The organism is Nitrospira sp. MA-1, assembly GCA_032139905.1.
GTDB lineage: Bacteria > Nitrospirota > Nitrospiria > Nitrospirales > UBA8639 > Nitrospira_E.
Genome location: JAQJDB010000002.1, coordinates 1 through 115,343, shown reverse-complemented (window position 1 = coordinate 115,343; position 115,343 = coordinate 1). Strand labels below are relative to the sequence as shown.

The window sequence follows — 115,343 nt, the reverse complement described above, 5'->3', positions numbered from 1 at the left end:
CGATGAAGGCTTTTTGTTTTATATCGGCCAGCCAATTCCGATACGCTTCCTCGGATCGCTGTTTAGTCAGCAATCCACGGATATCTCGTTCCACGGCTTCAAGGGGGAGCGGTTGGGGTTGCTGAATTTCTTCCACCAGGACGAGGTGAAATCCTAAGAGGGTTTCAATGGGGGCCGAGATGTGTCCCGGTTTCAGTTCCTTGACTACCTGCTTCAGAGGGGCCAATAACTCGTTTTCCCGCACCCATCCCAATTCACCCACTTGCTCGAAATGACTGGTAGCGAGGTCCTCTAACGAGATATTCGGAGTCCATGCGGCATACATGGTTTGAGCTTTCTTTCTTGCTCGCTCGCGTTCAAATCCTTCTTTTCCGGCTATCAGGCATTGCTTGAGTCGGTAGTGTGGGGATGTGAGAAATAGAGTTGGGTTGGCGTCATAGAACCGTTTAATTTCCTCCTCCTCGACAACGACGTTTCGGCGAACCTCGAAGTCATAGAGTTTTTTCAGGAGCATTTGATGGGCGAATTCTTCTTCGGTTTGGGTAGGTGGCAGAGGGGTTCGCTGTAAAGCGGCATCAATCTCGTCCTGGGTGACGGTGACCCCCCTGGCTTGGGCTTCTTGAATTTGGAGCCGATCATCGATGAGTCTATTTAGGACTTCTCGTTGTTTTTGGTGGTATCGGCGGTCCAGTTCCTCTCCGTGATATTTGGCGGTCAAGCGCTTGTACTCGTCCCGTATTTCCTTATCCAGATCGGACCAGGTAATTACCTCTTTATTCACCACCGCAATAATCCTGTCGGTCAGACTCAGGCCTACGCCGGGAAAGAAGAGAAGGCATGCCACTACCCAGATGAGAAATGTGTGTGAAGAGCAGCCTTTCAGGCATTCGCGCACGCCCTTCATGTCAGCGTTTCACTTCCTCTTTGGCCATTGACTGATAGAGTTCTTGTAATATCGTATTAGCCCTGGGGTACATGGAGGCCCAATCCTGTTCGGGAAGAGTCAAGCGATAGGCACGAGGAGAAAGACAGTCCAGACGATCTTTCCAGCTGTCCATCAAAGCACGAATTCCCTGTTCCGGAAGTTTGGCCCGTTCATGAAAGCGCACGTTCATGAGTCCGCCACGGACTTCGACGTACTCGAGTTGAAGGGCCTTGGCTAATACTTTGATTTGCATGACCTCAAATAGGCGCTCCATGGCGGTAGGTGGCGATCCAAACCGGTCGAGCGTCTCCCCATATAATAAGGCCAAATCCCCTAACCGTTCACTCCCGGATAAGCGTTTATAGAGTCCAAGCCGCTGAGAGGCATCTTCCACATAGTCTTCGGGAATGAAGGCAGAGACATCAAGTTGAAGGGTGGGTTCCCATTCTTCCTCCACTTCCTGGCCCTTAAGCTGCTGAACAGCCTGCTCCACCATTTGTAAGTACAGGTCCAACCCGACGGCGGCGATATTGCCGGACTGTTGTTTCCCGAGTAAATTTCCCGCTCCACGGATTTCAAGGTCAGCGGCCGCGATCCGGAACCCGGACCCAAGTTCGGCAAATTCTTGAATGGCGTTCATGCGTTTTTGTGCGTCGGTACTCAGGGTTTCCTCGTTTGGAATGAAGAGATAGGCAAAAGCTTGTTGCCCGCTTCGCCCCACACGTCCGCGAAGTTGATACAGTTGGGAAAGCCCGAATAAATCCGCCCGATCAACCAGGATGGTGTTCGCGCTTGGAATATCCAATCCTGATTGAATGATGGCAGAGGCCAGCAGGACATCGGCTTCCTGGTGAAAAAATCGTAACATCACACGTTCCAACAATTGTTCATTCATTTGGCCATGCGCCATCAATACCCGTGCTTCCGGAACCAGATCTTGTAACCAGGCTCCGGTTTGCTCCATGGTTTCAACCCGATTGTGCACGTAGTACACCTGCCCTCCCCGGGCGAGTTCCCGTGTGATGGCCTCTCGTACCACAGTCGGATCAAACCGGAGAACCTGTGTTTCCACCGCCAAACGACCTGGAGGTGCGGTCTCAATGACGGATAAGTCTCTCACTCCTGAAAAAGCCATTTGCAGAGTTCGAGGGATTGGGGTCGCGGAAAGCGTGAGCACATCGACCTGGGTCCGGAGTTGTTTCAGACGTTCTTTATGGCGGACGCCAAACCATTGTTCTTCATCGATAATCACCAAGCCCAATTGTTTAAAGACGACATCTTTTTGCACGACCCGATGCGTCCCGATCACAATGTCGATCACGCCGGCAGCCACGTCTTTCAATGTCGCTTTGATCTCATTGGCTGATTGAAACCGCGATAAAATACCGATTTTGACCGGGAACGGGGCAAACCGTAACGAGAAGTTTTCAAAGTGTTGTTGAGCCAGTAAGGTCGTGGGAACCAGGACGGCCACCTGCCGGTTGGCCTGGATCGCCTTAAAGGCTGCACGCATGGCGACCTCTGTTTTGCCGTATCCCACGTCTCCACAGACCAGGCGGTCCATGGGTTTCGGGGATTCCATGTCTCGTCCTATTTCTTCAATGGCTCGAAGTTGGTCAGGCGTTTCTTCATATTCAAACCCAGCTTCAAATTCATGCACCAGGAGAGTGTCCTCCTGATACGCCGTTCGTCTGGCGACTTCCCGGTTGGCATAGAGTTCAACGAGTTCCTCGGTCATGTCCTCGATGCCCTTTTTGATTTTCGCCTTGGTTTTGCCCCAAGCCGTACCTCCCAGGCGATCCAATCTGGGAGACCGTTGTTCCGCTCCCCGATACCGGTGGATGTGGTTCAGGCGGTCCAGGGGAACATACAGGGTGTCGGTTCCACCGAATTGCAACAGCAAATAATCACTGGTATAGCCCTGCACCTCCAAACGGCGCAAACCCAGATACCGGCCAATCCCATGTTGGAGATGGACGACGAGATCGCCTTCTTTTAGATCCTCCAACGACGAGAAAAATTTGGCAGTAGGTGATTTGGTGTGGGGACGGTGCCGGATGCCTTTCCCAAATAATTCTTCCTCGGTGACGAACGCGATATGTCCATCAGGTGAAAGGAACCCTGCTGAGAGGTCTCCTTCAAGACAGTAAAATGGGGCACGAACATCTGGGACTGGTTGAGGGAAGGGGTATTCCCACTTGTTGGCTGGGAAGCCGTGGTCATGCAATAAGGACAGCAGGCGTTCCACCTGTCCTGGACTGCGAGCGACAAAAAAAATCTCGGAGTCCGCTCGCAATTGGTCCAGTTTGGAAAGGGTTTCCTTAAAGGGAAGTCCGCGAATGCCTACCCCGACACTACTGGGAGACTGAGCCTGTAAGGAAACAGGCACACACGGCATGGTGCTGGTATCAGGAGCCACGCTATCCCACCAAACCGTCGGACACATGCTGGTATAGGTTTTAATGGTCTCCCACATCTCATAGAGTTGATCGGGGTCAGCATGGGCAGCGACGCACCCCGGGCCGGGCTGGAGCTGTTCCCATGTTTCGAGTAACGCATTCCAAAATTGCACTGCCGCAGCATCCAGATCAACCGGGCGGTAGAAAGAGACGGTGACGGGCGTGTGAATGTAATCAAACAATGTGACAAGTTTGGGATAATACCGGGGAAGATCCCATTCAATGCTTGCCTGAATGTGTTCGATAGCGCTATCCGGTTGGCTGGAATCTGGAGGAATGAACTCCCGAGTGGGTAGGACCCAGGTTTCTTTGAGATGGGTGATGGATTCTTGAGTTGAGGGATCAAACGTCCTGATGGATTCGACCGTATCCCCAAGAAATTCAACACGGACGGGATGGTCCTGAGCTGTGGAGAAAATATCCACGATACCGCCACGTACGCTGAATTCACCGGGGACTTCAGCCAACGATCCACGTTCATACCCTAACCGGATTAATGAACGAAGAAGCACCTCACGCTCGCACGTCTCGCCGATCTTGAGGGAAAAACATGCTTCAGCGAAGACCTCCGGGGGAAGCAGTTTATGCAATATGGCGGGTAGTGAGGTCACCATGACGGTGCTCTCACCCCGGGACAACCGGTGGAGAGATCGAACGCGCTGGCAGATGACGCTGTGGGACGGCAGTGCAGGATTATAGGGAATGGTGGCCCATGGTGGGAATAATGCCAGTGTCTCGTGATCTCGCCTGATGAACGAGAAGAAAAATTCCAGGTCTTCATATAATTCTTCGGCTTGTTCTTGCGTTGGCGTGATGATGAGGTGTGTGTGGCCCTCAATGCCGGCCGTCTTTTTCTCCGGAAGGGTGAACAGGGTCATGGCCAGGGCGAGGCAGGCCTGTTGTGTGCTCAGTAAACAGGGCGGGGGTGTACGTTCCGGGATCGCTGGAACGACCGTTCGCAGCTGGTTTGCAAAATGATGGAAGACGAAAGGGATGTTCATGATCTGAAATACACCACGAAAATGTTTATCTGCGTGCTGACTAGGAGGATGGGTTTATTCCCTGCGTGGTGAGAATCCGTTCAATAATCGCGGTGGTAGAAACATCTGAGACAAGTGGAATTGTTCTCACAAATCCTCCCCGTTCCTCAATAAAATCTTTTCCGACTATTCGTTCCGGATTCCAATCTCCACCTTTCACAAGGACATTGGGTTGGATCGCTTTAATGAGATTCAAGGGATCCGGCTCATCAAACAGTATCACGTAATCTACGCACCCTAATGCGGCAATGACCTCTGCTCGCTGAGCATCGCTTTGGATTGGTCGATTTGTCCCCTTACCCAGTTGACGAACTGAACTGTCGCTATTCACTCCGACCACTAATCGATCTCCCAACTCCTTGGCTTCTGCCAGATATCGCGTATGTCCTATATGAAGCAAGTCAAAACACCCATTCGAAAAGACAATGAATTCTCCCGCCTGCTGATGAACGGTAATTCGTTGTAATAGACTATCGAGGGTATGAATTTTTGAGTGCATAATGATAAATCGTTGAATCCTTTCATGAGGTCTCTATCTCACATATCCTGACTTCTGTATGATACCTGCTGCATACTTCCAAATCCTAGAGAGGTTACCCGACAAGGCCATTTAGGCATACACGGAAAAGAGGATATACGGTCGAGGTCTCTAGGCCTACCGGACTTCCTAAGTTTGATCGCGTCCATCCCAAGAGCTGCATGAGCCAATCTGGTCCAGGTTCACAAACCGCCATTCCTACGCATCAATTTGGTCTTTTTGCCGGCCCCCTCCTTGCCGGGTTGATGTTTATGCTGCTTCCCGAATCATTGCCAGATCCTGCGAGAATTCTGGCAACAATTTTGACCTGGGTGGTGGTGATGTGGATTACCGAGCCTATTCCTCTGCCCATTACCGCTTTGCTGGGCTGTGGACTGTGTGTGGTTGCCGGATTGGGGACGATGCAAACTGTGTTTTCCGCCTTTGCTCACCCCATCATCTTCCTGTTTATCGGCAGTTTTTTTATTTCTGAGGCCCTATCCGTTCATGGGTTGGACCGCCGGTTTGGCAACTGGCTTTTGTCACGTAAGTGCGTGGGCTCTAACCCTATTCGTATCATGATGGCCATGGGTTTGGCAGTAGCCGGCTTGTCCATGTGGATTAGCAATACTGCGGCAACGGCGGTCATGTTACCCATTGCGCTCGGAGTGTTACGTGCACTTCGACAAGGTTATCCTAATATGGGGACCTTTGACACCGGGTTTTTGCTTTGCCTGGCTTATGGCGCTGGTATTGGGGGAGTGGCCACTCTTATTGGCACCGCGCCGAATTTAATCGGGGTGGGCTTATTAGCCCAGCAGGCCCATATTACCATTTCGTTTGACCGATGGATGCTGATTGGGTTGCCGTTGGCCTGTGTGATGCTGCTTGTGATGTTCACTCTTTTATATTGGTTGCATCCGCCCCCTTCTTCCTCGTCTTTTCACGAAGAATCTCCTATTCTCAAGATTTCGGCACCACTGCCTTGGTCACGTGGGGAGCAATATACATTTGCGGTCTTTGTGTTGGCGGTCATGTTGTGGATCCTCCCGGCCTTACTCTCAATATGGTTTGAAGGTGATCATGTGGTCGTGCAATGGGTTCGTGCTCATTTGCCGAAAGAGTTGGTGCCTATTTTTGCCTCCGGGCTTTTGTTTCTTCTGCCCTTGAATTTTCGACAGGGGAAATTCACCTTAACCTGGAAAGAAGCCGCCAATATTCATTGGGGAACCATCCTGTTATTCGGGGGAGGTATCGCCTTTGGCGAGTTGATGGTCGAAACTGAATTGGCGAAAGCGATCGGGCAGGGTATGGTGAATATGTTTGGCATTCAGTCGATCTGGGGTTTAACGGGTGTGGCTATTCTTACAGCCCTGGTTCTCACGGAACTTGCATCAAATACCGCAGCGACCAGCATGATTGTGCCGGTGCTCATCGCCATTGCCCACACGGCCAATTTTTCTCCTGTCCCTCCAGTGCTGGGTGCCTGTATGGCTGCAAGCCTGGCATTTGTGCTGCCTGTTTCTACCCCCCCGAATGCCATTGTCTATGGAACGGGCAGGATTCCGGTTCTCCGAATGGTGCAAGCGGGATTGTTGTTGGATGTGATTGGAGGCATGTTGATTTGGGGTACATTACGTATGTTGGGTCCACTTTTTGGAATTGATTGATCTTCCCAACCCAGAAGATAGACCTCAATTGATTTTTAAATAATGTTCCGACATAATCCTCGTTTGCATTTCACCTGACCAAAATACCGTGCCCTTTAACTCTTCTCACATACGGTTTGCTCTGCTAACCCAAGATCCCGATCTCAAGTCCCGGGTTCAAGGTCCAGATCTTCAGAACACCATTACGGTGTTGGATGACTGTTCCTCCTTGGAAGCGGCGATGCGTTCTCAACAATTTACCGGAGTGATTCTGGATGAGTCCGGGAAGAAATTTTTTCCTGCCTTGTCGGCATTGAATGGCCAATTGAATTTGTCGAAAACATTTATTTATGCCGGACCCCTGCCCGCCTGGAGTACCATGAATCAGATCCGGCAGGTCATGGGAGATCAACCCTCGGAAGAGGCGGCTATTGATCCGAAAGATGTGAGCCTGGCCAGTTATGTGGAAAAAAAGTTGGGGGATTTTGTTCGAGCGATGAATGTCGGTTCAGGGAAAAATCTCTATCCCACTTTAATGAGAGCTGTTGAACGGCCCTTGATTGAGCTCGCTTTAAGGGAAACGCATGGCAATCAGATTAAAGCAGCCAGGCTTCTGGGCCTCAATCGGAATACACTCAGAAAAAAAATTACAGAGTTTCAAATTTCCGTTAGTCAGGTAAAGGAATCTTTTGCCGGAAAACGCAAGAAGCCGGAATCGGACTCTGCTGGATAACCTTTCCTTTTCCCCTTGAAAAATAACCATTTCTTGACAAGACCACCAATGCAGTCTAGCATATGGCCGGTAAGAATATAGGCGCGTAGCTCAGGGGGAGAGCGCTACCTTGACACGGTAGAGGTCGGCGGTTCAATACCGCCCGCGCCTACCATTGATCTTTCTCCAACAAAGCCTGACAGGTATCCAGCTTCTTTCATAGGAGTGGTGCCTTTTCTTGCGTTCCATCACGGAATGTAGAATTTTGTATTATTTGGTGTTTGTACTCTAATGGAATCTATTCAGGTATCACTGAAAGGCGAAAGTAGTCAGGCCCTTCCCAAAGGGATCTCGGCGAAGGCCGCAATAGAACAACTGAAGGGAGCAGTTCCTAAGGATGTGTTTGCCGTTAAGGCTAATGGTGTGGAAATAGACCTTCTGGCCTCCCTTGAAACCGATTCAACCTTGCAGCCGTTGATGTTCGATTCACCGGAAGGCAAGGAAATTTATCGTCACAGTAGCACGCATATCATGGCCCAGGCGGTGAAGGAGTGTTTTCCTACGGCACAATTGACCATTGGTCCGGCCATCGAAGAGGGCTTCTTTTATGACTTTGCCTATGAACGCCCGTTCACGCCTGAAGATCTGAAAAAAATCGAAGCTCGAGCTTTGGAAATCATCAAACGTAACCTTTCGGTTTCAAGACGTGAGTTCTCCAAGGAAGAGGCGATAGAATTTTTCAAAAGTCGTGGTGAACCCTATAAAGTAGAACTCATTCAGGGGTTTCCTGATGGAGAGCCGGTGTCCGCTTATACTCAAGGGGATTTCGTCGATCTCTGCCGTGGCCCCCATCTGCCAGCCACTGGCTATGTCAAAGCATTCAAACTCCTGAATAGTGCAGGAGCCTATTGGCGGGGGGACGAACGAAATCCCATGCTGCAACGGCTCTATGGCACATCCTTTCCTTCAAAAGAAGCCTTACAGGCTCATTTGGACAATTTAGAGGAGATCAAGCGTCGGGACCATAGAAAGCTTGGGAAAGACCTCGATTTATTTAGCATCCAGGACGAAACCGGTCCAGGTCTTATTTTATGGCATCCCAAAGGGGCACAGATCCGTCTGCTGATTGAAAATTTTTGGCGGGAACAACATTTGGCCAACGAGTATGAGTTGGTCTATTCGCCACATGTTGCTCGGTTGGATTTATGGAAAACCAGCGGGCATGTGGATTTCTACAAAGAAAATATGTTCGCCACCATGTCTGTGGAGTCCAGTGAATATCAGTTGAAGCCTATGAATTGCCCGTTTCATATCATGGTGTATAAATCACATTTGCGCAGTTATCGCGATCTGCCTATCCGTTACGGGGAATTGGGAACGGTCTACCGGTACGAACGATCCGGAGTCCTCCATGGCCTGATGAGAGTTCGGGGCTTTACCCAGGATGATGCTCATTTATTCTGCCGCCCTGACCAGCTGGGTGAAGAGGTGGAAAAAGTCCTGAAATTTATTACGAGTATGCTGGGAACTTTTGGATTTACGGAATTCAAGATGTTTCTCTCCACTCGGCCCGAAAAAGCTGTGGGGACGATTGACCAATGGGACCAAGCGACGTTAGCGTTGGAAACTGCGCTGAAAAACGGCGGCTATACCTACCAGGAAGATCCTGGGGAAGGGGTCTTTTACGGGCCTAAAATAGATGTCAAAATTCAGGATGCTTTAGGCCGATCCTGGCAATGTTCGACCGTTCAGGTCGATTTCAATAATCCCGATAGGTTTGGTCTGACCTACGTGGGTGATGATGGAAAAACTCATCAACCCATTATGATTCACCGGGCCTTACTCGGATCGATTGAGCGATTTTTTGGGATTCTATTGGAACATTTTGGGGGTGCCTTTCCGGCCTGGTTGGCCCCGGTTCAAGTTATAGTCCTCCCAATTTCAGAAAAACATCAAGGGTATGCCCAAGAGGTTGAAAAAAATCTTCGTCGGGAGGGCTGTCGCGTCTCCATAGACTTGCGAAATGAAAAGATTGGCCTTAAAATCCGTGAGGCAGAAAAGGCAAAGATCCCTTTCATGATTGTCGTGGGGGATCGTGAAGCTGAAGCAAAAATGATTGCGGTACGACAAAGGAACGGGAAAAATTTGGGGACGATGCCTATTATTGATATGGTGACGCTTATTCGGGAAGACATGCCCGAGTCTGTTAAGAAGGGTTCTTTACTTTTCGAATGACTCGTCCGGTGACCCCCAAACAACGTATTAATCATTTCATCAAAAATCCTGAAGTCCGGGTTATTGGTGCTGAAGGTGAACAGCTTGGAATCCTGAAGACATCAGAGGCGATTCGGCAGGCGAGGGAAATTGGATATGACTTGGTGGAAGTGGCTCCTACCGCGGACCCTCCGGTCTGCCGTATTATGGATTATGGGAAATTTAAGTATGAACAGAGCAAAAAAGAACATCGCATGCGACTTAACCAGAAATCCACCCAGGTTAAGGAAGTTAAATTTCGGCCTCGGACAGACAAGCACGACATGGAGACGAAAGTCAGGCAAATACGGGACTTCCTGGAAGAAGGGAATAAGACCAAAGTTACGGTTATGTTTCGGGGGCGAGAAATGGCCAATCAAGAGCTTGGGTTCAAAGCGATTCAGAAGGTTATTGAGGAGTTAAAAGGCGCAGGAAACATTGAGAGTCCTCCCAGGATGGAGGGACGGAATCTTTACATGGTGGTCGCCCCGAAGTAATTGGCTAATTGTGGGAGTCCGGCAATTTGTCGGTCGTTGAATAAGGAAATAAAGTATGGCAAAAATGAAATTAAAAAATCACTCAGGAGCCAGTAAACGATTTAAACGAAGCGGCTCGGGTAAGTGGATGCGGAGGAAGGCAGGAATGCGTCATATCCTCACTTCCAAGTCGCCTGGAGTAAAATCCAGACTAAGCGGCGCAGCAGAGGTCAGAAAAGAAGACCGGACTTCGCTGTCTCGGTTACTCCCCTATAAGTAATTTTTCAATAATAAAGGAGAACGTGTCATGCCAAGGGTAAAAGGTGGGCCACAAACTCGGCAGCGCCGGAAAAAGCGGCTCAAGCTGGCGAGTGGCCAATATGGAGGAAAAAGTAAGCTTTTCCGGACGGCTACCGAATCAGTCGATAAGGGGCAAGCCTATGCTTATACCGGACGAAAACAGAGAAAACGTAATTTCAGACAGCTCTGGGTGACTCGAATCAGTGCGGCAGTTCGAGCGCAAGGCGTCACCTATAGTCAGTTCATGAATGCGCTGAAGAAAGCCAATGTGTTGTTAAATAGAAAAATGCTTTCAGAGATGGCGATTCACGATCCTCAAGGCTTTTCTCACCTTGTGTCAAGCACCAAGGGAGATGGACAACCCGTCCCCGCTTAAGCTTCAGGCTTTCGTATCTCGAACTCAAACCCGGAAGTGGGCATATCGATTTGCCAGGCTTCGAGTACTTCCGGGTGAAACTCTCCAATATATCCCACTGAATGCCCATTACAACGGATTCGGCCGACTCGTCCTTCTAAGAATGAGGGATGAGTGACCGGCTCCAGTTCGTAGGGCCACACCATGTAATACATCAGCAAATCCAGATAGCTATGGATCTCTGAAAAGTTTGCTCCGGAATTGGCGCTGATGGCAGCTATGGACAATGTCGTGCGAGAACCCGCATTGGCTTCCAAATCCAGTTGAGCCGTTTCTCCAACCTCAAATAGCAGATGGGGATAAAAGACGCGAGGCGATAGGGCTTCCACCCGAAGCAGGCACGGCAAAATGGAAGGTCTGAGACAGGCATAGGTTTGGGACATTAGGTTATCCACTTCCACCAGTTGCGCATACTCCGTATCAGCAATACGCATTCTGTCTACCAATTCCTGATGAGAAGCCATGATATTGGAAAAAATTTCCTGAAAGCCAAATCCGACCAGAAGATCACGAACACGATCGCTGGTCTGTTCTTCCACGGAGAGACTTCCAACGGTGAAAGACTGGGGCATAATAGGGGAAAAGGAATCATAGCCTCGGGTAATGGCCACATCTTCCGCCACATCCATCACATGCATGAAATCGTTTCGAAAGGCGGGTAAGGTGACGGATACTGTTTGCCTGGTGGCTTTCACCAGGTATCCATAAGAGGCTAGGGCTTCCTGAATAGCCTCCGAGCCAAGCGCCATTCCTAAAGCCTGTTCGATCGCCTCTAGGGAAATACGTTGTGATTGATTCATGCTCAGGGGGGTTTTAACGGTTGTGCCGAACTCGGTTTCATAGGGATACGTAATATTCACCGATTCGATGGTCGCCCCACGATCGGCTAAATTACAGGCAAAAATATTCAAGGCCAACACCACCATACTCAGATCGGTTCCTGTGACTTCCACAAATAAATCGGTGTCTCCCTGCTGCACTTCACCGAGTTCCCGGCTGTTGATAATGGGAGGAAAGGACAGCACCTGTCCATCCGAATCCCATAGGAGCGGCAACCTGTCGCATTCAGCGAGGATCGATCCATATTCAAGGCCTTTGGGGTGGACGGTGAGAATTTCGTGAGGAGTCATTTTTTCCTCAAATCCCAATGGCGTAAATCGAATTTCATCGGGTTTCACGAGCCCGTACGTGACAGGAAACGAAATGGAAGAGTACCGATAAAGGCCAATGGAAACGGTTTCACGTTTTCGTCCATAGGCGTCGGCCAATTTTTCTTGGGTTTGAATGCATTGGTCGAGGCCCTCAGCTGTCATGGCATATCCCAACGAGACGCAAGCCGCCACATAAGGTCGAACGGTTTCCATGCCTTGGGCCACTTGAATCCGTCTTTTCGCCCCCTTCTTATCCGAAAAGAAGGAGTAAGGGGGCATCCCTTTATTTAAAACGGATCGAATTTGTCGGGCAATCCCTTCCACGCACCATAAATCAGGCCGATTGGTATCTTGAAGCTCCACGCGCACTTCACCCGTGTCCTGTGAGACGTCTTTCACCTCCCCTTTCACATAGGGCATCCATTGTTCAATGTCGGACATGGAGGCATTTCGACCGACAAGTCGACAGAAATCTTTTTGGAAAATGGAAATGGTTGGCATCGTGGGTATTTAAAATTGACGGCGCATATTGCGGACCGCTTCTAAATCGGAGGTGAATAAATCGCGAATGTCCTGTATGCCAAGGGCGACCATGGCCATCCGATCCAACCCGAGTCCCCAGGCAATAACCGGAACGGTCACTCCCAAAGGTATGGTGACTTCAGAGCGGAAAAGCCCCGCGCCCCCCAGTTCCATCCATCCAAGTTTTGGATGACGGACATGCAATTCGACGGAGGGTTCGGTAAATGGAAAATACGCTGGGAAAAATCGAATCTCTTTGGCTTGTGCCATTTCCGTGGCGAACAATTGCAGGAGACCCAAGAGTGTCCGAAAGTTGATATCGGAACCGAGCACGATCCCTTCCACCTGAAAAAAATCAGTGGCGTGCGTGGCATCGACATTGTCATAACGAAAACACCGGGCAATAGAAAAAAATTTGCCGGGAATCGGCGGATTTTGTGCCAACGTTCGAGCGGAGACTGCGGTGCCTTGGCTGCGGAGAACTAAGCGCTTCGCCCGCTCGCTGTCATATTCGTATTTCCATCCTTTCGATCCACTCGTTCCGCCATCCCGGTGGACTTGGGCGACCTGGCTGAGAAATGGCTCAGGAATATTCTTAGCCATCTTGGGATTTTTAACAAAATACACATCATGGATGGCACGAGCAGGATGGAATTGAGGCATAAAGAGTGCGTCCATATCCCAAAATTCCGTTTCAATGAGTTCGCCACGCATTTCCTGAAATCCCATGCTCGTGAGTTTGTACTTCACGGTATCCAGAAACTCCCGATAGGAATGGCGTCGGCCAACTGCCAATCGGGGAGGTCGGAGATTGATGGAGTATTTGCGAAAGGACACGTTCCGCCAGGATCCGTCTTTTAAGAGTTCTGGGGTTAATTGTGAAATTTCCTGGGCGGCGCCTTCCCGTAAATGAGGCAGTAGAGTCCGGCCCTCCGCTGTGAGGACATAAGTCCGTTCGGTATGATCATCGATGCGAAAGGGTTCTTGCGTATTGCCGCGTTTGACGGCATATTGGCGAAGTAATGCCTGGTGATCGGAAGTAAACGAATCCAGGGGGCGTGTGCCTTCATGAACCTGATTGATGAGGCTTCGCAAATCCCTCACAGTGTCACTATCCTTGCTGGTAATTTCCAACATTCCACCCGCACCCATCTGAAGGACGCCTTCCTTCTTAAGAATCCCGATTGCTCGGCTTAGCTCGGAGGGTTGGAATTTCCCCGTGGCTTGAAGGTCCTTTACGGTGGGTGGGGAGCCTTCGGGATCAGCATTCTTCACCGTCTGGATGATCCACTCAAGAGGAGAAGAGTCCGGCTGGTGGTATTGGGTCCCAACCGTAGTGAGGGACACATAGGTCGTCGTGGATTCGGTCGACAGGCTCACTAATTGTTTCGTGAGTAGCCACCCGACAGCCATGCTGACTTGTGAGGGAGCAAGCTCGGTGTGGGTGGCAAGTTGAAGGTCTGAGAGTGGCTTTGGGTCTTTCCCCAGTGCACGTAGGACCTGAATTTCGAGAGGGTGAAGGCTGTCGGTGTTATTGGGGGAATTCATGGGCCCGATTAGACAATCACGGTCTGAGCGGCTGTTCGCATCTGGCGAATGGTTTCGGGGATATTCTTGCTGCCAAAAATGGCGGAACCGGCAACCAGGACATTCGCGCCCGCGTGAATCACCGAAGCCACGTTAGTCAGGTTGACTCCCCCATCCACTTCTAAATGGGCCGAACTGTGGGAATTGGTCATCATCGTCCGGATACGCCGGATCTTCTCCAGGGTGGAGGAGATAAATTGTTGGCCACCAAACCCGGGATTCACGGACATCACCAGGATTAAATCCACGTCGCCAAGTATTTCCTCAATGGCGGTGACCGAGGTCGCAGGGTTTAAGGACACTCCGGCTTTGACCTGTCGTTCCATAATAGATTGAACGGTTCGGTGTAAATGTGGACAGGCTTCGACATGCACGGTCAACAGATCAGCGCCGGCATCGACGAACTCAGAAATGAAGGCATCCGGATTGGTCATCATCAGATGAACATCCAAGGGCAAGGAGGTCGCCTTGCGGAGCGCTTCAACCATGGGCGGACCAACGGTCAAATTGGGAACGAAATGGCCATCCATCACATCCACATGAATCCAATCCGCACCGGCGGCTTCTACCATCTGTACGGCTTCCGCGAGCCGGGCAAAGTCAGCAGAAAGAATAGAAGGGGATATTAAAGGGGTGATTGGCATTGTCATTCAGATTTTTTCAATCGGCACGCAAAAAATCCGTCCATGTTCAACGTCTGAAAGGCCGTACACAAATGCCCAGGGTCAGTAATGAGTGATTGCCCCGCAACGGGCACCCAAGGTGTGACGGATTCCTGAGAAAATTCAGGATGTTTCTGACAAAATTCGGAGATGATCTCCGTGGTCTCCTCCGGTTCGACTGAGCAGGCACTATAGACCAAGATTCCCCCTGGTCTCAAGAGGTCACTGACCCGATCAAGAATCTCGCGTTGAGAAGCTTGGGCATGTTGGACGGTCGATAACGATTTTAGTAATTTTCCTTCCGGATGTCGGCGAAGAATCCCGAGAGCAGAACAAGGCGCATCGACCAGAATACGGTCAAATGGTTGCGCCAGCATGGATGGGACCCTGAGGGGAGTAGTTGAGGAATCTTCAGCCGGGCCGTGGCCGGAAGAGGGGCTTAGATCAACGTGAGCTGGCTGAACAATGGAGATCCCAAGTCTGGCGCAATTAGATACAAGCCGGTCCAGCCGTCCCTGATGACGATCGAGTGCCACGATGGTCCCTTGGTTCTTCATCAATTGAGCCATGTGCGTGGTTTTGCCTCCAGGAGCCGCACAAGCATCAAGAACCCGGTCACCGGGCTGAGGGCCAAGGAGCAAGGGAATCAGTTGGGCGGCTTCGTCTTCCACGTAGCACCAACCGTCCTTCAAGGCAGATAATTGTCCGGGATTACCACATTTGTCCAAGGTCAGGCCGACAGGGCTCACCGTGGTTTCCTGTGCAAGGATGCCTTCCGATTGGAGGCGGGCAAGTAAATCGGAACGGGAGCCCCGAAGGGAATTGGTTCGAATGGTTAATGGTGGAAGGCCAAGAGACTGTTGGCAAAGGTGTTCCGCTTGCGTGAGGCCGAAGGATCGTCGCCAGCGCTCAACTAACCATGGCGGGCAGGAATATCGAATGGAGAGGGCCTGGGTGGCATCGACCCCCGGATCGGGCATGGGGGGGGCAGATTGCCGAAGCAGATTACGCAATACGGCATTCACGAAGCCGGACCAATTGTGACCGGGTTGTTTCCGGATGAGCTGAACAGCTTCATTCACTGCGGCGGAAGCCGGAATGCGATCGAGATAGAGCAATTGGTAGGCAGCGACCCGTAGCGTCGTGGCGACCGTCAGCGGCAGGCGGACCATAGGCTTGCGGGAGACCTGATCTAATCGCCAATCCAGGGCGATGTAATGTCGTAACACTCCATAGACCAACTCAAACGCCAGATGCCGATCGCGTTCGGAGACCACGAGGTCTTTGGTGATGTGATCGAACACGTCATCGCTAAACCCTCGGGATCGTTCAATTCCTTGCAACGTGGCGGCAGCGATTTTTCTCGCACTCCAGGCACGACCGGTCGAAGATGCCGGTGGTTTGGCGGAGGATGTCGATTGTCGCGCTCCCATCTTTACGCCTTGGATATCATGTGGAGCGTGTGGCCAAATTGGCTGCCATTTCAATGGCCTCAACCAAGCTGGTGGGGTCGGCTTTGCCATGCCCGGCAATGTCATAGGCCGTTCCATGGTCAACAGATGTGCGAATGATTGGCAGGCCCACCGTGATGTTCACGCAATGGCCGAAGGCCACGGTTTTGAGGGGAATCAATCCCTGGTCATGATACAGGGCGACAATCCCGTCAAATGATCCTCGTACCGCCTTGCCGAACAAGGTGTCGGCAGGATGAGGACCCGTGCAGGCAATGCCCTGCTTTTTGGCTTGCCGAATGGCCGGTTGAATAACGCGGTCTTCCTCGTCTCCAAACAGACCATTTTCGCCGGCATGGGGGTTGAGGCCCGCCACGCCGATGCGCGGTTTCTGAATATGGAACAAGCGGGTGAGTCCCTGATGGGCCAATCGAATGGCTCGAAGGATGGTGGCTGGTGTCAACACGTTCGGAACTTCACGGAGAGCCAGATGGGTGGTTGCAAATAGAATTTTCAAGGGACCGCCCACAATCATCATCCCCGACTCCTTGGCGTTCGTCAGGTCCGCCAGCATTTCGGTATGGCCCGGATACGTGTGCCCCGCTAAATGAATGGCATGTTTATTAATGGGAGCCGTAACAATGCCCTGCACGCAACCGGCCTGGGCTAATCGGACGGCTGTTTGGATGCACGTGACCGCCAAATCCCCTGACCGTGCCGTCACACGTCCAAGCCTAACCGGACGACTCGATCCGGAAAAGGGATCCAAGAAATGAAGAGAGCCACGGCGGAACAGGCGAGGATGAGGGGATGATTCGTGACCGCTCACCGGCACAAGAACAAGGGAGGCCCCTAATGATTGTGTGGTGAGTTCCAGGATGGCCCGGCTACCAATGACCAGGGGGCGACAGACTCGCCAGACTTTCGATAACTGGAGCGCCTTCACGATAATTTCCGGTCCGATCCCGGCAGGATCGCCCATGGTAATCGCCAGAAGGGGTTTGGTCGGTTGAGAGGAGGACATGCGTGGATTACTTGCGCCGTGCCAATTTGGAAGGAGCGGTTTTGCGGGGGGATGGGATTTTCGCACTAATATAGGTCTGACGTGCGAGGTCGATGATTGTTTGCACAGGCTGCTTGGTGCGCTCAGCCAATGCGACACAATCACGATACTCGGGAGTGGCCTTTGAACGGCCCTGTCCAAGATTAGCAATCTTCATGAGGACAGAACCCCCCAACAGTTTAATCGTTTGGAAGGAGCGAGCCAGAATGGCTCGGTCCATTTCCTGGATCCGTATTCCCAGCGTCGAGGTTTCGGAAAAGAGAATCGACTTTAAGGCCTGAAGGTTCTGTGAGAACGCGATGACGGTTACAATCGTGCCGGGCCGACTCCGTTTCATGATGGTTGGCGTGAATGTGACATCGAGAGCTCCGGCTTCGAAGAGGCGCTCCATGATCACCTCATACAATTGCGGATTCATATCATCGATGTTTGTCTCAAGCTGAATGATGCGTTCCGTAAGATTTTTAGAATCAGAATCTTGAGCACCAACAAACAGTCGAAGCACATTGGGCCAGCCATGAGGGTCGGCCGTGCCCGCGCCATACCCCACCGTTTGTGGTGTTAAGGGTGGGAGCGGTTTACAATCCTGAGAGAGAGTTTTGACCAACGCGATACCGGTCGGAGTTGTGAATTCAATGGCCGGTCCATTGGAGAGAATGGGAATTCCTTGGGCCATATGCGCCACTGCCGGTCCCGGCACCGGAAGCAGCCCGTGCGCCGTGGAAATCGTGCCGGCTCCCAGATTGATGGGAGAAAATGACACCGTCGTCACGTTCAGATGGGCAAATCCCAGGAGGGTCCCGACAATATCCACCAGCGAATCGATCACGCCCACCTCATGAAAATGTACTTTATTCAGCTCTTGGCCATGCACCCTGCCTTCAGCCTCAGCCAGCAGTTGGAAGGTTTGAAGGGCCTGAGTCCGAATGGCGTCGGGCAGGGGACTATTTTTTAACGTTTTTTTGATGGTGGCAAGTGATAAGGGTTTGGTAAATCCCTTTTGGATGTCCACATCCACCTTGGTGGCCCGGATGCTGTTGCGGATCACCTGCTGTTCACGAAGCCGATAACCTTTAATGCCTAGGGCTTTGAGGCCTTTTTTAAGAACAGACAATGGTACACCGGTATCTACGAGGGCACCCAAAAACATGTCTCCGCTGACTCCTGAAAATGCGTCGATGTGAAGATGTCTGGTCATAGAATTACATCTGCAAAAGTACAAAGGCGAAACCGTAGCATATCAAAAATCTCAACGCGACGCTGGGCGAATCATTGAGAATTGCACGATAATGTTTTTGAAATTATCCGGGTTTCGCTCCGGCGTACGAGGTTCTTTTGTGACGGCAAAAGGACCCAAAACCATATTGGCCCTTTCGTGGCCCTTCGGGTTCATCGTGCGGTTCACCAATTCCGGCTGCGGCGCAAACTTGCGGAGCCTGTTCTGAACCTTGTCGAAGGACTTAAGCAGTGCGCCGAGGTGCTTCCGAAATCGGCTTGACGGCTCGGGCACACCAAAGGCCAAAGAAAAAAAATGGCAGAATTAATCTCAAATTAGATTGGTCTCAAGGGAAAAAGTTTGGCACAATGATAAGGATGTCTTCGACACTTAGGAAATTTCAATGGCGGTGGCAATCTGGGTTGTTGGTGCTGGCCCTCGGGTCATTTCTGGCTCTTTCCCCCTTCAGCTCAAGCGAAGCGAAGTCCAAACGGGTTTCGGTTTCTCCCGTGAAAATTTCTGATGTAGTGGTTTCTCCTGATCCCTTTATCATTGGGAAAAGTGGGTTGAAATTGACCCTGCTCGTGGAGTTGCCGTCCTCGTTACGCGGAGCCAATGTGCTTGAAGTGTCTGCCATGATTACCTCACCGACGCGGCGCTCCATGAGTTTTGTCGCACATCGTCTATTGGTGGACGAACCGGAGGCGAAAAGGGGGAATCTCACCGTTCCGGTGGAGTTGGTCTGGGATGGGAAGGATCAATACCATCAACTCGTGGCTGATGGCTCCTACTTTTATGAACTCCAGGCCAAGTTAATGGAGGATCAAGGGGATGGCCCCCGGACGAAGATCGTCTCACGTCGGGTTCACGGGACACTCGAAGCGTTGGCCTATGTGGGTGAAGTGTTACCTCCCCTTCCTCCGGAGCCGGATATTCCCGAAGAACTTGAGATTCTCCGTGAGGGAGAGAATTCTGAAGAGAATGGCACGACCACGGAGGAGAGCTTGAAGTCTTCAGACGATCCGGTGGTTCCAGAGGAAGAGGCCCTCATGGACGCTACGGATGTTCTTCAGTCTGAAGAGGCCGGTGGTTCCGGGTCCGAGGTTGAAAGCGTTGAACCGGAGGAGAAAGACGAGAGTACAATCCCTGAAATGGGAGAAGCACCAATGTCGGAACCTTTGAATGGGCCGATGCCTGAGTTACCTACGTCTGAGGAGGAGATTCCCCCTGCCCGTTAATATTAATGCGGTGTGCGAGACAGCCTGCTCCAAATCCGTTATCGATATTCACGACGCCGATTCCCGATGAGCAGGCATTCAGCATCGTGAGGAGAGGGGCCAGCCCGCCAAAATTTGCACCGTAGCCTTGACTGGTGGGCACGGCGACAATCGGGCGATCGACCAACCCTCCCACCACGCTGGGCAACACCCCGTCCATTCCTGCGACGACAACGACGACTCGTGCCTGGTGAAGGCTTTCCTGGCGATCCAAAAGCCTATGTAAACCAGCGACCCCAACATCATAGAGTGTTTGTACCCGGCTTCCCATAACTTCGGCGGTGACTTTGGCCTCTTCAGCCACCGGGATGTCGGAGGTGCCGGCTGTGACAATAAGGATCAACCCCTGCCTGGTACGCTTGCTCTCGGCAAGAGAGACCATCCTGGCCATCTCATGATATACCGCTTTGCGGGCCAATCGCTTGAGACTGCGAGCATTAGCAGGCGTGACGCGTGTTGCGAGAAACGGACCGCCGGCCTTTAATAATTTTCGAGCGATCGCGGTAATTTGTGCGGGTGTTTTCCCCTCGCACAGGATCACTTCTGGAAATCCCTGTCGTAGCGACCGGTGATGATCCACCGAGGCAAATCCGAGATCTTCAAACGGGAGGGTGCGGAGCTGTTGAATAGCCTGGGGGACAGAAACATGTCCGCCTTGAACCCGTTGAAGCAAGGCCGCTAACCTGTCGTGGTTCATGAATGAGCCCTGGGGCCAAAGGTTGCGGTGCTGACAGAGAAAAGGCCATCCGTTTCGCCTTTGGCTAATCGGGACATCAGATCGGTTACGATATGCCGGGGATTGCGCCCTTCAAACAGCATTTGGAACACGCCGCGCACAATGGGCATATCTACATGATACCGTTCAGCCAGGGCCATGGCGGCCCGGCTGGTGGGAACCCCTTCAGCCACGGTTCTGGTGGTTGAGCGCACCGTGGTCATATTCGCGCCTTTGGCCAATTGCATGCCGACCTGGTAATTCCGGCTCAACGTCCCGGTACAGGTGAGCACCAGATCTCCTAACCCCGATAGCCCGTAAAAGGTGGAAACATCGGCGCCCATGGCCCGGCCTAACCGGATCATTTCCGCCAGTCCTCTGGTGATTAAGGCAGCCCTCGCATTAGATCCGAGGTCCAGGCCATCGACCACACCAGCTCCAATGGCCATGACATTTTTTAAGGCTCCCCCCAGTTGCGCACCGATCATATCCCGTCCGGCATACACGCGAAACTGTGGAGTGATAAAGGCTTGTTGCAGACCATTCACCAGATTGAAATCCCGTCCGGCCAGTAAAATGGTCGTGGGTTTCCATCGGCTCACTTCCGATGCGAAGCTGGGCCCGGAAAGAATGGTGATGAACGGATGCCATGATGCGGGGAGATGACTTTCGACTACCTGACTCATTAATTGCAACGTGCCTTCCTCAATGCCTTTGGTGGCGATGATGATGGGAAGGGGTTCCTTTAATAACAGGTTGAGTTGTTTCACCATGTTGGCCATGGCATGGGATGGTGCTGCGAGTAGGATGACATCCGTGCCCTGCACGCAATCCGGAAGACTGATCGTGGCCTGAATAGAATTGGGTAGCACTACTTCCGGGAGATACCAGGAATTTTCTCTGGTGCGCTGGATGGTCTCCGCCACCTCAGGTTCATGCGCCCATAAGCGTATGCTGAATCCTTTAGTGGCCAAGAGGTGAGCCAATGCGGTTCCCCAGGCTCCAGCGCCAATCACGGAGAGGACACGAAAGGAAGTGGGTGTCACGGTGTCTCCTGACAAAGGTGGTTCATGGATGATTGTGGAGTTGGTGCATGGGCCAAGGGGGCGAACGGATGAATAGGGAGAGAAGCGTGCACCAATCTGAGGGAACAAATGAGGGTCGATGTTGGGAATGAATCGTGATCTGTTGGGAAATTATAAAAATGACGTGGGAATTGAGTCAAATCATTTTGCCTGTGTCGCCTGGACGAATCGATGGAAATTGGGCAAGATAGAGAAAGCCAGCAATCATGAGACATGTGTCATCTTAACAGAAATCAGGTGCTGTGTGAGTGAAACCAAGCCGTGTCCTTCTTGTGGCTATGATCTTCCTCTCAAAGGACGATTCTGTCCAAAATGCGGGAGTCGGGCGGATCGGAAACAGGTGGAGGAATCCAAGCAGGAGCCGCTTAACCTGCGTATTCTCTATATTATGGTGGGGCTACTCATTCTGGCTGTCTTATTCCCTCCTTGGCAAACGCCACCGGAGCAGACGCCGGAATTTTTAGGATTTCATTTTATTACTTCTCCGCCCATGGAGGGGGCTCAACGCAGTCCCATTCTCCAAAACATTCAACTCTTCACGATTGCCGTGGCCGGGCTGTACTTTTCCTGGGCGTTTAGAGGCAAAGGCTAACCGAGGCATTTCCTCCGAATCCGGCGAGGACGTTCTTCTTAAGGGGGGACTCCTGAGGACACGGGATGTCGGGAATACCTGGGCTCCAGGTTTCCCCAACATCCCGTGTTATCTTCCTGTAAGAATCACGATTGAACGTGAACCATAGCCGGTTATTTGGCGACTTGCAGGATTTGTTGAATAGCCTCAGACTTTTGCATCCGGAGGATCTGGTAGATTTTTGGACCATCTTCCAGGACGTATTGCCGGTCTTCGGCCTGCACCTTCGCGCACGGTCCTGGTTTGCCTTGCAGAGAAAGAAAACGGGTGACAAGTTGGGGATTCCGGGAAATCCGTAATATACTCACGGCACAGGCTTCGCCATCATAGGGTGCCGACACAATGTTGGCATCATCCCATTCCTGAATGTCATAGACATGAGTGTGCACTTTGAGTTGGGGCACATTCGAATTGACCAGGGATGCGGTCGAGTCAATACACCGTTTAAATGCTTTCATGCAGGTGATGCGCGAGGTCTGCAGGACATCGTCGGTATTACCTTCCTTGAGCATCCAGGAACCCTGGACTTCCACCCATTGTCCCCATTCCTGATCGTGAAAGGTCTGTGGGGGAAGGAATGGGACCACACGATTCAAGACGCGATCATCTTCGGTGAGATGTTTTAGTGTGGGAAAGTCGAGGTCCCCGGTCTGAGAGAGGCCAGATTTTTCCTGATAGGCTTTCAATGCCTGTTTGGTGGATTGGTCGAGCGTTCCTGTATAGGGCCCGACTCCATATCCAAAACGTCCGAGAAAAATCTGCACGCCGGTCATCAACGTACGAAATTCTTCTGGATTTTTCCTCAATTCATCCAATTCTTCCTGCCCCTTTTTGTCTAACGCCATTTTTGAAGCCTCAGTTTGTGGTGGCTGACCGGGCGAGGGTGTTGAAGATTCAGATGGTGTCTGTGAGGAGGGTGGTGCTTTTTGTTCTTTACCAGAGGCGAAGCAGGAGACATAAGAAAAGAGCACTCCTCCAACACCAATGAATACATAAAGAGCCATCAATCTGAATAATTTACCGGAGTGTTGCGACATATCACATTCCCTTCTAAAGAAACTAAAAACCAGAACATCTGTGTGTATTGAATCAATGCCCGTGAAGATCAGGATCATTCCAGGTGGAGTTCGTGGAGTCAAGCGCTGAAGCCTGCTCGTTCTTTTCGAGGTGAGCGGTGGTCGGAAAAAGTTCAACCGGAGAAAATGTGGAAAGAAATAGAGAGGAGAGGGACCGACAAAAAACTCGAAGGGATAGCATCTGCACTGAAGGACGGGAGGACAGATTGATCACAGCAAAACGCCGGATGGAGGCATGCCCCATCCGGCGTCTTGTCCGCACACTTGAAAAATTACCGTTTCTTCGTGGCAGCTTTTTTCTTGGCTGGAGCCTTTTTCTTAGCCGGAGCCTTTTTCTTGGCTGGAGCTTTTTTCTTGGCTGGAGCCTTTTTCTTAGCCGGAGCCTTTTTCTTGGCTGGAGCTTTTTTCTTTGTGGCCAAAACACTCACCTCCTTTCAAATGTAGATGCGACGTGAGAGCCGCAGTGATAGCTCACCCTTACGATAGCAGTGAGTCTGTGAATAGGAACCATTGAGCACGGTATTAGTGTATGACGTCACGCGAAAATTTTATTGGCACTATCGTTCGGCAATGCTAAGCGATGTTCTGGAGCGAAATTGGAGAGGGAATTGATGTAAACAAGATGTGTTCGATAGTTGTACATGATGTTATGGAATCTATACTACAACGTCTCAGCAATTAATTCCAGGAATTTTAAATTTTTTTTCGTCGTGATGAAAGCAGTACAGAGTGTCTTTCAGAAATTAGTGCGATGTGGGGAAACAAAACGTGATGAACATGATTGAGGAAAGAAGAATTGCTTTTCACTGTGTGATGGTCGTCAGTTCATGGGAGGGGGAATAATTTGAATCGGCAGAAAACGCAATCCGCCCGATAATTCGGCCGTCTTCTGCTTCCACATTCACTCGCCATTCACCAGGCTGGAGGCGGTGTTTCATCGTATACATGCGATATCCATGTTCTCTTCCTCCGGTGATGGAAATGGGAATGCGATCCGTGGTGATGAACTCAGCTGACTCTGTGAGGGGTCGCCATTCCCAATGGTGATAGATGGTGGTGTGCAAGGTGATCGGAGCAAACACGGATGAAAAGGTATAGACGGGTGTGTCTGTTCCGACACGGTCATCGGATCGTTTCCAAACGGCGTACCAGGGACCATCTTCATAGGTGAGCAGGTACTGATCCTGCTGCTTTTCGATGTGATGGTAGATGCCTCCCGATTTGAGTGAGAGGGGAATGGGAGGAATCCAATTTAAAAAATATAACGCGGTGCATACTCCCACCAGGGCAAAAGCCGGGAAGCAAATGATCAAGGAAGCTCTGATAGGGAGATTGGGAATGCCGCGAAGGGTGAGACGGACGGTTTTCCACACGACGGCAATGGTGATGACGGCACCGGCTAAAAAAACCCAGGCATTCATCCATCCCGTCAGTACAGGGAGGAAAAAGGTCATAAAGCTTAAGGTGACGATCGAAAAGAGGCCCACCAGCATTTTGAGACTGGAATATCGTCTGGAAAGAAACTCATTAGCGATTAACAACCCGACAATGATTCCCAAAAAGATGGCGGAGGTGGACCATGACGCGCTCTGGGAATAAAGGATGGCATAAGCACTGAACAGTCCCCCTAATAAGAATTGCAGGGCTTTATCAAAGTGCGGGCGGGCTTGATGCATCAGACTAAGGACATTCCATCCGGATCTGTCCGGTATTGAGGGAACCAGTCCCAGTTGAAACCGTCCGGTGAGGATGATGAGAGTGCCGAGAAGCGTAATGTAGAGGAGGATAATTAGATTATCCAACAATCGATCGATGCGTGTTAGCGTGAGGGTATCATAGGTCACCCCGGCGAAAAAAAAGACGGCCGGGAGAATGGGTTTGAGGAATGTCGAGTGCCAGTGCATCATCGTCTGAGCCACTGTCGCCGTGAGAGATGTCGTATACGTCGAAGGCAATTTGTCAGTCGTGAGATTCATTGTACCCCTTCCTTGAAAATCCTCGGAAGATTGATGGTCTTTCTTAAAGGGGTGGGTCTAAACGCTTCGGAAGCTCGTCCAAGCTGTTTAGGGAAGTGTTGAAAAAGGTCGCCAGCGGCGTTCTCGCCCCTTGGCCGTGCTCACGTACTCCTCCGTACGCTCCGCCCGTCCAAGTAGCTGTGGTCTTGCTGGACGAGCCTTTTTGAACACCCCCTATGTTTTGTTTATTGCTTTCTATTTCCAAGCATAGGGAACAACAACCGAAATGTGGCAATTATTCACCGGTCCCTCTATGAATCAAGACAAAGGAAATGCATCGCCTTCCGCTCTTTCTCTGACGCTTGTCGGGATACAATTTGTCCTTATCGGGTTGATCGCCTTCACCGGGCCACTGTGGCCTCCAGGCTGGAGCCTTCGAGTCATACTTGCTGTTGGCGGGGTGGTAGGCCTCTGGGCGCTGCAGGTTATGGGACTGCGACAGGTGAAGATATTCCCGGAGGTCGCCAGTCAGGCAAAACTCATTGTCCTCGGCCCTTACCGCTGGATCAGGCATCCCATGTATACCAGCGTCTTGTTGGTGTCTCTGGCTTGGACTCTGGGAAGTCCCCTTCCCTACCGTTTGCTTTTATGGGTGGGATTAGTGATGACCTTATCGGTCAAACTCCAGTACGAAGAGCGCCCTTTGATGGAACCTTTCCCTGAATATGAGGCCTACAGAGGTCAGACAAAACGCCTCATTCCTTTTGTGTGGTAAAGCCGATCATATGGGGGAGTATGGATGAGTCCGCTATACCAGTAATACCTTCTAGATCTACCTTGACATCTTTGGTTTATAGGGCAAGAATTCCTCGTGCCGATTCCAGATTTTCGTTTGCTCTCCGTTTCCAGCAGAACCATATGAGTCGGCCACGATGCCAGAAATATTGCCGAGAAAAAGAGGGCTGAGGATGCATCAGATCCAATTCGTGTGAGACCGAGGGCAAGGGAAGGCTTGTTGGACAAGTTCCAAGCCAGATAGATGCTCTGACGCAAGAGTTAAACTCTTCGCAACTATTAATGAAATTATGGTTTTCTACAAATTCTTGCTATTGCTTTGCTAGAGATGCGAGCGATAAGTCTATGGCAATAGGTGTGTGTATGAGACAATCATGCCAATGACCGAGACCGATAGGAGCGTTTACGCCGCAGTCGGCCTTGCGTTGCGATGGGCTCAGTTATTCGAGGCAGAAATGGTAACCGTTTTGCTGGCTCACGGAGTGGCTCATGGGGAGTTTCGGGTGCGGAAGGAGGCAGAGGAGTTCCTGCGTGGAGCTGAGCGGAAGAGCCTGAATCGCGTTATAAAAATTTGCTTGGACCAAGTCCGATTTGAGCCTGACGTATCAGGAACCTTCGAGGAGGCTAGGGAGGCAAGGAATTTTCTCGTCCATCAATTTTTTGGGGACCGTGCTGAAGAATTCGCTGATGACGTGAGACATGCGGAGCTTTTGGAAGAGCTGCGTGAACTCACGAAGCTTTTCATTTCTGCCCATAAGTTTGCTGAGATGCTCCGAGAGCTTTATTTAAGGCAGATGCCGCTCCTAGAGGGTTAGTGTGGTGGTGACAGTTTAACCACACAATGCAGCCGACCGAGCATGTAACGTATGGAGAGTAAATGACTGAGGGAAAATCTGGCGTTACATGTCGCTTGCAAAATATGTCGATTTGCTTCGCTCAAAATCGATTTTTTGTCCTAAGGCATCTCTCTTCCAAGACGAAACAGAAGGTAAATGGGTCGCCCATGCGGTGGTGTGGGGTGAAAAGCAGCGCTGGACCAAAGCTAAACATAACGCAGAGCGGCTTCAGAAACTCCTAACAGAGTGTGCTGGCGATCAGGATCGTATTTTGATCGAGGCTGACAATATCTATAGGACTCTTGATGGGATCGAACAGAAGTCAGCTTTTGGTGATGTTCTTAAAGGTTTGGTTACTTACCATCCGTCCAAGCGCGAGGAATATCTTCAAATGGTTGTTTCGAGCTGGCTTAAACATCACGACAACTACAATGAAAGTGTACAAGAGTGGGTACAGCAAGTCAGTGTGGCCCGGGAATCTACATACATAAGCTGTTGGACCCGTGCAAAAACAATGTCCCTTGCTATGTGGAACCAATACGGTGGAGGAACGGAGTCCGTAGCCGTCTGTTCAAGTGTCGAAAAGCTGAAAGCATTGGTTGCCAACAACCTCGACTGGCTGCAAAGGGGTGGGCTTAGTGGCGAGGTAATTGATGTTGAATATGTGGAGGGGCTTAAAGAGCCTGGCAATGCCCTTCAGGGAGACTTGGTTGAACGTCTCAATTTAGGGAAAGACGTTAGGGTAGGAGCCTTTAGCATTAAGCCTTGTATGTACGCGTATGAGAACGAAATTAGAGCAATTATTTATCCAGTGCGTGATCTGTTCGGGCCCGTTGTGGATCCACATCCAGAATCAAGCGGTGTTTCCCTTTCCATTGACAAAGGGAACCACAGCAAGCCAGAGGCTTTGAGTGCATTTATTGAATCGGTATATGTGCACCCGATGCTTGATGCAGAGTCGATGATGGTGCGAGTGGTGAAGGCCATAAATGAGCGCTTCGGGATAGCAGATCTGCCAACTGTTACGGATAAAGTTGAGGCGCTAGGGCCTGACATGGTGCTTCGGCCGACCGGCTACGCGGGTAGCGGAGACTAATCCCCATTCCGGTTCCCTACTCTTTAATTTCGTAGAAGAATTCGGATAATACAGAATATATGGCTCCACCCTCTTTCATGTGAGTCCCTGAAAGGTTCGTCTCCCATGGTCCGACGCCTGCCGTCTGGCCCAAGGGAGGGGCGCTCTCATCAGCTGGCGGGCCTTGTTTGAGCGGAGCGAGTTGGTCCGCCCTCCTAAGACTGGCGTCCGTCCGCTCTAATAAGGCCAGACGGGGCGTCAATGGTTTTGGGCCCTTTTGCCAAACCAAAAGGGCCTCGCCTGCCGGGGCGAAACCCGGCAACGCAGAAAATCACGGTGACACGAGTGATGTGGACACAACACGATGCGTTTAACTGCCAGCGCTATTTTACTAGAAAACCCAAAGATGAATTCCTGATACACATCGTAAAGATGTAAGGCCAAAAGCACAAAATCTGAATGATCTAAGAATTCTTTTGGTTATCATTTCTCGGCAAGGGTATTGCTCAGCTTGTATTATAAATACCAAAATGAATCGCTATCGTGAATGTCCTTGCACTCATTCTTCCTGGATTCCGCAACTCTGACCATGCCTATTGGCAAACGCTGTGGGAGTCCGCGAAGACGGAATTTGTTCGTGTGCAACAACGAGATTGGAAAACCCTGTCTGCCATGAGTGGGTGAATGTTCTTAAGCAAGCCATGGCAGAAATTGAGGATAATCCCGGGCTTGTTTCCCACAGTCCGGGATGTTGAGGAGTGCCGGCGGCATTTACCGGGGTAATCTAGTGAGAATTGTCATTGATGTATCTAACTCAGCTAAAATCGTCAGTGGATGCGGTAATCCAACGCAGAACGGAAAACTTGTCTGGAACAATTCGAGCTAGGGGTGGTCAACTTCCCCATTGAGATTGAGTGCCGATTACTAAGTAACTATTTATATAGGATTCGTTATGTTTGAACCCCATTGAAGGAGGTTTTCAGGTGAACCCAACCAATCCCACGATTTTTGATCTGAGTCCGTCCGAAAAACTACAGCTTGTCGAAGATTTGTGGGATGACCTTGCGGCCAGTCCCGAAGCTGTCCCCGTTCATGACTGGCAAAAGGAAGAGCTAGCCCGGAGAAAGGCCCGCCTGATGACAAACCCGGCCTCCGGACTCACGTGGGAAGAAGTCAAACGAAGAGTCCGAAGTCGTTATGGCCGTTGAATTGATCTTTGCCCCGGAGGCCGGGCAAGATGTCGCAGAAGCGCACGCCTGGTACGAAAGTCAGCGAACCGGTTTGGGGGAGGAGTTTTTGAATTGTGTCGATGCGTGTATTGAAGCTCTCTGCCGAACACCCGAGATGTATATGACGGTCTTCGAGAACTATCGTCGCGGGTTGGTGCGACGCTTCCCGTATGCAATCTTCTATGAGTATGTTGAAGATCAAGTGACGGTCTACGGCATATTTCACACCGCTCGCGATCCTGAAAAATGGCGCCAACGTCTTCCTTGAGCTGACGCGGTCTAACGCCGACCACTTAGGGGGCCTTTTCCTGTCAAAAAAAAGGACTCCCAAATGAATGGTGATTACGATAAATTTCCATGGTCTTCTGTGTCTATGGCCCCTCCCCATTGACTGACGCCTGCCGTCCGGTCCTTGGGTCGGACGCTCTCATGGACCGGCGGGCTTTGTTTGAGCCCTTCGGCCTGGCTCAGGACAAGCTCCGCGAGTTAGGCCGCCCTCCTCAGGCTCGCGTCCGTCCCATCTTAATGAGACCGGACGGGGCGTCAATGGTTTTGTTTACTTTTGCCAAAACAAAAGTGAATCGGCTGCCGGGCCGAAACCCGGCAACTACCATGAATTCTAAAAATTCCAGTTAGTGGACTGTGCTTGAAATGATGGTACATTTCCCTCCGACCCAGTCGGAAGTTAAAGAAAATGCCTATTCCGGTTATAAGGGTAAATGTCTGATATGTTCGCTGAGGATCAGGGCGCGGGTGTATCCCTCATTGGCGGGGCGTTCTTCGTGGTCAGGATGGTGTGAACGGCCTGGGAGGCTTCTTTGACCAGAATCCCCATTTTTGGGTGGGAGGGTTCGAGGTCGACGGGGAATCCATAGTGGCGTAAACGTTCAGTCGCCAGATGGCCGATGGAGGCGACCATCATGCGATGAAGGGCCTTTCGGAACTCATTGATCTTTTCATCCTTTTCTAGCACTTTGATGAGATGTTCAACTTGGATGGCGTTGGTGATCAACAAAACCGGTATGACCCCATCCATGACTTCTTGAAGCAGATGTTTCAGGGGTGCCAGATCCTCAGGTAAGGTCCACCGATAGACTGGAACCGGTCGGACTTTTGCTCCCCGTTCCCTCAGGCCTTCTAAAAATTTCGGGTTACTGACCCCATATTCCTGCACTGCAATCCGTAAGCCCTTGAGCCCGTCTGGGTAGGATGCATCAATGGCAACCAGAGTATCTTTCCATGTATTGGGTTCGGGGACCAGGATATTCGGCTGAAGTCCAAGGTCTTTTAATACCAGGGCTGGTTTGGGACCCCGCACGACGAGCACCGTGTTGCGCAAGGCGCCGGTGATTGCCTCCAGTGCATATCGGGTTTGAACGACATCCAACAGAGTGCGAAATCCTACTCCGGTGAGCAGGACAAGTATGTCGACATGACCAGCCAGCAAGGCATCGCCACATTCCAGCGCCTGAGGATTGTCCGATAGAGGGAGTTCCCTCATTGACGGGGCGACGAGGGGCACTCCTCCGTGCCGGACAATCAACCGTTCCATTTCCTTAGCCATCCGGCTTTCAAGAGCCCCGACCCGGAGTCCTTGAAAGCCGGCATTGGATTGTTCACCGTTCATGGGTGGTACTTTCAACGGGTTGTAAGGTTTAGTGGGTTGATGGATCAGGCCCATCCTTGGCGCATCGGAACCCCGTGGAATTATTACGGTCCGTTGGAAGACTTTTGATCCTCGTGAAGATTCGCACCTGGGGTGTCTCCCCTTGCCAGCCTGAACTCCGCAACACTTTGTATGTGCCGGTTTCGGGTCCTGGCGGATTCCGTGCAGGGCTCTTGCTGTAATAGTCTGCTTCGTACCAGTCAGCCACCCATTCCCAGACATTGCCAGCTACATCGTAAATACCATAGGGGCTTTTGCCTTTTTCATAAATACCCACCTGGGTTAATGTGGCCTCTCCGCGCCACGATTGATTGAAATTCAAATGGTCCAGCGTGGGTTCGACGTCACCCCAAGGAAAGCGCCAGTCGTTGGGGCCTTTTGCCGCTTTTTCCCATTCGGCTTCGGTGGGAAGACGTTTTCCTGCCCAGTGGCAATAGGCTTCGGCATCTTTCCAGTCCACGTTGATAACCGGAAGGTCGGTAACCGACTCGGGCATCATATTCTGTTTCCACAGACCCCTTTTCGGATCCGTGGGATGTTGGGGAGTGCGGTGCCCGGTTTCGGTCACGAATTGAAGATACCGTCCATTGGTGAGTTCATACTTATCCATATAAAAGGTACTCACGAACACGTCATGATTCGGCCGTTCGTCGAGTCCCCCATCCCTGGCCGCTTTAGGGACTCCCATCGGGAAGATTCCTTCGGGAATCAAGACCATGGGAGCGCCGTCTTTTCCGACAATTTCCTGAGGGGTCTCGGAAGCGCTCACCATGCTGGAAGCTCCAGCGATGAAGAGTAGGCACGCTCCTACCCCGATATACCCTATACGTCGATTCCGCATCATTCCTGCCATCTTTTCCTCCAATTCTTTCTGACCATGCCACAATTTTGTATATATTCCATTCATAAAATACCATAAATCCCCCTGATCATGAATGATAGTCCAAAGGTTTTAGGAGGGAAAGTTGAACAGGGTAAGATTTTTAACAGACCTTAGGAACCTTCGGCATTTGTTTGGCAACTTGCTCCCTTCCAGTGTCCTGGTTATGATGCCTTTCTCCGAAAATACTCTTGAGTGATGCGGTTTCCCTCTTTATCCATTCACGGAATTGAGATGCAGGAAAAAAGAAAAACCCGTGGCCTTCGACATTTGGCCTTGCGGGTGCGGGATGTTCAGGTTTCCCAACGGTTTTATGAACGACTGTTTGAGATGAAAGTTGTGTGGCATCCTGATCCCGAAAATGTTTATCTCAGTACGGGCTATGACAATCTGGCGCTGCATCAAGTGACGGCTGAAGAGTTAAGTCAATTTAACCTTTCCCGGGTTCACCCGTTGGATCATTTGGGGTTTATCATGGATTCTCCGTCAAGTGTGGATGCGCTGTTTTCCGAAGCCACGGAACAGGGCGCCACGATTGTGAAACCCCTGAAGCAACATCGTGATGGCAGTTATTCGTTTTATCTCTCAGATCCGGATTTCAATACAATCCAGGTGTTGTTTGAACCCTCAATCCAATTGTGATAGAGAAGGGTCGAACCCCCGGGGTTCCTTCTTTTCACCATATACGACAGAGTTTTTTCTCCATCTCACGTTGTCATGAATCCCTGGACGAACATTAATCCCACGCAGTATGTCGGACTGCACCCCTGGGTGTGGGTTCAGTTGGAAAGTGCGGAAGAGCCCGGACCATTTCCGTTTTTGGGCGGGGTGGATCCGGAAGTTGTCAGCAGTCTTCATCAGGTGCATGGGCTCATGATGAGCGGTATCGAGACCGCCATCAGCGACATCATGGCCAAACGTGCTTCCGTGGATGACCCTCAGATATCCCGTCGTTTGGAGGATGCCTATGCGGAAGTGGTGCAAAGCCGTCCTCCCCTGCAACGACATATCCAATGCGGACGGAAATCCGATGGAACCTTTCAATGGACCTATCCAAGAAATCCTACTGCCTCGGCCAAAATGACATATGGGGGAATGCGGATTTTTAATTCCGTCACGCGACAAGCCATCCCCTTTGGGTTTGAGCGGCCAATCGGGCCGAATGTAGGGCATTTCCTGGGTTTTCTCACTGGCAGGAATACGATGGGCGAAATTCAAACGGCGGCCCAGGCTGGCGGGCGAGACCTTGAGCGTCAATTGGCGCAGCTCTTTACCCTCTTGAAAGACCATGATTGTCTCGCCACTGCGCCAAACACCTCCATTGAGGCGCATTGGAGGCAAATCACAAAGGACCAGGATGTGGTGCATCTGGGGCATGCCGCGCTGATGTATCGACATCAGGATAGTTTTTTATTGTTTGATCCCTGGCTCATGCCATGGTTCGCGGAGTCGCCTGTCCCATCTCTGTGGGCCAATCTCCTGCCCCGCCCGGCTGGAATTTTTCTCACTCATGATCATGACGACCATGTCGATCCCCGAACCCTGTACCATTTACCCAAAGATGTGCCGATTTTTGTTCCGAGTCGACGCAACCGGAAAACGCTGCATTATGATTATCTGGCCCTTCTCAGAGAATTAGGTTTTTCACAGGTCAGGGAGCTGGCCCATGGCGAAAGTTGGCGTATAGGAGATGCCGAGGTCGTGTCCGTGCCGTTTTTCGGTGAAGACCCATGTGATGTGGAACTTCCTCGAAATTGTTATTTGGTGGCGGACCGTGGGCGGAATACGTTGGTGCATGCCGATAGCGGGCCGACCAATGATGGCCACTCGGCATTGCAAGACAAGGTCATGGCCAAGCTCGTGTCAAAGTATGGTCCGATTCTCTTGGTTTTTGCCTCGCAACAACAACTCAAAGAAGTCCGGAGCTATGCGGCCTATGCCTGTCTCTCTCCTCCGGGAACTTGGTTGCAGGTGGGAGAAAACGGCTTTTTGACCAATGCCTATTTAGCCGAGTTGTGCCGAACGGCTCAAGCCAGGCTGTTTGTGTCCTATGCGACGGGAGGTGCGGATTGGTATCCCGATCATTTATCGTTTATGTTCAGTGGGCGTAATCCGGCCCGGACGGCCCTGCTCACCGCGAATTGGGATCCTCCTGAAAGTCTTAAGCAGGAACTGGAACCGTTTGGCTGTCGCTATCATTTCGGCCAGGCGTTTAATGTGTTTGGAGCCGGATCCGATGGAGAAACCCTGGTATCTCATCTGTCAGATCAGCTGGCACCACTCGGGCTTTATCAGTTGGATCATGCTCCTCCTCCCTTCCTGCGAAAACAACGGTAGCCATGGCATGGGAGGGGTGGCGTGAAGTCACGAGGCCTGAGCCTCCAGGATTCCCGCTTGGCCTCTTCCAGCAAGTCCGGTATGATTGAACCTCACGCCTACAGTATTCCTAGGTAGCAAAGGGAGACAATGATTCATGGTGCAGGAATCTGAAGACCAAAAAGAATTTATAGAAGAAGTTGCGGTGGTCGGCGTCAAAGTTCGGGATCTAGGGGAGGTTAAAAAAACCAGGACCGATGATCATACAGTGAAAGTCGGCGATTGGGTTTTGTTGGATTTAGATAACGACCATACTTTTGGGAAAGTCTATCTCCCTCCTCAATTTCTTCCATTTAGCCCGCCAATGCGGGTGATGCGACAGATTATTCGAAAAGCCACTGAAGATGATAAACGTCAGATTGCCCGCCAGGTCCGATTGGCCCAGGAAGGTGAGGAATTTTGTAATCAGCGAATTGAAGAATCCGGCCTCAAAATGACCTTGGTGGAGGTGTTTGGATCGTTTGCCCAGCGATCACTTACTTTTACCTATACGGCCGATGATCGGATTGATTTTCGGCAACTGGTCAAAGATCTAGCCAGGCGATTTGGATGTCGGATTGAGATGCGCCAGATTTCAAGCCGGGAGGAAGCCGCCAGACTGAGCGGTGTGGATACCTGTGGATTGGTGTTGTGTTGCTCCAGCTTTTTGACTGATTTTAAGCCGGTCTATCCTCGGGGACGGTCAGATGCCCCCATGAATGGTATGGATAGCCACCGGATCGGGGTCTGTGGTCGGATGAAATGTTGTTTGTTATATGAGGAAGAGGGTTGGACACTCACTCGACGTAAGCCACAGCCGTTGATTCATCCCACAAAACGATAACAACCTGTTCGTCAGAATAGTGGAAGTAGCGAGAAGGAGTGCGATGTCGCATCGGCAAGCTTGGCTGGGTATGAGGATAAGCGGAGATAAGATTTAAGATGGGGGCTAAGCCACGATTCGTCATTTATGCACATAATGCGACCTATGATAAGTTGCATCAAGTGGCGACGCTGGGGTTAACGGCGGCGGCGATGGGGAAAGACGTGATGGTGGTTTTGTTGTTCTGGACAATCAAAAAGTTGGCGGAAGGCCGGATAAATGAATTGGATTTTCCTCCGGAGTATGCCGCTCAAGCCCCCGAAGTGGCCCGGTTGATCCGTGAACGCAAAGTCCCACTCATTTCGGAAATGTTCGAGGAAGCCCGTCACGTTGGCCAATTTAAACTGGTCGCCTGTAGCGCAGGACTGGAGTATATGGGGGTTGATGCCAAAGCAGTCACTCAGGGGGTTGATGAGGTGATGGGGTTGCCTGCGATTATCTCTGCCTGCTCGGGTGCGGAAACCACCCTGTTTATTTAGTGCCCTCTCCGGTCTTGTTCTGATCAGTGTGTTGCCAGGCTTTGATCGCTCACACCGGTTTTCTGAAGGCCTTCATTCTTGACAATACTTGAGATCGGGTGCTAGGTCCTTGAGGTGGTTCCTGTCATGAATAAAATTGAAATTCCAGGCAAGGCGGCCTCCACATGGACCGGTCCGGCTCGGGAGCAGGCCGTCCAGCGAATGTTCACGGCCATTGCCAAATTTTATGACCTGAATAACTCCCTTCTCAGTTTTGGTCTGCACCATTCCTGGAAACGCAAGGCGATTTCCTATATTCCTGACACCTTTGGGACACGAGCCTTAGATTTAGGTGCGGGGACCTGCGACCTTGCGATTTTAGTGGATCAACATCTCCGCTATACGAGCCAAATTATCGCGGCGGATTTGAATTTAGCCATGTTGCGTGTGGGGCAGGATAAGGTCCGGTCCCAGAAATTGGCCAACCGTATTACTTGTTTGCAAATGAATGCCGAGCATCTCACCTTTCCGTCTGCCACATTTGATACGGTGACTGCCGGATTTTGTATTCGCAACGTCGGGAATCTTCCCCAAGCGCTCTCCGAAATCTGCCGGGTCTTGCAACCCGGAGGTCGCTTCGTGTGCTTGGAATTTTCCCGTCCTGTTTCAGCCGGCCTGCGCAAGCTGTACGACTGGTATTCCTTTCATTTGCTCCCATGGATTGGCACCAAGGTGGCCCGTGATGGCACGGGGGTGTATGAATATCTCCCGGCGTCGATACGGAATTTTCCAGATCAAAACCGACTAGCTCAATTACTCAAGGAAGCCGGGTTTCAGTCTGTGGAGTATCACAATCTGACCGGTGGAATTGTTGCCATTCATGTGGCGGTGAAATAGCACGATGAACTCCGTATTGTACGTCTTTCTCCCCTGTAAAAAGGTCTATCCCACCGGGATTACCTACCTGGCCGACTTCATCCACCGGCGCCGGCCGGATGTGCGTCAGCAAATTCTGGATCTCTCCTTATTTCCGCCGAATCAACGTCAAGCCCAATTAAGAGAAGCGACCAAGGCCTTTCAGCCGGAATTGGTGTGTTTTTCATGGCGGGATATCCAAATTTTTTCCCCGCATGAAGGTGACGCCTCGCTCGAGCATGCGTTTAATTTTTATTACGCCAGCAATCCCCTGAAACGGGTGGTCGCCTCTTTCCAAGGTTTACACAATTTATACCGTTATTATACGGATATCCGGCATAATCTTTCCTATCCCTGGTTAATTCAGAAGGAATTCCCCTCAACCGGAATGATGATTGGCGGCGGAGCGTTCACCGCCTTTGCTGACCAGCTTATTGAAAAACTGCCGGAAGGTATCATTGGTATTCTGGGAGAAGGAGAGGACGCCATCCTCAAAGTCCTGAACGGCGAGCCTCTTGGTGAAGAACGGTTCATTATTAAAGAGCAGGGAAAGGTCACCAAGGGCACCAAAAATACTCCAGCTTTGTTAGATGCGCTCTCCGTGGATATTCCTTATCTCACGTCAATCTTTCCCCAATACCGTGAATATATCGGCGAATGTATCGGTGTGCAGAGCAAACGTGGCTGCCCGTATGATTGCGCCTTTTGTCTCTATCCGTATATTGAAGGGAAGCGGGTACGCTACCGTCCGGCGGAAAATGTGGTCAAGGACATTGCCCAGTATTATCACCAATGGGGAGCTAGACGGTTTTGGTTTACCGACGCGCAGTTCATCACCGGCAAAGATGCGTACCCTCAATGTACGGAAATTTTGGAACGAATCATCTCTCAGGAATTACACATTGAATGGTCGGGATACGTCCGGACCTCGCTGATTAATCCAACGTTGGCTAAGTTGATGGTTCAGTCAGGAGTGGGAGATTTGGAAGTGGCGATCACGGCGGGCTCGCAAAAGGTCCTGAATAGCATGCATATGGGCTTCAAGCTTGAACATTTGTATGACGGATGCCGGTATTTGAAGGAGGCGGGATTCAATGGGCGGGTCATTCTGAATTATTCGCTGAACTCACCGGATGAAACAGAAGAAACTCTCCTTCAAAGTATTGAGTCCTATAAAATGGTGGCCTCGATATTGGGAGAAGACCGGGTGTTTCCCTTGATGTTTTTCTTAGGAATCCAGCCCAATACGGATTTGGAGCAACGATTATTGTCGGAAGGCTATTTATCGAAGGGCTACAACCCGCTCAGTTTGACCCCCTGGAACATCAAAAAGATGCTGTACAATCCGGCCCCACTTAACAAGATTATCGCTAAGGCCTGTCTGGCGGCCTGGGGTCGGAAGCATGGGTCGCAGGATCCCCGCCCCTGGTCAGGCAGCTTGAGCCAGAGCGCGACGCAACAGCAGGGGCATGCTTATGCCGATACCAGTTTGTCTAAAGGTTTTGAAACCAACTCCGGCCGTGATGCCCTTTTGACTTTGGAAGAAATCCTCCGTTCCCGCCGCCCTGCGACCTCCCCACCCCTCTCCCCTGCTTCCCAACCGAATCCTTCGCGGTAATTATTACGATATTGGAATTGATGATAAATGGCGGGTTTCGGCCTAGCCGTCGAAGTCCTTAGGGTTCCGAAAAAGGATCCCCAACCCTTGACCGTCATCCGGCCTCATCTGATTGGGAGGCGCAACCTATAAGTGAGGGCGGAGCAACTCACTTTGCCCAGACTCGGCCGACCGGTTCTTTCGAGCGTCCACGCAGAGGTTCGGGCGGCACATGGGTCGAAGAGGGGAAACAATTGGGATTGAGAGGCCTAGAAAACTCCAGGTCGTTATTCAGCAGGTGCAAGGGTGTTGCGGACAATTACCCGTTGGTCGGTAACTAAGCAAAAAGATTTCGGCAATTCTCTTGGAAGGACTGTAATTCCTACAAGTATTTACCCTTTGATCGTGAACTCCATGGTGCCGATGACGTTGACGGCATGCAGCGCCTGGCCTGGCGAGCCATAAAAAATCTTGACTTGATACTTTCCCGGTATCCATCCATCCGCCGGTTTTGAAACTTGAAAGTATCCGGATCGTTGATTCATTTCCAGTTCGATCACGTCTTGTCCGACGGGCGTATTCGACGCCACTTGACCATCCTTCATGTGAAACCACGCAATCGCGAATTGGCCAGGGGCGTCTAGTGGTTGTGCCTCGAAGACGATGTAAAACATCTGCGTGTCTAAGGGGAATTCCGAAATGCCAGGGTTAACGGGTTCAACATACGCATCCCCCGTGGTCATCCATCCTGGCCGTCCAAGGGAATCCCAGGGTGTGTCGTATCCCGTTGCCATGGTAATCCAGGTAAAGACCCCTTGTGGGCGCTTCCAGTTGACCTGATCATACGCCATGTCTTTGAGCATATCGTTTTTGTTGGGAGACAGGGTCGAGCTGCCAAATGGATCATCGGCGCCACTCACGTTACTGACCAGGAACAGGAGAGTGAAGGCTGCCGCAGGCAGAGCGAAGTGAAAACCATTGACATTCTTGCGAATTAAAGTGGTGAAAAATTTCTGTGCTGTGTACATGTTCCACCTCCTGGTGGGAAGGTCGCTTTTGTTATGAGACATTTAACTCCTTTTACCTTACTCGACCGAAAATACTTTATGCAATGAGATACCCGAGACCTTGGGAATGAGGGAGACCGGGGATAGGATAAAGAATAGTTATGGAAGAGGAGCTGGCACGCGGGAGCCTTCAACGCTTTGGCGTCGACTATCTACCATGCGATCGGCAACCTCGGTAATGTGCTTTTCAAGAATCAAACGCAAATGACTACCGGGTCGATAGTCGGCCGGCGCCATGAAATGAACCCGGTTGGCATGCCGCGTAAGCTGATAGCATTTTTCAAAGGATCTTCGGGTTTGGTCCTCAGGATTGTAAACCGCCAAGGCAAATCCGTCGTTCTTCTTCATGAGGGTGAAACAGGGAACGTCCGTGGGTCCGTCCCCTACATACACCATTTGAGAAAATGGTACTCGGCGGCTCCCTTCCGGCATGTGATCATTCACGTCCTGGTCGAGATTGAGTAGTCCCTTATTCACTCGAAAGAGAAACTGGGTTTTCTGGGTATGGCTGATGGTGCGTTTGGGAAAACTGATATGGCCGTTTTCTTCATCAAACTCGCATCCGAAAATGGCTTTGACATGGGTAGCCACGACGCTTCCATCCAAAATGGCCTTTAGACCTGAACTGACCACGTAGTGTTCAAGCCGGATGCCGAACTCCTCATATTTCGGTTTTTTGAGAATGGTATTGAGTTCACCAAAGCACTCAGGAACTCCCTTGAAAAACTCTAAAAGGTTGCCCATGGACTTGAGATCCTGATTCGACAAGCTTCGAATCTGGTCATATTCCAACATGCGTTTCATGTAGGCCAGTTCCTGGTCGTAGCCTTTCTCTTTGATTAAATCGGTACAGCTGGGCCAAAAGGTGGCAGGATCAAGTTCGGCATGTCGCAGGATGGTATGGTCCTGCATGTAATGGGGACTCAACGTATGATCGAAATCATAGATGATGGCAATGATGTTATGCGGTTGGGTCAACATAGAGGAACACTCGGCCTTGTTTGGTCCCCGAGTGTAGGGTGAACGGAAAATCCTGTCAACGAAAACGTGGCGGCATGCTTCAGAAATTGGAGGGGTGAATATTCACCAGGGTCAGATTACGTGGGATATGACCAGAGGAAGAGACAGCTTTCCGGGAAACGGGAGGCAAACTATGCATTTCCGCCTTTGAGGGGGGAAAATCATGAGGGATTTGATTGAATCGTGTGCGAAGCTCTTGTAACCATCGGAGGTCTTACAGTAATCCTGATAGTCTAGAAAATGGCCTTCACGAGTTCCTGAATGCTGCGTTGCATATCGGTGTCGTCCGTGATGGGGCGGGTTATGGCGGCATCGCAAGCCCGCTCGGGGGCAACGCCCTGTTGCATCAAGGTCCCGGCGTAAATTAATAGTCGGGTACTCACGCCTTCTTCCAGGCCATGGTTACGGAGATTTCGTACCTTTTCACCCAATTTGACTAACCGGACGGCAATGTCCCTGGAGACCTGGGCTTCATGCTCCACTATCCTGGTTTCGATATCTTTGGGAGGATAACCAAATTCGATGGCCATGAAGCGCTGCTTGGTGCTTTGTTTCAACTCTTTTAAGACGCTTTGATATCCGGGGTTATAGGAGATCACCAGTAAAAAATCATCCACGGCTTCAAGAATCTGTCCTTTTTTTTCAATGGGCAAAAACCGTCGGTCATCACTTAATGGATGGATCAGCACCGTCGTATCTTTTCTGGCTTCGACCACCTCATCCAGATAGACCAGGGCGCCATGTTTGACTCCCAAAGTGAGCGGACCATCCACCCACACGGTTTCTTCACCTTTTAATAGGTATCGTCCGATCAAATCGGAGGCCGTCAAATCTTCATGGCAGGCAACGGTGATCAAGGGCCGATTAAGCCGATGAGCCATATGCTGGACAAACCGGGTTTTCCCGCATCCAGTAGGGCCTTTCAGCATGACGGGGATCTTGTTTTTTGCCCCGACGGAGAACAAATCAATTTCTCCGTTCACTTCCTGATAAAACGGCTCCTCGGTAACCCGGAATTGTTCAATACCGAATTCAAGACCCTTCATAAATCAATCCAATGTCATGTAAGGATGAAAAAGTGAAACAGGTGAATGACTTGACCAGCATTATACGGATGTTAAATCAGAGAGGACAACCTGCAAATGCTATCCATGAAATTTCAAATGGGAGTTCACGAACGCTCATGAAGGCTGGGCAATGTAGTTTGGCACTAATTGGCAGGGATGATAGGCCAGTTTTGTTCTTGCTAAAGCCGGCAGACCTGAATCATCCATCGTATTTATCAATGGATAGGCCTGAAACTCGCGACAGAATTCACGGAAAAGATATTGGGCTAACCCGTAGACTGAACGATCTGCTATCTCCAGCAAGACACAAAACACTTCAGAGGATTGTGGGAACCCGAACGTATAGGCTTTGACAGCTCCATCCACCCACACGATTCGCCCGGCAAGACCGAGTTCACGATGTTCCTGGAGGGTGACTCGATGGGCATTAGCGGAATCCCGAAGCATCATGCGAGCCACATCTTCGTTGGGTCCTAGTCGGGAAATAGGGATATTTTCCTTTTGATGGACCCAACGGTGAAAAAGGGCGAGGCACTCCTCACGATCGGTGCTCTGGTAAGGGGCAATATGAATGCGGTGTGTGCGAATAAATCGATTGCACGCGGCGCGTTGGGATTTGTAGGGATTGCCTTTCAGGTGAATGAGATCGGCAGTGCGATAGAGGTAATCCGAATCTTTTGGTGTGAGGGTGTATCCCCATCCTTGAATCTCTTCTTTTAAAGCAGCGGGAATGTTTTCGATTCGCGTCACATGGGATCCACGATTCCGGATTTTCATATACGCCATAACCTGACTTAGCACATTTTTGAGAGGGCTGCCGGATGAGGATCCACTGTCTGAGCAAGGTCCGACAGGGGGCAGAGGCATAAAGATCCCATCGGAATATTCCGCGAAGAGGCATAGCCAGCCGTCAATGTCCGTCCAGGAAAAGGTAAACAGGTCTTTCCAGATATAATGGGGTGGAAATGACCAGGTACTCAAGGGGGTTTTCCCCCCGATAGATGTGGAGGCAATGGCCTGATTCAGATGAACCTGATCTTTTAGGGTCAAGGGACTGAGGTGAATGGACATAGATGAAAGTTATACGGGGATGGAGGGTCTGGGAGAAAAGAGTGAGACCGTGGCCGTCAACGCTTATCGTGTGTAGTGGAGGATCGAAGAGTCTCGGTCAGGCGATCGAGTGTGTGCAACACGACGACATCGGGTTGAAACGGAGTCACTAATCGGGGATGACCGGCTAGGGCATTGAGAACATTATCCGATTCCAAATAGATCGCCACACGTTGGGCCTGTTCCATGATCGCCTTTGGAATGGTCAGCGCTGAAGGTTGTGGGTCAGCTTTCCTGAAAGGGTTTTCTTCCCCGGCTTGTTCGAGAAGAAACGGGCACAGAGTATCCCATCCAAGCACGACTTTCTCGTGTTGGGCATTCCACATAAGTGCGAAGGGATATAATTGACAATCCAGAGGACGCACCTCATAAATGCGACAGTGTTGTGTGATGGGATCAAAGGCGGGACAGAGAAATCCTTCATCATTGGGATGTCGGACGACTTCAATCTGACTGCCCCGATGATCAGGAAAGGAAGAGGAAAGGATGCCGTGTGTGACGGCCTGTCGAATTTCATCTTCCGTAAAGTACGGTCTGAGGAAGCTGTCCTGTTCAGGGAAACGACAGCAGACGTCGCATCGAAAACAGACGGCCGAGGGAACGACTTGTGGACCAGGAATGACGGGGATTGTCTGAGGCATATGCACATCACTTTCATGGCGACTTGGCCCGCCATTTCCTTCGAGGGCGTGCCTTGTCTGGTTTCAAGAGAGCGTGCTACGATCTCCCTATTCTAGCAAAAGGGCCGTCACCAAGGTCCAAGCTTTTCATATTAGGCCCGATTTGAAGTATTTCGTACAGGTCCAACCTCTTTTGATCGACGAGTGAAGGACGTCAGAGTGTCTGGTCCGTCACATACGTCTTCCACGATTAACCCAGGATCGGTTATTTCTTCCCAAGTAGAACAGTCCGGCCCCATTCTGCCATTGAGTCCGTCAACATCTGACAGCCCCTATCCTCTCTATCGGGACAGGCTGATCAAGGACGGATTATTTGAGACCGGACAGGATGATCATTGGCGAGTGGCATGTGGCCCTTTTGAGGTTTCCCACGAGGAAGCCAAGTTTTTTGAAGCCTTAGGACAGCATCTGTTGTTGTTCTATCAGGCGTTGAACCGGTTGTATCTTGAAAGCCTGAAAGGCATGCAACCTGCGTGGGTTCATGAATATTTGGATATCGGAAAGCCCGAGGATCTATTGGCCCTTGCCAGGATGAATCGGTTCAAAAATCAACTTCCCGGTGTCATTCGTCCCGATCTCATTCCCACCAATGGGGGAATGGCCCTGACAGAACTCGATTCTGTCCCTGGAGGGATTGGCTTAACCGGCAGTCTCAGCCGGATGTATGCCCAGCAGGGCAGAACTGTGTGGCCGCAGGCCGACGGGTTGATTCAAGGGTTTTCCCGTATGTTACGAGGCATGTTGCACGGGCAGCCTCCTCGTGTGGCCATTGTGGTCTCGGATGAAGCTGAGGCCTATCGCGCCGAAATGCAATGGGTAGTGACGCAACTCCGGCAGGAAGGTTGGGAGGCCTATTGCGGGCATCCCCGTGATATTCGTTTTACGGAAGAGGGTCTCCTGATTCACCATGAGGGACAGGATCAGCCTCTTTCGGTGATCTACCGGTTCTACGAATTGTTCGATTTGAAAAATATTCCCAAAGGGGAGTTGATTGTCTACAGTGCCAAAAAAGGCAGGGTTGTGGTCACCCCGCCATATAAGCCCTGGATGGAGGAAAAACTGGCCTTAGCCTTGTTCCATCATCCGATGTTGGAAAAATTCTGGGAGCACGAATTGAAGCCAGACACGTTTGACTGTCTTCGTGCCATCATTCCCGGGACATGGATTTTGGATCCCAGACCCCTTCCCCCTTCTGCGGTGATTCCCGGCTTACGCCATGGAAATCGTGCGGTGTCGGATTGGCAGTGGTTGGGAGAAGCCACCCAAAAAGAGCGTCAGTATGTCATTAAAGTGTCAGGATTTTCCGACCAGGCTTGGGGTAGCCGGGGTGTCTCGATCGGGCATGATATGTCGCAAGTCCAATGGAAAGAAGTCGTGTCCCATGCTCTGCAACAATTTGAGACGAGCCCTTCGATTCTTCAAACATTTCACAAAGGGCGACTGGTTGTGGTTGAATATTATGACAGCCATTCGGGTGACGTCGTCAGGATGGAAGGACGGGCGCGCATATCTCCGTATTATTTCGTGAATGAGGGGCAGGCCAATCTGGGTGGTGTCCTGGCAACGATCTGTCCCAAAGATAAAAAAATTATTCATGGAATGCGGGATGCCGTCATGGCTCCCTGTTCCGTCATGGAAAGTCACCTGAGCTCATAAGGCCCAGGCCTCCTGGTTCTTTCGGTCAGAGTGTAATATTCCTCTCATGTGGAAGACCCCTAGTTGACATGTCTGATACTCTTAACAGCATGAGCATGAAACTGTATCACACGGAGTGGTGTCCGGAATGCCAAGTTGTCCGCGAGAAATTGGACGAATTGGGACTGCCCTACGAACATGAAGTTGTACCGGATGTTCGCCCGTTCCGGAAAAAACTATATGAAGTCTCAGGACAAAATTATGTCCCGGTGTTGGTTCATGGAGAAACGGTGTTGACGGAGACATCCGATATCTTGGCATATCTGGACGACTACGATGACCATGGCGCTCCCTCCGGGGAAGCCACCAAGCCACCCTCCAGCCACCTTGATGAAAGGAATCATTAAGCTATGGATGATTGGAAAAAGGTCCTCGCCGCAAGTATCACCAAACCCAAGGATTTAGCCAAACATCTTGGGGTCGATCCCAAGGAGGTGGAAGCCGTGGTCGGGCCCTATCCGATGCGGATTACCCCGACTGTGCTGGCAACAATTAAAAGTAAAGGGGATGCGATCTGGAAACAGGTCGTCCCCGAGGCCATTGAACTGGATGATATTGATGCCCCGGACGATCCGTTGGAGGAAGATACGGACAGCCCGGTTCCTCACTTGGTCCACCGATATCCTGATCGCGTCTTGCTGATGGTGACCAACCAATGTCCAATCTATTGCCGGTTCTGCACGAGAAAACGGCTGGTTGGAAAACCGGGGTTTCTCAAGAAGGGTGAGTTGGATCGAGCGGTGGCGTACCTCAGAGAGCATACTGAAGTTCGGGACGTCATCCTGTCTGGGGGTGACCCGTTGTTGTTGCCTGATCGCCTCATTGAGAGAATTCTGAAAGGCCTTCGATCCATCCCGCATTTAGAATTGATTCGGTTTGGGACCCGTGTGCCGGGGACTCTCCCTCAACGGATTACTCCAGAATTGTGTGATATCGTGAAACGCTTCCATCCCATCTATATGAATTTGCATTTCAACCATCCGGATGAGTTGACGCCGGAAGTCAAGGAGTCTTGCGGTCGATTGGCCGATGCCGGGGTGCCCTTGGGAGCCCAAACCGTCTTGCTGAAAGGGGTGAATGATGATCCTGAAATCATGAAACGCCTGATGCATCAACTGTTGTTGGCCAGAGTGAAACCCTATTACCTCTATCAAGCTGACCTCACCAAGGGGACGAATCATTTTCGGACCACGGTGGAAACGGGGTTGAAAATTATTCAATCCCTTCAGGGGCATACCAGTGGCATGGCTGTTCCCCACTTTGTCATTGATGCGCCTGGAGGTGGCGGAAAGATTCCACTGTTGCCCAACGATTATTTATTGAATTTAGATGAGAACGGGGCAGTCTTAAAAAATTACGAAAATAAAACCTATCATTATCCTCAGCCGACTTCGGGAAACGGGCGTGAATTGCCAATGGTAGGCGCCCCAGCGTCCCAGGATATGTGCGGCGCCGGCGCCATGGATGATTATTGATGCTGGATTCGAAGAAAACAGGCATTCTGTCTTTTCAACATCTTCGTGCGCTGGTTCGTCAGCGCGTGATCCGAGCCGATGTGCCCATCACCCCCAAGCAAATTCAACCGGCCAGTCTCGATTTACGGCTGGGAACTAAGGCCTACCGTCTCCTGAGCAGTTTTCTGCCAGAGCCATCCGATCAGCAATCACAGTTTACGATTGAGGACCTCTACCGGTCCGATATGGTGATGTACGATATGGATCTGACCAATGGGGCGATTCTGGAAAAAGGCCATGTCTACCTCGTCCCCTTGATGGAGCGGGTGAAGCTGCCCAAAGATATCCGCGGTCGAACCAATCCAAAAAGTTCCACGGGAAGGTTGGATATTTTTACCCGCGTGGTGACGGATCTCCATGTGGGCTTCGATGAAATCCGCTCGGGGTATGAAGGCCCGTTATTTTTGGAAATCGTGCCGCGGTCGTTTACGATACGAGTGCAGGCTGGATTGGCTCTCAATCAATTGCGATTAATGTCAGGAAAGCCCATGGTCTCGGATTCAGGGTTGCGGACCGTTCATCGCAAGACTCCCTTGCTGTTTCATAATGGAGATTCGGGAAAAACGGATCTGCCCCTATCAGGCAAGGAACTCCGGATGAATAACGGTCTGTTTTTAAGTGTCGATCTGCAAGGATCGAGTGACCATTCCGAGGCGATTGTGGGTTACCGGGCCAAAAAGAACAGTCATGTCATTGATCTCAGTCTGGTGGGCCACTATGCCGCGACCGATTTTTGGGAACCGCTCAAACGCAATGCCGCGGCTACGATGCTATTGGAGCCGGAAGAGTTTTATATCCTGGCCTCCAAGGAACGTATCCAGGTTCCACCTGGGTATTCATCGGAAATGGTGGCGTATGAAGCCGCCTGCGGGGAATTACGAACCCATTATGCCGGGTTCTTCGATCCGGGCTTTGGCTATGCCAACCCAAACCGGAAAGGCACCCAGGTGGTTTTGGAGGTTCGCCCTCACGATGTGCCCTTCCGTATTCATGACGGACAGACATTTTTTAAGGTTGTTTACGAAAAGATGCGTGATATTCCCATGCAGTTATATGGATCGGCTTTGGGGTCATCCTATTTCCAGCAGGGTCTCACACTCAGCAAACATTTTAAGTGGTAATTATGAGTACAGAAACCGATCCACCTCAGTCGACTGATCCTGTTGTTCCCAAGCCCGTGCCTCCCCGTCCGCCAGTTATGGAGGAGGATCAGGAGGATCAAGAAAATCTGCAGATGCAGGTGGCCATGCGTATGGTGGGATCCGCTATGGTCTTTATCGGGTTTTTGCAGGTTTTTTTGTCCGCCAGTACCGGTGCGGAAATCAGCATCTTTCCCATGATTATTTATTTTTCGGGCATGGCGATGTGGGCCTATTCCTCCGTGGACAATCTCACGGTCCGTTATACGGTGATGGCGTTGTCTCTGCTTTGTGCGATGGCATTTATGCATTTTGGGGAAGTCTTATTTTGGCATAAGTATCTAATTTACTGGGGCACGATCGGAGTCGTCGTGTTTTTTATGTTCAAAAATCCCAAGAAACCCGCCGACTCGTAGACGTACGTTCTTGGTTTTTTATCTTTCCTGTGTGCGCCGACATTTAGGGTCTTCATGGACATCGCCGTGATCATTCCGGTCTTGAATGAACAGAAGGCATTGGCTGTGCTGTTGCCTGAATTGCTGTCATCATTCGGATTTGAGGAGCTGATAATTGTGGATGGCGGTAGTTGGGATCAAACGACGGATGTGGCAAGGACGATCTGTCAATCGGCACCTAATGTCCACACTCAAATTATCAACGGGCCACGTGGTCGGGCCTCCCAAATGAATGCAGGGGCCGCTCTGGCCAAATCGGACATTCTGGTGTTTTTGCATGCAGACACTCAATTGCCCCGCAATGCCAGACAAGTGGTGACACAGGCTATGGACGATCAGGGGTGTGTTGGTGGCCGGTTTGATGTACGTTTCCCACAGGACACCGGTTATGCATGGATGGTGAGCCGGCTCATGAATCTTCGCTCACGCTGGTCGGGGATTTCCACCGGCGATCAAACCATGTTTGTGCGACGTTCAGTGTTTGAAGCGTTGGGAGGCTTTGCAAATATTCCTCTGATGGAAGATATTGAATTCAGCCGCCGGTTGAAGCGAGTTGGTCCGATCGCGGCTCTGCGAGCTAAAGTCGTCACCTCGTTTCGACGGTGGGACCAGCACGGCCCACTCCGCACGATCGTGCGCATGTGGATACTCCGCGCGTGGTATTGGCTAGGATGGGATCCTCGTCGTCTTCAGCAGTATTATGACACCGTCCGGTAACGACCCAGCTCTACGTCGATCACGCCCATCACCGCAGGGCCAGGGGAAAGGACATCGAAGCCTCCCGCCTGCGATGTCGGCGATTATTGTCTTTGCGAAGGCACCGGTTGCCGGGCAGGTCAAAACACGTCTGTGTCCTCCTCTCACGCCTGATGAGGCAGCCAGTCTCCACGGAAGTCTCATCTTGGATATCTTAGAGCGATGTCAATCTCTCAAAGAATACGATCGGATTCTGGCCGGAACGCCCTCTCACCATCATCCATTCTTTCGGGCCATGGAGGCTCGATTCAAAATCCCTGTCTGGGATCAACAGGGGGAGGACCTGGGAGAGCGCATGGCCGGGGTTTTTAAACAGGCCCTTGGAGCACCCTATCGTTCGGCTGTGGTTATTGGCACCGACATTCCCGGGATTCATGGACCACTGCTGAAATCAGCCGTGAAGGGCTTGGAGGATCATGATGTGGTGCTGGGCCCCACAGGGGATGGTGGATATTATTTAATCGGTCTGCGATCACCTGTTCCAGACCTGTTTGAGAATATGCCATGGTCCACTGATCAGGTGTTTGCGAATACCAAACAGAGAGTTCAGGAGTTGGGTTTATCTTTGAAGGTTTTACCGCCTCTACGAGATCTCGATACGGTTGAGGATCTTCAACTATTTATCCGGGAAGCCAAGGACCGGCAGAATCAAACATTTTCTTCTCGTACGAAAAACGTGTTGCAAGAATTAGCAGCACGATTGACCAACCGTGAATAATGGGGAAATGATTCCTGTGCGACTGGTGTGTGATTATGAGAAGAACAGGGGTTGGAAGCCATGAACGAGCGGGTGGCGTTGATCACTGGTGGAGCAAGGGGAATTGGGCGTGGTATCGCCCTGGACTTAGCCGCCAAGGATTGGAAGGTGGCGATTTGTTATCGCACCAGTCAGTTGGAGGCGCAGGATGTCGTGCGCACCATTAAAGAGAAAGGCGGAAAGGCCTTGGCCATTCAGTGTGATGTCTCAGATGCCATTGCTGCTGTCCAGCTTGTTCAGCAAGTGGAAAATACATGGGACCGGATTGATGCGCTGATCAACGGGGCGGGACCTTACCATCGGGTGCCGCTTTTTGATGAAACCACCGATGGCTGGTCGGAGATGTTCAACAATAATCTTCACCCGATCTTCTATCTCGCGAAGGCTGTCGCCCCAGGGATGAAGGCTAGGCAATCCGGACGGATCATTTCGTTCGGCATGGCCAACGCGGACAAAATGGAAGCCCAATCGCATGTGACCGCCCATTATATTGCCAAGGCCGGCGTGCTCATTCTTACCAGGACGTTGGCGAAAATCCTCGCTCCCGATGGTATTACCGTGAATGCGGTTTCACCAGGATTTATTGATTCAGGGAGCGCACCACCTGGAGAACTTGACGGGATAGCAAAAAAAATTCCGGCCGGTTATATCGGGGAAATCCAAGATACCGTTCAAGCCGTTCGTTATTTCCTATCTGACGAGGCTCGATACGTGACGGGAGCCAACCTGCACGTGAGCGGAGGCTGGGGAGTATGAAAAATGGGAGAGAGCATTGATTCCGAAAATGATTGATTCTTTAAAGTCTCCTCCGTTTTTGTAAAGAAGAACCAGAGGGAAAGACTTATTCCGACCTCCTTATCATTGGACGTACCCTTTGCCGTACCTGCTTCCCCTCTTTTTTCGCGGCGTGTTGTTCCCAGGCCTTCAAGTTGTAATCGAAGAGCTGAAACCCAACTGAAAATGGTCAGGATAGAGTTCCGATGAAGGATGTCGGAGATGACAAGAAATCCGGGGACTGGCAGATTCCCCCTTAATCCTCTTTTACCACCCGCCCCGTCCTTTGCAACTTTATTTGGTTTCCACCGACCTATTTAACCCGTTTTCCGAAGGAAATTGCCTTTTTTTAAAAAAGAAAAGCCCTTGAAAAATCGAAAGGGTAGGCATACAATGCCGCCGTTTACCACTCTCAATCATTTGTAAACGGGAGAGATCTATCGAAGAAAGTTGTTAGCCACGTCACCCATCACACTCAGTCGGAATACAGGTTGGAGGCCTCACACGAACAGTAGGAAGATCCTACAGAGAAGGGAGGCAGCACAAAAGAAGATTCTCAGCCGAAACAACAGAAGCGGCGCGGGGGAATGGTGAAGCGGAGTGCGTACCGAGAAGTATGGCATAGCAGAATCCGCCAAGGGGTTTTCCCAATCCGGTTCGGAACGACGGGATGAGTATTCTTACAGGGTAGGTTGATGATGACAGGGCAGACGGCACCTTTCCTATTTGACTAATGAATGTTAATGATTTATTACAGACCTCTGCCGCTGTTTCTGATTGATTAATCATTTATCAATCTCCGCCCGAGCAGGGAACATTCTTCCGTTCATTTTCTGGATCACTTCCGAATTCAACCTTCGTATTGACCTGTCTTTCACCATTGATTTTGTGCTTCTATTTTCTTGTCAGGTTTAAGGTTTCTTTCCCTCCGCGCACCGTTTAGCGCATTTCCATTCGTCTGGTCTGAGCATCTAAAACAACGATTCCCACAACCTTTTGTTATCCAAAAAGATACACATGGTATCTAATTGGATACGAACTAATATTTTCCTTTAAAAACTGGATAATCAAAATGAGTGAAGAAAATTTCAAATTTAAATATTTTTTCAATGGGTTCAATCTCACCGTGAGGTTTGAGCAGACTGAAGCAATATGAAATTAAGTCGAGGACTTACTTTTGCAGCTACTCGAAAATCAGGCAGGAATCCTTGGTGAGAAGGGCATGTTCATCAAGCCCGATACCTTCTGTCGGATGTTTCCATTGGAGGCTACCGAATGTTCGGCCTGAGTAGACCCTCCTTGTGGCTCTGGATAATTGCGGATTTCTTCATGATCTTGGTAACGGACATTCTCAATGATGACTTGACCTGAGCGGAAACGGCGTCGGTTCCTACCGATCGTACTCCTAAGCATGCATGCCGATCTCGAGGATGTGAAGGAAGAAATGAAATTCATTCAGGCAGAGTCGGTGAGCATTGCCATAGTCCACGAACTGCCCATTTCGGAATCCCCTCCACCATTCTTCCTTCACGAAAGCTCCAGTCAAAAACGATTGTTAACCTCCCGGTCGCCCGAACTTGCAAAGGCAAGAGGGAGTCGTGGCCCTTTCCGTTCCTCCAAAATCTTTAAGCGAAAACAATATAGTGATAGCCCCATCAAAATATGCTTGATTAAGAAGGTTTTAAAAAAAAGTGGGAGACAGAGAATGCAGTTAGTTAGTCCTTAGAAATCCCCTCCGGTGAGGGGAATGTTTACTGTAATGGGAACGACGAGCAAGAAATCGCTTTACGAAAGCCTACTCAATGGCCACGGAAAGTTGAGGAAGCCTGGCGCAACCACGTATTTACGGCCAAGAACAAGAGAAATAGAGCAAAGGGAATTACTTAGCGAGTTTTCCTCTGTCGATGGGGCGGACGATCCCCAAAGCTTGATTCGGTTTCTTGATCAGACAACCGGCAATCCGCAATATCGGGCCAGCCAGCAGGCACTCATACAGATGTTCAGTCCCGGAAAAGGGGCTCGGCTCTTAGACGTGGGATGCGGAATAGGCCATGATGCCTTCGCGTTAGGAGAGACGGTCGGGAATAAAGGCCAAGTCATCGGGATCGATGCCAGCCAACTCCTACTCAACGAAGCCAGGAAACGGGCCAAAGAACTGCCCATCAATGTGGAATTTTTCCTGGGGGACGCGCAGCAACTTGAGTTTCCCGATCGCACTTTTGACGGATGCTGGGCCAGCCGTGTGTTCATGCATCTTCCCAACCCTCCAAAGGCCGCACGGGAGATGTTTCGCGTCCTCAAATCCGGCGGAACAATTCTCTCGCTGGAAGCCGACTGGGACACTCTGGTCATCACCACCGGCAGTGCCAGGCGAAGCACCATGCTCCGCAGACTCCTTCAAAACAGTATTCGGCATCCGGGAATGGGACATGCCCTTCCGGTGATCTTTAAAGAAGCCGGATTCAGGGACATCGCAGTGGGGGCAGGAACCTATGTATTTTCCGACTTGGCCCAGGCCAACCTAGCCTGGAGGATCGTGCCGACCGTGGCCCTTGCCGTGAAGGCAGGCAAACTTTCTGGCCAAAAGGCAGAAACCTTATTGCAGGAATTGGCAGAGGATAATACGGCAGGGAAATTTTTCGGGGCGGCAACCGGATTTTATATTATGGGGATTAGGCCATGAAGACGGGGGTAACCAGATTGATAAAACTGGGAAAAGCAGTAAACGGGAACCAAATAATGGAGGCATCCTATCTTTTATGAAAGCAAGGGTCGCACCCTGCGGGACACGTTAGGGAAGCGGCTGGGTGACGTAGAATCATGTAAAAACTAAAACGAATGAGTCCAATGAAAAAGCGTTCTAATTACTCCTTATTCTCCGGTCTCATAGGAGGCATACTGTTCTTCTTTGCCAATACTCTCCTGTATGCAGGTTCAGAAGAACAAAACCAAACGAGTCCGGCAGCCATTGATCTGGACCTCATCAAAGAAGATTTAGAATTCCTCAAAGAAGAAAACGTCAGCATTGCCGCTGCGCATGAGCAGCCCATTTCCGATGCCCCATCCAACGTCTATGTTATCACCGCAGAAGACATCAGCCAGTCCGGTGCCGTGGATCTTCCCACCGTCCTCAGGCGTATACCCGGTCTGGAGGTCATCCAAATGACAGGAGCCCATTTCGATGTCAGCATGCGCGGGGACAATCAAAACAGAGCCAACAAACTCTTGGTGTTGGTGGATGGGCGCTCGATTTACCTGGATCCCCAAGGGGATATGCTATGGAAAGCGATTCCAATAACCTTGCCGGAAATCAAGCAAATCGAAGTACTCAAAGGCCCCGCTTCGGCGATCTATGGATTCAATGCGTATGATGGCGTCATTAATATCATTACGAAGAGCGCGGAAGAAATGAAGGGGCTCACAGTTCAGGCCGGTGGGGGCGAATTTTCAACCGCCATGATTTCAGCCATATATGGGGGACGGTTTGAAGATCTCTCCTATCGCATCTCCTATGGCCACGACCAAACCAATGAATGGGATGACCGCGATAAGAAAGCGTTCGGGTCAAACAAATTCAACATTGCCACGACCTATGCGCTTCCAGGGGATACCGCGGTGAAACTCTCCGGAGGGTTTTTAACTTCAAGTCAGTATGATGGGCCGATCGTTGACATAGTCGACATCTCCTCGCAGAAACCTGAGCAGGGGTATGTTAATGCGGCCTACGAGGGAGCCAACTATTTTCTCAGGGGATATTGGACCAACCTCCATCAGCCAAGCGACGTTAACGCCTTTTCGCCTCAAATTTCCCCCTTTATAAGTTTCTTTAGTCCCCAAAACGGTAGTTCTGAGCAAGTCCTGAATTGGAATAGCTATAACGTGGAGGGTCAGCACCGCCTGGAAATAGGGGCAACCAACCAACTGACCTATGGCTTCAATTATCGATACAACAGCACGACCAGCAACTTCCTCTCCGGCTCTAACCATGAAAACCGGCTGGGTCTATACGTGCAAGAGGAATGGGAACCCATTTCGATGCTTACCGCAGTGGCGGGGCTTCGTTTTGATATGGACACCTATATCAATCCGACCTATAGCCCGCGGGGCTCTCTCATTTTCAAACCTTCTGAAAACCATGCCTTTCGACTGACAGCCGCGATAGCCTACCGCGCTCCCACGATTTTTGAAACGCATACGGACTCACGAGCGAACTTCTTCTTTCCGGGAATTCCCCCATTTGTTCCTCCATTTACCACGGTGAATTCCTTAACCGGAAACCAGAATCTTAAACCGGAGAAAATCACGTCATATGAGCTTTCTTATCAGGGGTGGTATTTCAAACACCGTCTCAGAACCCGAGCTTCCCTCTTCCTGAATAATCTTAAAGATCTGATTGCACAAGTACCTGTGGGAAATACCGTAAATCTCACCTTCGACAACGCCCCTGGGGAAGCCACCATTAAAGGTGTCGAGGCGGGAGCCGAGTATCTGGCGATGCCCTGGCTGACAGGCTTTGCAAATTTCTCGTACCAGGATATCAGCCAGAGCTTGACAGGCATTGCGAGGCGCGGTGGCCCACAATGGAAAGTCAATGGAGGCCTGCGGGCCGATCTGGACAATGGTCTCAACGGAGAAGCCGCCGTTCATTTTGTGGGATCCGCGGATTATCCCATCGGCCCAGGCTTCACCATTGTTTCGACGTTTCCCGGCGGTTTTCCCCCGCCGAACGAGAGGGTCGGTAGCTATACCCTACTCAACCTTCGTGGAGGCTATCGGTTCTGGAGCAATAAGGCCGAATTAGCGGTATCGGTGTTCAATGCCCTGAATGACAAACATAAAGAAAATCCACTCGGGGAAACAATCAAAAGCCGGGTGCTGTGCTGGCTGACCATTAGGTTACCGTAAATATCAAGGTGGTGAGGGCTGCAAAAAGGTATCAAAAATTATTGAGGGATGTTGAGTGAGTCTGTAACACAAAAAATTTTCAGCAAAAATTGTTGGTTAATAATCAATCGCGGTCAGGCGGCCTCAAAGGGCCTAAAATTAAACCATTAATTAAGGAGGTGTGAGATGGCAGGAGATCCCTCAAACAAAGCAGACAGAAATAAAAAAGCTTTTACGGCTCCAGGTGGAAATCCGGCAGGGGAAGTTACAGAGGATAACTGTGCTCAGGCAGGGCTCCATGATCCAGCGACTTGGGCAAAGGTCAAAAATATTACGGTGCGAGATTTGATGACGTTATCGTACTTCCACGAAAGAACGGCCCCTTTTGGAAAAATGCCAGTTGGCCTAGAAACTCCAGAGGGAGCAGCCATCATTAGTGCCTTGGCACTCCATACAGGAATGAACTATCACCATATGGAACATGGGGAGGGCTTCAATGCCTGTTGCTCATGCCTCGGATGAAGTTGAAGGCATTACCGATCCAAATAATTAGACTGGAGGATGGCATCCTCCTTAAGCGAGGGTGTACGGAGGTCAAGGTGCCCGATGATGGCTCCATTGGGATGGTGGCGCGCGTCCTGACCCTTGCTGGTCAGAACGGCGTCACTCGTGAAGAGATCTCCAATCAATTCAGCCCTGATGAGCATCAAGCTGCAGAAAATCTCATTGACCTGTTACTCGCTGGGCACCTTTTGGTGCCTAGCGAGATAACTGAACCTGCCCTCAAGATTCCCGAAAGCTCGTTAGACATTTTTTATTGGCATTTTGGGGTTTCAGCTGATCAAGCCGCCACTCGACTGAACATGCGAAAACTCGTCATCATGGGGGTGAACAGCATTTCCCGGCACCTCGTTTCCTCCTTCACCGACTCAGGAGTAGAAAATTTTCAGGTGGTAGATGACCCCTGGATGCGAAATCCTGACCTGTTTGATGATGGGGGTAATTTGTTGGAGGGAAGGTGGTCTCCCAACATCAGCGAACCTGTGAAGCTGAGTGACTGGGAAAAACAAATCGATCCCTTGTCGGTAAATTGCATCATTGCCTGCTCTGACTTGGGAACCCATCAGGGCATACGGGATTGCAATGCGTTCTGTGTCAAAAACCGCTGCCACTTTCTCCCTGTGGTCCTCCAGGACTTGATCGGGTATGTGGGGCCGTTGGTGGTCCCGGGCGAAACCGCTTGTTATGAATGTCTTCGCCAACGCCAAAATGCTCACATGAAAGATCCGGGAGTCCAGCGTGCATCAGAAACAATTACGTCAACCGGCCAAAAAGTGGTCGGGTATCACCCCTCCATGGCTTCAGTTCTGGGAGATATTGCGGCTTTCGAGCTGACGAGGCTGTATAGCCATGCCCTTCCCTTTCGGAATATTGGCACCCAAATCCAGGTCAATCTATTGACATCCGAAATGATGAAAAGAAAAGTCCTTAAAGTTCCAAGATGTGCTGTCTGCAGCCCCCTGGCCATTCGATCCTCTACGACCTCTTACAAATCAAACTTCTCACCACGCGGAGGAAGGGCCAATTGATTCATTCTACGCCGGACTTAGAACAGCTTTCTTACCTGGTTGAAAATCTCGTAGACCGATCTGTGGGAATTGTTCGTCATGTTTCCCAAGCTCCACGCGAACCTGGGGCACCAGATTTTTTTCATTATTTGGCCAAGGCCGGTAACACCCTCGCTTTGTGCGACCAAAAAAATTCTTCCTTTGGCTCTGGGACATCATCAAACAGGGCCTCTGCCTTGGGAAAGGCTCTCGGGGAAGCCGTGGAACGGTATTGTTCTGCGATATATAACAAAGAAGAGCTACCCCTAACGTCTTTTGCCGAAGCGTCCTTCCCATGTATCCCTCCCAGCGATTGGGCGCTTTTCAGTGAGAAACAGTATTCTCAACTGGGTTTTCGTTTTTCTCCCTTTGATCGGAACATACCTCTTCGATGGGTCCAAGCAACAGACCTCCTACAGGACACACCCTGTTACGTCCCGGCCGCCATGGTGTTCCTTCCCTATTCCTTCAATAGGGAAAATGGAGAGGTCCCCATTACCCAGACGATTTCTACCGGATTGGCCTGTCATGGCAGTCGAACGAAAGCCATTCATTCGGCAATTTGCGAGGTTATCGAACGCGATGCCTTCACCATTACCTGGCAGGCTCGCCTGGGCAGGCCACACATCAAAGTTGAAACATTAAGCGATCTTAATCGTGATCTTGTTCATCGGTTGGAACGAATCAATAGTACCGTCACGCTCCTCAACCTCACCATGGATGTGGGCATTCCTACCATACTTTCTGTGTTGCACAGTCATGTCCCTGATTCGCCTGCGCTGGTGTTCGCGGCCTCGGCGGATTTGGATCCCGAGGAAGCGGTCAGGAAAAGTCTCGAGGAATTGGCGCATACCAGGCGTCTGGCTCAACTTCTCAAGACCAACCTCTCACCCTGTATTCCTGATGAAAATTTTGGAAATATTGTGAACCAGGATCTTCATGTTCATCTGTATTGTGATCATAAAAATACCAACCTTGCTGACTTCATTTTTGAATCTCGACAACGAATCGGATTTGATGAAATTGAAAATTTGGCGACAGGAGATCCGGAAATTAATTTATGGACTCTCCTTGAAAAGGTAGAAAACGTTCATCACCGTGTCCTGGTGGTGGACTTGACGACCCCTGATGTCCGCGAATCGGGGTTGTTTGTGTTTCGAGCACTGATTCCAGGGTTTCATCCGCTATTCATGGGACATGAAATACGTGCCCTCGGTGGCACGCGTCTTTGGCAGGTGCCTCAAAAACTTGGATATCAAGGCATTACGAAACTTACGGGTGATAACCCCGCACCCCACCCTTTCCCATAAAAAAGGAGAACAAACTATGGCAGAACAACGGGTATGGGAAGAGATCTTTATGCCCGGAAGCCACGAAGAGCCATTGTGGGAACTCTTCCATGAGAATTCCAAGGTTAGTCGCTATACCCAAACCCCTTCGAAAGAGGAAGTCCGTTCCAGAATGAGAAAGTTTCATGAGTCCTTACCCTTTGAAGGGTACCCGCGCGTGGACCTCTCTCATTCCTTTGCACCCCTGTCGCTTCCCCTTGAACAAGCCATCACCACTCGTACATCCGCTCGAAATTTCAGCCCACGTGAATTGACCTTGGAACACATTGCCACGCTTTTTTTCTATGCCTATGGCGTCACAAGAAAAAATACAGACACTCCTTTCCCACGACCCTTCCGCGTTGTCCCCTCCGGTGGTGCTCTGTATCCCTTAGAATTATTTTTTCACACGGCTTCCCTTAAAGGACATTCCTCCGGGATCTACCACTACAACCCTTCCGAACATTGTTTACGCCATCTCCAGGAGGGCGACAACACACATCGGATTTCGTTAGGGCTGGTACAGCCGGAATTAGCTCAGGGAACCTCCCTCATAATTTTCCTTACCGCCCTATTCGAACGATCCACCTTCAAATATGGAGAACGAGGGTATCGGTATATTTTGTTAGAGGCCGGTCATGTGGCCCAAAACCTTAACCTTGTTGCCAATGCTCTCGGGTTAGGCTGTGTGAACATTGGCGGCTATTTTGACCGTGAGATAGACGAGTATTTGGATTTAGATGGTATCACCCATTCGACGATATACACGATTGCGATCGGTGGGAAAACAGACGCTTCGGAAAACACGTCTAAGAAGGATGGTATCCCGACTCATCCGCATGCGTCAGAAAGGAGTGGCTCTAATGCCATTGAAGCTGAATAATATCGACCCCCATGACCCGACCAAAGTCATTCCACTGGATCCAGATGCCTCTGAACACGCAGCAATGATGAATGACCTACAGGGCAATATTCTTAAGGGTCACGGGCGGCATCATACGGCTCACATTTTCATAAAATTCGGGAAGGATCCTACCCAAGCCAGGAAATGGGTAAAGAAATTTTCAGAAAGCGTCACCTCCGCATTTAACCAACGAAAAGTAGCTCTTGCCCGCCGGAAGGCACTTGATTCAGGCGAAAATTGGGAAGAAACGACATTCAGGGGTTTTGTCCTCTCTGCCAAGGGATACCAAGCATTAGGTTTCAAAGAGAGCCAAATCCCCTCTGATCCCAAATTTCGAAAGGGCATGAAAGCCTCCGGTCAAGATCTCAATGACCGGCCTTCCCAAGAATGGGAAAAACCATATAGAGATGAAATTCATGGCATGATTATTTTGGCCCACAAAAATGAAGCATTCCTAGAAGTCGAAAGAAGGGAATTGCGGGATGATATAGAAAATACCAAGGGTGCTTTAAAGGAACTCGCTATCCAGGAGGGCAGAGTACTTCCCTTGGATAAAAACGGAAATATCGTGGAACACTTTGGATATGTTGATGGTCGTAGCCAACCTCTTTTCCTCCAGGAGGATATCGAGTCCGAAAAAAAGAAGGAGGGCATTGACCAGTATGATCCTTCCACTCCCCTCAGTTCGGTGCTGATAGAAGATCCTAACGGTGGAAAGGAAAGCCAGAGCTATGGAAGTTATTTTGTCTTCAGAAAGCTTGAACAGAATGTTAAAGGGTTTAAGGATGCTGAAGCACAGCTAGCAGAAGTATTGAAACTTAAAGATGAAGAAGCCGAGAGAGCGGGAGCTCTCGTTGTGGGACGTTTTGAAGATGGGACACCGATTACATTACAAAAAGGCGATGGAATGGATGTTCCCGCTTTTAATAATTTTAACTACCAAAAGGATAGGAATGGTTCCAAATGCCCTCTTCAGGGACACATTCGAAAGGTCAATCCGCGCGAGCAATCACAAGAAGAACGGGGGCACCGAATTGCCAGACGGGGAATTACTTATGGGAAGCGGAGAGAAGATATGGGGGATCGCCCTGAGGATGGAGTCGGTCTTCTTTTCATGTGTTTTCAAGCTGATATCGCGAACCAATTTGAGCGATTGCAGCAAATGGCTAATGCCACATCCTGTGGACTTGATCCTATCATCGGCCAGACCGAGGATAAAAAAATACCTCTTCAACAACAATGGCCTTGCGAATGGGCTGGGGAAAACAGGAAAACCCAACCATTTGATTTCCAGGGATTCGTCACGCTGAAAGGCGGAGAATATTTTTTCGCGCCAAGTATTAGTTTTTTAAAAAGCCTTGGGTGAGGCGAGCAATCAGAGCTTGAAAAAAATATCGAACAGAAAGCCCATGAAGTAAAAAATGACCGAAACAATGACTTCGAGTAGAGCAGGGCAACCCAGCACATCTCCATAAGATATATGACGTCTTACAGATGGCTTCAATCTCTATGAGAATAGGATGAACAGGCAGGCAAAGGGACTTTCCGAACTGAATAGAAGATGAGAGCAGGCTATTCTGAATAATTACCCTTTCGCCCAGCTAATCCCAAAAACCTCCCCAAAGTGGTGAATGATTTGTGTCCGAACCAGATGCGAATCAATTGATCTCCCAAGGTTCTTTGCCATGGAGGCCATGGTACAGCCTTCAATGCCACATGGCGCTAAGAAGGGAAACGGTTTGAGATCGACGTTCACGTTTAAGGCAAATCCATGCATGGTTACCCCACGGGAAATTCGTACACCGATGGACGCAATTTTTTCTAAATGACCTGCCTCACTGTCGACCCACACCCCGCGAAACGATTCATGACGACATCCGGCAATACCCCATTCCCCTAAGGTGCGAATTAGGACCTCCTCCAATTGCTGGACATATATTTTTGGACCAGGACAGAAATTTCGAAGTCGTAGAATTGGATATCCGATCAACTGTCCGGGGCCATGATAGGTCACCGATCCGCCTCGCCCGGTCTGATGAAGGTGGATTCCCATGTCCTGCAGTTCAGGCCAATGAGGCTCCCAATGCTCCGGTTTGGTTGTTCGCCCCAAGGTGATGACGGGTTCGTGTTCGGTCAAGACCAATGTGTCGGGTCGATGGTCCTCAAGACGTTGGGTTGCCAAAGATTGTTGAAGCTCCCAGGCTTCTGCATAGGGCAGGTGGGGAAACGTCAGAATCATTCCCGGTTGCCGAGAATCGGAGAGAGTCATACGCATGCGTTCTCAGGAAGAAGGGAATACTAACGGGAGACCCAAGGCTTCCAGGATAGGAGGTGGGAGGCGTTTGACTTTGCCATTGGAATTGACTGCCACGAGTGTTGCCGATCCTTCCACCACCAATCTTTTGCTGGTGCGATCTGTGATGACATGGGAAAAGGTGAGAGACGTTCGTCGATCGGCTGCTACCGTTGTCTCGACCACCAGGGTCTCTCCATAGGTGGCGGCCGATCGATAAGAAAGTTCGGCGCGTATCACGCGAAATTCGGTTCCTTCCTTTATCAACTCGGCAACCGACAGGCCATGGGTATCAAAGTAATGCGTTCGGGCTCGTTCAAAGTATTTCAGATAGTTGGCGTAATAGACGACTCCCCCACAGTCTGTATCTTCATAATAGACCCGTACTTCCATTCCGGCTGGTTGCCTCCGCTACACATTCATAGTTGGAAATTCTGGAAGGTCGGTAGGAGCCACGCCACTTAATTTTATCACCAGGTCATAGAGTTGATGGAAGCGTTCAGGTTTAATGGGTTCAAATCCGTAGCCCAGCAGCGCATGATCAGCGGCATCAAATAAGGACTTCATTTTTGACCAATCAGTGACAAAGCGTTCCCCCATGGGATCTCCGAGCGCAGCCAACGCCTGAAATTGCGCCTGCAGAGGAAGGCGATATTTCCCATCAATTTCGTTGAGAAATTGTCTGCGACAGGTGTCTCGCAGGTCCTCAGGGAGTTGTTCGAGACTCACATCCCAACTTTTCAGGTGATACTGGGTAAACAATCTGGATTGAGCAAAGGCCTCCAAGGCTCGAAGCAGGACATGAGTGGCGGCTTCAAGATCCCGAACCCGGTCTCCTCGGCGTTTAGCCCATGCTAATAAGTCGAGAGACACTCCCGGTTTAATGTCTTTTGAATCCAGCACAATTCGTTCAAGAAACGTGAGATTTCCTTTGAGTAAGTGAAGGAGACGATCCATTCCAGGAGGGCCGCCCCACACAGAGGCCAGTTCCAAGGCTTTGATCCCGCCCTTTAATTTTTCCCAGGCAGTACGATAGAGCAGTTGATCCCAGAGGCCATAGGCCTGTGCGACATCGGCCAAGGCCCGATAGAAGGGTTTCAGTCCGCCGCTGATGCGATGCTCCAGTGTATGAAACCCTTTAACGGCGGCATCATAAGAGCCATGGTTGAAATGGTAACAAGCCTCGTGTCGTAGGCGCGGTGCCTCTTCGTCCCAAGGATTGGCAGAGGTTTCAGATTGCGATAACAGTTTGGTGATCCCCTCAACAGTTTGGTCAGCAGACGGAAAGGGATGCCCGGGGACCAACAACACTTTGGTGGAAAAAGGAAATCCTGTCAGCGCCATGGCGGAAGCCATACCAACGGTTGCGTTGGTGATATCAATCACCAGCTCGCCCGGCGTCACCTTCCAGGTCGTCAATAGAGGGCCAAGCCCCTGGGCCAGGGCCTTCTGGCACGCGGAAAAACTTTCTGGAGAAGGGGTGAAGATCCAGTCCCAACGTTGGGGCATGCGGGACAGGGCTGGAGGGATTTGGGACTCCACGACCTCTTTATGAGATTCGTGCAGGAAAAAACACACCATGTCAGGATTTAAATGTCGAACAATGGCGATGGCGGACGTAGGATCGGATTGAATGGCAAGTAGGAGTGCTTTGGTGGGGATATGGGCACTCACAATGGGTCGACTATATCATCGGTTGAGGAGACCGGCAAGAAAACTGATGCCGGATATTAGTCCTCAACGGCTAGCCCCTGTATTTCTCTTAGGAGAGTGTGAAATTTAGGTCCTATCCTGATAGAATCGGCCACGATGAATATTGATGCGGTCATTCAGGCCTTTGAAACCAGTGCGGATGTGAAAAATGAATTTATCCGGACACATGCGGAGCGTGTGGTTGAAGTCGGTCAATTGTTGATCCGCGCATTTCGAGAAGGCCGAAAGGTCTTGCTCTTTGGAAATGGTGGGAGTGCGACGGATGCTTCGCATCTTGCTGCGGAATTTGTCGGTCGGTATCGCCGCGATCGAGATCCCCTCCCTGCCCTGGCATTGGCCTGCGATATGGCCGCAATAACCTGCATTGCGAATGATTACGACTTTACAGATATTTTCTCCCGGCAAATAAAGGCGCATGGCCGCAAGGGGGATGTGGCCATTGCCATTAGCACCAGTGGGAACTCCCTGAATGTGATCCGTGGTGTGGAAGCCGCCACTAACAGTGGTCTTGTCACAGTGGCCTGGACAGGCGCCACCGGGGGTAAAGTGGGAGATCTCGTCGATTATTGTTTTCGGGTCCCTTCTTCGGTGACGGCACGTATTCAAGAATGTCACATTACGCTGGGGCACGTGTTGTGCGAATTTATTGAAGAGCGTCTATTTGGTGACCAGGGCTAAATCATTACCAACCGGTGCGTCCCCGAAGCTGAATCTCGCCCGGCTTCGTACCTACCCGCTTCAAACTCGTCATTCCAAAGTGAAGATGGCGGATTTTGGCTCCCCTTGGCGGCGGGCGGGTACCTTTCAAGCCTTTCTCAAAACCCTGCCGGATATTTTAGCAGGCAAAACTTTCCGCGCTGTGGTCGCGGCCATTGTTGATGCCAGACGGAGGGGAAGACCGGTGATCCTCGGCATGGGCGCCCATCCCACCAAGGTCGGTCTGAATCCCATCGTCGTGGACCTGATGCGAAAGGGCGTCATTACCGCCGTAGCCATGAATGGGGCCGTCATTATCCATGATTTTGAGTTAGCCTATCTTGGGCAAACCTCGGAGGAGGTTGAAGCCGAAATTGATTCCGGACGATTTGGCATGGCAGAAGACACGGGACGGATTTTAAATGAGGCGATTGTGAAGGGCTGGCAGGAGGGTTTGGGCATTGGAGAAGGGGTCGGCCGGTATCTCTTGAAGCATCCTAAGCAGTTTCCACATCGGCGATGGAGTTTGCTGGCGGCCGGTGCGCAACTTGGTCTTCCGGTGACGGTGCATGTGGCGATCGGGACCGATATCATTCACATGCACCCTCATGCAAACGGCGAAGCGATTGGTGGTGGCTCATTATTAGATTTTCGCAAGCTGGCCGCAGTGGTGTCGAAGATGGAAGGGGGCGTGTATATTAATTTGGGATCAGCGGTCATGATGCCGGAAGTCTTTCTCAAGACCGTGACGTTGGGCAGGAATCTGGGACGAGCCTTAAAACAGATTACGACGGTGAATATGGATTTTCTCCCGCATTACCGACCAATGACCAATGTCGTCAAACGGCCAACGCAAAAAGGCGGGAAAGGATATGCGCTGACCGGCCATCATGAATTGATGGTTCCGCTTTTGGCCGCAGCCGTGCTGGAGGCGCTTGGCAGGTAAGGGATTCAAACGTGACTGCGATTTTATAGACACGGGACAATCAGGTGCGGGCTTAAGGAGTAGAACCTTCATGAAAAAGAAAATTCTCATCGTCGATGATCATCCCGACATTGTCCTCATGCTTACGGATCGTTTAGAAGCTCTGGGTTATGACACGATTTCCGCTGGAAATGGCAAGGAAGGCCTGGAGAGATATGAGCAGGATTTTCCTCACCTCATGCTGTTGGATTTGGAAATGCCGGAGATGGCCGGCATGGAAGTATTACACCAATTAGCAAAAATCCTTGTGAAAAAGAATGGAGAGGCTGATTCTCAGGCATTTGGCGGAGGAGAGTGTCTCCCATTGCCTGTGGTGGTCATGACGGCTCATGGCACAATTTCCAAAGCCGTTGAAGCCATGAAAGCGGGAGCATATGACTTTCTCACTAAACCTATTGAGTTGGACCATCTGGCTCTCGTCCTCAAAAAAGTCTTAACGCGGGAAGCGTTAGGGCGGCAGGTTGCCGCGCTGCGCACGGAAGTAGAAAGCCGGTATAGCCAAATCGTCGGGAATAGCTCTCAGGTGCACTTAATGGTGGAGTTGGCCAAACGGGCTGCCGAGGCTGACGCCACTGTGTTGCTATTAGGAGAAAGCGGGACGGGTAAGGAGTTGTTTGCGCGGTCAATTCACCAATGGAGTGATCGGCGGGAAATGCCATTCAGTATCATCAATTGTGTGGCTCTCACCGAAACCCTCCTGGAGAACGAACTCTTTGGTCATGAAAAGGGGGCATTTACCGGTGCAGATTCTCTCCAAAAAGGGAAAATTGAAGCGGCGGATGGGGGAACAGTTTTCCTGGATGAAATCGGTGATATGCCACTGGGGCTTCAGGCAAAATTACTCAGGGTCCTTCAGGATCATGAGTTTCCACGGGTAGGAGGGACGCGATTGGTCCGCGTCAATATTCGGGTGATCGCGGCCACTAACAAGGATCTGAAGCGAGCAGTCAAAGAGAAGACCTTTCGGGAAGACCTGTATTTCAGGCTGAATGTCGTGAACTTGATATTACCGCCATTACGGGAGCGTCCCGAGGATATCATTCCTCTTGCCGAGCATTTTTTAGCGCGCCACATGCGAGAAATGAAAAAACGGAAGCGGAGGTTTTCCAAGTCTGCCATCCAAACGATGCGTTGTTACGCATGGCCCGGCAATATTCGGGAACTGGACAATGCGATTGCTCGAGCGGTGGTGTTGGGAGTTGATGAGGAAATTTCTTCAGACCTTTTGGGATTGGGTGGAGGAAAGGACGAACTCGATGAGGTCGACAACCTCCCCTACCATGAATCCCTGGACCGATTCGGCACTCGCATTCTGGAGCAAGCCATGCGTCGGAGCAATTGGAGCCAAACCAAAGCCTCAGAGCTTCTGGGGCTTCAACGTACCTACCTCTCCCGCCTCCTCAAACAAAAAGGCATTCAGCAGGGCACTGAGGATTCCTGACCATTTTGGCCTATCGGGAAATCCAGACAGACGTCCAAGAGAGGTCCCCGCACATGACCGCTGAAGAGGATTGGAAAATGACAATTCTGTTTGGCGTTTGGCCTGAGTGGGGAAATTGAAGAATGCGCCAAAATCCCGCATATTTGGAATGTAAGTGTTGATTCCGACAAAAAAACAGTCATTTTATGGTTCAGGGAATCCGAGATTCCCGGCCTAATTCGAATCAGTCAGGTGTTCAATGAGCAAAAATTGGTGAATCTTTTTATAAATTTGATAGGAAATTTTTCCGTTCAAAATGAGAAAGTTTTCTAAACTTGAGGTATCGATGGTGCTGTTAAATGGGTCCGGGTCTGGTTTGCCAGCAATATAAGACCCCTGGAGAAACCTGCCTAATCCCCATGGTGAGCCCACCCGAGCGTAAAATCCGGTAAAGTTCTCTTCATTTCTCAGGTCCAGGTTCACATTTGTATAGGTGTAGTCCAACGAAACCGACAATTTTTCGGTGATCTGATTTTTCAGAGAAATTTCCGCCCATTGGGAAATAGTAGAAAGGAGTTTTTGATCCTGTTTCCAATTTCCCCGGGCCCGGCAATCTGACAAAATCAATCAGGTCATTCAAATGGTTACGAAACCAGCGGAGTGCGACTTCAAGGCGGTCCCTCCTTAGAATTTTTGTAGCTCTTATCTCTACCGGAAATTTTTTCCGAGGTTAATTCCAAATTGGCTATTCCGGTCTCAAGGTTAAATAACCGGGGCAGGCATGCCCCATCAAAAAAATATCCGGTGGTCAAGGAATAAAAATCCTCCCAAACCCCCTTTCCTTGCATTGGTGCTTGACATGTTTTCCAAACAGACGGCCTTTCACTTTGACTCTGTTTGCCATGGGAAGTAAGGCCTGGCTGTTGGTTCCTGTGACAACGATTTTGTTCCTTTTTGGGTGGTTGATTCCGGAAAAGGAGTTGTTGGTGAAAATGTTTAAAATGTTTTGGAATCGGTCAAAATGAAAATTTCCCGCATCTCCAACTTAGTTTCTTCCTAAGGGGTCGTATCCAATTTTTCTTGCTTGGAATCTTTCTTCTGCGGGCCGTTCTAATACATGAGGCTTCATGGCAGGGGTTCACGGTTTCAGCCTCGGCAGGGTATGGAGTGTCATGGCCAGATGACCGGGGTGCCGAAATTTTTTCTAGGACTCAGGTGATTTCTTCACCACAGGACGGGTCACCGCGCAGGTGAATTCCTGGCCTTGAAAATTGAGGAGATACACTGAAATCTCAATAGGGAACTCCTGGCCATTTTTGGTGCGGTGGATCGATGGGTAGGATAAGGGGTGACCCTTCCGCAAGCTTTCCAGGTGTTGTTGAAATTTTTCATTGTCATGGTAGGGGGCAATGTCGGGAATACGAAGGGTTTGGAGTTCTTCCTGTGTATATCCTAAGGCGTCGCAAGCAGCCTGATTGGCAAAACGTAAGCGTTTATCCGAATCCGCCACCATGATCCCATTGGGTACATGATCAAACGCGAATTGCATCAGTTGCGCGTACTCTGCCAGTCGTTCATATGCGGTGAGGTTCAATGATTGCTGCGTGGTCCCCTCAAGGGAAGCCCCGGTTGAGCTTGGTTGAAGAAGTGAGGGGAAGGTGGTCATTGGAACCGTGGGCGCGGAAGAGCCTTGCCACCCTCCGATGGCTATGTTTCGTGCCAAACAGGCCCGATGAATGGCAGATTTAACTTCCTGCCGTTTGTACGGTTTGGTGAGGTAGGCGAAAGCTTTATCGAGAATGTCGGGGTTGGCAGTCTTTCGTAAGGAGGTAAAGGCGGTCAACAGGATCACGGGCAAGTGTGGATGCGTTTGAGAGAGTTCGTTGAGAACTTCAATGCCATCCCGGTCAGGAAGTCCGACATCGAGGAGCACGACCTCATACGATGAGGTCGTACTTTTTTTGAGGGCTGCCCCTCCGGTCTCTACAGGGTCCACCTCAAAACCTTCCTGGCGAAGGTAATCAGAGAGGGCAAGAAGAATGTCGGTGTCGTCATCCACGAGCAAAACTCGCGGCTTCGTGGACAAAGGTGACATCTTTCCTTTCCTTGCAGGCGATCCAGAACCTTGTGGAATGTGGAAACCAGAGGTCACCTAGAATTGTTTCTACAGCCCTCCAGCAATTCTTAGGAAAAACTTCTGCAAATTGCGGGCTTACGTAAATGATTGTTTTTCGAAGAGGAGAGAACTGTCAAAATAAAAAAATGTATCCATTTAGATAATTGTTGTATCTAGACGGATACATTTTTGACAAATTTCAATTCTGATTTTTAGGAAATTGGCGTCGATGTTGTGACGGGTAAAATAACACAGAAGCGACTGCCCTCTCCTGGCGTACTCTCCACCCAAATCGACCCGCCGTGCAGCTCGACTAAACTCTTGGTAATAGCCAGGCCGAGGCCGGCTCCTCGACTTTTCATTTCAGATGATTGCCCACGGTAAAATCGTTCAAAAACCGTCTGTTGTTCCTCGAGAGGAATGCCGCAACCGTTATCAATGACACAGGTTTGAAGCATGCCGTCTTCCCGCTGCTTCACTTCCACGGTCACGGTTCCGGAAGATTCCGTAAATTTGAGGGCATTATTGATGAGATTGGTAAAAATCTGAATGAGTTTATCCCGATCGCCTTGGATGAATCCGATTGGAGGGGAAATATGAGCTTCGAGAATGAGAGACCGTTCCTGCGCCATAGGTTGTAATGTTTCCACGACCTCTCTTACGAGGCTGCCCATGTTGACGGAGCTCTGGTGCAAGTCCATGCGGCCGGCTTCGATGCGGGAAAGGTCCAAAAGATCATTAATCATTCGAGTGAGTCGTTCGATATTGTATTTCATTCGTTCCAGGTAGAAGGATTGTCGGTCATTCAGATTCCCGACTAAGCCATCCAACATATTTTCCACCAACCCTTTGATAGAGGTCATCGGGGTGCGAAGTTCATGTGAGACAATCGATACGAAGGAGGATTTTAACCGGTCTAATTCTTGAAGTCGTTCATTGGCCGACTGCAGGTCTTGCGTGCGTTCTTTGACCCGTTCTTCGAGAGTTTGAGCGAGTTTTTCGACTTCTTCATAGGTTTGGGCGTTGTCGATGGCCACAGCCACGTGACTGGCTATGGTCAAAAGCAAATCCAGATCTTCCTGCGTGCAGCGTTGGTTCCCGCGATCGGCTCCCAGATATCCCAGGACGCGTTGATGACTTAGCAGCGGTGCGCACACAAAAGAGCTCACTTCCATTTGTCGACAGATTGGAAGGAGGAGAGGGCTCAACTGATGGGCTATTTCCTCCAGATCGTATGCCAGGACCGGACGTCCGTGGATTAAAAGGGTTTCATCTATGCTTCCTGGCGTAATGGGAAATTCAAGGTCTCGAATTTGTGTCTCCAATTCCGGAGGTACCCCGGACACATCTGAGATCATGCACTTGGTGCTTCCTGGATCCTGGAGAATCAGGATCATACGTTGGAACCCCAGATTTTTTCGAAGAAGCTTCAGGACAGTGGAAAACAGTTTTTGAATATCTAATGTCGAGGTGATCACAATTCCGGTTTGGTGCAAGGTACTGAGTTGTGTGACCTGTTTCGTGATGGTGTGAACATAATGGGAGATGGCTTCTTCACGTTGTTGGAGGGCTCGTGCCATCCGATCGATGCTGGTGGTGAGTTGTCCTACTTCATCCTGGGTGTCAGCGGTAACCGTCACGGCCAGATCCCCTTCAGCGATTTTTTGAGAGGCTTCCACCAAACGATGAAGAGGCGTAACGATGCGATTGGCTAACAGAATTGTGAGAAGAATGCCCACGAGGATGATTACCACGGTGAGGAGACCGATGTGCCATACCGTTTGGTTGAGGGATTGTTGCATGTGTGCGGTGCTGAGGCCGATTTGGATGATGCCGATGATGCCGGACGGTTGGGGGGGAACTGTCAGACGGTCTTGAAGGTTTTCTGACAACAGCAGTTCCATTGTGGAGAGCCGCCTATCTTGCCGGTAGACCGGAAGGGCGAAATCGTAAATGGTTTCTGATCCGACTCTGAATCCTTCTGCACCCTTTCGTTCTGCGGACCTACTAGGGAGAAGTCCTTCCTTGAGCGGTGAGGTATGTAAGACTGTCAAAAGTGGCTCAATGATGAAATTTTTTGGAGCTGATGTGATCAGACTCTCTGTAAGGGAATCATCCGGGAATAAGGGATGCGTTTCGTCCCGAGTGAGCTTCGTCGAATTCACTAACTTTCCTTTTGATTTCCCGACTAACACGTTACCGTCCTGGTCGCGTGCGATGGCGTAGACGACCTCTGGAGCCGATAACGCGCCTTCTAACATCGTCTCCAGATAGTGTGTATCTTGAATAATGAGTCGATTGACGCTGACATTGTTTAGTGTTTTAACCAGTATCGTTCCCGTTTTGAGTAGCGCACCTTTCATGACCTCGGCTTCCTGCTGAATGAGGTATCCACTGAGGCTTGAGCAGGCAAGAACGATGATCAGACTGACAAACAAGGAAAACTTCGTTCGTAAGGTGAGAAATCCCCGGGGTATTCCGGTGGGTTCAGTTGGGAGAGGCGATGGCGCTAGAGTAAGTTGGGGGTTAAAATTGCTCATCGAATTGCCTCAGAATGTCTGGAGTGAGAGAGAGGCTCAAGTACCTCGCGGACTTCTGATTGATGGACTGATGGACGCGTTTGGGAGGGATAATCGTTCCCAATAGTGATGAAGCCGTTTGTCCGGCCAGCTGTTGGGTAAGCTGGCCGGCCTGTTTGCCAATGTCCACATAATGAAAATATGCGCCGACAACTGCGCCGCTACGCACTAATCCGGCGGAAAAACCGACGACGGGAATCTTGGCTTCCAAGGTTGTACTCAACAGAAAATCCAGAGTGTTTTCGGTGAGAACGGTACTGTCTGGTAACAGCCACAAGGCGTCGATGTGGCCTTTGAGAGCATTGAGTGCGGAAGTGACATCTTGTTCTTGATGTACTTCTTTGGAGACGATCGTGATGCCCAATGTCTTGGCGTCATGGAGAAGTTGACTATGCATTTCGTTTGATTTTTGCGGATCGAAAAGCACTCCTATGCGTGAAACCTTGGGTGCCAAAGTGTGTAGAGACTTTAGGTGTTGTCGGAATGGGACATCCAGAGAGAGACCGACCATGTTGGCGGTCGGCAAGCCATATTTTTCCGGATCAAGAACCAGACAAAATATGACGGGGATATCCAGAATTTCGAGTTTGGCAGCCAGAGCCGCTTTTAATCCCACGGCCAGCACAACCTTGGCATTAGACGCGCGAATGCGCCGCGATAGAATGCGGCCTTTTGCCATGTCCCCCTGGAGATCGTATTCCTCTGTCACGTGAAAGGAGGAAGGGAGAGCCGATGTAAATGCGTTAATGGCTTCAGAGTAGGCGTTGATGTCTGCCGACTTCAGGATGGCGACTTCCTCGGCAAAGGTGACAGTGGACAGGTTGAGCAATAATCCCACACACAAGCTCACCCGGATAAGCTGCATCCAATGAGGTGATCGGTGGGATATATCCCTTAAATTGTTCATTATTTCTCAGCGACGATTATGAGGTAATTCGTTCTAGATTTACCTTGTTTTCGCCTCGGATTTTGTGGGGTTAAGGCGGAAACGCACCTTTCCCTTGGGATTTTTACCCAAATATTGAGAAGAAGCAAGGATAGTACCGATGGAAACTAGCCAATAATAATGAGAAATTTTTGAGTTGGATTTGAGCAGAAATTTAAGGGGATGATGGCTTATATAGAGGGGAAGAGCGAATCCGCCTAGGACGGTTCATCAGATGGAATGGGAAGTCATCTTCAGAATATTGCATTGAAAAATGAGGCATTCCCAGATATTCGGAAGACAACACTTGCCCAGAAAGACTGTGCCTGTGAAAACTCTAGGGTAAGCGATGCCAATCGTATTCTGAAACAAATTGAGCGGTAAGTGAGCGAATCATTCTGGATTCTGCCGTTTCTTGAATTTTGGGAGTCTGATAATGTGGTTGCCAGCCGCAATTCAGGCAACGTATCACGGTTTCATTCGAAGTTTCTCCACCCTCTTTGTGCACCAAGCCTTGGCATTTCGGACATTGAGAAAGTGTGTTGGCAATGTAGGTTGGTGGATCGGGTCTGAGTGAATCCAAATGGATGCGAGTATGGCGTCGGCGAATTTTTCTGATTGTGCTAGACGGGTTATTGGCGGATGAATTGGTCATTTGTTGAAGAGTGGATTTCATCATGAGTATCCCTTCTCTAAAAGATAAATGCAGTGGTGGTGTGCTCTTAAGTCTTTAGGATTGCTTCCTTTCCCTCTCAATTGCGTTTTCCGGTGGTACCTAGTGATTTAAGCAAGAGAAGTGCCTGAAGAACGAAAATTAATTCTAAAAAGAAAATACCAATAATAAGTAAGAAATATGGTGCTAACCGATTAGAACTACGCACATGGTCAGGGGGTAAGGAAAATCACGTGTTATCCAAACGGATACAGCATGTATCTCATCAGATACAGGGAATGGGTGGTTTTGAAACGTTGGAGGAATGTCCGGGGAATTATGAGTATATGGGATAACGGATGCTGCCCCGCCTTTCGTATGACGGCGGGTGGGGCGATCTGATTATATCTTTGAGCAGGTGACGCGAAAAAGTTTTTGGTCTTCAAGTCGGAGGGCAATGAGTTCCCGCCCCCACACGCATCCGCCGTCGATGGCGAAAACCCGCGGACCTTTCACTACTCCTAAGGCCGACCAATGTCCAAAAATAATAGTGTCCTCTTGTGTCGCTCGATTGGGAACTTGGAACCATGGCATATATCCTTGAGGGGCGTCGTTCGGATGCCCCTTGAATGAGAAATCAGGAATACCTTCTTTGGTACAAATCCGGAGGCGAGTCAAGACATTGGTAGTGAGACCTAACCGTTCGTCAGGGCTCAGATGGGGAGAAAACACGTTAGCTTTTCGAAAATAGATTGCGGGGAGGCGCTGGTGAAAATTCTCATCCTGCAAGGCTTCCTCCACCTCACGAGCTAACTCCAGTACTTGAGAAATGGACCAGGATGGTAAGAGGCCTGCATGAACAAGGCAATATCCATCTTCGACGTGGGCAAGGGGTCGAAAGCGCAACCAGGTGAGTAATTCATCCACATCAGGTGCCGAGAGAACTGATTGTAAGGTGTCTTTTCGACTAAGGGCGGTTATCTTGGCCCACACCGCCAGAAGATGTAAGTCATGATTGCCCAACACAGTGATGGCCGAGGCCCCCAACTGTTTGATGAGACGAAGCACTTCCAGGGAATCAGGTCCTCGATTGACTAAGTCCCCGGCGAACCAGAGACGATCGGTTGCGGGATTAAAGCGAACCTTTTCTATCAGACGGTGTAAGGCCTGGACGCATCCCTGTACATCTCCAATTGCATACGTAGCCATTGTGAAGGATCCTCGGATGGTAAAAGGAAATTCTAGCTGAAGAATACCCTAATCTAGCATTTTTTTTCCGCGTTGGTGTCAGGGTCTTGCTACAATGGGCACATGTTTGAAGGAGTCTTTGTTTTTCAACCCTCTCCCTGGGACGATCGGAATTGGGCGAGTCTCAGTGGACTGCCTTTAGAAGAGGTATGGCTCCCCGTTGATGAGTCCGTCACGATTTTCGGCTGGTTTGTAAACGCTGGACCAACCAAGCCGGTGCTCCTGTGGTGTCATGGCAATGCGGGTAATATCAGCCATCGGTTAGACAATATTCGTGAGCTGTATCGGTGGGGATTATCTGTTTTCATTTTTGATTATCGGGGCTATGGCCGGAGCACGGGCTCTCCTTCTGAAGCCGGCCTGTATCAAGATGCCCTGGCCGGATATGACTATCTTTTGAACCGTCGCGGGATTGACTCGAACCGGATTGTCGTGTTTGGACGGTCTCTTGGCGCTTGTGTGGCTGGGGAAGTGGCTATTCGCCGGGCATCGGCCGGAGTCATTCTTGAAGGGGCGTTTCCATCTATCCAGGCCATGTCGGACCACCATTACTTAGGATTGCCGGCTCGGTGGTTGTTAAATGCGGAGTTCAATCTGGCTGAAAAGGTTGCCAAGCTCAGGCGTCCGCTATTGGTGATTCATGGCGAAAAGGATTCCATTGTTCCGGTGTCCTTGGGGCGGCAAATTTATGATGCCGCACATGAACCTAAGCAATGGTTTGTGGTAGTGGGTGCGGAACATAATGATGTGCCGTTTGTTGGGGGAACCGCCTATTTTCAGAAAATCATGGGCTTTGTTCAGACTGTGGTCTCCAAAGGACATGGAGGATCGCAATGAATGATGTAATCCTGCTTGACCACCATTTTGATTGATGGCTACCATCCTCATTGTTCTGGACCACTATATTGCCGGATTAAACAAGTTCATGGGTTCTGTTCCGTATCTCTATCAAATAAATTGTTCTCCAGGCGGACTCCCCAAGCTGCCCGTGTCCAAGGCCTGGATCACCTTCAATGGGATAAATGGAGACCGGTCTCGGAATCGGGTACTACATGGCGGGCCGGATCGGGCATTATGCCTGTTTTCGTTTGAGGTCCTTAAGGCCTTACAACGCGAGGGACACACTGTTCACGCTGGAGCCTCCGGAGAAAACCTGACCGTGGCCGGTCTGAACTGGGCACAACTGAAGCCAGGGGACCATTTGAAAATTGGAGAAGAGGTGCAGATCGAATTGACTAGCTATTGCGAACCATGCCGTCATAATGCGCAATGGTTTGTGAATGGAGACTTTTTCCGGATCTCTCACCGGCAGCATCCTGGATGGAGCCGGTTATATGCTCGAGTGTTGTCCGAGGGACGCGTACGGCAAGGTGATGGCGTGTGGGTCGAAACGTTGCCGAAAGGAAGGTGAAATGATGGAACGGGTGCTCGAACCGGAAATTATGGATGAACCTGAGCAAGTTCAGGCCTATGCCGAGGCGGATTTTCAAGAAGAAAATCAAGGTTTTGTGGATAATTTTCTTCGACTCTTTGAGGATCGTGATGGCCCTCATGTTGTGGATGTGGGTTGCGGCCCCGGTGATATCTCTATCCGCCTGGCAAGGAGTCATCCCACCTGCAGGATTACAGGAATTGATGCCTCCATCCCCATGATTACCTGGGCGGAACAGGCCGTGAAGCAAGCTGGGTTAGCCCATCGAATAGAATTTCTCTCTCAACGGTTTCAAGATGTCAGTTTGGCCACTCCAGCTGATGCAGTAATGTCAAACAGTTTGGCCCACCATGTTCCCAATCCCCTACGATTTTGGTATGAGATAAAAAAAATGCTCAAACCCGGCGGGTTAGTGCTGGTCATGGATCTCCTTCGTCCCGATTCTCCCGAGGAGGCTCAAGCGCTCGTCGATCAGTATGCGGCTCAAGAACCAAAGAGATTACAGCAGGATTTCTTTCACTCCCTGTTGGCGGCATTTACGGAGGATGAGGTGGCTGCCCACCTCGCAGAACTTAATTTAAGTCGTTTGATGGTAGATGTGCCGGATGATCGGCATTGGATCGTGTATGGAAGGGTGTACTAACCCGGTAAAGATCTTGACGCTTTGGTCCTGTAAGTCTTAAAGTGCTCGTTCGGTTGGGGGATCGTCTAGGGGCAAGACATAAGATTTTGGATCTTAGAACCCAGGTTCGATTCCTGGTCCCCCAGCCAGTCAATATCCTCCTCCCATCGACATATCTACGACAAACTCTATTCCTTCTTCTTAAGTCCTTTACTTTATTCAGGTTTGTTTTGATCATTCTGGCTTTGAAGCCGGTCGAAAACATCTTTTCGACAGAAGTGCCTCAGTTTTATTGATATTGCAGAGGACTTTCATTTTTTGGTTCTCGCAAGGAGAGGTCTCGAATGAATCCGGAATAGGAAGGATGCGTTCCTGTCGTCCAGGAGTTTAAAGAAAGTTCAATGGGGAATTCCTGACCGCTTTTCCTTAATCCATGGAGTACGACCGTTTTTCCGATGACGTGAGCTTCGCCTGTCGTCTGCAATCGTTGTATGCCTTTGGTATGAGCTTCCCGATACCGACTGGGCATGATCAGTGTCAGTGGTTTTCCAAACATTTCCTCTGCGGTATATTCGAACATCGATTCAGCAGCCTTATTCCACGACATGATGCGGCCGGTGTGATCGGCTAATACAATGGCATCAATGGCTGCTTGAAAGACGGCTTGAAAGCGGATTTCGCTTTCATACAAGGCGTGACGGGCGCGTTCCATTTTTTTTGCCAGGGCATAAGCCTTAAGTGCCTGCCGGACCGTGGACCTAATTTCGGAACGATTGATGGGTTTATGCAAATAGGCGAAAGCGCCTTGTTCTTCAAGGGGGCCGGTCACATCATCAAGAGTGGTATAACTCGACAAAATAATGATGGGAAGACCTGGCACCGCTTTTGCTAACTTTTCTAGAACGAGTAAGCCATCCATGTCAGGGAGTTTGACGTCCAGGATCACGACACTAGGCGAGTGATGTTTCACGCATTCCAAGGCGGTCACTCCTGTTGAGGCCACATTAATTTGATGTCCTTCGGCCTCGAGAAGATCTCGTAAGGTTAGGACAATATCCTGTTCATCGTCGACAACGAGAATTGGGGAAGAGGACGGTATTGGAGCGGTGGTTGCCATGGTTTAAACCTCATGACTGGGGAAACTGACGTGTTCAATATGGATCTTCATGAGAATGGCCGTATGATGAATACCCACGCAATCTATGTACCATTAACGGGAAGGGTGAATCGGTTAGGCGATAAGTATTTGAATGAAGCGGTAATTTTTGAAAATTATTGCAAGGAAAAGTCCATTTATCGTAGATTTTCATTTATGAGAGACGGTAATTTGATATCTGTTTGGATACATCCATATATCCAAATGGATACACAACCGTGATCTGTATACTGCCCGGGATGAAATTGACGGAGAAGGGTACTGCAGAATTTGACCTGGCTTTCCCATCCGTTTCTTTTACTAGATCGACTATCTACCTTCCAGATCCAACAATCGAACTTTATCAAACGCAAAATTGTGATGGGCACTCATCTCATCGGCTTCGAAATCCGAGTCGGTGATTTTGTCATTTATGGCAGAAACATAAAAATATTTGGACCAATCCGGTGGGTAGGATGTGTGAGGAAATAGAGGGAATAGATCGAGGAAATCTATGCAGATCCATGGTGCTTAAGTTCGGATCGATGAGCCAAAAATGGCAGGTTCGGTCCCGATGTGTTGTCGCTTGAGTTCATCGATTGGATATGGCACTCTCCGCTGGTGATTAATATGATTTGGCCCATATTCATGGGGCAATCGGGTCTGTTGCTAATTCTTAATTGAGAAAGCCTGATATATGTCCACGGATCTCTCTCCTTGGACTGTACACAGATTCCTCATCCTCTCATTCCCATAAATGGGTAGTCACTAAAGTATATAGTGAGTTTGGAGAAAATATGGTTACCCCAATACAGGAGCGGTTAATTGTCGCACTTGATGTGTCCTCTGTAGAGGAAGCTCGTCGATATGTGAAAGATTTAGAGGGTGTGGTCTGGTTTTATAAAATTGGCCTTGAATTATTTCTGGCCGTTAATGTGGATTTTATTAAGGAATTACGCGCACAAAATTGCCGGATCTTTTTAGATCTGAAAATGAATGATATCGATGAAACCGTGCGTCGAGCCGTGAATCTTGCTGCTGACCTTGATGTTGATTTTCTTACCATTTTAGGAAATCATGCCACGGCCAAAGCTGCGGTGCTTGGTCGAGGGGCGGGGTCAATACAAATTTTGACTGTTCCGCTCCTTTCAAGCTGGGGGGAAAAGGATCTTCAAGACCTGGGGATGTTAAGTATACAAGCGGGAGATCCCGCACGTTTTCATTCTCTGGATGACTACGTTCTGTGGCGGGCAGATATGGCAATGGCCCAAGGGTGTGATGGCTTGATCGCCTCAGGGAAATATGTCGGAATTCTGAGAGAACGATTTGGGCAGAAGGCGCTCATTGTCTCCCCAGGTGTGAGACCGGCCGGGCAGAATACCCATGAACATCAACGTTCGTTAACTCCTTTTGATGCCATTCGAGCCGGGGCAGATTTTTTAGTCGTTGGGCGACCTATTCGCGATGCGGATAATCGGCGGAAAATGGCGCAAGCGATTCAAGAGGAGATTGTCCTGGCGGTCAAGGCTGGTCCCTCGAAAAAGCAGGCATTGGTTGGGGGAAGATAGCTGGGGTGCCACAGCAGCAGGCTGAAGCTACCAAAGTGGCTTTCATAAAATTACCAAATTGCCGGCACGTTTTTTTTTCTTCCCTTCCTTCCTTTAGGGATGTCTAACCTTTTTCCATGTTTCCTTTTGTCTCTAGGCTATTCGCCATACTTCCCTTAAGGGTTAGCATGATGAAACGAGTCCTTTTCTATTGAGTAATCATGAGTGAACTGTGATGTCTTGTCGTAACGGATTGTGATCCACCGTTTTTTTGAACATCACAGAGGAGCAATTGGAATTGCCAATGAATCTCTCCCTGATATTCATTCCTTTCCTTAACCTTCTCCCTTTTCTTAAGGGGGAGTATAGTGCGTGACCATTAATGCCGGGATTGGTATGATGGAATCGGATGAGTGGAAAAAACAGGGAATTGATTTTCAGAGGGCTGGGAGCCATGATCAATTCCATGAGGGAAACAGTATCATATATCGTGGATGCTGAAATTCGGTGTGTCGGAGTAGCCTGAGTATTCCTGATATTTCAGAAAAAGAGTGATGTGGAAATAGAACTGTGAGACTTGGGGTGTATCGTTGAAGTTTTTTCCAAAGTGGGTTCCAAAACAAGTATATGCCGCTAATCACCTGGGCAACGGGACTATCTCCCACATGATGAGAAGAGTAAATGTCTGATAGGTCGATGAAATGTAGACCTTGGTTTTGGATGGCTGGATCCAAATGATTCAAAGGGAAGAAGCTCCAAATAGACCTTCGAATAGATTTTAAGGATGACGAACAGGGTTCTGGACGGTAGGCATTAGGGAGGGATGTATGACGATGCGAAGGGAATGGTTGCGAATTCTCATTGTGGAAGACCGTCCAAGCCAATTGGAAATGAATGTCAATGATCTGGCTGAGGAAGGCTATCAGGTGGTGGGGGCCAGGACGGCTGCGGAAGCTTCGGAGTTTGCCAGATGTGAAAGTTTTGCGGTCGCAGTGGTCAATGTGCAAGCGCCAGATGCCGCCGGAGTTTCATTACTTTCTCTTCTCAAGTCGAAAAATGCAGAAATTCAGATGGTCCTGAGTGCAGCCTTTGCCAGCCTGGATTCAGCGAAGGGTGTCATAGGTGAGAGCGCCGTTTCCTACATAAAACGGGAAGGGTCTCCATCCGAATTACTTGGTATTATTCGTCGAACGTTTCGTGACCAACTGACGGAATACACCAAAGACCTGGAGAGATCTCTGACAGAGCGTGATGAACGGTTTCGGCAACTGGTGGATCATATTAAGGAAGTGTTTTGGGTCTTTGCCCCCGACCAGTCCGAAGTCTGGTATGTGAGCCCTCAATATGAAACCGTCTGGGGTCGCAGTTGTGCAAGTTTTAGAGAGGACCCTCAAAGCCTATGGAATGCTATTCATCCTCAAGATCAACCACGATTTCTCACTCACCAAATTGAGCCGGATGGGAATGGGGTTCAGGGAGAATGCCGGATTGTGAGACCGGATAATACTATTCGGTGGGTGCGAATACAAACAGTTCCAATTCGAAAGTCCAATGGGGACTTGCTGAGTCTTGCGGGAGTTGCGGAGGACATTACAGAACGGAAGCGTGTGGAGGAGGCTCTCACGAAAACGGAGCGCCAATTTCGGCAATCAAGCCGCATGGAAGCTATTGGGACGTTGGCAGGTGGCATCGCCCATGATTTTAATAATATTTTAACGGCAATTTTGGGCTACACCGAATTGGCCTTGGCCACGGTTCCAAAGGAAAGCCGTACTCAACGAAATCTGCAAGAAGTGCTGACTGCGGGTCACCGAGCCAAGCACTTAGTGCTTCAAATTTTGACCTTTAGTCGTCAAGCTGGTCAGGGGAAGAAACCCACACCTCTTCACATGGTCGTCCGGGAAGCCTTGAAACTCTTACGATCTACGATTCCCACCACCATTGAGATCCGTCAGTCATTGAAAACAGAGTCCACCATTCTCGCGGATCCGACCCAAATGCATCAGATCATTATCAATCTATGCACCAACGCTGAATATGCTATGCGAGAACCCGGGGGGATTTTGTACGTCGCTCTGGAGGATGTGGAGGTGACGGAGGACCTGACCGGAGCTATCTCGGGATTACATATTGGTCCGCATGTTCGGTTGACGGTGGAAGATACCGGTTCGGGCATGACTCCTGAGGTACTTGAGCGGTTGTTTGATCCTTTCTTCACCACCAAGCCGATTGGCGAGGGGTCTGGGATGGGGATGGCCGTGGTGCATGGAATTATTACGGGTCATAGAGGAGCCATTGTCGTGCAGAGTGTCGTGAATAAGGGGACAAAGATCGAAGTCTATCTCCCGACTGTTCCGACCCAGGTCTTTGAGCCTATCCACGATCCAAAAGCTATTCAGAATGGGAAAGAATCAATTTTATTTGTGGATGATGAAGAGACCATTGTGCGGCTTGGGAAGGAACTTCTCACGCAACTGGGATATACGGTGGAAGTGCACACGAGTTCAATTGAAGCTCTGAGGACATTTAGCGAAGACCCGCATCGTTTTGATCTCGTCATTACTGACCAAGCAATGCCGGGATTGACCGGCGAGGCCTTATCCCGTGAGCTTCTGCGGATTCGCCCGGACCTCCCCATAATTTTGTGTACAGGATTCAGTCATGTGATTTCCGCGGAACGAGCGAAGGCATTGGGAATTCAGGGCTATTTAATGAAGCCATTGGCCATTCGGGACCTGGTTCCCATTATTCGCCATGTGCTTGATAAAACACCTTCGTCGTTAGCCGAGTCTTGACTTATCCGAAGATGAATCCATGGGTAAGCCAGGGTTCTCTTGGTTGGGTGGTGCGCGGTGAATCACTCCAGCAGATGCCGGGTATTCCGGGAATGTTATTCAATAATCATGAATACCAGAAGTGGATGGTTCATTGGCGATAACGTTCGAGGGCTGAGCCGGGAGGTTTTGAGCTTGGCCCATACCATTAATTTTTGGAGGAGCCACAGTTGGTCGCACAGTTCGTGGTGGATCTGTTCCTAGGGAAAAGGAAGAGGACCATCCGGAGTGGGGCGTGGAAAGAGACAAAATAATGGCAAACATTCTTGTTGTGGATGATGATCGGCAGGTTTGTGACTTGTTGAAGCAGGCCTTGGAAGATAAGGGATATACTGTGGACTGTGCTACAAACGGAGTCGAAGGCATCAAGGAATATCGCAACCGCCCAGCCGATCTGATTATTTTAGACATTCTTATGCCCGAAAAAGAGGGGCTTGAGACCATACTGGATTTGCGGCGTGAATTTCCTCAGGTGAAAATCATCGCGATGTCCGGCGGAAGTGAGCGAGCCAAACTCGATTTGTTAGACCTTGCTCGTCGCTTAGGAGCTCAACACACCATCGATAAGCCTTTCCAATTGCACGCCATAACGGACCTCGTTACACAAGCCCTTCACGAAAATTAGCCAGGGTTTACCTATTTGGCCCACGAGCAATGCTGTATTTTCGGACTCAACCCGATGCCGTGTTTATCCCTTTTGTGAGGCAAGCGCTTGACCACGAACTGCAAGCCGTGCGGCGTGTCGCGTCTCACAATGATGTTGAGGCCTGGTTGGTGGAGTATCCGGCCGTGGGGACGCTGTTTACTCCCTATAGTGCACTTATCACGCTTGAGGAATTGCTGGTGGCTCATGAGGCCGCAATGGTCTATCGATTAACTGACTATCATTGGCTTCTGGTATACGAATGTCTCAAAAGTTATTGTCTGTGGCACAACGATCAAATTTATGAAGGATCGGTGTCGTTTGCCATGCTAGGGGGGTACCGGTTTGGGTTGGTGGATTTCGAGACGATGACCAACCGGTATTTCTGGGATCATGACTTTATGGAACTGTTGTATGCTGATACGGATGAACCTGAATGCTGTCCATGTGGAGAACACACAGACAGGTCCGATATAAATCTCTCTTATGGATTACGTCCGCATCCCGAGAAGCTCAAATTAACCCAGGTAGAGGAGATCGCCTGGTGCATTCCGGAGCCAGAAGAATGTGGCCAGTGGCGTCTACCATAAGACCGAATTATCAATAAGTGAAGTGGGGGTAATGTCCCTCAGGAGAAACCATGGAAAAACCCGCGGAGGTGCAATTCCACATTCATGATCTGTTAGGCCGTCGCTGGAGTCCAAGGGCCTTTGCCGATCAGCCGGTAGAACGAGAAAAAATCCAACGCTTGTTGGAAGCAGCACGATGGGCTTCCTCCTGTTTTAACGAACAGCCCTGGGTCTTTATTCTCGCGACCATCGAGCACCCCGAGAACCATCAGAAGCTTCTGAGTTGTCTGGTGGAGGGAAACCAAATCTGGGCGAAGCGAGCCCCACTCCTTCTGCTCACCGTGGCAAAACTCCATTTTGATCATAATGGAGAGGTCAACCGCCATGCCTATCATGATATCGGGTTGGCCGTGGGCAATCTGGTTATGCAAGCCACAGCCATGGATCTGTCGGTTCATCAGATGGCTGGGATTCTTCCCGACGCCATTCGCGAACGCTATGCCCTTCCCGCCGGCTATGAAGCCGTCACCGGGATTGCCATCGGGTACCAGGGAGATGCTTCCACACTTCCTGATGGGCTTCGTGAACGGGAGTTGGCGCCACGGTCTCGTAAGCCGTTGAGGGAATTTGTGTTTTCCGAGACGTGGGGACAAACCCCGGAATATTTGTAACGCATTGAATCCCCCCGATCTATGTATCGGAGCGATCCATCCCACGTTCTTGGACTGCTTCCCTCGCTCATCAGAAGCAGTGAGTTCTCTCTGTATATCTACGGGATCATGTCTGATAAAGCCAGGCATGTGCTCTGTGAAAGGGTAAGACGAAAAGAAAACAGGATGGTAAACTTCCTGAGGAAATGAAGGCCTATTCAACAATAATGGAGGGGAAATGAATCTATGATTACAGCCATAGGCGATGTGTTACGGCGATGTTATGAGCGGGGGTGGATTACCAGCCGTGACGGAAATTGTAGTCTCAGACGAGCGAGGAGCGTCTACCTGTACGTCACTCCTTCAGGCTGGCGAAAGACAATTGTTCATCCCGAGCATATGGTCAAAATTAAGTTTGTCGCTGGGAAGTTGCAGGTGGCTCCCGGAACCAATCCTTCCGGTGAGCTGCATATGCATTATCTCCTGACCAGAGGGATGAATCGGACGCGGGCCGTCGTGCATGTGCATCCAACCCATGTGGTCGCAGCCATCTATCGGGGGTTCGATCTTCAGAAAATCTGCAAAGACTTTCCGGAAATCTACCGCTACACCCGTATCGGGCCAACCGCGCCCGCTCTTCCTGCCATCAGTACGGAACTTGGAGAAGCCACGGCGAAGGCCTTAGGTGTTACAGAAGCCAACCCGGCAGGCGATTACGATATTGTCGGCCAAGCCAATCACGGAGTCTGCTCCATGGCACCGGACCCCTGGTCAGCCTATGAGCATATCGAACGGTTGGATCATATATGCGAAATTGTCCTGAAAAGCGGCGTCTCCCCCTGACAGGATGGTGAAAATGGCCATCAGCTTTGTTCTCGCTTCACTTAGGAACTCAACGTACATGAGTACGTTTCGTCCCTTCGCTTGCTGCGGCCGCGCTGAATGGCCATTTTGACCATCCTGCCAACTGTCCGCTTCGGTTCCGATGTCTCGGTACGTCCCAAGCAGATTGAAAAATCGGAGAATTTCCCCCTCCCCAGTGGGGAGAGGGCTAGGAGAGGAATACACATACCACTGGGCATTATCGATTGTTCTAGTTGATTGCATCAATTTTTAAGTATTCTCACCCTCCATCTTTTTCAAAAAATCTTCATAGTTTTCTCTCACAGTTTGCGTGTCGGGGTGTTCTAATCCTAAGGCTTCCTCCAAAATGGTGAGGGTGCGCTGGTAGAGAGGCTCGGCTTTACCGTACTGCCCTTGGCTGTCATAGAGGCCCGCCAAATTGTTGAGGCTGGTGGCAACATCGGGATGCGTGGGCCCCAAGGCTTCTTCCCAAATGGCCAGGGAGCGCTGGAAGAGGGGCTCGGCGTCGGGGTAACGGGCCCGTTCGTAAAGATAAATTGCGGTTTGGTTTAAAATCCGTGCCCCTTCCTGCGACCCAAGGTTGTTGGTGATAATCATTGAGGTGCAGTGTTGAGCCTGGACCAGTAAACGTTCGCATTGTGGCCAATTTTCAAATTCTGGTGACGGAAACACATGGTCCATGGCTCGAATGAATCGTTCATTCCATTGCTGGTGTATCTCGCCATCAAGACTCTTTAGGATGACGGCTTGGACCAAGCGATGGATGTCCAAGGTTTTGGTTGTCATGTCCCGGTGGATGAGGGAAAATTTTAAAATGTCCCCTATGGCGTTGTTAAACGATAGGGTATTCCCAGCCACCGGTCCGAGAATCGGACCAAGTTCGGACGCTCCCTCGATGATGAGTTCTTCTGGTATGGAATCGGGATGAAGAAAGGCACAGCATCTTAAAAGCTCGGCAGTGGCGGGATTAGCCTGTTCGATTTTTTGAAAGGATAAAATCCAGGTTGTCGCGACTGGATCAGGATGTCCAGGTGCAAAGAGACCTCGTTCCTTGAGAAGTTCGATCCCATGCGACTTATAGAGTTCGAAGTAGGCAGCTAATCCACAATGGGTTGCTTCAATGTAGGCACCAGCCTGGTCGAAGGCGAGGGGTAGGCCATCGAGTTCTCTGACAATAGGAAGAGATTGATCGCGCAGTTCTGGGGGAATGGTGTCATTGGAAGTATCTTTAGTGATCATTTTGGCACGCAGTAAAAGAAAAACTACTCCTTCCTGCTCAGGTAATTTTTTGACTTCTACACGTGAGATCGTCCCTGTCGCTTGTGCTCTTGTCGTGAGCAGTATATGGCCTGATTGAAAATCCTGGATGAAAGGCTGGATTAAGGAGAGGTCATCGGCATTGTCCAGGATCAAAAGCCATTCGTCATGTTGTTTGAGCCACCGAAGGACGGCGTTAACGAACTCTTGCTGATCCTTTACCTGTTTTTCCGGCAGGTTCAACGGCGTGGCGAGTTGGGCAAAGTCTGATGTGAGAGATTCCTTGGATTCGGCTTTGACCCAGAGAATATGGCTGTAGTCGTCTTTGTGGCGATAAGCATACTCCATAGCCGTTTGCGTTTTGCCAATTCCTCCCAATCCTGAGAACGCAGCCCGTTTTGTTGAGAGAAGCGCCTTGTGAATTTCCCCAAGAATATCTTCTCTCCCCGTAAAAAACGGATTCCGGTCAAGCGGAATGTTCCAGATAGTTTTAGGGGTATTTCCGGTAGATGGTTGGGCTGGACCGGATTGATTCAAAATTTTCAACAGGCTCTGTGCGACCTCTAAGAGAACCTGGTCTTGTTCATGTTCAGCCAGGGAGTTCAGCGGTGTGGTTGGCGAGTTTGCTGACTGCAAGGTGGCAAGAGAGAGTTCTTCGGGGCCGTGGACCGGGTCCGGGTATTTGAAAGTTGTTTCTTTAAACAAACAATGGCGTACGATGACGGGTAGAATGATCACTCCCCTGTCTTTGGCATTCTTGAGAAGGACCGGAAGTTCACTATTTCGAATATAGGTGGAAGCCAAAAAGGCGGGACTGACCAACAAGACTGCAGTCCTGGTGCTTTCTAAGGTTTGCTGTATTCGGTTGTGCCAATCCTGTCCGGTCACAATGTCTTTGTCGGACCAGGCACATACTTGATCTTGAATGGCAAGTGGAGTCAATTGCTCCAAAAGGCGATCCAGCCACCGTTTGCTCGGATCGGGACTTTCATTATCTGTGTGGGCGTAGCACACAAACACCGGTAAACGAGAGGGAATGGTTTCACTCATCAGTGGCGTGCTCTCCAGGATTTAGGTTAGGTTGGCAAAAGCCAATGAATTTATCAACAACAGGTTTTACGATGGGTTATTATTGGAGCTCTCTGATCTTGTGTGTTCCGAATTCTTCCTTGCCCAAACAGAAAAAAATGACTATCATTTTTCCTGAACGAATGATGCAACTTTCCCATGGTTTTAAAACATTATCCATACATTAGGTGCTAGAAAGGACTCTGCATGGCTCAAAAGAAATCTGTTCGTCGCGTGGCTTCAAAGCCCTCTTCGAAGAAACCATCCGTAACCAAAAAAAAGACCCTGGCTTCTAAGTCTGCTGTGACGAAAAAGCCGGCAAGAACCGGTACAGCGTTGGGAAAGAAAAAGACTCCCTCCAAAGGTCCTTCTGCGAAAAAGCCGGTTGGCGCTAAAAAATCACCAACGAAAGCCAAATTAGCTTCCTCTAAAAGCGTTTCTGCAAAAAAGACGGGTACGCCAAAAAAACCTGTGGTGAAGAATACTAAGACCCGTACCCCCACAAAAAGGAACGTGGTGAAAGCCGTTTCCACCCCCACAGCCAAAAAGCCCGCTGCTCCAAAACGGTCGCCTCTCAAGAAGAAGAAGGCTTCGGTTGTGAAGAACACAATCGTTGCCCCACGGCCTTCCGCCACGAAATCTGTGGTCACCAAGAAGGAGCCTTCGCTTTCTCAAAAGAAGGTTGTGACGGCACAAACGAAGAATCCACAGGCCCGGACTCCAAGTCGATCAGCTCCATCCCCTACCCGTTCAACCGGGACAAAGACCGGAGGAGAACTCCTTTCTTCCACGGAACGCTATAATCTGGGTGGTCTGTTCGTCTGCGCGATTGAACGAGTGAACGATCCCGAATTCAAACGGCTTCGTGCCGTCTTTCGTCATTTGGATCTTCCCTCCCAAGAAAAAGATAATCTTCTTCGCCTGTCCCAAGGATTGACGATACCGAAATTGTTTGCGGATGGCGTAGGACAGGACAAGGTCAGTGGAATCCTGTCGAGTTTAATTTCGTTTGCGTCGGCTGAAGGGGCCTATGAGAAAAAATGGCGGGATGAAATCAGACAGGTTGGGATATGGTTGGGGTATTTTCCCCAGCAGTTCGAACAGATTGAACAAAAGGTTTTAGCGAAACGGTAACAGGGTGCTGGCTACCCGAGATCGCGGCGGCCTTCAATGGATTTGAGTAGAGTGACCTCATCGGCATATTCGATATCCATGCCGACAGGAATGCCATAGGCGATACGGGAGACCTTGACCCCCAAGGGTTTTAATCGCTTGGTCAGATAAATGGCGGTGGCCTCTCCTTCAATCGTGGGGTTGGTGGCCACGATGACTTCCTTGAATTCACCGTTCTGGACCCGGTTTTCCAGGTCATGGGTGCGGATATCTGCCGGCCCGATGCCGTCCAGCGGTGAAAGCGCCCCATAGAGCACGTGATAGAGGCCTCGAAAGGCCCGGCTTTGTTCGATCGCATGGAGGGTGCTGGGTTCTTCCACCACGAGGATGGTCGTGGTGTCCCGTTTCGGGTCCAGGCAAATTTCGCAGAGGGGACCTTCGGCAATATTCCGGCATTGGGTGCAGAAGGAGACCCCTTCTTTCACGTCACGAATGGCATCGGCCAGGCGAAGCGCCTCTTCCCGGTCCGTTTTCATGAGATGAAAGGCCAGCCGTTGAGCCGTTTTTTGCCCAATACCGGGCAACCGCACGAGTTCACGGCTGAGACGAGCGACCAGCCCCTGAGGTTGGCTATTGGCCCTGGTATGTTTGGTCGGAGTGGTTTCCAGCATGATAAACCTCGTTTGATGATTAGAACATGCCCGGAATGCCCATCCCTCCCGTGAGAGATTTCATTTCTTCAGCCATGAGTTCTTTCGCCTTTCGCAAGGCTTCATTGGATGCGGCGACGATTAAGTCTTGCAACATGTCATGGTCACCGGATTTCAGCACTTCCGGATCGATGGTCAGCTTGGTTAATTGCATGGCGCCGTTGGCTTCCACGGTCACCATCCCGCCTCCGGCTGAAGCCTCGACGGATTTCGTGGCCGCTTCCTCTTGAATCTTTCCCATTTTTTCCTGCATGGCCTGGGCTTGCTTTAAAAGATTGCCCATATTAGAGAATGGATTTTTAGACATTAGCGTACCTCCTCCTTTTGCGGGGTTCTTTCTGCCGATACGACTTCCCCCCCGAATAGTTCCAATGCTTGTTTCACCAAAGGGTGGGCCTTCACGTTTTCAATCAGATCCTGGTCCTGCTCAAGTTTTTTTTTTGCTCGTAATTCACTGGTTGACGGCGGGTAAGCCTGCCCTTCTTGAAATTCAATGACTTGGACTTTTACCGGGCGGCCGGCGAATTCCTCGCATATTTGACCGATCAGCACGCGATTTTCCGGTTTGTCCGTCCGCCAGCGAGCAATCGAATCTTTTTTGGAATAACCCAGGATAATGGAGCCTGCGCTCATGGACACGACACTTCCCTTCTCCAGGAAACTCCCGATATTCGGATGGTCGTTAATCATGCGCTCCACGACGAGTTCCCAATTTAACGCCATAGGTGAGTCTGACGAATGCTGGGCAGCCGAGTTGGGGCTGGCCTTGGGTTCGCCATTGTCAGATGACACTGTTGTTGAAGCCGCCTTTTCCGCACCAGGTGGTGTTGAGGAAGGAAACATCGTCGTGGCGCCGCCACTGGGCCTGGATCGGCTTGGAGGAGCCACCGTTTTTTCCGCAGGTACTTGGACCTTAGCCGGTTGTGCGGGAGACGGAGTCGATGCTGCAGTCGGCAATACTTTTGCGTGTGAAACAGATGGGGCGGGTGCATTGGCCTTCTGTTCTGTTGTGGTGGAAGTCACTGTCACAGGATCAAGAAGTGCTGCTCGTACTACTGCAGCTTCAATCAGGAACCGTGGATGAGAACTTCCTCGGAGTCCGTCCTCTGTTCGCGAGAAAATGGCAAACAGAGCCTGTAAATAGGGCTCGGAGAATTGTTGGGCTTGTGCGATGGCCTGATCGACTTCCTCATCTCCCAATTCAAGAAGCGTTTGCACTTGTGAGCGTGAGGGCACCACGCAAGCTACCAGCAGATTGCGGCAACGCTCCAACAGTTCCCGGCAATACACTCGAACATCAAACCCCTGGTCGACTAACTGACCCACGAGAGACATCGTTTGGGCAGCCTGGTGCCCAAGAATGGCGTCAATCATGAGCCGGACGAGTTCGTCCGGCACGGACCCAATCAGCATTTCCAAATCGCTATGCTGGATGCGTTCTCCACCGAAGGAGACGGCCTGATCCAGCAGACTCAACGCGTCTCGCATACTGCCTTCGCTGGCGCGAGCCAGGGCCGATAGGCTTCGATCTTCGACAGTCACGCCGGTTTGAGTGGCCACGTGGCGTAGTTGGGCGATGATTTCTAAGCGAGAAATGCGTCGAAAGGTGAAGTGCTGACAGCGCGAAAGAATGGTAGCGGGAATTTTATGAACTTCCGTTGTGGCAAAAATAAAGACACAATGATTCGGCGGTTCTTCCAGTGTTTTGAGGAGGGCGTTGAAGGCCGAGTTGGACAACATATGTACTTCGTCGATGATGTAGACCCGGTATGTGCCATGAAACGGGGCAAACTTGACGTTTTCCCGAAGTTCCCGAACATCGTCCACGCCGGTATTGGAAGCACCGTCAATTTCAATGACATCGACAGAATTGCCTCTGGTGATTTCCACGCAACTTGGGCAGGTTCCGCAGGCGTGGCTGGTCGGGCCCTGTTCACAATTAAGGGATTTGGCCAGGATGCGCGCAACGGTGGTTTTGCCGACTCCCCGCATGCCGGAAAAGACATAGGCGTGGGCTACCCGCTTGCGGTCGATCGCATTGGTAAGTGTTTGCACGACATGAGATTGCCCCAGGACTTCTTTGAAGTTAGTCGGGCGGTATTTCCGTGCTGAAACCTGAAATTCCATAATGTGCGTTAACCAGGAAAAGGGTTTTTCCTTGAGCACCCTCGAAGACTGACCTCTGGTATCAAGATACGGAGAGGCAGCCCATAAAGTTAGTCGGGGCCAGGTGATCCTGCGGCACACAGACTAGCCCACGTACCGTTGCTTCCTTCCGGACCTGGCGGGGTTTGCAGGATTCTGTCGCACAGGGCCCAGCCCCTAAATGCAGTCTCGATGGTCCATCGCCTCACGGACTGGCTCTATCCTCCTCTGAGGATTTCCTGATTCTCGCGACGGACCAAATATGGCGGAGAGGGTGGGTTTCGAACCCACGGTACCATTGCTGGCACACGTGATTTCCAGTCACGCCGATTCGGCCACTCTCGCACCTCTCCGCGAATGGGTATCTACTTTGCGGCGATTGAACCTCTGATGAAGCCGTTTGTCTTTTGGAGGGGATCTATTAACCCCATCTTTGTTGTCTTCTTCACCGAGGATCTGTTTGGTGAAAGGTTGCCATCTTACCATGGGGGTCTGAGAGCGACAAGCAAGTGAAGGGAATAGTTAGAGTAGAGCGAAGAGGGATAAAGGGCGCGTATCCACCCTGCCTCTGGCTCCTCACTCCTTATGTTTCATGCTATCTTCTTCCTTTCTTACTTAGGAGATTCGGGATTGGAACATCCGTTGGCGTCGGGAAGATCGATGCAGGGCGGCAAATAAATGGCCTCGAAAGAGGAGCGTGAATACCGTCACAATGGGAGTAAGTCCGAGGACGATAACAAAACTCACATCGGAAGACACCCCCAACAAAGAGAGCCACTCGGATAACACGGAAAATGGCAACGTAATGAGATGCCAGAAGTCTAACCCCCCACGCCTTCCCGCCTGACTGGACATTTGAAAGAAAAATGTCAGGCCGAATGGTCCGAAGACGATGCCCACGGGTAAAAACCATTCGATCCAATTTTCGACGACAAATTCATAACTTTCCCGAACAACCTCGAGGGCGGATCCGTTCCGGCTCTGGTAAATTACTTCCGGTACTGGATTGAGTAGCACAAAAATTAGGAAAAATACGGCTGTGGCAATCAGTGGTTGGTAGGGATTGGTCTGGAGACCCATTTCGAGGAATAACAAGGGAAACCACACCATAAATCCAACAGAAATGACTTCCCAAAAATATTGCCCCATACTTGGCAGGATATCCGGCCAACTCACACGACGCGCCCCCAGGACAGCCTGTTCGGTTAGACTAAGGGTAGATCCGATGACAAGGGCATTGAGGGCACCCAGGATAAACCCTCCGATCATTCCAAGGGGAGCAATGAGGGAGGTGACCAGAATGAGGCCTAGGGCATAGGCAAGGAGGACGGGGATTAGGATCCACGCCCGAGTGAAGGACTGGATCGAGGCGAACAGGGCTTGGTGGTAAAGGCGACCTGTGGCCTGAATGAAACTCTGCATGAAACGAGAAGATGCTCCGCGGATCTTACCGGTTGGCTGGAGGCGGGGATTGAATATTGATAATGTCCTGTTGCCGTTGATCTCGGTCTTGCCTGATTTTTTGTAGCCGACTGGGACGATTCAATGTCCACCATTTGATGGTATCCGCAAAAGTGGGTGACGGCGGAGTTGCGGACCCTACCGGGGACTCTTGAAAGTCATACCCCTGATGATCATCTTTTTTTTCAAGATATTTCTGATAAATATCTTGATAGAGCTGTTTTAAGTTCATAGAGTGTTACCTTACCCAACTCATTCGAGCCGATCAAGAGGGGTTATCCATAGGAGGGTTGAGAAATCACCTCTGTAGCGTTCGTTTCCTTTGAGGGTGCGCGGGTGGTCTTTTGTCTGTTCTAATATAATTATTGGGGCTATGATTTGGTTTAAGGGGGGTTCTGGTGAATCCTTCATCATCATATCCATCGGAATATTTCCCCGCTTGATCCGGGTGTAAGTTGCGGCGCTCTCCGGAGGACTGTGTTCTTTACCGGAATTTTAGGATGGCCTGAAGGAGATAGACGTTTTATAATAGGGAGGGTCCGTAGAAGACAGGGGCTTATTTCCCCTGATCATTCCAGAGGAAGAACCTCTTATAGAAGCTATGGAGTGAAGCAAAAACGGTTACGGGCGAGAGTGGCGGAATGGCAGACGCGCGAGACTTAGGATCTCGTGGGTAAACCGTGGGGGTTCAAGTCCCCCCTCTCGCACCAATTCTTAACATCAATAATCTTTATTGTGCCCTTTTACAAGGATGAATGGTCTTATGAAGTTAGAAATGACAGAGCTCGGGCCGGTCAAGCGGTCGTTAAAAATCGAAGTTCCCGAAGAAGCCGTAAAAAGCGAATTTCAAAAGGTGTATGCCCAGTTGAGGCGTGAAGCCAAAATTCCTGGATTTCGACCAGGGAAAGCGCCAATAGCCTTATTAGAAAAACGGTATGCCGATCTCGTGGAGCAGGATGTCGTGCAACGGTTGGTGCCCGATTATTACCAGCGAGCGGTGAAGGAAGCCGGGGTAGTTCCTATCCTCGTTGATATTCCCCCACTGGAACGCATGAAAGTGAAGTCCAATAGTCCATTTACTTTTACGGCGACGGTGGAAATAAAGCCCACTATTCAATTAGGCGACTATCGACCACCGAATCCTATTTCCTTGAAACGGGATGCACGGACGGTCACAGATGATCAAGTTGATAAGGCTCTCCAGAGCCTACGGGAGCAACATGCCCAGCTTGACGTGGTTCCTGATGGAACGCCTCTTCGTGAAGGATTGCATGCGGTGTTGTCTATTGAGGGGTTTGTGGAGGACCAGCCTTTGGAAGGGACCCAGAAAAAGGGGCATCTTCTTCACATTGGGTCCAAGTCCCCGATTCTGGGTGTGGAGTTGGATGAGTCTCTCATCGGAAAACAGGCCGGGGATATGATTGATATCCCGCAACCCTTTCCCGCCAATCATCCTGATTCGCACCTTGCCGGAAAGACGATGGTCCTCAAGGTGACTGTTGATGCCGTGAAAGAGCAGAAACTCCCGGAACTGGATGATGAATTCGCCAAGGATTGCGGCGACTACGATTCACTGGAACACCTCAAAACCACCATCAACACCCAATTGGATACTTTCCTGAAACAGGATCTTGAAGAAGGGTATAAAGATCAGGTGATTGAACGCTTGTTGCAGATGCATCACTTTGAAATTCCCGAGGTTTTGATTGAACGGGAGCTCCAGACGCTCATTCGTCAAAAAATGCTGAAAAACCATCGACATACTCATCGTGAAGATGATGTGGAAGAGCCATTACGATTACAAGAAGAGGCCAAGCGACTCCAACAAGAATTGCATCCGGAAGCCAAACGGCGTGTGAAGCTGAGTTTGGTTCTGGATGCGATCGTCCAGAAAGAAGGACTTCATGTGACTGAGGATGAGGTGAACGCCGAAATTCAAAAACTGGCAACCTCCTTAAAGCTCCCGGTTGGTGAAATTCAACGCATGGTCGAAGCTGGAGGGCAGGGGGCTCAGGAGGAATTTCGTGAGCGGATGAAGGCGGAAAAAGCCTTGCAGTTTGTCTATCAAAATGCGGTCATTCAGGGGTAACGCGTAGTGCGATCCTTCTGAATACACCTGTTTTTGATATCTGTATTTGATACCTATTTACAACACGAGGAGGTCTCAGGGAATGCTCATTCCGATGGTTATTGAACAAACGAATCGAGGTGAACGGTCATATGATATATATTCGCGCCTCTTAAAAGATCGGATCATTTTTGTTGGAGCGCCGATCGATGATATGTTTGCGAATGTCATCATCGCTCAACTGTTGTTCTTGGAATCCGAAGACCCGGAAAAGGACATTCATTTGTATGTCAATTCACCTGGCGGAAGTGTGACGGCTGGGATGGGTATCTATGATACGATGCAATATGTGAGATCGCCCATCAACACCATCTGTTTAGGCCAAGCGGCAAGCATGGGCGCCTTGTTATTAACAGCAGGGACTAAAGGTAAGCGTTTCGCTCTTCCCAATGCACGGGTCATGATTCATCAACCGATGGGAGGATTTCAGGGCCAAGCGACGGAGATTGATATTCATGCCCGGGAGATTTTAAAGATCCGCGAAAAATTGAATGAAATTATGGCCTTTCACACAGGGCAGCCTCTGGATAAAATTTCTGTAGACACGGAACGGGATTATTTTCTATCAGGGGAAGAAGCCAAGGCGTACGGATTAATTGATGAGGTCATCGTCCGAAGTCAGGAGAAGGGGCACAAGGACGACACGAAGTCAGGTTCAAAAAGTAAGGATTAAGGGCAAAGGAGGCACTTTTTATGGCGAGACAAGCGAAGTCCGAAGCCAATCTTCGTTGCTCCTTCTGCGGCAAGAACCGTGATCAGGTTCGAAAACTCATTGCGGGGCCGACGGTCTATATTTGTGATGAATGCGTTGGCTTGTGCAATGAGATTATTTCCGAGGATTGGCAGGAGTCTCGCCAGGAGATTTCCGCCAAGCTGTGCAAGCCGGTGGATATCCACCAACATCTTGATCAATACATAATCGGACAGGACAAGGCAAAAAAGGTTCTCTCGGTTGCGGTCTATAACCATTATAAACGTATTTCAGCAAATGAAATCGGGGATGTCGAACTTCAAAAAGGCAATATTCTGATTGTCGGGCCGACGGGGACGGGAAAAACCTTGTTTGCCCAGACATTAGCCCATTACCTGGATGTTCCGTTTACGATTGCGGATGCGACGACGCTGACAGAAGCCGGGTATGTCGGTGAAGATGTTGAAAATATTATCTTGAAACTTCTGCAGGCTGCCGACTATGAAGTTGAGCGTGCAGAACGGGGAATTGTGTACATTGATGAAATTGACAAAATTACCCGCAAGGCCGATAGCCCTTCAATTACGCGGGATGTCTCCGGTGAGGGTGTTCAGCAGGCGTTGCTAAAACTCATTGAAGGGACCGTAGCCAATGTTCCGCCTCAAGGGGGAAGAAAACACCCTCATCAGGAGTTTATTCAAGTCAATACGACCAATATTTTATTTATTTGTGGCGGGGCATTCGTAGGGTTGGATTCTATCATTGAGCGGAGGTTGAACCAAAAGCGGATGGGCTTTGGCGCCGATGTGCAGATACGCGGGCAACATAAAATTGGTGACTTATTCTCTAAAGTGGAACCGGAAGATTTGCTTCAATATGGGCTAATTCCTGAAATTATCGGTCGCCTGCCGATTATCGCGGCTCTTGATCAATTGGATGAACCGGCATTGGTCCGCATTCTAACGGAACCCAAAAACGCACTGATCAAGCAATATCAGAAGTTATTGTCCTTGGATAAAGTGAAATTGAAGTTTGCCGATGGGGCGCTATTGGCGATTGCCAAAAAAGCCCATCTGCAAAAAACCGGAGCGCGTGGACTTCGGGCGGTCTTAGAGTCGGTGATGTTGGACCTGATGTATGAGCTGCCGTCGCAGGCCGAGGTGAAAGAGGTGTTGGTGACCGAAGAGTTTATTCACGGCAAAGGTGAGCCTATCAAAGTCTTTGAGCATCAGAAAGGGATCAAGCCCGCCGTCGGATCCTAAGCTGTCTGTCTTCTGGTTCTTCTCCGTTGTGCCGCTATCTCCTCATACCCCATTGTGACAGAGTATCTTCCTTCCCGTTTGTTTCCTGATTTTTTCAATTAAAAATTGAGCCAGGTTGTAGTTTTGCATTCAGGGAAATGAGAGCAGGTCAGGAAGTTTCCAAACCGGCCGGGTTCCGCGATATTTCATCAGCGGGGCTTGAGTTTTTTGTCCGTACGAGCTGGTTTCTTAGCAGTTGATTTTTTTGCCGCCGGTTTCTTAGTCTTAGTCTCGGCATTCTTCTCGGCCAACTTTTTGCCGCTCGCGCCCTGATCGTCGCCGGCCTTGGGTTTACGGGCCTCAAATTCGAAGCCGACTTTCCCGTCATCCCCGCGTTTCAGGTAAGCCTTGAACTTGCGACGTGTTCGTGATGAAACAAAGCCGGTCAGCAATTCGGTTCTGCCTTCGCTCAGCAATTTTCTGATTTGAGGGGGTTCGATTTCCTGTTGCAGTATGACTTTGCCCGTTCGAAAGTCGCAAGTCTTGTTCGGGCCGACCGCCTTTTCACAGGTATAATTCATTCCATGTTCATAAACCGATGACTGACACTTCGGGCAACTGCCCAGTGATTCCTGGCCGTGAAAATCAATCGGTTCACTGTTTTCATCGTCATCATTTTGACCGAAGTCAAATTCAAGCTTGTGTTCATCGTTCAGTTTGAGGATTGCCGCAAACGGTCGGCCCAGCCGACTGCGAAATCCCTGCAACGGACCAATTTTGCGTTCGGCAATCAGAATTTCTGCTTCGGGTACTTCCAATTGACGACTGCCGGGAATTTTCGTAATTGAAAAATCGCACTGTGTGCAGGAAAACCGTTTGTAGTTTTCTTTGACCAGGCCGCCGCATTTGGGGCAGGGTGATTGCAATGTTGAGTAATCGCCTGGAACGGTTGTTGCGCCGTAGTTTTTGGCCCTCGCAACAATTTGTTCAACTATCTTGCTGATTTGTTGCATGAACGCTTTGCGGTCCAACTGCCCTCGTTCTATCTGCGAAAGCTTGCTTTCCCATTCGCCGGTCAGTTCCGGCATCGTAAGTTCGGTCACCCCCAGTCCGCGCAACAAGGTCAACAATTGAAAGGCCTTGGTGGTGGGCATCAGTGACTTGTCTATGCGCAATAGATAGTTCTCACTAATCAAGCCTTCGATGATCGCTGCGCGGGTTGCCGGTGTGCCCAAACCTTTCCCGGACATAGCTTCGCGCAAGTCATCATCATCAATCAGCTTCCCGGCGCCTTCCATCGCAGAAAGCAGTGTGGCTTCGGTATATCTGGCCGGTGGTTTGGTTGCCATGTCGCGAACCTCGATAGCGCTGGCCGTGGCTTTTTCATTCTCCCCAACCGCTACGAGTGTGCCCTCACCAGCAATGGCTTCACGGCCGTAAATTGCCAACCAACCCGGCTTGACCATCACCTTGCCTTCAGTCTTGAAGTGGTGCCTGCCAATTTGGGAAATGCGGGTGGTGTTTCGAAACTCTGCAGGTGGGAAAAAGGCCGCCATGAATCGACGCACGACCAGGTCGTATATCTTGGCTTCGGCTTCGCTAAGGTTCTTGGGTGCCTGCAATGTGGGAATAATGGCGAAGTGATCAGAAATTTTCGCGTCATTGAAAATGCGCTTGTTCGGTTGGACCCAGGCATTGCTCAGAATTTTTGCCGCATGCGGTCCTATCGGATTGCCGGCGCTGCCGCCGGTCATGGCTGACAAACGCTCACTCGACTCATCACGCAGAATGGCCAGTGTATCTTGCACGGTAGAGATATAATCTTCCGGCAGCGCGCGCGAATCGGTTCTTGGATACGTCAACACTTTGTGGCGTTCATAGAGCGCTTGCGCCAGCGATAATGTTGTCTTGGCCGAAAAGCCAAACCTGGCGTTGCCTTCACGTTGCAGACTGGTCAGGTCAAACAGCATTGGGGCGCTTTGCGTGGTCGGCTTGGTTTCTTCAGTGACCACCGCCTGCTGACTCTGGCAGGCCTGCCTGATTGCTTCAGCCTGATTGCGGTCCCAAAGTCTCTCTGCGCGCCGTTCCGCATCTTCGTCATTCTTTTTGAACTCCGTTTCAAACCAGCGACCTGAATACTGTCCGGCCTCGACATCAAACTGGGCATGCACTTCAAAGTAGGGTCGCGAGAGGAATTGCTTGATCTGTTCCTCGCGCTCCACGACGATGGTGAGGGTGGGTGTTTGAACCCGGCCAACGGTGGTGAGGTAAAACCCTCCGTCTTGGGAGTTGAACGCTGTCATAGCCCGGGTGCCGTTAATGCCAACGAGCCAGTCTGCTTCTGCTCGGCAGCGGGCGGCATCAGCGAGCGGCTTCATTTGTTCATCATCGCGCAGTTCCTCAAACGCTTCGCGAATGGCCTTGGGCGTCATGGACTGCAGCCAAAGCCGGCTTGTCGGTTGCTTGGCCTTCGTGTGCTGGACAATCAGCCTGAAGATCAACTCGCCTTCGCGCCCGGCGTCACAGGCGTTGATAATTCGGTCGATATCCTTGCGGCCGATCAACTTGGCAAGCAACTTGAGCCGGTCCTCGGTGCGGGCGATTGGGTTCAGGTCAAAGTGATCGGGAATGACCGGCAGGTTGGCAAAAGACCACTTGCCACGTTTGACCTCTACGTTGTCAGGCGCTTTGATTTCAAGTAGGTGTCCAACGGCTGAGGTGACAACATAGTCGTCATCTTCAAAATAATCCTTCTCACGTTTCAGTCCGCCAAGGGAATGCGCGATGTCGGCTGCAACAGAGGGCTTCTCGGCAATTATCAGCGATTTACTCATTAGCAACCCCTATCGGGGAAGGCTCCTTTGCATCTTTGATGTAAGGGAAACTGATTCTCACACGTGTAAGATTCACTACAAACTCAGGGTAAAAATGGCGCCGTCACAATCCACCTGCCGCGATGCGACTGGTTTTTTCGCGTGCTCATCATAATGATGACGTAGGGTAGAGGCAAGTTAGGCTGGGTGTTCAAGTCATTTTTTCCAGCGGGCGCAGCCGTTTCAGTCAGCCGCCAAGGCTAACCTGCCGACGGTTCTGTCGCAAAAAATGTTTTGGATGGCGATAAGGGGATGTAACTCCGTGTCTGACAGATAAAAGTTGCGAATTTTACTAGGTGTTTTTTAACTTGGTCCAACAGGAAAACCAGTGGCGTATCTTGAAAATCTATTTTTTGCGACAGCACCGTCAAAATTGTGTTCGCGGTTAATGCCCGGTTTACTCTTCCGTGCGCATTTAAGGTGCCCCACAGATGCCAATCTTGGTTATGGCGTCCAAGATACTTGGATAGTGGTTTGATGGGCGATACGACCATGACGAGTGATCTAGGCATAGACCGTGATGAAAATCATGAATGGTTCACGAGCACAATTGACATGTTGATGTACTATCCAATGCTCATCCTGAGATACTGTAGGCCCGGTATCTGCTTTATAAGCCCCTTGATCTCCAAAGACAAGAGAATGCTCATCACTTCAGGTGGGGCATAGGAACATTGATTGATTAAATCGTCCAGGGAAACAGGCTCCAGTGAAATGCAATCAAATAGATGTTGTTCCTCTGCTCCTAGTGCAGGCGTGGACGTTTGAGGCTGACATGCGCCGTGTTGTTTCTCTAGTTGATCCCGGAAGGAGGGTTCTAACATAGGAAGAATTTCTTCCACAACATCTAAAGAATTTTCGACTAATTTCGCGCCCTCTTTAATGAGGCGGTGAGGGCCACGAGTTAATGTATTGGTCACATTTCCTGGTACGGCAAAGACCTCACGATTTTGCTCTAAGGCCATTCGAGCCGTAATGAGGGACCCGCTACGCGAGGTGGCTTCGGTGACGATCACACCAAGTGAGAGTCCACTGATGATCCGATTACGTTGAGGGAAATGGTAAGAATGTGGAGGGGTTCCCATCGGAAATTCAGAAAGAACGGCCCCATGTTGTTCAATGCGTTGCCGTAGCGGATCGTGCTCAGGCGGGTAGGTTTGATCGATGCCACATCCAAGCACGGCCAGGGTTCTCCCGGATGTGGCCAGTGCTCCTTCGTGAGCTGCCGCATCAATTCCTCTTGCCATGCCGCTCACAATCGTAAAGCCCAGTGCAGCTAAATCGCCACTCAGTTGTCGCGTGAATGTCCGTCCGATGTGCGAGCCTTTTCTTGAGCCGACTACGGCAAGGGCCTGTTGATCGCGGTCCTGGAGTTGGCCTGTATACCAGAGTAACGGAGGAGGATCCGTAATGGTTTTTAATCGAGGCGGGTAGAGTGCGTCCACGAGTGTCAGGATGGAGAATCGCCCATCCTGAACGGCCTGCAATTCTTTGGCAATCTGATTTTGTGTATCGGTAGATATAGGTTGATGAAGAGCCCTGGCCAATGAGGGAGAAATTTCCCCGATTGATTCGAGTGTGTGGGCGTTCGAGGAGCGAATGGCTTCAGGCGAACCGAACCGGTTGATGAGTCTGGTATAAGTGACAGGGCCAAGTCCTTTGACTGCCAAAAGTTCCAACCATCCTTGTAAGGGTGAGGTCATTCAGATTCTCTGTGAGGATAGGGATTATGCGTCTGGAGACCACCGTCAGATGGTCTGTCCGCATGGCGCTCTACCCAAAAATTATTCCACCTTCGATTCCGGATGATGGAGAGTTCCGGATTTTTCAAGAGTTGAAGCAGAGATTTGGGTCTCCTCTCCTTTCTGTGCATGGAGGCAAATGGTACAGTTAACAGAGTAGACTCCTAGGACGCGGTCCGAGATTCGGCGCGTGACGCCAATTTCCCTACTACAACAATGTCATATTGCTCAAGGTGCAGTAATGGATCTGCCTCAAATAATATTTGTTGTTGGAATTCCTGTTCGAGTTGCTCAATGCTACTGTGCTCGGTTTCGAAAATGAGCTCAATGACTTTGGGGTTGGCACCGACCACAATTTGTTGGGGTTGTCCCCGAGTAATTCCAATGCGCCGGATATCCCGAAAAATTTCATACGCAACGGTCATGGTAGATTTGGTGTACCCTCTTCCCTCGCAGTCACCACAAATTTCCGATAACGTCCGTAAGAGATCTTCACGGACTCGTTCACGGGAAATTTCAATGAGCCCAAGATCGGAAATACGTGAGATACGGGTTTGAGCCTTATCCCCCGCCAGAGCGTCCAATGTAGCCTGGTACACTTTTTCACGGTTCCGTTCCCGTTCCATGTCAATGAAATCAATAATGATAATGCCGCCAATGCCGCGTAATTTTATCTGGTAGCCAATCTCTTTCGCGGCCTCCAAATTGTTTTTTAAAATCGTTTCTTCCTGGTCGCGTTTCCCCACAAACCGTCCCGTATTAACGTCTACCACAGTCATGGCCTCTGTGTGGTCAATGACAATGTGCCCTCCGGATTTGAGCCAGACTTTCCGGCTTAGGGCTCGGGTAATTTCCAATTCGATACCCAAGTGATCGAATAACCCTTCCTGCTTCTTGTCATAAAAATGTACGCGGGAGGCTTGTTCCGGAAGGTAGCGCCGGACAAAATCTTTGACTTCCTCAAAGTCCGGTTTTGCGTCAACTAGCAGACGATCGACTTTTTTGGTGAATAAGTCCCGTACCACCCGGAGCGGGAGGGAGAGATCCGTATGCAAGAGGGACGGGGCTGGTTGTTTACCGGCAGCTTTAAGCGTGTCTTCCCATAATGCTGTGAGGAATCTCACGTCGGTTTGGAGATCGTCTTCCGGTACATCTTCACACACGGTTCTGACAATGTATCCATATTCGGGTTTCCGGATGCGCCGCATGAGGTCCTTCAGACGATGGCGCTCTTCTTCTTTTGTAATTCTTCGCGACACGCCAATATGGTCGACATTGGGCATGAGGACCAAGAATCGTCCGGGAAGGGAGACGTATGTGGTAATCCGAGGTCCCTTGGTACCGATGGGGCCTTTGGAAATTTGCACAAGAAGTTCCTGGCCTTCTGTCAACAGGTTTTCAATGGGGCGTGCAGTTTGGCGTCGTGGACGCGGGAGGTCTTGACTTCGTTCATCCTCTTCACTATCCACGAGGGTATCCCCGGGTTCGGTTCCGACCGAAAGATCGGATACGTGGATAAACGCGGCCCGATCCAGTCCAATATCGACAAAGGCCGCTTGCATACCAGGCAGAACTTTAATGACCTTGCCTTTGTAAATGTCTCCCACAAAGTCTTTTTTTCTTGGACGGTCGACATACAATTCTGTTACGACACGATTGTCGAGCACGGCAACCCGTGTTTCTTCACGAGTGACACTAATCGCAATTTCTACTCCCATGGTTATCTCCTATATTCTCAGAAGGGACCAGAAGCTATTCCTCGACACCTCTTTGGTGAAGAGATGTTCCTGGTGGGGCGGAGCCAATTTGTTGGATCTGCCTGTCAAAATCTGAGATAGCTTCGTGCCCCTTCTGGTAATAATTGTAATTGAGTACTGTATGGAACCAACTGAAGATGGTTCTGTGTATACACTTCCTTGTTCCTGCAAGTGTGGTGAAAATCCACGGAATTTTGGAATTTTCTGAATTGAATTTTTCCCTGTTTCCCTCTTTATGCGATAACCAGTCCAACACTATCAAAACCAAACCGCAGGGTACATGATACCTAAAGCAGTGACAGGCGTCTCCGTTTTACGTTGAGCAAGAGCCCCAAAGCTGTGAGATTCACCACCATGGCGCTGCCTCCATAGCTCATGAGGGGGAGTGGAATGCCCACTACAGGAGCCAGCCCTGATGTCATCGCAATATTCACCACCACTCCAAAGGCCACCATGGTTACCACTCCGACAGCCAGGAGTGCTCCGATGATGTCCTTGGCTTTAAACGCGATTTCTAAACCCATCAAAAACAAGAGAATATATAAGGCTAGTAAGACCATTGACCCCATAAAGCCCCATTCTTCGGCAAAAACCGCAAATACAAAATCTGTATGGCCTTCGGGAAGAAATTTAAATTGAGTTTGGGTGCCCCCATATAAGCCCTTTCCCAGAATTTGGCCGGAACCGATAGCGATGCGCGATTGAAGCCCGTGATAACCCTTGCCTCCCGGATCAGAATTGGGATCGACAAAGCTGAGAATCCGATCCTGTTGGTACTCGTGAAGGGAACCCCAGACCCCGCCCCAGGCAAACGGGAAAAGCATGAGGGCTGCCAATACGATAAACCCAAAGGCTTTGGATTTCATCCCCACCGTGAGAACGACGACAAGAAAAATGGCCAGAAAGCCCAGGCTGCTTCCTAAGTCTGGTTGCTTAAGTATGAGTAAGAAGCCAGGAAGCACGATGATCCCGGGGATGATCAATCGACGCACCCAGCCTTCGCGGGTGGTTGTCCCATAGTAAGTAGCCAGCATGAGTAGCAGAGGAATTTTAATGAATTCTGAAGGCTGCACCGCAAAGGGGCCAAGTGGAATCCATCGTTGGGAACCTCGACTGGTTTTGCCTGCGATTAACACGAAAATAAGTAAGATTAGCCCAATCCCATAGAGCAGATATGAAAAACGAGCGAGTTTGTGATAGTCAATACCTACCGCGACCAAAAAGGCTAAGGAGCCGACGACCATCCATGTGGCTTGCTTTAGATAAATGGGGATTCCAGTTGTTGCCTGGGTATTGGTGACGCTATAAATGGATACGATGCCCAAAGAGATGATGGCCATAATGACACCCAGGAAACACCAATCGAAGGTATCCAGGCCTCGGCGGTTTACATTGTCGTTCATCAATGACATAAGTTGAGTCGTTCTCCGTCCCTAGGGGATTGGGTTTCTGAGAGAGGGAGCAGGCTGTTGAGTGGTCTCATAGCCCATATAGGCTTCAATGAGGGTCTTGGCTAAGGGAGCGGACGCCGAGCCTCCATGCCCCATATGTTCAACTAATACCGCCACCGCAATCTTTGGATGTTCTACGGGTGCAAACGCCACAAACCAGGCATGGTCTCGAAATTCCTTTTGAGTCTCCTTGTTCTTATCTTTGTCCCCATCAGGTTTCAGTGCAACGACCTGAGCTGTTCCGGTTTTACCCGCAATGTTCACGAACTCTGATTGGGCCAGTTTGGCTGTTCCTCTGGTGACGACTGCAGCCAATCCCTCCTTGATATGCGCAAACGTTTGGGGAGAGATGGCTAATTGGCGAATGGGTGGCTCAGGAACTTCTTTGAGATTGCCGGTTCGTCGAAGTCGGGAGGCTTTGAGCAACCGAGGTTGGACCACTCGTCCATTGGTCGCAATGATGGAAGCCACTTTCGCCATCTGAAGGGGGGTCACGGTTAAAAATCCTTGCCCAATGGAAATTGAAATGGTCTCTCCAGGGTACCATGGTTCCTGTTTGACTCTTTTTTTCCATTCCGTGGAAGGGACGAGGCCAGACCGTTCTGAAGGGAGCGCAATGCCTGTCTTTTCACCTAATCCGAACCGACGGGCAAAGGTGGAGATGGGATCGACCCCCAATTGATTGCCGGCCTTGTAAAAGTACACATCACAAGATTCCGCAATGGCTTTGGTTAAGTCGACTTGACCATGCCCTCCGGCTTTCCAATCACGAAAGACCCGCCTTCCAAAGGGAAATGTTCCATGGCAGGGGGTCATTTCCTGTGCGCTGAGCGTTTGAGTCTCCAGGAGGGCTGCTGCCATAATGATTTTAAATACCGACCCCGGTGGATATTGGCCTTGAATGGCGCGATTGGTGAGGGGGTGGCGGGTATCTTTGAGAAATCGTTGCCAGTCTTTGGCGCTAATCCCTCCCGAGACATCATTGGGATTAAACCCAGGTTTGCTTGCCAGCGCCAGGACGTCTCCATTCCAGGGATCCAGGGCGACAATGGCTCCGGCCTCCTCTCCCAATAGGTCTTCTGCGAGGCGTTGAAGTCGAATGTCGAGAGTCAGGTATAGGTCATCCCCAGCCAGGGGACGGCGAACGGAAAGTGACCGTTTCGGATACCCCAGGGCATCGACTTCAATGACTTCTTCTCCAGTTTCTCCTAGAAGATATTCATCAAATGTCCGCTCTACTCCATTTTGCCCGATGATGCGTCCTCCCTGAAGATCGGAAAATCCCGGCTCCTTAAGCTGGGATTCGGAAATCTCACCCACATACCCCAGGACATGTGAGGCGTAATTCTCAAGTGGATAGTGACGTTGATATTCCGGCTGAATCACTACCCCGGGAAGTTCCAGCCGGTGCGATTCGATGAGCGACGCCTCTTTAAGGGTAATATCGGCTTTAATTTTAACTCGGCCTCTTCGACTCTTGAGTGCTAGTTTATGGGAAAGCTCTTGTTGGTCAATGTCGACGAACTGAGGTAACTGAGCCAGAAGGGCTTCACGATCCTGTAGGTCTTCCAAAGAAAGATACAATTGGAAGCTGGGGATATTATTGGCAAGAAGTTCGCCGTTCCGATCATATAGAAGCCCGCGAGCCGGTTCTAAGATAATAGTTCGAGTGCGATTGTCGCGGGCGAGGTCTTGGTAGTGCAATCCGTCCCGAACCTGTAGTTGCCAAAGACGGAGCCCCAATAACACCAACAGCATCAGAAAGCCGATCTTGACGAAAATTAGTCGGTTTTGAATATCGGCAAGTTCATTGGCTTGGCGGGAAGTGTCCAACATTGTGTGGGTCTTATCGAGGTTTCTGGCCTAAGTGTACCATATTCACCGATTGGCCAATGAACTTGATTAACCAGAACATCACCAGGGTTAGTAGGCTGTTGTAGAGGCCTTGTGGGATCAGTCCTGAGGAGAAGGCATGTAAGAGGTCGAGGCTATTTAGTTCCGGGTATGCCACGACGAGAGAGGCTAATCCACACCCTAACGACAACGCGAAGGTGATGAGCAGAACTGAGGCACTGGTGACTGTGGAAAATGTGTGGGTTGTGATGCCGGCCAAGCCACCGGCAAGTGCCTTTATGACCATATTGAGCCCAATTCCGCCTGGAGTGAGTAAGTCTTGAAATAGTCCCACCGTCAGTCCGATCATCAGTCCTTTGTATTCGCCTGAAAGAAACCCGATTAAGCAGGCCAAGATGAAACATAAATCCGGGTAAATCCCTTTGACGGAAAGGATGGTGCTAAAGACGGCTTGGGCCAGAACCACTCCAAAGCACAGAAGAATGTTGAGAAAAATCGTCACGTGATTACATCAGGGAGAAGGAGAGACCGCCGGTTTCGGTAATGATGGAGGGAGCGCAGGCTGAAATGAGGTAATCACCAGGACCGCTTCCAGTTTGGTGAAATCTACAATTGGCTCAATTTCCCCCAATTGAAATAAATCGGTATCGGCTTTGGTGACCTCGTGAATCCGGCCAATTTGGAGTCCACGGGGAAAATCATTTGTTAATCCAGATGTGACCACTGGATCTCCTGGTTGAACGGGGGAAAGAGGAGGCAGATATTTCATATGAATGGTTCCTTGAGGGGTTCCCTGTACCAGTCCCTCATCCCGGCTTTTTTGAATCATCCCGGTGATCGCGACATTGGGGTCGGAAAGAAGAAGCACGATGGATGTCGTGGGGTTGACTCGTACGACACGTCCTACCACTCCGGCATCAGTGATGACACCCATTTCCGGGTGAATGCCGTCTTGACTGCCTTTATTGATGATCATGGACCGATACCAATTGGACACATTTCGGCCGATGATTCGAGCCGGAAGGGTCGTCATGGGCGTGGTTTCCTGATACGCCAGTAATTGTTGAAATTGCGTGGCAATAATGGCCTTTTCTCGAAGGAAATTCTTCTCTCCTTGTAGGCGCTGAACTTCCTGCCTTAGCAGTTGATTTTCTTCCCAAGCATCCTGTAGTGCGATGTAGTGGTCCCACGCTTGACGGATAGAATTCTGTACCGAGGCTACAGCATGCAGGGGGACTTCCAATATTCGTGCGAAAGGTCCTCCAACATGACTTAACCATTCCTGAGATTGTCGCGGCAGAAACAGCAGGAGTGCGAGGAATAGAATGAAGATAACTCCTAGAACTCGACGGATACTTGTAGGTATGGGAAAATTCGGCTCTGATCGAGGCATGCAAATAGAGGGAAGCTCAGGGATTCAGCCTGGAATGCGAAGAAATTTTCCGAAGGAGGCTAAATTCCTCGAGAGTTTTTCCTACTCCTAAGACGACCGAGGTTAAGGGGTCATCGACAGTAACAATGGGTAGGGACGTTTCTTCGCGTAGTCGATTATCCAGCCCTTGAAGCATTGATCCGCCTCCGGTCAGCACGATCCCTCGGTCAATAATATCTCCTGCCAATTCCGGCGGAGTGTTCTCCAAGGCCAGACGAATGGCTCGGATGATCGTGGTGAGGCAATCATGTAAAGCTTCTCGTATCTCATTGTCGTCGACAAGAATCGTTCTGGGGATGCCGGATACCACATCTCGCCCCTTGACGGCCATTTGCTTTTTTTCAGGCAGAGGGTAGGCTGAGCCGATTTCCATCTTGATGCGTTCTGCCATATGTTCGCCGATTAGCAAGCTGTATTCCCGCTTGAGATAGTTTGTGATGGCTCCATCCAATTGATCGCCCGCAACCCGGACTGATTCACTGTAAACGATCCCTCCCAGGGAGATCACGGCAATATCGGTTGTGCCTCCTCCGATATCCACCACCATGTTGCCGGAAGGCTCGGTAATCGGCAATCCCGCTCCGATTGCAGCGGCCACCGGTTCTTCGATGAGATAAACTTCCCGTGCACCAGCCAATTCGGCTGATTCCTTAACGGCACGTTGTTCGACTTGCGTAATTCTGGATGGGACGCCAATAATAATTCGTGGCCTGAGCAGAGTTCCCCCGCGATGAACTTTTTGGATAAAATGGCGCAACATGCGTTCTGTCATGTCAAAATCAGCAATAACACCTTCTCGCATGGGACGAATGGCAGTGAGATTGCCAGGGGTTCGCCCGATCATTCGCTTTGCTTCTTCCCCAACCGACAGAAGTTTTTTTGAGTTTGTCTCAACTGTCACCACGGAGGGCTCGTTCAAGACAATCCCTTTGCCCTTGATATAAATTAATGTGGAGGAAGTTCCTAAATCGATGGCCATGTCTTGGGAAAAATGGCTAATGAAATAATTGAATATACCCATGAGAAGTGTTGAGACCTATCAATTTCAGAGGGTGGGCGACAATGGCGGAGTCGGAAATAGGATTGTTAGAGTCTTTACGTGCTACAGGGGAAATAGATCAACTTTACTTTTCTATGTCTGATTTTCCGGTTAACCTTGATATTCGACGTTGAGTCGTTCTTCGCCGCTGGCCGGAAACCCTTTAGATTGGTTCGGGGCTGGATGAATGATAGCCGGTATCCACTTATTTCCACCTAAGTATCGAGAAGGTGAAAGTTTCAGATTGGATTGTTCACTGTCGTAGGGAAAAGTATATCAGAAGTCTTAAAAGACCACAAAGAAAAGGCGGATCTGAAACCAAATCTGGAAAAAGCTCCTCCTGGCACTTGCCAGAAGGGAGCAAATGTAGATAATTAGAGTCCGAAATTTTCAAAAAGAAAGAAGGATGCATTCCATGGCAAGCAAAACATTGTTTGAAAAGATTTGGGATCAGCATGTGGTTCGTGAAGAGCCAGATGGGACAACCTTATTGTATATTGACCGACACCTCGTGCATGAAGTGACTTCCCCGCAAGCCTTTGAGGGACTCCGGTTGGCTGGCAGGAGGCCAAGGCGTCCAACTGCGGCGCTCGCTGTTCCCGATCACAATGTTCCAACCACCGATCGGTCGCAGGGCATTGCCGATCCTATGAGTGCCTTGCAAATTTCAACCTTGGAAAGCAACTGTGCAGAGTTTGGAATTACCTATTATGGGATGGAGGATATCCGTCAAGGTATTGTCCATGTCATCGGACCTGAACAAGGGTTGACGCTACCGGGGATGACGATTGTGTGTGGAGATTCCCATACATCGACTCATGGGGCGTTTGGAGCCTTGGCGTTTGGCATTGGCACCTCAGAAGTCGAGCATGTGTTGGCGACGCAATGTTTGGTCCAGAAACGACCCAAGACTATGGAAATTCGGGTGGAGGGCACGCTTCCTGATTATTGTTCTTCCAAAGATGTCATACTGGCGATTATCGGGCAAATTGGTATTGGTGGTGGAACCGGATATGTCGTGGAATATACGGGTTCGGTGATCCGATCGTTTTCAATGGAAGGCCGGATGACCCTTTGTAATATGTCTATTGAGGCGGGAGCGCGTGCTGGTCTGGTCAGTCCGGACGAATTGACGGTCGCATATGTGAAGAATCGGCCGCTTAGTCCGAAGGAGGAGGTATTTCAGCAGGCGAAGTCGGATTGGTTGAAATTGAAAACAGACCCTGGAGCCCGGTTTGATAAGGTTGTTGAGCTGCGAGGGGAGGATATTTCACCTCAAGTGACTTGGGGGACCAATCCCGGAATGGTGACCGATGTGAATGGCCATGTGCCTGATCCTGCATCCATTCCGGATGAAAAACTGCGGATGGCAACAGAACGTGCCTTAGCGTATATGGGGTTGCCAGGTGGTATCCCTATATGTGACATCCGGGTCGATCGAGTTTTCATCGGGTCCTGCACCAACTCACGAATTGAGGATTTACGGGTGGCGGCACGGTATGCCAAAGGAAAGCACGTTGCCCAAAGCGTCAAAGCCATGGTGGTGCCTGGATCAGGGTTAGTCAAACATCAAGCGGAGGAGGAAGGTTTGGATCGGATTTTTCGCGACGCGGGTTTTGAATGGCGTGAACCAGGATGCAGTATGTGCCTCGCCATGAATGCGGACGTGCTCACACCGGGAGAACGATGTGCCTCAACCAGTAATCGAAACTTCGAGGGGCGTCAGGGAAAGGGTGGACGGACCCACTTAGTATCCCCTGCTATGGCTGCTGCTGCTGCTGTTGAGGGACATTTTGTTGATATTCGTGATTGGAAGATGTGAGATCAATAAGGGAATTTTTTTGCCTTCAAGAGATCATCTGCTTCCACTACATTTAAACGGGAGATAGATATGCAAGCGTTTACCATATTGACCGGAACGGTTGCTCCGTTAAATCGTGGCAATGTTGATACGGATCAAATCATTCCGAAACAATATTTGAAAACGATCCATCGCACCGGCCTCAAAGAGGGGTTATTTGCCGATTGGCGGCGGCGTGCGGATGGGTCTCAGGATCCTGAGTTTTTTGTCAACCAATCGTGCTATCAACAGGCCACGATTCTATTGACCCGTGAAAATTTCGGATGTGGATCCTCAAGGGAGCACGCTCCATGGGCTTTGTTGGATTATGGCATTCGTTGTATTGTGGCTCCGAGTTTTGCCGATATTTTCTACAACAATTGTTTTCAGAATGGGATTCTCCCCGTCGAGCTTCCAGGAGAAGTCATCCAAACATTGTTTGACCGAGTAGCTCATACTGACCAATATCAGATCACAGTCGACTTAGCTCAGCAGATTGTCATTCTTCCCGAAGGGGAGAAGTATTCCTTTACCCTGGATCCTTTTCGCAAGGATTGTTTGTTGAAGGGATTGGACGGAATTGGACTCACGCTTCAACATGAATCCGCGATTACTGCCTATGAAAAGCGCCGGGCTCAGGAGGCTCCCTGGCTCTTTCAGGATTTTTCCTCTTCAGTCCACTCGTAAAAGGCTATTAATTTTCTCAATTGATCGGGATGGGTCTGGAATGCCCCATCTCGATTCTCCCCTTGATCCTTCTTCCTCCCCTATCCGTAATAGCATGGTTCTATCTCAGATGAGTGGGTCAAAGCGAATAGTAGACATTTCCCTCGATCCGAGGGATGATGGGTGTTTGAAATCCACCCAAACTTCTTTATCGTGTCTATGTCAGGTATGGGGAATACGCTGAATCCCTGCCATCGCCACCCACTCGACTTATGAGTGAAGTCCACATCCTACGAGATGTCCTCATTATTTTTTCTATTTCCGTTCTGGTTGTATTTGTTTTTCAAAAAATCCGGCTACCGGCAGTTGCGGGATTTTTAGTTTCTGGCACCTTAGTGGGTCCCCATGGGTTGAACCTCATTTCTGATCTGCACCAAGTCGAAACTCTTGCCGAAATCGGTGTGGTGTTGTTGTTGTTTACCATTGGCTTGGAAACCTCTCTTTCTCGCATACGGGCTTCCAGAAGGCTGTTATGGGTTGGTGGTCCCCTGCAGATTTTGAGCATGCTCAGTGGCGTAGTGCTTGGGGGATGGTTATTGGGTCGATCCTGGGAGGAATCGGTCTTCTGGGGTCTGTTGTTGTCGTTGAGCAGCACCGCCATTGTCCTCAAGATTCTGGGAGATCGAGGGGAAATGGATGCGCTACATGGGCAAGCAACTATGGCGATTCTTATTTTCCAGGATCTAGCCGTGGTGGCTATGATTTTACTGACTCCGGTACTGGGGACAGGTTCCCAAGGGGAGACAGGGGTCATTGTCGAAACGCTTGTGAAATCCGTCATGGTTGTGGGGTTAATTGTGCTGGCTGCACGGGTTTTGGTCCCTCATGTTCTTCATCTTATTGTGGGGACTCGAAGCCGAGAACTATTTCTCTTGTCGATTATCGTGTTGGGGCTGGGAACGGCTTGGTTGACCTCTCTCGCGGGGCTGTCATTGGCTCTTGGTGCCTTTATCGCGGGCCTCGTGATTTCTGAATCTGAATATAGTCATCAGGCGCTCGCCGAAGTCATTCCCTTTCGGGATAGTTTTAATAGTTTATTTTTTGTCTCAGTGGGGATGCTAATGAATCCCTCGGTCATCTTTGAATTTCCCCTCCTGGTGATGGGGATGTTGGTGCTTGTAGTTTTGGGAAAATTCCTTACGGGAACCGGAGCAGTGTTCCTAGCTGGGGCTCCCGTGTCTTCTGCATTATTAACAGGGGTGGCCTTAGCGCAGGTGGGAGAGTTTGCCTTTATTCTTGCACGAGTGGGTCAGGGGGAAGGGTTATTGGACACGCAAGCCTATAATATTTTTCTTGCAGTATCGGTGTTGTCTATGACGATTACGCCCTTTTTGATTCAATGGGCTCCCCGTCTGGCTAGACGGACCGAGGCGCTTGACCGCCTGAAGCATTGGTTTCCTCGACGTCAGTCCCATGCGTCACAAAGCACCAAAATCAAAGTCAAAGATCATGTCATCATCGTGGGCTATGGTTTAAATGGGCGGAATCTTGCACGGGTCTTAGGTGATATGGAAATTCCATTTGTTGTGCTGGACGTTAATCCTGATGTCGTGCAGGCTGATCAAAAAGGCCGAGGCACCATTTTCTACGGGGATGGGACGAATCCCAGGGTGCTGACTCAGGCCGGGATCATATTGGCAAGAGTGCTCGTGGTCGCGACCTCTGACCCATTTGGAGCGCGCCGGATTGTCCAGCAAGCACGACAGCTGAATCCCACTCTTCATATTGTCGTACGAACACGATATTTAAAGGAATTGCAGGATCTCCAAGAGTTAGGAGCCAATGATGTCGTGCCGGAGGAATTCGAAACATCCATTGAGATTTTTGCCTTGGTTCTTCGTACCTACCAGACGCCGAAGGCCATGATCCAAGACAAAGTTGAACAAATTCGTAGGGAGGGTTATCTCCTGCTTCGGCGAGGGGAGCTACCTGAGTTAGCTCACCATCTACGTGCTGGAACATTGGCTGATGTGCAAGTCGATACCTGTCGGGTGGAAAACGATTCTCACGTGTTGGGGAAACCATTGAGACAGTTGCATATCCATGGACGGACGGGCGCTTCTGTGATTGCGATTACCCGGAATGGCGTAACACAATCAAATCCTTCTCGCGAAACGATTCTGGAGCCAGGTGATGTCCTCGTCCTTCTTGGTGCGCGTGAGCAAATCCGCAAGGCCATTGCCCTCCTTGTGGATGCTAAAATGTGAGAGGTGTAATCTCGTCCAGGAGAATTTTGACGACCGGTAATCCGTTATTTGTATTTCTCAATAAATAAGTACACTCAATACCTATCGTTTTTTTCTTCAGGTATAGAACGTGGCTTGTCTGAATGTCCTATTTTCTTGAAATCAGGGTTGCCTGTCATGAGCGCTGCATGCTGGAAATAGCCTGAATCCCAGGTAGGCACGGAGCGCTACTTGGGAGGAAGGCTGCCATGCGTCTGAAAGAATGGCTTGTGACGGGGGCCTTTCGGTTCCCAATCAAGAGGGCTGCGTCAAGAAAGGAGCGTGAATTTACTTACCGGTCACGGCACCGGGCTCCTGCAAAAAAAACTGGCAATTGGCCCTTCAAGAACGATCATGAAGGGGCGTCAACTGCCATGAGCCTGCTCCAACCTCCCCTGCCTGCTTCCTGCCTAAAGGCTTTTGGGTATCCACCGATAAAAGCCCGTGAAGTCAAGAGAGCCTGTGTCCGCTCACATTCAAGAGAGAGTTTTCATTATTCAAAAGAAGATGGCATAACAGTTTGTAAAGCGGTGGCCTCTTTCCGATAAAGGCAAACCCATTGTGAAGTGGGGACGCAAAGCCACGGGTCAGAATTTCTGATAGCCGGGTTACCGAAGAAAGGGAGACGTGCGGGAATGGGGCCTCTGTATGTGTTCGAAGGAGGGATCCCATGTCCGACGTTTGTACAGTGAGTCGTCTGAGAAGGTGTATTGCGTGGTGTGTGTTCGGCAGTTGCCTCCTTGTTCTTCCGACTGGGGCGCAATCTGCGACCAGTGATTCGGCCACCCTCCAATGGTCCCCCAATCAAGAGACCAACTTAGCGGGGTATCGGATCTATCGAGGAACCAACCCGGGGGTCTATGGGGTTCCTACGACGGTCGGGAAGATCACGACCTACCAATATGCCAACTTACTTACGGACAAAACGCACTATTTTACGATTACGGCGTTTGATGCCTCGGGCAATGAAAGTCTTCCCTCCCCGGAGGTGAAGAAATATATCGCCAATGCTTCCACCTCTTCCGGGGCTTCTAATCCGCCGCCCCCCTCCTCACTACTCATTTCGAATCTGACCGTGGCCAGTGGGTCAGCGTATGGGGTGTCGGCCATCGGTCTCCAAGCGGGGGGGATGGTGTATCGCGATCGCACCTATCGGTTTACGACGGTGCCCGCGAGCGTGCAGGGCGCGGCGTATATCCAAACCGCCAATAATGATAAAGCGGCCACGACGGCGGCCTTCCTGCGCTTTACGGTGAATCAACCGGTGTCCGTGTCAGTGGCCTATGATGTCCGGCTCACGCCGAAACCATCGTGGTTGAACCCCTTTACCGATACGGGCAAGAATCTGGTGACCTCGGATACGACCCTGCGGCTCTTTGCGCGGAGCTTCCCGGCCGGCACGATTACCCTTGGGGGCAATGCCAGCGGGGGGGGCGGGAGTATGTATGCCGTCATCGTCCAGCCAACCGGCCCTTCTCCCGATATTACGCCCCCCACGGTCACTCTGATATCTCCGCAAAATGGGACGTCTCTAAACGGTACAATTGCGCTATCCGCTACCGCCACGGATAATGTTGGGGTGGTGGGCGTCCAATTCCGACTCAATGGGAATAATCTGGGGGCGGAAGATACCACCGCCCCCTTCTCATTAACCTGGAACACTAATGGAGCGGCTCCCGGGAAATATACCTTTACGGCAGTTGCACGCGATGCAGCGGGCAATACGACAAGTTCAGCCCCAGTGACCGGGACGGTTCTACCACCTCCCGACCTCACGCCCCCCACGGTCACTCTGATATCTCCGCAAAATGGGACGTCTCTAAACGGTACAATTGCGCTATCCGCTACCGCCACGGATAATGTTGGGGTGGTGGGCGTCCAATTCCGACTCAATGGGAATAATCTGGGGGCGGAAGATACCACCGCCCCCTTCTCATTAACCTGGAACACTAATGGAGCGGCTCCCGGGAAATATACCTTTACGGCAGTTGCACGCGATGCAGCGGGCAATACGACAAGTTCAGCCCCAGTGACCGGGAGTGTCCCGAATCCAACCGTGTCCCCATTAACAATTTCGAACATGGTGGTTGCTAGTGGGCAAGGGTATGTGGTGCCTGTCTCTGGCCTCCGAACCGGGGGCGCGGTGTATCGGGACCGCGCCTATCGATTTACGACGGTGCCCGCGAGCGTGCAGGGCGCGGCGTATATCCAAACTGCCAATAATGATAAAGCGGCGACGACGGCGGCCTTCCTGCGCTTTACGGTGAATCAACCGGTGTCCGTGTCAGTGGCCTATGATGTCCGGCTCACGCCGAAACCATCGTGGTTGAACCCCTTTACCGATACGGGCAAGAATCTGGTGACCTCGGATACGACCCTGCGGCTCTTTGCGCGGAGCTTCCCGGCCGGGACGATTACCCTTGGGGGTAATGCCAGCGGGGGGGGCGGGAGTATGTATGCCGTCATCGTCCAGCCCTCAGCGGCCGGTACCAGCACGGTCCCTTATCCACCCACGCCTCCATTAAGCGTTTCGGACCTGACCGTGGCCAGTGGGTCAGTGTATGAGATGTCGGCCATCGGTCTCCAAGCCGGGGGCACGGTGTATCGGGACCGCGCCTATCGATTTACGACGGTGCCCGCGAGCGTGCAGGGCGCGGCGTATATCCAAACTGCCAATAATGATAAAGCGGCGACGACGGCGGCCTTCCTGCGCTTTACGGTGAATCAACCGGTGTCCGTGTCAGTGGCCTATGATGTCCGGCTCACGCCGAAACCATCGTGGTTGAACCCCTTTACCGATACGGGCAAGAATCTGGTGACCTCGGATACGACCCTGCGGCTCTTTGCGCGGAGCTTCCCGGCCGGGACGATTACCCTTGGAGGCAATGCCAGCGGGGGGGGCGGGAGTATGTATGCCGTCATCGTTCAACCTCTGCACCAATGATGTTGTGCCGAAAGAATTCAAGCCATTCATTGAAATTTTTGTCTGGGTTCTCCGCACCTACCAGACGCCAAAGGCCAGGATATAAAGCCTGAATCCCAGGTAGGCACGGAGCGCTACTTGGGAGGAAGGCTGCCATGCGT

At 50.4% G+C, this 115,343-nt stretch carries 100 protein-coding genes, 4 tRNA genes, 1 other RNA gene and 1 riboswitch (1 of these 106 running past the window's edge); of the genes, 57 read left to right on the top strand and 48 right to left on the bottom strand.

Translation table 11 applies throughout. The annotated features are described in order from the left end of the window. The 3 genes in view from PJI16_01340 to rfaE2 are tightly spaced (at most 40 nt apart) and all read right to left on the bottom strand, a layout consistent with a single transcriptional unit that may run on beyond the window. Positions 1–904: the 5' portion of a peptidyl-prolyl cis-trans isomerase gene (locus PJI16_01340; protein MDT3776202.1), read on the bottom strand. Its footprint begins 17 nt before the window's first position; the window shows 904 of its 921 coding nt (coding positions 1–904); its start codon is at positions 902–904; its stop codon lies beyond the left edge, outside the window. Between the two features lies 1 nt (position 905). Next, the gene (gene mfd, locus PJI16_01335; protein MDT3776201.1) at positions 906–4,385 is read right to left on the bottom strand and encodes a transcription-repair coupling factor; all 3,480 of its coding nucleotides are present in this window, start codon (positions 4,383–4,385) and stop codon (positions 906–908) included. A gap of 40 nt (positions 4,386–4,425) precedes the next feature. Continuing rightward, positions 4,426–4,923, bottom strand: coding sequence for a D-glycero-beta-D-manno-heptose 1-phosphate adenylyltransferase (gene rfaE2, locus PJI16_01330; protein MDT3776200.1), 498 nt, complete (start codon positions 4,921–4,923; stop codon positions 4,426–4,428). A 200-nt stretch (positions 4,924–5,123) separates the two neighbouring features. Between rfaE2 and PJI16_01325 the strand changes: the two genes are divergently transcribed. From PJI16_01325 to rplT, 7 genes are all read left to right on the top strand, one after another. Next, positions 5,124–6,611, top strand: a complete 1,488-nt coding sequence (locus PJI16_01325) for a DASS family sodium-coupled anion symporter (GenBank protein MDT3776199.1) — start codon at positions 5,124–5,126, stop codon at positions 6,609–6,611. A gap of 220 nt (positions 6,612–6,831) precedes the next feature. Beyond that, the gene (locus PJI16_01320; GenBank protein MDT3776198.1) at positions 6,832–7,323 is read left to right on the top strand and encodes a helix-turn-helix domain-containing protein; all 492 of its coding nucleotides are present in this window, start codon (positions 6,832–6,834) and stop codon (positions 7,321–7,323) included. Positions 7,324–7,402: 79 nt separating this feature from the next. After that, positions 7,403–7,477: transfer RNA gene (locus tag PJI16_01315), tRNA-Val, on the top strand. A gap of 116 nt (positions 7,478–7,593) precedes the next feature. Then, positions 7,594–9,537, top strand: a complete 1,944-nt coding sequence (thrS, locus tag PJI16_01310) for a threonine--tRNA ligase (protein MDT3776197.1) — start codon at positions 7,594–7,596, stop codon at positions 9,535–9,537. Further along, positions 9,534–10,052: a translation initiation factor IF-3 gene (gene infC / locus PJI16_01305; GenBank protein ID MDT3776196.1), complete on the top strand. Its 519-nt coding sequence runs from the start codon at positions 9,534–9,536 to the stop codon at positions 10,050–10,052. Before thrS ends, infC begins: the two co-directional genes overlap by 4 nt. Positions 10,053–10,116: 64 nt before the next feature. Beyond that, the gene (gene rpmI / locus PJI16_01300; GenBank protein ID MDT3776195.1) at positions 10,117–10,311 is read left to right on the top strand and encodes a 50S ribosomal protein L35; all 195 of its coding nucleotides are present in this window, start codon (positions 10,117–10,119) and stop codon (positions 10,309–10,311) included. 27 nt (positions 10,312–10,338) lie between these two features. Beyond that, entirely contained in the window at positions 10,339–10,707 is a 369-nt protein-coding gene (gene rplT, locus PJI16_01295; protein ID MDT3776194.1) for a 50S ribosomal protein L20, read from the top strand. Here the strand turns inward: rplT and pheT are convergent. Genes pheT through larC form a run of 6 tightly spaced genes read right to left on the bottom strand, consistent with a single transcriptional unit; the run spans position 10,704 to position 18,380 of the window. Continuing rightward, positions 10,704–12,398 carry a phenylalanine--tRNA ligase subunit beta gene (gene pheT, locus PJI16_01290; protein ID MDT3776193.1) on the bottom strand — a complete coding sequence of 565 codons (1,695 nt, stop codon included), beginning with the start codon at positions 12,396–12,398 and terminating at the stop codon, positions 10,704–10,706. The genes rplT and pheT overlap by 4 nt on opposite strands. 9 nt (positions 12,399–12,407) lie before the next feature. Next, the gene (locus PJI16_01285) at positions 12,408–13,967 is read right to left on the bottom strand and encodes a phenylalanine--tRNA ligase subunit alpha (GenBank protein MDT3776192.1); all 1,560 of its coding nucleotides are present in this window, start codon (positions 13,965–13,967) and stop codon (positions 12,408–12,410) included. Between the two features lie 8 nt (positions 13,968–13,975). After that, positions 13,976–14,650 (bottom strand): ribulose-phosphate 3-epimerase, encoded by a 675-nt coding sequence (rpe, locus tag PJI16_01280; GenBank protein MDT3776191.1) that lies wholly within the window; start codon positions 14,648–14,650, stop codon positions 13,976–13,978. A gap of 2 nt (positions 14,651–14,652) precedes the next feature. Next, positions 14,653–16,101: a 16S rRNA (cytosine(967)-C(5))-methyltransferase RsmB gene (rsmB, locus tag PJI16_01275; protein MDT3776190.1), complete on the bottom strand. Its 1,449-nt coding sequence runs from the start codon at positions 16,099–16,101 to the stop codon at positions 14,653–14,655. Positions 16,102–16,117: 16 nt separating this feature from the next. After that, entirely contained in the window at positions 16,118–17,143 is a 1,026-nt protein-coding gene (pdxA, locus tag PJI16_01270) for a 4-hydroxythreonine-4-phosphate dehydrogenase PdxA (protein MDT3776189.1), read from the bottom strand. A gap of 7 nt (positions 17,144–17,150) precedes the next feature. Further along, on the bottom strand, positions 17,151–18,380 hold the full coding sequence (larC, locus tag PJI16_01265; GenBank protein ID MDT3776188.1) for a nickel pincer cofactor biosynthesis protein LarC: 1,230 nt from the start codon (positions 18,378–18,380) through the stop codon (positions 17,151–17,153). A 395-nt stretch (positions 18,381–18,775) separates the two neighbouring features. On the opposite strand from larC, the gene PJI16_01260 reads away from it, so the two are divergent. Continuing rightward, a complete protein-coding gene (locus tag PJI16_01260) occupies positions 18,776–19,636 on the top strand; it encodes a hypothetical protein (GenBank protein MDT3776187.1) in 861 nt (286 codons plus the stop codon). On the opposite strand, the gene larB is transcribed toward PJI16_01260, so the two are convergent. Both larB and PJI16_01250 read right to left on the bottom strand, forming a co-directional pair. Then, the gene (gene larB, locus PJI16_01255) at positions 19,602–20,372 is read right to left on the bottom strand and encodes a nickel pincer cofactor biosynthesis protein LarB (GenBank protein MDT3776186.1); all 771 of its coding nucleotides are present in this window, start codon (positions 20,370–20,372) and stop codon (positions 19,602–19,604) included. The genes PJI16_01260 and larB overlap by 35 nt on opposite strands. Then, on the bottom strand, positions 20,369–21,436 hold the full coding sequence (locus tag PJI16_01250; GenBank protein MDT3776185.1) for an NAD(P)-dependent glycerol-3-phosphate dehydrogenase: 1,068 nt from the start codon (positions 21,434–21,436) through the stop codon (positions 20,369–20,371). Before PJI16_01250 ends, larB begins: the two co-directional genes overlap by 4 nt. 118 nt (positions 21,437–21,554) lie before the next feature. Between PJI16_01250 and PJI16_01245 the strand changes: the two genes are divergently transcribed. Further along, positions 21,555–22,067 (top strand): zinc ribbon domain-containing protein, encoded by a 513-nt coding sequence (locus PJI16_01245; protein ID MDT3776184.1) that lies wholly within the window; start codon positions 21,555–21,557, stop codon positions 22,065–22,067. 152 nt (positions 22,068–22,219) lie between these two features. Here the strand turns inward: PJI16_01245 and PJI16_01240 are convergent, their stop codons facing one another. The 3 genes from PJI16_01240 to PJI16_01230 form a co-directional block, all read right to left on the bottom strand. Next, positions 22,220–22,951 (bottom strand): peptidoglycan-binding domain-containing protein, encoded by a 732-nt coding sequence (locus PJI16_01240; GenBank protein MDT3776183.1) that lies wholly within the window; start codon positions 22,949–22,951, stop codon positions 22,220–22,222. Positions 22,952–23,454: 503 nt separating this feature from the next. Further along, positions 23,455–23,601 (bottom strand): hypothetical protein, encoded by a 147-nt coding sequence (locus PJI16_01235; protein ID MDT3776182.1) that lies wholly within the window; start codon positions 23,599–23,601, stop codon positions 23,455–23,457. A 384-nt stretch (positions 23,602–23,985) separates the two neighbouring features. After that, positions 23,986–25,158, bottom strand: a complete 1,173-nt coding sequence (locus PJI16_01230) for a DUF2914 domain-containing protein (protein MDT3776181.1) — start codon at positions 25,156–25,158, stop codon at positions 23,986–23,988. 292 nt (positions 25,159–25,450) lie between these two features. Between PJI16_01230 and PJI16_01225 the strand changes: the two genes are divergently transcribed. From PJI16_01225 to PJI16_01200, 6 genes are all read left to right on the top strand, one after another. Further along, positions 25,451–25,912 (top strand): isoprenylcysteine carboxylmethyltransferase family protein, encoded by a 462-nt coding sequence (locus PJI16_01225; protein ID MDT3776180.1) that lies wholly within the window; start codon positions 25,451–25,453, stop codon positions 25,910–25,912. A gap of 394 nt (positions 25,913–26,306) precedes the next feature. Next, positions 26,307–26,747, top strand: a complete 441-nt coding sequence (locus tag PJI16_01220) for a hypothetical protein (protein ID MDT3776179.1) — start codon at positions 26,307–26,309, stop codon at positions 26,745–26,747. A gap of 88 nt (positions 26,748–26,835) precedes the next feature. Further along, positions 26,836–27,864 carry a DUF2971 domain-containing protein gene (locus PJI16_01215; protein ID MDT3776178.1) on the top strand — a complete coding sequence of 343 codons (1,029 nt, stop codon included), beginning with the start codon at positions 26,836–26,838 and terminating at the stop codon, positions 27,862–27,864. A gap of 522 nt (positions 27,865–28,386) precedes the next feature. Then, positions 28,387–28,527 carry an alpha/beta hydrolase gene (locus PJI16_01210; protein MDT3776177.1) on the top strand — a complete coding sequence of 47 codons (141 nt, stop codon included), beginning with the start codon at positions 28,387–28,389 and terminating at the stop codon, positions 28,525–28,527. Between the two features lie 299 nt (positions 28,528–28,826). Beyond that, positions 28,827–29,051 carry an addiction module protein gene (locus PJI16_01205; GenBank protein ID MDT3776176.1) on the top strand — a complete coding sequence of 75 codons (225 nt, stop codon included), beginning with the start codon at positions 28,827–28,829 and terminating at the stop codon, positions 29,049–29,051. After that, on the top strand, positions 29,041–29,340 hold the full coding sequence (locus PJI16_01200; protein ID MDT3776175.1) for a type II toxin-antitoxin system RelE/ParE family toxin: 300 nt from the start codon (positions 29,041–29,043) through the stop codon (positions 29,338–29,340). Before PJI16_01205 ends, PJI16_01200 begins: the two co-directional genes overlap by 11 nt. Before the next feature lie 474 nt (positions 29,341–29,814). Here the strand turns inward: PJI16_01200 and PJI16_01195 are convergent, their stop codons facing one another. Together PJI16_01195 and PJI16_01190 are read right to left on the bottom strand one after the other, a co-directional pair. Next, positions 29,815–30,699: a uroporphyrinogen-III synthase gene (locus tag PJI16_01195; protein MDT3776174.1), complete on the bottom strand. Its 885-nt coding sequence runs from the start codon at positions 30,697–30,699 to the stop codon at positions 29,815–29,817. 28 nt (positions 30,700–30,727) lie between these two features. Further along, positions 30,728–31,591, bottom strand: a complete 864-nt coding sequence (locus PJI16_01190) for a formylglycine-generating enzyme family protein (GenBank protein ID MDT3776173.1) — start codon at positions 31,589–31,591, stop codon at positions 30,728–30,730. A 261-nt stretch (positions 31,592–31,852) separates the two neighbouring features. Here PJI16_01190 and PJI16_01185 point away from each other — a divergent pair, with 261 nt between their 5' ends. The 6 genes from PJI16_01185 to PJI16_01160 all read left to right on the top strand — a co-directional run bounded on the left by PJI16_01185 (position 31,853) and on the right by PJI16_01160 (position 37,847). Continuing rightward, a complete protein-coding gene (locus PJI16_01185; GenBank protein ID MDT3776172.1) occupies positions 31,853–32,260 on the top strand; it encodes a VOC family protein in 408 nt (135 codons plus the stop codon). Between the two features lie 75 nt (positions 32,261–32,335). Then, positions 32,336–33,955 carry an MBL fold metallo-hydrolase gene (locus PJI16_01180; GenBank protein MDT3776171.1) on the top strand — a complete coding sequence of 540 codons (1,620 nt, stop codon included), beginning with the start codon at positions 32,336–32,338 and terminating at the stop codon, positions 33,953–33,955. A 136-nt stretch (positions 33,956–34,091) separates the two neighbouring features. After that, positions 34,092–34,817, top strand: coding sequence for a PSP1 domain-containing protein (locus PJI16_01175; GenBank protein MDT3776170.1), 726 nt, complete (start codon positions 34,092–34,094; stop codon positions 34,815–34,817). 98 nt (positions 34,818–34,915) lie between these two features. Next, the gene (locus PJI16_01170) at positions 34,916–35,335 is read left to right on the top strand and encodes a DsrE/DsrF/DrsH-like family protein (GenBank protein ID MDT3776169.1); all 420 of its coding nucleotides are present in this window, start codon (positions 34,916–34,918) and stop codon (positions 35,333–35,335) included. Between the two features lie 126 nt (positions 35,336–35,461). After that, a complete protein-coding gene (ubiE, locus tag PJI16_01165) occupies positions 35,462–36,211 on the top strand; it encodes a bifunctional demethylmenaquinone methyltransferase/2-methoxy-6-polyprenyl-1,4-benzoquinol methylase UbiE (GenBank protein MDT3776168.1) in 750 nt (249 codons plus the stop codon). Between the two features lie 4 nt (positions 36,212–36,215). Further along, a complete protein-coding gene (locus PJI16_01160) occupies positions 36,216–37,847 on the top strand; it encodes a radical SAM protein (protein MDT3776167.1) in 1,632 nt (543 codons plus the stop codon). A 371-nt stretch (positions 37,848–38,218) separates the two neighbouring features. Here the strand turns inward: PJI16_01160 and PJI16_01155 are convergent, their stop codons facing one another. The 5 genes from PJI16_01155 to PJI16_01135 form a co-directional block, all read right to left on the bottom strand. After that, the gene (locus PJI16_01155) at positions 38,219–38,854 is read right to left on the bottom strand and encodes a hypothetical protein (protein ID MDT3776166.1); all 636 of its coding nucleotides are present in this window, start codon (positions 38,852–38,854) and stop codon (positions 38,219–38,221) included. A gap of 138 nt (positions 38,855–38,992) precedes the next feature. Beyond that, entirely contained in the window at positions 38,993–39,874 is an 882-nt protein-coding gene (locus PJI16_01150) for a haloacid dehalogenase-like hydrolase (protein MDT3776165.1), read from the bottom strand. A gap of 272 nt (positions 39,875–40,146) precedes the next feature. Beyond that, positions 40,147–40,959 carry a CbbQ/NirQ/NorQ/GpvN family protein gene (locus tag PJI16_01145; protein ID MDT3776164.1) on the bottom strand — a complete coding sequence of 271 codons (813 nt, stop codon included), beginning with the start codon at positions 40,957–40,959 and terminating at the stop codon, positions 40,147–40,149. A 135-nt stretch (positions 40,960–41,094) separates the two neighbouring features. Beyond that, a complete protein-coding gene (locus PJI16_01140; protein ID MDT3776163.1) occupies positions 41,095–42,051 on the bottom strand; it encodes a phosphatidylglycerol lysyltransferase domain-containing protein in 957 nt (318 codons plus the stop codon). Between the two features lie 56 nt (positions 42,052–42,107). Further along, positions 42,108–42,731 (bottom strand): YkgJ family cysteine cluster protein, encoded by a 624-nt coding sequence (locus tag PJI16_01135; protein MDT3776162.1) that lies wholly within the window; start codon positions 42,729–42,731, stop codon positions 42,108–42,110. Positions 42,732–42,929: 198 nt separating this feature from the next. Between PJI16_01135 and PJI16_01130 the strand changes: the two genes are divergently transcribed. The 14 genes from PJI16_01130 to PJI16_01065 all read left to right on the top strand — a co-directional run bounded on the left by PJI16_01130 (position 42,930) and on the right by PJI16_01065 (position 59,949). Beyond that, positions 42,930–44,426 carry a hypothetical protein gene (locus tag PJI16_01130; protein ID MDT3776161.1) on the top strand — a complete coding sequence of 499 codons (1,497 nt, stop codon included), beginning with the start codon at positions 42,930–42,932 and terminating at the stop codon, positions 44,424–44,426. 68 nt (positions 44,427–44,494) lie between these two features. Beyond that, positions 44,495–44,812 (top strand): glutathione S-transferase N-terminal domain-containing protein, encoded by a 318-nt coding sequence (locus PJI16_01125; GenBank protein MDT3776160.1) that lies wholly within the window; start codon positions 44,495–44,497, stop codon positions 44,810–44,812. A 3-nt stretch (positions 44,813–44,815) separates the two neighbouring features. Beyond that, a complete protein-coding gene (locus tag PJI16_01120; GenBank protein MDT3776159.1) occupies positions 44,816–45,940 on the top strand; it encodes a KamA family radical SAM protein in 1,125 nt (374 codons plus the stop codon). Next, on the top strand, positions 45,940–47,100 hold the full coding sequence (locus PJI16_01115) for a 2'-deoxycytidine 5'-triphosphate deaminase (GenBank protein ID MDT3776158.1): 1,161 nt from the start codon (positions 45,940–45,942) through the stop codon (positions 47,098–47,100). The genes PJI16_01120 and PJI16_01115 overlap by 1 nt, the downstream gene beginning before the upstream one ends. Positions 47,101–47,102: 2 nt before the next feature. Beyond that, entirely contained in the window at positions 47,103–47,534 is a 432-nt protein-coding gene (locus tag PJI16_01110; GenBank protein ID MDT3776157.1) for a hypothetical protein, read from the top strand. Positions 47,535–47,588: 54 nt separating this feature from the next. Then, positions 47,589–48,290, top strand: a complete 702-nt coding sequence (locus tag PJI16_01105; protein MDT3776156.1) for a TIGR04283 family arsenosugar biosynthesis glycosyltransferase — start codon at positions 47,589–47,591, stop codon at positions 48,288–48,290. Further along, entirely contained in the window at positions 48,274–49,047 is a 774-nt protein-coding gene (locus PJI16_01100) for a TIGR04282 family arsenosugar biosynthesis glycosyltransferase (GenBank protein ID MDT3776155.1), read from the top strand. The genes PJI16_01105 and PJI16_01100 overlap by 17 nt, the downstream gene beginning before the upstream one ends. Positions 49,048–49,107: 60 nt before the next feature. Further along, entirely contained in the window at positions 49,108–49,842 is a 735-nt protein-coding gene (locus PJI16_01095) for an SDR family oxidoreductase (protein ID MDT3776154.1), read from the top strand. A 1,765-nt stretch (positions 49,843–51,607) separates the two neighbouring features. Beyond that, on the top strand, positions 51,608–52,543 hold the full coding sequence (locus PJI16_01090) for a methyltransferase domain-containing protein (GenBank protein MDT3776153.1): 936 nt from the start codon (positions 51,608–51,610) through the stop codon (positions 52,541–52,543). Between the two features lie 164 nt (positions 52,544–52,707). After that, entirely contained in the window at positions 52,708–54,765 is a 2,058-nt protein-coding gene (locus PJI16_01085) for a TonB-dependent receptor (GenBank protein ID MDT3776152.1), read from the top strand. A 578-nt stretch (positions 54,766–55,343) separates the two neighbouring features. Beyond that, the gene (locus PJI16_01080; GenBank protein ID MDT3776151.1) at positions 55,344–56,333 is read left to right on the top strand and encodes a TOMM precursor leader peptide-binding protein; all 990 of its coding nucleotides are present in this window, start codon (positions 55,344–55,346) and stop codon (positions 56,331–56,333) included. After that, a complete protein-coding gene (locus tag PJI16_01075) occupies positions 56,330–57,661 on the top strand; it encodes a YcaO-like family protein (GenBank protein ID MDT3776150.1) in 1,332 nt (443 codons plus the stop codon). Before PJI16_01080 ends, PJI16_01075 begins: the two co-directional genes overlap by 4 nt. A 16-nt stretch (positions 57,662–57,677) precedes the next feature. After that, positions 57,678–58,562: a SagB/ThcOx family dehydrogenase gene (locus tag PJI16_01070; protein ID MDT3776149.1), complete on the top strand. Its 885-nt coding sequence runs from the start codon at positions 57,678–57,680 to the stop codon at positions 58,560–58,562. Beyond that, positions 58,543–59,949 carry a Dyp-type peroxidase gene (locus PJI16_01065; GenBank protein ID MDT3776148.1) on the top strand — a complete coding sequence of 469 codons (1,407 nt, stop codon included), beginning with the start codon at positions 58,543–58,545 and terminating at the stop codon, positions 59,947–59,949. The genes PJI16_01070 and PJI16_01065 overlap by 20 nt, the downstream gene beginning before the upstream one ends. A 219-nt stretch (positions 59,950–60,168) precedes the next feature. Here PJI16_01065 and lipB read toward each other — a convergent pair whose 3' ends face one another. The 3 genes from lipB to PJI16_01050 are packed head-to-tail and all read right to left on the bottom strand — an operon-like array spanning position 60,169 to position 62,550. Further along, positions 60,169–60,858 carry a lipoyl(octanoyl) transferase LipB gene (gene lipB, locus PJI16_01060; GenBank protein MDT3776147.1) on the bottom strand — a complete coding sequence of 230 codons (690 nt, stop codon included), beginning with the start codon at positions 60,856–60,858 and terminating at the stop codon, positions 60,169–60,171. A gap of 6 nt (positions 60,859–60,864) precedes the next feature. Continuing rightward, positions 60,865–61,269, bottom strand: coding sequence for a thioesterase family protein (locus PJI16_01055; GenBank protein MDT3776146.1), 405 nt, complete (start codon positions 61,267–61,269; stop codon positions 60,865–60,867). 18 nt (positions 61,270–61,287) lie between these two features. Continuing rightward, the gene (locus PJI16_01050) at positions 61,288–62,550 is read right to left on the bottom strand and encodes a TIGR02710 family CRISPR-associated CARF protein (GenBank protein ID MDT3776145.1); all 1,263 of its coding nucleotides are present in this window, start codon (positions 62,548–62,550) and stop codon (positions 61,288–61,290) included. A gap of 135 nt (positions 62,551–62,685) precedes the next feature. On the opposite strand from PJI16_01050, the gene PJI16_01045 reads away from it, so the two are divergent. The 3 genes from PJI16_01045 to PJI16_01035 all read left to right on the top strand — a co-directional run bounded on the left by PJI16_01045 (position 62,686) and on the right by PJI16_01035 (position 65,711). Beyond that, positions 62,686–63,267 (top strand): D-sedoheptulose 7-phosphate isomerase, encoded by a 582-nt coding sequence (locus PJI16_01045; protein ID MDT3776144.1) that lies wholly within the window; start codon positions 62,686–62,688, stop codon positions 63,265–63,267. Continuing rightward, positions 63,254–64,231, top strand: coding sequence for a hypothetical protein (locus PJI16_01040; protein MDT3776143.1), 978 nt, complete (start codon positions 63,254–63,256; stop codon positions 64,229–64,231). Before PJI16_01045 ends, PJI16_01040 begins: the two co-directional genes overlap by 14 nt. Positions 64,232–64,301: 70 nt before the next feature. Continuing rightward, complete coding sequence (locus tag PJI16_01035; protein MDT3776142.1) at positions 64,302–65,711, top strand: sigma-54 dependent transcriptional regulator; 1,410 nt, start codon at positions 64,302–64,304, stop codon at positions 65,709–65,711. Between the two features lie 213 nt (positions 65,712–65,924). On the opposite strand, the gene PJI16_01030 is transcribed toward PJI16_01035, so the two are convergent. The 6 genes from PJI16_01030 to PJI16_01005 form a co-directional block, all read right to left on the bottom strand. Further along, the gene (locus PJI16_01030; GenBank protein MDT3776141.1) at positions 65,925–66,317 is read right to left on the bottom strand and encodes a hypothetical protein; all 393 of its coding nucleotides are present in this window, start codon (positions 66,315–66,317) and stop codon (positions 65,925–65,927) included. Between the two features lie 577 nt (positions 66,318–66,894). Continuing rightward, positions 66,895–67,785, bottom strand: coding sequence for a response regulator (locus tag PJI16_01025; GenBank protein ID MDT3776140.1), 891 nt, complete (start codon positions 67,783–67,785; stop codon positions 66,895–66,897). Positions 67,786–68,018: 233 nt separating this feature from the next. Next, a complete protein-coding gene (locus PJI16_01020; protein ID MDT3776139.1) occupies positions 68,019–70,346 on the bottom strand; it encodes an ATP-binding protein in 2,328 nt (775 codons plus the stop codon). After that, complete coding sequence (locus tag PJI16_01015) at positions 70,333–71,292, bottom strand: ABC transporter substrate binding protein (GenBank protein ID MDT3776138.1); 960 nt, start codon at positions 71,290–71,292, stop codon at positions 70,333–70,335. Before PJI16_01015 ends, PJI16_01020 begins: the two co-directional genes overlap by 14 nt. 355 nt (positions 71,293–71,647) lie before the next feature. Further along, positions 71,648–71,989, bottom strand: a complete 342-nt coding sequence (locus PJI16_01010; GenBank protein ID MDT3776137.1) for a hypothetical protein — start codon at positions 71,987–71,989, stop codon at positions 71,648–71,650. Between the two features lie 375 nt (positions 71,990–72,364). Then, a complete protein-coding gene (locus PJI16_01005; GenBank protein MDT3776136.1) occupies positions 72,365–73,171 on the bottom strand; it encodes a symmetrical bis(5'-nucleosyl)-tetraphosphatase in 807 nt (268 codons plus the stop codon). 102 nt (positions 73,172–73,273) lie between these two features. Here PJI16_01005 and PJI16_01000 point away from each other — a divergent pair, with 102 nt between their 5' ends. The 4 genes from PJI16_01000 (at position 73,274) to PJI16_00985 (ending at position 75,413) form a co-directional block, all read left to right on the top strand. Then, positions 73,274–74,047 (top strand): alpha/beta hydrolase, encoded by a 774-nt coding sequence (locus PJI16_01000; GenBank protein MDT3776135.1) that lies wholly within the window; start codon positions 73,274–73,276, stop codon positions 74,045–74,047. Between the two features lie 34 nt (positions 74,048–74,081). After that, positions 74,082–74,621 (top strand): MOSC domain-containing protein, encoded by a 540-nt coding sequence (locus PJI16_00995; GenBank protein ID MDT3776134.1) that lies wholly within the window; start codon positions 74,082–74,084, stop codon positions 74,619–74,621. Between the two features lies 1 nt (position 74,622). Further along, positions 74,623–75,285 (top strand): class I SAM-dependent methyltransferase, encoded by a 663-nt coding sequence (locus PJI16_00990; GenBank protein ID MDT3776133.1) that lies wholly within the window; start codon positions 74,623–74,625, stop codon positions 75,283–75,285. Positions 75,286–75,339: 54 nt separating this feature from the next. Further along, positions 75,340–75,413 (top strand) — tRNA-Gln (locus tag PJI16_00985). 140 nt (positions 75,414–75,553) lie between these two features. Here the strand turns inward: PJI16_00985 and PJI16_00980 are convergent. Next, entirely contained in the window at positions 75,554–76,381 is an 828-nt protein-coding gene (locus tag PJI16_00980) for a response regulator (protein MDT3776132.1), read from the bottom strand. An 815-nt stretch (positions 76,382–77,196) separates the two neighbouring features. Between PJI16_00980 and pyrF the strand changes: the two genes are divergently transcribed. From pyrF to PJI16_00950, 6 genes are all read left to right on the top strand, one after another. Continuing rightward, the gene (gene pyrF / locus PJI16_00975) at positions 77,197–77,967 is read left to right on the top strand and encodes an orotidine-5'-phosphate decarboxylase (protein ID MDT3776131.1); all 771 of its coding nucleotides are present in this window, start codon (positions 77,197–77,199) and stop codon (positions 77,965–77,967) included. A gap of 806 nt (positions 77,968–78,773) precedes the next feature. After that, positions 78,774–80,741, top strand: a complete 1,968-nt coding sequence (locus PJI16_00970) for a response regulator (protein ID MDT3776130.1) — start codon at positions 78,774–78,776, stop codon at positions 80,739–80,741. A 292-nt stretch (positions 80,742–81,033) separates the two neighbouring features. Further along, the gene (locus PJI16_00965) at positions 81,034–81,405 is read left to right on the top strand and encodes a response regulator (GenBank protein MDT3776129.1); all 372 of its coding nucleotides are present in this window, start codon (positions 81,034–81,036) and stop codon (positions 81,403–81,405) included. A 29-nt stretch (positions 81,406–81,434) separates the two neighbouring features. Next, a complete protein-coding gene (locus PJI16_00960) occupies positions 81,435–82,013 on the top strand; it encodes a hypothetical protein (protein ID MDT3776128.1) in 579 nt (192 codons plus the stop codon). 50 nt (positions 82,014–82,063) lie between these two features. Continuing rightward, positions 82,064–82,663 carry a nitroreductase family protein gene (locus PJI16_00955; GenBank protein MDT3776127.1) on the top strand — a complete coding sequence of 200 codons (600 nt, stop codon included), beginning with the start codon at positions 82,064–82,066 and terminating at the stop codon, positions 82,661–82,663. A gap of 225 nt (positions 82,664–82,888) precedes the next feature. Next, positions 82,889–83,485, top strand: a complete 597-nt coding sequence (locus PJI16_00950; GenBank protein ID MDT3776126.1) for a class II aldolase/adducin family protein — start codon at positions 82,889–82,891, stop codon at positions 83,483–83,485. A 270-nt stretch (positions 83,486–83,755) separates the two neighbouring features. On the opposite strand, the gene fxsT is transcribed toward PJI16_00950, so the two are convergent. Together fxsT and PJI16_00940 are read right to left on the bottom strand one after the other, a co-directional pair. Beyond that, positions 83,756–85,813, bottom strand: coding sequence for an FxSxx-COOH system tetratricopeptide repeat protein (gene fxsT, locus PJI16_00945; GenBank protein ID MDT3776125.1), 2,058 nt, complete (start codon positions 85,811–85,813; stop codon positions 83,756–83,758). 230 nt (positions 85,814–86,043) lie between these two features. Continuing rightward, positions 86,044–86,484, bottom strand: a complete 441-nt coding sequence (locus tag PJI16_00940) for a hypothetical protein (GenBank protein ID MDT3776124.1) — start codon at positions 86,482–86,484, stop codon at positions 86,044–86,046. 31 nt (positions 86,485–86,515) lie between these two features. On the opposite strand from PJI16_00940, the gene PJI16_00935 reads away from it, so the two are divergent. Then, entirely contained in the window at positions 86,516–86,965 is a 450-nt protein-coding gene (locus PJI16_00935) for a hypothetical protein (GenBank protein MDT3776123.1), read from the top strand. Between the two features lie 11 nt (positions 86,966–86,976). Here PJI16_00935 and recR read toward each other — a convergent pair whose 3' ends face one another. The 7 genes from recR to PJI16_00900 all read right to left on the bottom strand — a co-directional run bounded on the left by recR (position 86,977) and on the right by PJI16_00900 (position 91,492). Next, on the bottom strand, positions 86,977–87,615 hold the full coding sequence (gene recR, locus PJI16_00930; GenBank protein ID MDT3776122.1) for a recombination mediator RecR: 639 nt from the start codon (positions 87,613–87,615) through the stop codon (positions 86,977–86,979). Positions 87,616–87,634: 19 nt separating this feature from the next. Further along, entirely contained in the window at positions 87,635–87,961 is a 327-nt protein-coding gene (locus PJI16_00925) for a YbaB/EbfC family nucleoid-associated protein (protein MDT3776121.1), read from the bottom strand. Continuing rightward, complete coding sequence (gene dnaX, locus PJI16_00920; protein ID MDT3776120.1) at positions 87,961–89,781, bottom strand: DNA polymerase III subunit gamma/tau; 1,821 nt, start codon at positions 89,779–89,781, stop codon at positions 87,961–87,963. The genes PJI16_00925 and dnaX overlap by 1 nt, the downstream gene beginning before the upstream one ends. A 94-nt stretch (positions 89,782–89,875) precedes the next feature. Then, positions 89,876–89,975, bottom strand: an RNA gene (ffs, locus tag PJI16_00915) — signal recognition particle sRNA small type. 87 nt (positions 89,976–90,062) lie between these two features. Beyond that, positions 90,063–90,152 (bottom strand) — tRNA-Ser (locus PJI16_00910). Between the two features lie 262 nt (positions 90,153–90,414). After that, entirely contained in the window at positions 90,415–91,221 is an 807-nt protein-coding gene (locus PJI16_00905) for a hypothetical protein (protein ID MDT3776119.1), read from the bottom strand. A gap of 25 nt (positions 91,222–91,246) precedes the next feature. Continuing rightward, a complete protein-coding gene (locus tag PJI16_00900) occupies positions 91,247–91,492 on the bottom strand; it encodes a hypothetical protein (protein ID MDT3776118.1) in 246 nt (81 codons plus the stop codon). A gap of 395 nt (positions 91,493–91,887) precedes the next feature. Between PJI16_00900 and PJI16_00895 the strand changes: the two genes are divergently transcribed. The 4 genes from PJI16_00895 (at position 91,888) to clpX (ending at position 95,341) form a co-directional block, all read left to right on the top strand. Then, a tRNA-Leu gene (locus PJI16_00895) sits at positions 91,888–91,970 on the top strand. Between the two features lie 53 nt (positions 91,971–92,023). After that, positions 92,024–93,349 (top strand): trigger factor, encoded by a 1,326-nt coding sequence (gene tig, locus PJI16_00890; GenBank protein ID MDT3776117.1) that lies wholly within the window; start codon positions 92,024–92,026, stop codon positions 93,347–93,349. Positions 93,350–93,431: 82 nt separating this feature from the next. Next, complete coding sequence (gene clpP, locus PJI16_00885; protein MDT3776116.1) at positions 93,432–94,061, top strand: ATP-dependent Clp endopeptidase proteolytic subunit ClpP; 630 nt, start codon at positions 93,432–93,434, stop codon at positions 94,059–94,061. Between the two features lie 20 nt (positions 94,062–94,081). Continuing rightward, positions 94,082–95,341: an ATP-dependent Clp protease ATP-binding subunit ClpX gene (clpX, locus tag PJI16_00880; protein MDT3776115.1), complete on the top strand. Its 1,260-nt coding sequence runs from the start codon at positions 94,082–94,084 to the stop codon at positions 95,339–95,341. A gap of 188 nt (positions 95,342–95,529) precedes the next feature. On the opposite strand, the gene PJI16_00875 is transcribed toward clpX, so the two are convergent. The 8 genes from PJI16_00875 to PJI16_00840 form a co-directional block, all read right to left on the bottom strand. After that, positions 95,530–98,154, bottom strand: coding sequence for a DNA topoisomerase III (locus PJI16_00875; GenBank protein ID MDT3776114.1), 2,625 nt, complete (start codon positions 98,152–98,154; stop codon positions 95,530–95,532). Positions 98,155–98,759: 605 nt separating this feature from the next. Then, positions 98,760–99,896, bottom strand: a complete 1,137-nt coding sequence (dprA, locus tag PJI16_00870) for a DNA-processing protein DprA (protein MDT3776113.1) — start codon at positions 99,894–99,896, stop codon at positions 98,760–98,762. A gap of 203 nt (positions 99,897–100,099) precedes the next feature. Next, complete coding sequence (locus PJI16_00865) at positions 100,100–101,653, bottom strand: Rne/Rng family ribonuclease (GenBank protein ID MDT3776112.1); 1,554 nt, start codon at positions 101,651–101,653, stop codon at positions 100,100–100,102. Between the two features lie 326 nt (positions 101,654–101,979). Beyond that, positions 101,980–103,104 (bottom strand): rod shape-determining protein RodA, encoded by a 1,125-nt coding sequence (rodA, locus tag PJI16_00860; protein ID MDT3776111.1) that lies wholly within the window; start codon positions 103,102–103,104, stop codon positions 101,980–101,982. Between the two features lie 21 nt (positions 103,105–103,125). Continuing rightward, a complete protein-coding gene (gene mrdA / locus PJI16_00855; GenBank protein MDT3776110.1) occupies positions 103,126–104,979 on the bottom strand; it encodes a penicillin-binding protein 2 in 1,854 nt (617 codons plus the stop codon). A gap of 10 nt (positions 104,980–104,989) precedes the next feature. Continuing rightward, positions 104,990–105,499: a rod shape-determining protein MreD gene (mreD, locus tag PJI16_00850; GenBank protein MDT3776109.1), complete on the bottom strand. Its 510-nt coding sequence runs from the start codon at positions 105,497–105,499 to the stop codon at positions 104,990–104,992. 9 nt (positions 105,500–105,508) lie between these two features. Next, positions 105,509–106,390 carry a rod shape-determining protein MreC gene (gene mreC / locus PJI16_00845; protein MDT3776108.1) on the bottom strand — a complete coding sequence of 294 codons (882 nt, stop codon included), beginning with the start codon at positions 106,388–106,390 and terminating at the stop codon, positions 105,509–105,511. Between the two features lie 16 nt (positions 106,391–106,406). Then, positions 106,407–107,450 (bottom strand): rod shape-determining protein, encoded by a 1,044-nt coding sequence (locus PJI16_00840; protein ID MDT3776107.1) that lies wholly within the window; start codon positions 107,448–107,450, stop codon positions 106,407–106,409. Positions 107,451–107,883: 433 nt separating this feature from the next. On the opposite strand from PJI16_00840, the gene leuC reads away from it, so the two are divergent. From leuC to PJI16_00820, 4 genes are all read left to right on the top strand, one after another. Further along, positions 107,884–109,290, top strand: a complete 1,407-nt coding sequence (gene leuC, locus PJI16_00835) for a 3-isopropylmalate dehydratase large subunit (protein MDT3776106.1) — start codon at positions 107,884–107,886, stop codon at positions 109,288–109,290. A 69-nt stretch (positions 109,291–109,359) separates the two neighbouring features. Beyond that, on the top strand, positions 109,360–109,995 hold the full coding sequence (gene leuD, locus PJI16_00830; protein ID MDT3776105.1) for a 3-isopropylmalate dehydratase small subunit: 636 nt from the start codon (positions 109,360–109,362) through the stop codon (positions 109,993–109,995). A gap of 251 nt (positions 109,996–110,246) precedes the next feature. Beyond that, the gene (locus PJI16_00825; protein MDT3776104.1) at positions 110,247–112,241 is read left to right on the top strand and encodes a cation:proton antiporter; all 1,995 of its coding nucleotides are present in this window, start codon (positions 110,247–110,249) and stop codon (positions 112,239–112,241) included. Positions 112,242–112,798: 557 nt separating this feature from the next. After that, positions 112,799–112,875, top strand: a riboswitch (cyclic di-GMP riboswitch). A 54-nt stretch (positions 112,876–112,929) separates the two neighbouring features. Beyond that, positions 112,930–115,203 (top strand): Ig-like domain-containing protein, encoded by a 2,274-nt coding sequence (locus PJI16_00820; GenBank protein ID MDT3776103.1) that lies wholly within the window; start codon positions 112,930–112,932, stop codon positions 115,201–115,203. Positions 115,204–115,343: the final 140 nt, after the last annotated feature.

Bases quoted from the DNA above. Each gene is read 5' to 3' on its own strand.
- mfd (MDT3776201.1), bottom strand. From the start codon at position 4,385: ATGAACATCCCTTTCGTCTTCCATCATTTTGCAAACCAGCTGCGAACG.
- rfaE2 (MDT3776200.1), bottom strand. From the start codon at position 4,923: ATGCACTCAAAAATTCATACCCTCGATAGTCTATTACAACGAATTACC.
- PJI16_01325 (MDT3776199.1), top strand. From the start codon at position 5,124: ATGAGCCAATCTGGTCCAGGTTCACAAACCGCCATTCCTACGCATCAA.
- PJI16_01320 (MDT3776198.1), top strand. From the start codon at position 6,832: ATGCGTTCTCAACAATTTACCGGAGTGATTCTGGATGAGTCCGGGAAG.
- thrS (MDT3776197.1), top strand. From the start codon at position 7,594: ATGGAATCTATTCAGGTATCACTGAAAGGCGAAAGTAGTCAGGCCCTT.
- infC (MDT3776196.1), top strand. From the start codon at position 9,534: ATGACTCGTCCGGTGACCCCCAAACAACGTATTAATCATTTCATCAAA.
- rpmI (MDT3776195.1), top strand. From the start codon at position 10,117: ATGAAATTAAAAAATCACTCAGGAGCCAGTAAACGATTTAAACGAAGC.
- rplT (MDT3776194.1), top strand. From the start codon at position 10,339: ATGCCAAGGGTAAAAGGTGGGCCACAAACTCGGCAGCGCCGGAAAAAG.
- pheT (MDT3776193.1), bottom strand. From the start codon at position 12,398: ATGCCAACCATTTCCATTTTCCAAAAAGATTTCTGTCGACTTGTCGGT.
- PJI16_01285 (MDT3776192.1), bottom strand. From the start codon at position 13,967: ATGAATTCCCCCAATAACACCGACAGCCTTCACCCTCTCGAAATTCAG.
- rpe (MDT3776191.1), bottom strand. From the start codon at position 14,650: ATGCCAATCACCCCTTTAATATCCCCTTCTATTCTTTCTGCTGACTTT.
- rsmB (MDT3776190.1), bottom strand. From the start codon at position 16,101: ATGGGAGCGCGACAATCGACATCCTCCGCCAAACCACCGGCATCTTCG.
- pdxA (MDT3776189.1), bottom strand. From the start codon at position 17,143: ATGTCCTCCTCTCAACCGACCAAACCCCTTCTGGCGATTACCATGGGC.
- larC (MDT3776188.1), bottom strand. From the start codon at position 18,380: ATGACCAGACATCTTCACATCGACGCATTTTCAGGAGTCAGCGGAGAC.
- PJI16_01260 (MDT3776187.1), top strand. From the start codon at position 18,776: ATGTCTTCGACACTTAGGAAATTTCAATGGCGGTGGCAATCTGGGTTG.
- larB (MDT3776186.1), bottom strand. From the start codon at position 20,372: ATGAACCACGACAGGTTAGCGGCCTTGCTTCAACGGGTTCAAGGCGGA.
- PJI16_01245 (MDT3776184.1), top strand. From the start codon at position 21,555: ATGTTGGGAATGAATCGTGATCTGTTGGGAAATTATAAAAATGACGTG.
- PJI16_01240 (MDT3776183.1), bottom strand. From the start codon at position 22,951: ATGGCGTTAGACAAAAAGGGGCAGGAAGAATTGGATGAATTGAGGAAA.
- PJI16_01230 (MDT3776181.1), bottom strand. From the start codon at position 25,158: ATGAATCTCACGACTGACAAATTGCCTTCGACGTATACGACATCTCTC.
- PJI16_01225 (MDT3776180.1), top strand. From the start codon at position 25,451: ATGAATCAAGACAAAGGAAATGCATCGCCTTCCGCTCTTTCTCTGACG.
- PJI16_01220 (MDT3776179.1), top strand. From the start codon at position 26,307: ATGCCAATGACCGAGACCGATAGGAGCGTTTACGCCGCAGTCGGCCTT.
- PJI16_01215 (MDT3776178.1), top strand. From the start codon at position 26,836: ATGTCGCTTGCAAAATATGTCGATTTGCTTCGCTCAAAATCGATTTTT.
- PJI16_01200 (MDT3776175.1), top strand. From the start codon at position 29,041: ATGGCCGTTGAATTGATCTTTGCCCCGGAGGCCGGGCAAGATGTCGCA.
- PJI16_01195 (MDT3776174.1), bottom strand. From the start codon at position 30,699: ATGAACGGTGAACAATCCAATGCCGGCTTTCAAGGACTCCGGGTCGGG.
- PJI16_01190 (MDT3776173.1), bottom strand. From the start codon at position 31,591: ATGGCAGGAATGATGCGGAATCGACGTATAGGGTATATCGGGGTAGGA.
- PJI16_01185 (MDT3776172.1), top strand. From the start codon at position 31,853: ATGCAGGAAAAAAGAAAAACCCGTGGCCTTCGACATTTGGCCTTGCGG.
- PJI16_01180 (MDT3776171.1), top strand. From the start codon at position 32,336: ATGAATCCCTGGACGAACATTAATCCCACGCAGTATGTCGGACTGCAC.
- PJI16_01175 (MDT3776170.1), top strand. From the start codon at position 34,092: ATGGTGCAGGAATCTGAAGACCAAAAAGAATTTATAGAAGAAGTTGCG.
- PJI16_01170 (MDT3776169.1), top strand. From the start codon at position 34,916: ATGGGGGCTAAGCCACGATTCGTCATTTATGCACATAATGCGACCTAT.
- ubiE (MDT3776168.1), top strand. From the start codon at position 35,462: ATGAATAAAATTGAAATTCCAGGCAAGGCGGCCTCCACATGGACCGGT.
- PJI16_01160 (MDT3776167.1), top strand. From the start codon at position 36,216: ATGAACTCCGTATTGTACGTCTTTCTCCCCTGTAAAAAGGTCTATCCC.
- PJI16_01155 (MDT3776166.1), bottom strand. From the start codon at position 38,854: ATGTACACAGCACAGAAATTTTTCACCACTTTAATTCGCAAGAATGTC.
- PJI16_01150 (MDT3776165.1), bottom strand. From the start codon at position 39,874: ATGTTGACCCAACCGCATAACATCATTGCCATCATCTATGATTTCGAT.
- PJI16_01145 (MDT3776164.1), bottom strand. From the start codon at position 40,959: ATGAAGGGTCTTGAATTCGGTATTGAACAATTCCGGGTTACCGAGGAG.
- PJI16_01140 (MDT3776163.1), bottom strand. From the start codon at position 42,051: ATGTCCATTCACCTCAGTCCCTTGACCCTAAAAGATCAGGTTCATCTG.
- PJI16_01135 (MDT3776162.1), bottom strand. From the start codon at position 42,731: ATGCCTCAGACAATCCCCGTCATTCCTGGTCCACAAGTCGTTCCCTCG.
- PJI16_01125 (MDT3776160.1), top strand. From the start codon at position 44,495: ATGTCTGATACTCTTAACAGCATGAGCATGAAACTGTATCACACGGAG.
- PJI16_01120 (MDT3776159.1), top strand. From the start codon at position 44,816: ATGGATGATTGGAAAAAGGTCCTCGCCGCAAGTATCACCAAACCCAAG.
- PJI16_01115 (MDT3776158.1), top strand. From the start codon at position 45,940: ATGCTGGATTCGAAGAAAACAGGCATTCTGTCTTTTCAACATCTTCGT.
- PJI16_01110 (MDT3776157.1), top strand. From the start codon at position 47,103: ATGAGTACAGAAACCGATCCACCTCAGTCGACTGATCCTGTTGTTCCC.
- PJI16_01105 (MDT3776156.1), top strand. From the start codon at position 47,589: ATGGACATCGCCGTGATCATTCCGGTCTTGAATGAACAGAAGGCATTG.
- PJI16_01100 (MDT3776155.1), top strand. From the start codon at position 48,274: ATGACACCGTCCGGTAACGACCCAGCTCTACGTCGATCACGCCCATCA.
- PJI16_01095 (MDT3776154.1), top strand. From the start codon at position 49,108: ATGAACGAGCGGGTGGCGTTGATCACTGGTGGAGCAAGGGGAATTGGG.
- PJI16_01090 (MDT3776153.1), top strand. From the start codon at position 51,608: ATGTTTACTGTAATGGGAACGACGAGCAAGAAATCGCTTTACGAAAGC.
- PJI16_01085 (MDT3776152.1), top strand. From the start codon at position 52,708: ATGAAAAAGCGTTCTAATTACTCCTTATTCTCCGGTCTCATAGGAGGC.
- PJI16_01070 (MDT3776149.1), top strand. From the start codon at position 57,678: ATGGCAGAACAACGGGTATGGGAAGAGATCTTTATGCCCGGAAGCCAC.
- PJI16_01065 (MDT3776148.1), top strand. From the start codon at position 58,543: ATGCCATTGAAGCTGAATAATATCGACCCCCATGACCCGACCAAAGTC.
- lipB (MDT3776147.1), bottom strand. From the start codon at position 60,858: ATGCGTATGACTCTCTCCGATTCTCGGCAACCGGGAATGATTCTGACG.
- PJI16_01055 (MDT3776146.1), bottom strand. From the start codon at position 61,269: ATGGAAGTACGGGTCTATTATGAAGATACAGACTGTGGGGGAGTCGTC.
- PJI16_01045 (MDT3776144.1), top strand. From the start codon at position 62,686: ATGAATATTGATGCGGTCATTCAGGCCTTTGAAACCAGTGCGGATGTG.
- PJI16_01035 (MDT3776142.1), top strand. From the start codon at position 64,302: ATGAAAAAGAAAATTCTCATCGTCGATGATCATCCCGACATTGTCCTC.
- PJI16_01025 (MDT3776140.1), bottom strand. From the start codon at position 67,785: ATGTCACCTTTGTCCACGAAGCCGCGAGTTTTGCTCGTGGATGACGAC.
- PJI16_01020 (MDT3776139.1), bottom strand. From the start codon at position 70,346: ATGAGCAATTTTAACCCCCAACTTACTCTAGCGCCATCGCCTCTCCCA.
- PJI16_01015 (MDT3776138.1), bottom strand. From the start codon at position 71,292: ATGAACAATTTAAGGGATATATCCCACCGATCACCTCATTGGATGCAG.
- PJI16_01010 (MDT3776137.1), bottom strand. From the start codon at position 71,989: ATGATGAAATCCACTCTTCAACAAATGACCAATTCATCCGCCAATAAC.
- PJI16_01005 (MDT3776136.1), bottom strand. From the start codon at position 73,171: ATGGCTACGTATGCAATTGGAGATGTACAGGGATGCGTCCAGGCCTTA.
- PJI16_01000 (MDT3776135.1), top strand. From the start codon at position 73,274: ATGTTTGAAGGAGTCTTTGTTTTTCAACCCTCTCCCTGGGACGATCGG.
- PJI16_00995 (MDT3776134.1), top strand. From the start codon at position 74,082: ATGGCTACCATCCTCATTGTTCTGGACCACTATATTGCCGGATTAAAC.
- PJI16_00990 (MDT3776133.1), top strand. From the start codon at position 74,623: ATGATGGAACGGGTGCTCGAACCGGAAATTATGGATGAACCTGAGCAA.
- PJI16_00980 (MDT3776132.1), bottom strand. From the start codon at position 76,381: ATGGCAACCACCGCTCCAATACCGTCCTCTTCCCCAATTCTCGTTGTC.
- pyrF (MDT3776131.1), top strand. From the start codon at position 77,197: ATGGTTACCCCAATACAGGAGCGGTTAATTGTCGCACTTGATGTGTCC.
- PJI16_00970 (MDT3776130.1), top strand. From the start codon at position 78,774: ATGACGATGCGAAGGGAATGGTTGCGAATTCTCATTGTGGAAGACCGT.
- PJI16_00965 (MDT3776129.1), top strand. From the start codon at position 81,034: ATGGCAAACATTCTTGTTGTGGATGATGATCGGCAGGTTTGTGACTTG.
- PJI16_00960 (MDT3776128.1), top strand. From the start codon at position 81,435: ATGCTGTATTTTCGGACTCAACCCGATGCCGTGTTTATCCCTTTTGTG.
- PJI16_00955 (MDT3776127.1), top strand. From the start codon at position 82,064: ATGGAAAAACCCGCGGAGGTGCAATTCCACATTCATGATCTGTTAGGC.
- PJI16_00950 (MDT3776126.1), top strand. From the start codon at position 82,889: ATGATTACAGCCATAGGCGATGTGTTACGGCGATGTTATGAGCGGGGG.
- fxsT (MDT3776125.1), bottom strand. From the start codon at position 85,813: ATGAGTGAAACCATTCCCTCTCGTTTACCGGTGTTTGTGTGCTACGCC.
- recR (MDT3776122.1), bottom strand. From the start codon at position 87,615: ATGCTGGAAACCACTCCGACCAAACATACCAGGGCCAATAGCCAACCT.
- PJI16_00925 (MDT3776121.1), bottom strand. From the start codon at position 87,961: ATGTCTAAAAATCCATTCTCTAATATGGGCAATCTTTTAAAGCAAGCC.
- dnaX (MDT3776120.1), bottom strand. From the start codon at position 89,781: ATGGAATTTCAGGTTTCAGCACGGAAATACCGCCCGACTAACTTCAAA.
- PJI16_00905 (MDT3776119.1), bottom strand. From the start codon at position 91,221: ATGCAGAGTTTCATTCAGGCCACAGGTCGCCTTTACCACCAAGCCCTG.
- PJI16_00900 (MDT3776118.1), bottom strand. From the start codon at position 91,492: ATGAACTTAAAACAGCTCTATCAAGATATTTATCAGAAATATCTTGAA.
- tig (MDT3776117.1), top strand. From the start codon at position 92,024: ATGAAGTTAGAAATGACAGAGCTCGGGCCGGTCAAGCGGTCGTTAAAA.
- clpP (MDT3776116.1), top strand. From the start codon at position 93,432: ATGCTCATTCCGATGGTTATTGAACAAACGAATCGAGGTGAACGGTCA.
- clpX (MDT3776115.1), top strand. From the start codon at position 94,082: ATGGCGAGACAAGCGAAGTCCGAAGCCAATCTTCGTTGCTCCTTCTGC.
- PJI16_00875 (MDT3776114.1), bottom strand. From the start codon at position 98,154: ATGAGTAAATCGCTGATAATTGCCGAGAAGCCCTCTGTTGCAGCCGAC.
- dprA (MDT3776113.1), bottom strand. From the start codon at position 99,896: ATGACCTCACCCTTACAAGGATGGTTGGAACTTTTGGCAGTCAAAGGA.
- PJI16_00865 (MDT3776112.1), bottom strand. From the start codon at position 101,653: ATGGGAGTAGAAATTGCGATTAGTGTCACTCGTGAAGAAACACGGGTT.
- rodA (MDT3776111.1), bottom strand. From the start codon at position 103,104: ATGTCATTGATGAACGACAATGTAAACCGCCGAGGCCTGGATACCTTC.
- mrdA (MDT3776110.1), bottom strand. From the start codon at position 104,979: ATGTTGGACACTTCCCGCCAAGCCAATGAACTTGCCGATATTCAAAAC.
- mreC (MDT3776108.1), bottom strand. From the start codon at position 106,390: ATGCCTCGATCAGAGCCGAATTTTCCCATACCTACAAGTATCCGTCGA.
- PJI16_00840 (MDT3776107.1), bottom strand. From the start codon at position 107,450: ATGGGTATATTCAATTATTTCATTAGCCATTTTTCCCAAGACATGGCC.
- leuC (MDT3776106.1), top strand. From the start codon at position 107,884: ATGGCAAGCAAAACATTGTTTGAAAAGATTTGGGATCAGCATGTGGTT.
- leuD (MDT3776105.1), top strand. From the start codon at position 109,360: ATGCAAGCGTTTACCATATTGACCGGAACGGTTGCTCCGTTAAATCGT.
- PJI16_00825 (MDT3776104.1), top strand. From the start codon at position 110,247: ATGAGTGAAGTCCACATCCTACGAGATGTCCTCATTATTTTTTCTATT.
- PJI16_00820 (MDT3776103.1), top strand. From the start codon at position 112,930: ATGTCCGACGTTTGTACAGTGAGTCGTCTGAGAAGGTGTATTGCGTGG.